Source organism: Candidatus Bathyarchaeota archaeon, assembly GCA_026014735.1.
Classification (GTDB): Archaea; Thermoproteota; Bathyarchaeia; order Bathyarchaeales; family Bathycorpusculaceae; genus Bathycorpusculum.
On the sequence record JAOZHT010000001.1, the window covers coordinates 922,745 to 1,037,287 of the forward strand.

At 50.1% G+C, this 114,543-nt stretch carries 118 protein-coding genes and 1 tRNA gene (1 of these 119 running past the window's edge); 52 read left to right on the plus strand and 67 right to left on the minus strand.

All coding sequences use genetic code 11. The features are described from left to right. The first annotated feature begins 62 nt into the window (after window positions 1–62). Genes NWE93_04775 through dnaK form a run of 3 tightly spaced genes read left to right on the plus strand, consistent with a single transcriptional unit; the run spans window position 63 to window position 2,927 of the window. Complete coding sequence (locus NWE93_04775) at window positions 63–467, plus strand: hypothetical protein (protein MCW3999530.1); 405 nt, start codon at window positions 63–65, stop codon at window positions 465–467. A 22-nt stretch (window positions 468–489) separates the two neighbouring features. Further along, window positions 490–993, plus strand: a complete 504-nt coding sequence (locus tag NWE93_04780) for a nucleotide exchange factor GrpE (GenBank protein MCW3999531.1) — start codon at window positions 490–492, stop codon at window positions 991–993. Between the two features lie 26 nt (window positions 994–1,019). Then, window positions 1,020–2,927, plus strand: coding sequence for a molecular chaperone DnaK (gene dnaK / locus NWE93_04785; GenBank protein MCW3999532.1), 1,908 nt, complete (start codon window positions 1,020–1,022; stop codon window positions 2,925–2,927). A gap of 23 nt (window positions 2,928–2,950) precedes the next feature. Here dnaK and NWE93_04790 read toward each other — a convergent pair whose 3' ends face one another. Continuing rightward, on the minus strand, window positions 2,951–3,292 hold the full coding sequence (locus tag NWE93_04790) for a hypothetical protein (GenBank protein MCW3999533.1): 342 nt from the start codon (window positions 3,290–3,292) through the stop codon (window positions 2,951–2,953). A 68-nt stretch (window positions 3,293–3,360) separates the two neighbouring features. After that, entirely contained in the window at window positions 3,361–6,165 is a 2,805-nt protein-coding gene (gene alaS / locus NWE93_04795; GenBank protein MCW3999534.1) for an alanine--tRNA ligase, read from the minus strand. 277 nt (window positions 6,166–6,442) lie between these two features. On the opposite strand from alaS, the gene NWE93_04800 reads away from it, so the two are divergent. After that, a complete protein-coding gene (locus tag NWE93_04800) occupies window positions 6,443–6,937 on the plus strand; it encodes a hypothetical protein (protein ID MCW3999535.1) in 495 nt (164 codons plus the stop codon). Window positions 6,938–7,169: 232 nt separating this feature from the next. On the opposite strand, the gene NWE93_04805 is transcribed toward NWE93_04800, so the two are convergent. The 7 genes from NWE93_04805 to NWE93_04835 all read right to left on the minus strand — a co-directional run bounded on the left by NWE93_04805 (window position 7,170) and on the right by NWE93_04835 (window position 12,003). Then, on the minus strand, window positions 7,170–7,448 hold the full coding sequence (locus tag NWE93_04805; protein ID MCW3999536.1) for a hypothetical protein: 279 nt from the start codon (window positions 7,446–7,448) through the stop codon (window positions 7,170–7,172). Window positions 7,449–7,569: 121 nt separating this feature from the next. Then, on the minus strand, window positions 7,570–8,913 hold the full coding sequence (locus NWE93_04810) for a tRNA(Ile)(2)-agmatinylcytidine synthase (GenBank protein MCW3999537.1): 1,344 nt from the start codon (window positions 8,911–8,913) through the stop codon (window positions 7,570–7,572). A gap of 61 nt (window positions 8,914–8,974) precedes the next feature. Next, window positions 8,975–9,268, minus strand: a complete 294-nt coding sequence (locus NWE93_04815) for an Lrp/AsnC family transcriptional regulator (GenBank protein ID MCW3999538.1) — start codon at window positions 9,266–9,268, stop codon at window positions 8,975–8,977. Between the two features lie 325 nt (window positions 9,269–9,593). Next, on the minus strand, window positions 9,594–9,833 hold the full coding sequence (locus tag NWE93_04820; protein ID MCW3999539.1) for an Lrp/AsnC ligand binding domain-containing protein: 240 nt from the start codon (window positions 9,831–9,833) through the stop codon (window positions 9,594–9,596). 119 nt (window positions 9,834–9,952) lie between these two features. Next, entirely contained in the window at window positions 9,953–10,990 is a 1,038-nt protein-coding gene (locus NWE93_04825) for a flippase-like domain-containing protein (GenBank protein ID MCW3999540.1), read from the minus strand. A gap of 59 nt (window positions 10,991–11,049) precedes the next feature. Beyond that, the gene (locus tag NWE93_04830) at window positions 11,050–11,718 is read right to left on the minus strand and encodes a hypothetical protein (GenBank protein ID MCW3999541.1); all 669 of its coding nucleotides are present in this window, start codon (window positions 11,716–11,718) and stop codon (window positions 11,050–11,052) included. A gap of 51 nt (window positions 11,719–11,769) precedes the next feature. Then, window positions 11,770–12,003 carry an Lrp/AsnC ligand binding domain-containing protein gene (locus NWE93_04835; protein MCW3999542.1) on the minus strand — a complete coding sequence of 78 codons (234 nt, stop codon included), beginning with the start codon at window positions 12,001–12,003 and terminating at the stop codon, window positions 11,770–11,772. 148 nt (window positions 12,004–12,151) lie between these two features. Between NWE93_04835 and NWE93_04840 the strand changes: the two genes are divergently transcribed. The 3 genes from NWE93_04840 (at window position 12,152) to NWE93_04850 (ending at window position 14,582) form a co-directional block, all read left to right on the plus strand. Continuing rightward, on the plus strand, window positions 12,152–12,478 hold the full coding sequence (locus NWE93_04840; protein ID MCW3999543.1) for a zinc-ribbon domain-containing protein: 327 nt from the start codon (window positions 12,152–12,154) through the stop codon (window positions 12,476–12,478). Window positions 12,479–12,589: 111 nt separating this feature from the next. After that, the gene (locus tag NWE93_04845) at window positions 12,590–14,218 is read left to right on the plus strand and encodes a CTP synthase (GenBank protein ID MCW3999544.1); all 1,629 of its coding nucleotides are present in this window, start codon (window positions 12,590–12,592) and stop codon (window positions 14,216–14,218) included. A 61-nt stretch (window positions 14,219–14,279) separates the two neighbouring features. Further along, on the plus strand, window positions 14,280–14,582 hold the full coding sequence (locus NWE93_04850; GenBank protein ID MCW3999545.1) for a hypothetical protein: 303 nt from the start codon (window positions 14,280–14,282) through the stop codon (window positions 14,580–14,582). Window positions 14,583–14,820: 238 nt separating this feature from the next. On the opposite strand, the gene NWE93_04855 is transcribed toward NWE93_04850, so the two are convergent. Continuing rightward, a complete protein-coding gene (locus NWE93_04855) occupies window positions 14,821–15,240 on the minus strand; it encodes a CBS domain-containing protein (GenBank protein ID MCW3999546.1) in 420 nt (139 codons plus the stop codon). A gap of 125 nt (window positions 15,241–15,365) precedes the next feature. Between NWE93_04855 and NWE93_04860 the strand changes: the two genes are divergently transcribed. The 3 genes from NWE93_04860 (at window position 15,366) to NWE93_04870 (ending at window position 17,710) form a co-directional block, all read left to right on the plus strand. Further along, complete coding sequence (locus NWE93_04860; GenBank protein MCW3999547.1) at window positions 15,366–15,872, plus strand: hypothetical protein; 507 nt, start codon at window positions 15,366–15,368, stop codon at window positions 15,870–15,872. A 226-nt stretch (window positions 15,873–16,098) separates the two neighbouring features. Continuing rightward, window positions 16,099–17,214 (plus strand): molecular chaperone DnaJ, encoded by a 1,116-nt coding sequence (gene dnaJ / locus NWE93_04865; GenBank protein MCW3999548.1) that lies wholly within the window; start codon window positions 16,099–16,101, stop codon window positions 17,212–17,214. A gap of 85 nt (window positions 17,215–17,299) precedes the next feature. Beyond that, window positions 17,300–17,710 carry a hypothetical protein gene (locus NWE93_04870; GenBank protein ID MCW3999549.1) on the plus strand — a complete coding sequence of 137 codons (411 nt, stop codon included), beginning with the start codon at window positions 17,300–17,302 and terminating at the stop codon, window positions 17,708–17,710. Between the two features lie 298 nt (window positions 17,711–18,008). Here the strand turns inward: NWE93_04870 and acs are convergent, their stop codons facing one another. The 4 genes from acs to NWE93_04890 form a co-directional block, all read right to left on the minus strand. Further along, window positions 18,009–19,970, minus strand: coding sequence for an acetate--CoA ligase (acs, locus tag NWE93_04875; protein MCW3999550.1), 1,962 nt, complete (start codon window positions 19,968–19,970; stop codon window positions 18,009–18,011). A gap of 103 nt (window positions 19,971–20,073) precedes the next feature. After that, complete coding sequence (locus tag NWE93_04880) at window positions 20,074–20,664, minus strand: acetate uptake transporter (GenBank protein ID MCW3999551.1); 591 nt, start codon at window positions 20,662–20,664, stop codon at window positions 20,074–20,076. Window positions 20,665–20,870: 206 nt separating this feature from the next. Next, window positions 20,871–23,624, minus strand: a complete 2,754-nt coding sequence (locus NWE93_04885) for a cation-translocating P-type ATPase (protein MCW3999552.1) — start codon at window positions 23,622–23,624, stop codon at window positions 20,871–20,873. Window positions 23,625–23,737: 113 nt separating this feature from the next. Then, complete coding sequence (locus tag NWE93_04890) at window positions 23,738–24,280, minus strand: hypothetical protein (protein ID MCW3999553.1); 543 nt, start codon at window positions 24,278–24,280, stop codon at window positions 23,738–23,740. A gap of 131 nt (window positions 24,281–24,411) precedes the next feature. On the opposite strand from NWE93_04890, the gene NWE93_04895 reads away from it, so the two are divergent. The 7 genes from NWE93_04895 (at window position 24,412) to NWE93_04925 (ending at window position 30,330) form a co-directional block, all read left to right on the plus strand. Next, window positions 24,412–25,113, plus strand: coding sequence for an FAD-dependent oxidoreductase (locus NWE93_04895; protein MCW3999554.1), 702 nt, complete (start codon window positions 24,412–24,414; stop codon window positions 25,111–25,113). Between the two features lie 189 nt (window positions 25,114–25,302). Continuing rightward, window positions 25,303–26,001, plus strand: coding sequence for a sulfite exporter TauE/SafE family protein (locus tag NWE93_04900; GenBank protein ID MCW3999555.1), 699 nt, complete (start codon window positions 25,303–25,305; stop codon window positions 25,999–26,001). A gap of 12 nt (window positions 26,002–26,013) precedes the next feature. Next, entirely contained in the window at window positions 26,014–27,000 is a 987-nt protein-coding gene (locus tag NWE93_04905; protein ID MCW3999556.1) for a 4Fe-4S binding protein, read from the plus strand. Window positions 27,001–27,004: 4 nt separating this feature from the next. Further along, window positions 27,005–28,336, plus strand: a complete 1,332-nt coding sequence (locus NWE93_04910; protein ID MCW3999557.1) for a 2-hydroxyacyl-CoA dehydratase family protein — start codon at window positions 27,005–27,007, stop codon at window positions 28,334–28,336. Between the two features lie 12 nt (window positions 28,337–28,348). Further along, window positions 28,349–29,134 (plus strand): acyl-CoA dehydratase activase, encoded by a 786-nt coding sequence (locus NWE93_04915; protein MCW3999558.1) that lies wholly within the window; start codon window positions 28,349–28,351, stop codon window positions 29,132–29,134. Between the two features lie 2 nt (window positions 29,135–29,136). Then, window positions 29,137–30,036, plus strand: a complete 900-nt coding sequence (locus NWE93_04920; GenBank protein MCW3999559.1) for an acyl-CoA dehydratase activase — start codon at window positions 29,137–29,139, stop codon at window positions 30,034–30,036. 51 nt (window positions 30,037–30,087) lie between these two features. Beyond that, complete coding sequence (locus NWE93_04925; protein MCW3999560.1) at window positions 30,088–30,330, plus strand: 4Fe-4S binding protein; 243 nt, start codon at window positions 30,088–30,090, stop codon at window positions 30,328–30,330. Window positions 30,331–30,369: 39 nt separating this feature from the next. On the opposite strand, the gene NWE93_04930 is transcribed toward NWE93_04925, so the two are convergent. Further along, complete coding sequence (locus NWE93_04930) at window positions 30,370–31,026, minus strand: hypothetical protein (GenBank protein MCW3999561.1); 657 nt, start codon at window positions 31,024–31,026, stop codon at window positions 30,370–30,372. Window positions 31,027–31,174: 148 nt separating this feature from the next. Here NWE93_04930 and NWE93_04935 point away from each other — a divergent pair, with 148 nt between their 5' ends. The 6 genes from NWE93_04935 (at window position 31,175) to NWE93_04960 (ending at window position 37,467) form a co-directional block, all read left to right on the plus strand. Beyond that, a complete protein-coding gene (locus tag NWE93_04935) occupies window positions 31,175–32,236 on the plus strand; it encodes a hypothetical protein (GenBank protein MCW3999562.1) in 1,062 nt (353 codons plus the stop codon). 62 nt (window positions 32,237–32,298) lie between these two features. Then, on the plus strand, window positions 32,299–33,117 hold the full coding sequence (locus NWE93_04940) for a molybdopterin-dependent oxidoreductase (protein MCW3999563.1): 819 nt from the start codon (window positions 32,299–32,301) through the stop codon (window positions 33,115–33,117). Window positions 33,118–33,276: 159 nt separating this feature from the next. After that, window positions 33,277–33,861, plus strand: coding sequence for a hypothetical protein (locus NWE93_04945; GenBank protein ID MCW3999564.1), 585 nt, complete (start codon window positions 33,277–33,279; stop codon window positions 33,859–33,861). A gap of 101 nt (window positions 33,862–33,962) precedes the next feature. Next, on the plus strand, window positions 33,963–34,274 hold the full coding sequence (locus NWE93_04950) for a hypothetical protein (GenBank protein ID MCW3999565.1): 312 nt from the start codon (window positions 33,963–33,965) through the stop codon (window positions 34,272–34,274). 81 nt (window positions 34,275–34,355) lie between these two features. Continuing rightward, the gene (locus NWE93_04955; GenBank protein MCW3999566.1) at window positions 34,356–35,126 is read left to right on the plus strand and encodes a GNAT family N-acetyltransferase; all 771 of its coding nucleotides are present in this window, start codon (window positions 34,356–34,358) and stop codon (window positions 35,124–35,126) included. A gap of 124 nt (window positions 35,127–35,250) precedes the next feature. Further along, window positions 35,251–37,467 (plus strand): hypothetical protein, encoded by a 2,217-nt coding sequence (locus tag NWE93_04960; GenBank protein MCW3999567.1) that lies wholly within the window; start codon window positions 35,251–35,253, stop codon window positions 37,465–37,467. Window positions 37,468–37,574: 107 nt separating this feature from the next. On the opposite strand, the gene NWE93_04965 is transcribed toward NWE93_04960, so the two are convergent. After that, window positions 37,575–38,819: an MFS transporter gene (locus tag NWE93_04965; protein MCW3999568.1), complete on the minus strand. Its 1,245-nt coding sequence runs from the start codon at window positions 38,817–38,819 to the stop codon at window positions 37,575–37,577. A 128-nt stretch (window positions 38,820–38,947) separates the two neighbouring features. Between NWE93_04965 and NWE93_04970 the strand changes: the two genes are divergently transcribed. Beyond that, window positions 38,948–40,312 carry a cation-efflux pump gene (locus tag NWE93_04970; GenBank protein ID MCW3999569.1) on the plus strand — a complete coding sequence of 455 codons (1,365 nt, stop codon included), beginning with the start codon at window positions 38,948–38,950 and terminating at the stop codon, window positions 40,310–40,312. 116 nt (window positions 40,313–40,428) lie between these two features. Here NWE93_04970 and NWE93_04975 read toward each other — a convergent pair whose 3' ends face one another. The 7 genes from NWE93_04975 to NWE93_05005 form a co-directional block, all read right to left on the minus strand. Continuing rightward, window positions 40,429–41,571, minus strand: coding sequence for a hypothetical protein (locus NWE93_04975; GenBank protein MCW3999570.1), 1,143 nt, complete (start codon window positions 41,569–41,571; stop codon window positions 40,429–40,431). Window positions 41,572–41,630: 59 nt separating this feature from the next. Then, window positions 41,631–42,068: a YbhB/YbcL family Raf kinase inhibitor-like protein gene (locus NWE93_04980; GenBank protein MCW3999571.1), complete on the minus strand. Its 438-nt coding sequence runs from the start codon at window positions 42,066–42,068 to the stop codon at window positions 41,631–41,633. Window positions 42,069–42,359: 291 nt separating this feature from the next. Beyond that, entirely contained in the window at window positions 42,360–42,548 is a 189-nt protein-coding gene (locus tag NWE93_04985; GenBank protein ID MCW3999572.1) for a hypothetical protein, read from the minus strand. Window positions 42,549–42,623: 75 nt separating this feature from the next. Then, window positions 42,624–42,848: a hypothetical protein gene (locus NWE93_04990; GenBank protein ID MCW3999573.1), complete on the minus strand. Its 225-nt coding sequence runs from the start codon at window positions 42,846–42,848 to the stop codon at window positions 42,624–42,626. 193 nt (window positions 42,849–43,041) lie between these two features. Then, the gene (locus tag NWE93_04995; protein ID MCW3999574.1) at window positions 43,042–44,739 is read right to left on the minus strand and encodes a hypothetical protein; all 1,698 of its coding nucleotides are present in this window, start codon (window positions 44,737–44,739) and stop codon (window positions 43,042–43,044) included. Beyond that, window positions 44,736–45,509: an ABC transporter ATP-binding protein gene (locus NWE93_05000; GenBank protein MCW3999575.1), complete on the minus strand. Its 774-nt coding sequence runs from the start codon at window positions 45,507–45,509 to the stop codon at window positions 44,736–44,738. Before NWE93_05000 ends, NWE93_04995 begins: the two co-directional genes overlap by 4 nt. Before the next feature lie 91 nt (window positions 45,510–45,600). After that, window positions 45,601–46,038, minus strand: coding sequence for an OsmC family protein (locus tag NWE93_05005; GenBank protein MCW3999576.1), 438 nt, complete (start codon window positions 46,036–46,038; stop codon window positions 45,601–45,603). A gap of 137 nt (window positions 46,039–46,175) precedes the next feature. Between NWE93_05005 and NWE93_05010 the strand changes: the two genes are divergently transcribed. Both NWE93_05010 and NWE93_05015 read left to right on the plus strand, forming a co-directional pair. Then, window positions 46,176–47,165 (plus strand): ATP-binding cassette domain-containing protein, encoded by a 990-nt coding sequence (locus NWE93_05010; protein ID MCW3999577.1) that lies wholly within the window; start codon window positions 46,176–46,178, stop codon window positions 47,163–47,165. Beyond that, a complete protein-coding gene (locus NWE93_05015; GenBank protein ID MCW3999578.1) occupies window positions 47,162–47,923 on the plus strand; it encodes an ABC transporter permease in 762 nt (253 codons plus the stop codon). The genes NWE93_05010 and NWE93_05015 overlap by 4 nt, the downstream gene beginning before the upstream one ends. Window positions 47,924–47,937: 14 nt before the next feature. Here NWE93_05015 and NWE93_05020 read toward each other — a convergent pair whose 3' ends face one another. Continuing rightward, entirely contained in the window at window positions 47,938–48,222 is a 285-nt protein-coding gene (locus NWE93_05020; protein MCW3999579.1) for an iron-sulfur cluster assembly protein, read from the minus strand. A 94-nt stretch (window positions 48,223–48,316) separates the two neighbouring features. Between NWE93_05020 and NWE93_05025 the strand changes: the two genes are divergently transcribed. Beyond that, window positions 48,317–48,739 carry an HIT family protein gene (locus NWE93_05025; GenBank protein ID MCW3999580.1) on the plus strand — a complete coding sequence of 141 codons (423 nt, stop codon included), beginning with the start codon at window positions 48,317–48,319 and terminating at the stop codon, window positions 48,737–48,739. A 6-nt stretch (window positions 48,740–48,745) separates the two neighbouring features. Here the strand turns inward: NWE93_05025 and glgP are convergent, their stop codons facing one another. The 4 genes from glgP to NWE93_05045 form a co-directional block, all read right to left on the minus strand. Further along, a complete protein-coding gene (gene glgP, locus NWE93_05030) occupies window positions 48,746–50,425 on the minus strand; it encodes an alpha-glucan family phosphorylase (GenBank protein ID MCW3999581.1) in 1,680 nt (559 codons plus the stop codon). Window positions 50,426–50,562: 137 nt separating this feature from the next. Further along, window positions 50,563–51,696: a trypsin-like peptidase domain-containing protein gene (locus NWE93_05035; protein ID MCW3999582.1), complete on the minus strand. Its 1,134-nt coding sequence runs from the start codon at window positions 51,694–51,696 to the stop codon at window positions 50,563–50,565. 48 nt (window positions 51,697–51,744) lie between these two features. Next, window positions 51,745–52,749, minus strand: a complete 1,005-nt coding sequence (locus NWE93_05040) for an adenylosuccinate synthetase (protein ID MCW3999583.1) — start codon at window positions 52,747–52,749, stop codon at window positions 51,745–51,747. A 62-nt stretch (window positions 52,750–52,811) separates the two neighbouring features. Next, on the minus strand, window positions 52,812–53,021 hold the full coding sequence (locus NWE93_05045) for a hypothetical protein (protein MCW3999584.1): 210 nt from the start codon (window positions 53,019–53,021) through the stop codon (window positions 52,812–52,814). 223 nt (window positions 53,022–53,244) lie between these two features. Here NWE93_05045 and NWE93_05050 point away from each other — a divergent pair, with 223 nt between their 5' ends. Then, on the plus strand, window positions 53,245–53,424 hold the full coding sequence (locus NWE93_05050) for a hypothetical protein (GenBank protein MCW3999585.1): 180 nt from the start codon (window positions 53,245–53,247) through the stop codon (window positions 53,422–53,424). On the opposite strand, the gene NWE93_05055 is transcribed toward NWE93_05050, so the two are convergent. From NWE93_05055 to NWE93_05065, 3 genes are read right to left on the minus strand one after another with little or no spacing between them, the layout of a single operon-like run. Then, a complete protein-coding gene (locus NWE93_05055; protein MCW3999586.1) occupies window positions 53,419–53,799 on the minus strand; it encodes a YkgJ family cysteine cluster protein in 381 nt (126 codons plus the stop codon). The genes NWE93_05050 and NWE93_05055 overlap by 6 nt on opposite strands. A 51-nt stretch (window positions 53,800–53,850) precedes the next feature. Then, complete coding sequence (locus tag NWE93_05060; protein MCW3999587.1) at window positions 53,851–54,090, minus strand: hypothetical protein; 240 nt, start codon at window positions 54,088–54,090, stop codon at window positions 53,851–53,853. A 1-nt stretch (window position 54,091) separates the two neighbouring features. Further along, on the minus strand, window positions 54,092–54,241 hold the full coding sequence (locus NWE93_05065) for a hypothetical protein (GenBank protein ID MCW3999588.1): 150 nt from the start codon (window positions 54,239–54,241) through the stop codon (window positions 54,092–54,094). A gap of 219 nt (window positions 54,242–54,460) precedes the next feature. On the opposite strand from NWE93_05065, the gene NWE93_05070 reads away from it, so the two are divergent. Continuing rightward, window positions 54,461–54,811 (plus strand): hypothetical protein, encoded by a 351-nt coding sequence (locus tag NWE93_05070; protein ID MCW3999589.1) that lies wholly within the window; start codon window positions 54,461–54,463, stop codon window positions 54,809–54,811. Here NWE93_05070 and NWE93_05075 read toward each other — a convergent pair. Further along, window positions 54,808–55,344 carry a metallophosphoesterase gene (locus NWE93_05075; GenBank protein MCW3999590.1) on the minus strand — a complete coding sequence of 179 codons (537 nt, stop codon included), beginning with the start codon at window positions 55,342–55,344 and terminating at the stop codon, window positions 54,808–54,810. The two genes, NWE93_05070 and NWE93_05075, sit on opposite strands and share 4 nt — an antisense overlap. Window positions 55,345–55,435: 91 nt before the next feature. Then, window positions 55,436–56,794 carry a M20/M25/M40 family metallo-hydrolase gene (locus NWE93_05080; protein MCW3999591.1) on the minus strand — a complete coding sequence of 453 codons (1,359 nt, stop codon included), beginning with the start codon at window positions 56,792–56,794 and terminating at the stop codon, window positions 55,436–55,438. A gap of 163 nt (window positions 56,795–56,957) precedes the next feature. Between NWE93_05080 and NWE93_05085 the strand changes: the two genes are divergently transcribed. Next, entirely contained in the window at window positions 56,958–57,470 is a 513-nt protein-coding gene (locus NWE93_05085) for an Lrp/AsnC family transcriptional regulator (protein ID MCW3999592.1), read from the plus strand. Window positions 57,471–57,706: 236 nt separating this feature from the next. Here NWE93_05085 and NWE93_05090 read toward each other — a convergent pair whose 3' ends face one another. Together NWE93_05090 and NWE93_05095 are read right to left on the minus strand one after the other, a co-directional pair. After that, complete coding sequence (locus NWE93_05090; protein ID MCW3999593.1) at window positions 57,707–59,725, minus strand: beta-propeller domain-containing protein; 2,019 nt, start codon at window positions 59,723–59,725, stop codon at window positions 57,707–57,709. Between the two features lie 73 nt (window positions 59,726–59,798). Continuing rightward, window positions 59,799–60,242, minus strand: coding sequence for a hypothetical protein (locus NWE93_05095; protein MCW3999594.1), 444 nt, complete (start codon window positions 60,240–60,242; stop codon window positions 59,799–59,801). Between the two features lie 350 nt (window positions 60,243–60,592). On the opposite strand from NWE93_05095, the gene NWE93_05100 reads away from it, so the two are divergent. Then, on the plus strand, window positions 60,593–61,264 hold the full coding sequence (locus tag NWE93_05100; GenBank protein ID MCW3999595.1) for a hypothetical protein: 672 nt from the start codon (window positions 60,593–60,595) through the stop codon (window positions 61,262–61,264). Window positions 61,265–61,835: 571 nt separating this feature from the next. Next, entirely contained in the window at window positions 61,836–62,960 is a 1,125-nt protein-coding gene (locus NWE93_05105) for a hypothetical protein (GenBank protein ID MCW3999596.1), read from the plus strand. A 44-nt stretch (window positions 62,961–63,004) separates the two neighbouring features. Here the strand turns inward: NWE93_05105 and NWE93_05110 are convergent, their stop codons facing one another. Continuing rightward, window positions 63,005–63,136 carry a hypothetical protein gene (locus NWE93_05110; GenBank protein MCW3999597.1) on the minus strand — a complete coding sequence of 44 codons (132 nt, stop codon included), beginning with the start codon at window positions 63,134–63,136 and terminating at the stop codon, window positions 63,005–63,007. Window positions 63,137–63,256: 120 nt separating this feature from the next. Here NWE93_05110 and NWE93_05115 point away from each other — a divergent pair, with 120 nt between their 5' ends. Beyond that, entirely contained in the window at window positions 63,257–65,584 is a 2,328-nt protein-coding gene (locus NWE93_05115; GenBank protein ID MCW3999598.1) for a hypothetical protein, read from the plus strand. Window positions 65,585–65,611: 27 nt separating this feature from the next. Here NWE93_05115 and NWE93_05120 read toward each other — a convergent pair whose 3' ends face one another. The 3 genes from NWE93_05120 to NWE93_05130 form a co-directional block, all read right to left on the minus strand. Then, window positions 65,612–66,259, minus strand: coding sequence for a Snf7 family protein (locus tag NWE93_05120; protein ID MCW3999599.1), 648 nt, complete (start codon window positions 66,257–66,259; stop codon window positions 65,612–65,614). A gap of 217 nt (window positions 66,260–66,476) precedes the next feature. Then, the gene (locus NWE93_05125; protein ID MCW3999600.1) at window positions 66,477–67,337 is read right to left on the minus strand and encodes a UbiA family prenyltransferase; all 861 of its coding nucleotides are present in this window, start codon (window positions 67,335–67,337) and stop codon (window positions 66,477–66,479) included. Next, entirely contained in the window at window positions 67,327–68,235 is a 909-nt protein-coding gene (locus tag NWE93_05130; GenBank protein MCW3999601.1) for a hypothetical protein, read from the minus strand. Before NWE93_05130 ends, NWE93_05125 begins: the two co-directional genes overlap by 11 nt. 191 nt (window positions 68,236–68,426) lie before the next feature. On the opposite strand from NWE93_05130, the gene NWE93_05135 reads away from it, so the two are divergent. Continuing rightward, window positions 68,427–68,873: a YbaN family protein gene (locus tag NWE93_05135; GenBank protein ID MCW3999602.1), complete on the plus strand. Its 447-nt coding sequence runs from the start codon at window positions 68,427–68,429 to the stop codon at window positions 68,871–68,873. 58 nt (window positions 68,874–68,931) lie between these two features. Then, the gene (locus NWE93_05140; GenBank protein MCW3999603.1) at window positions 68,932–70,227 is read left to right on the plus strand and encodes an NDP-sugar synthase; all 1,296 of its coding nucleotides are present in this window, start codon (window positions 68,932–68,934) and stop codon (window positions 70,225–70,227) included. Here NWE93_05140 and endA (NWE93_05145) read toward each other — a convergent pair. The 3 genes from endA (NWE93_05145) to glyS all read right to left on the minus strand — a co-directional run bounded on the left by endA (NWE93_05145) (window position 70,224) and on the right by glyS (window position 73,295). Continuing rightward, entirely contained in the window at window positions 70,224–70,769 is a 546-nt protein-coding gene (endA, locus tag NWE93_05145; protein ID MCW3999604.1) for a tRNA-intron lyase, read from the minus strand. The two genes, NWE93_05140 and endA (NWE93_05145), sit on opposite strands and share 4 nt — an antisense overlap. 18 nt (window positions 70,770–70,787) lie before the next feature. Beyond that, on the minus strand, window positions 70,788–71,447 hold the full coding sequence (locus tag NWE93_05150; GenBank protein ID MCW3999605.1) for a DUF47 domain-containing protein: 660 nt from the start codon (window positions 71,445–71,447) through the stop codon (window positions 70,788–70,790). A 75-nt stretch (window positions 71,448–71,522) separates the two neighbouring features. Next, entirely contained in the window at window positions 71,523–73,295 is a 1,773-nt protein-coding gene (gene glyS, locus NWE93_05155; GenBank protein ID MCW3999606.1) for a glycine--tRNA ligase, read from the minus strand. A 285-nt stretch (window positions 73,296–73,580) separates the two neighbouring features. On the opposite strand from glyS, the gene NWE93_05160 reads away from it, so the two are divergent. Then, window positions 73,581–75,944, plus strand: a complete 2,364-nt coding sequence (locus tag NWE93_05160; GenBank protein ID MCW3999607.1) for a hypothetical protein — start codon at window positions 73,581–73,583, stop codon at window positions 75,942–75,944. Between the two features lie 67 nt (window positions 75,945–76,011). Here the strand turns inward: NWE93_05160 and NWE93_05165 are convergent, their stop codons facing one another. After that, the gene (locus NWE93_05165; protein ID MCW3999608.1) at window positions 76,012–76,692 is read right to left on the minus strand and encodes a hypothetical protein; all 681 of its coding nucleotides are present in this window, start codon (window positions 76,690–76,692) and stop codon (window positions 76,012–76,014) included. A gap of 156 nt (window positions 76,693–76,848) precedes the next feature. Here NWE93_05165 and NWE93_05170 point away from each other — a divergent pair, with 156 nt between their 5' ends. Beyond that, the gene (locus NWE93_05170; GenBank protein ID MCW3999609.1) at window positions 76,849–77,571 is read left to right on the plus strand and encodes a hypothetical protein; all 723 of its coding nucleotides are present in this window, start codon (window positions 76,849–76,851) and stop codon (window positions 77,569–77,571) included. A 461-nt stretch (window positions 77,572–78,032) separates the two neighbouring features. Continuing rightward, window positions 78,033–78,446 (plus strand): flavodoxin domain-containing protein, encoded by a 414-nt coding sequence (locus tag NWE93_05175; GenBank protein ID MCW3999610.1) that lies wholly within the window; start codon window positions 78,033–78,035, stop codon window positions 78,444–78,446. 348 nt (window positions 78,447–78,794) lie between these two features. Here NWE93_05175 and NWE93_05180 read toward each other — a convergent pair whose 3' ends face one another. Further along, window positions 78,795–79,316, minus strand: coding sequence for a nitroreductase family protein (locus NWE93_05180; GenBank protein ID MCW3999611.1), 522 nt, complete (start codon window positions 79,314–79,316; stop codon window positions 78,795–78,797). 254 nt (window positions 79,317–79,570) lie between these two features. On the opposite strand from NWE93_05180, the gene NWE93_05185 reads away from it, so the two are divergent. Together NWE93_05185 and NWE93_05190 are read left to right on the plus strand one after the other, a co-directional pair. Continuing rightward, complete coding sequence (locus NWE93_05185; protein ID MCW3999612.1) at window positions 79,571–79,849, plus strand: 60S ribosomal protein L22; 279 nt, start codon at window positions 79,571–79,573, stop codon at window positions 79,847–79,849. 155 nt (window positions 79,850–80,004) lie between these two features. After that, window positions 80,005–80,178, plus strand: a complete 174-nt coding sequence (locus tag NWE93_05190; protein MCW3999613.1) for a hypothetical protein — start codon at window positions 80,005–80,007, stop codon at window positions 80,176–80,178. 65 nt (window positions 80,179–80,243) lie between these two features. Here NWE93_05190 and hisS read toward each other — a convergent pair whose 3' ends face one another. After that, complete coding sequence (gene hisS, locus NWE93_05195; protein ID MCW3999614.1) at window positions 80,244–81,518, minus strand: histidine--tRNA ligase; 1,275 nt, start codon at window positions 81,516–81,518, stop codon at window positions 80,244–80,246. Between the two features lie 115 nt (window positions 81,519–81,633). Continuing rightward, entirely contained in the window at window positions 81,634–82,446 is an 813-nt protein-coding gene (locus NWE93_05200) for a methyltransferase domain-containing protein (protein MCW3999615.1), read from the minus strand. A gap of 225 nt (window positions 82,447–82,671) precedes the next feature. On the opposite strand from NWE93_05200, the gene NWE93_05205 reads away from it, so the two are divergent. Then, window positions 82,672–83,424: a hypothetical protein gene (locus NWE93_05205; protein MCW3999616.1), complete on the plus strand. Its 753-nt coding sequence runs from the start codon at window positions 82,672–82,674 to the stop codon at window positions 83,422–83,424. Here the strand turns inward: NWE93_05205 and endA (NWE93_05210) are convergent. From endA (NWE93_05210) to NWE93_05230, 5 genes are all read right to left on the minus strand, one after another. Then, entirely contained in the window at window positions 83,421–83,975 is a 555-nt protein-coding gene (endA, locus tag NWE93_05210) for a tRNA-intron lyase (protein ID MCW3999617.1), read from the minus strand. The two genes, NWE93_05205 and endA (NWE93_05210), sit on opposite strands and share 4 nt — an antisense overlap. A 98-nt stretch (window positions 83,976–84,073) precedes the next feature. After that, a complete protein-coding gene (gene mtnA / locus NWE93_05215) occupies window positions 84,074–85,099 on the minus strand; it encodes an S-methyl-5-thioribose-1-phosphate isomerase (GenBank protein ID MCW3999618.1) in 1,026 nt (341 codons plus the stop codon). Window positions 85,100–85,191: 92 nt separating this feature from the next. Then, the gene (locus NWE93_05220; GenBank protein MCW3999619.1) at window positions 85,192–86,061 is read right to left on the minus strand and encodes a matrixin family metalloprotease; all 870 of its coding nucleotides are present in this window, start codon (window positions 86,059–86,061) and stop codon (window positions 85,192–85,194) included. Between the two features lie 51 nt (window positions 86,062–86,112). Next, window positions 86,113–86,859 carry a phosphoribosyltransferase family protein gene (locus tag NWE93_05225; GenBank protein MCW3999620.1) on the minus strand — a complete coding sequence of 249 codons (747 nt, stop codon included), beginning with the start codon at window positions 86,857–86,859 and terminating at the stop codon, window positions 86,113–86,115. Window positions 86,860–87,005: 146 nt separating this feature from the next. Continuing rightward, the gene (locus NWE93_05230) at window positions 87,006–87,371 is read right to left on the minus strand and encodes a hypothetical protein (protein ID MCW3999621.1); all 366 of its coding nucleotides are present in this window, start codon (window positions 87,369–87,371) and stop codon (window positions 87,006–87,008) included. A 182-nt stretch (window positions 87,372–87,553) separates the two neighbouring features. Here NWE93_05230 and NWE93_05235 point away from each other — a divergent pair, with 182 nt between their 5' ends. Further along, the gene (locus tag NWE93_05235; GenBank protein MCW3999622.1) at window positions 87,554–88,039 is read left to right on the plus strand and encodes a hypothetical protein; all 486 of its coding nucleotides are present in this window, start codon (window positions 87,554–87,556) and stop codon (window positions 88,037–88,039) included. On the opposite strand, the gene NWE93_05240 is transcribed toward NWE93_05235, so the two are convergent. The 3 genes from NWE93_05240 to NWE93_05250 form a co-directional block, all read right to left on the minus strand. Next, entirely contained in the window at window positions 88,036–88,311 is a 276-nt protein-coding gene (locus NWE93_05240) for a DUF5615 family PIN-like protein (protein MCW3999623.1), read from the minus strand. The genes NWE93_05235 and NWE93_05240 overlap by 4 nt on opposite strands. A 52-nt stretch (window positions 88,312–88,363) precedes the next feature. After that, window positions 88,364–88,999 (minus strand): DUF2284 domain-containing protein, encoded by a 636-nt coding sequence (locus NWE93_05245; protein ID MCW3999624.1) that lies wholly within the window; start codon window positions 88,997–88,999, stop codon window positions 88,364–88,366. 75 nt (window positions 89,000–89,074) lie between these two features. Then, the gene (locus NWE93_05250; GenBank protein MCW3999625.1) at window positions 89,075–90,022 is read right to left on the minus strand and encodes a triphosphoribosyl-dephospho-CoA synthase; all 948 of its coding nucleotides are present in this window, start codon (window positions 90,020–90,022) and stop codon (window positions 89,075–89,077) included. A 96-nt stretch (window positions 90,023–90,118) separates the two neighbouring features. Between NWE93_05250 and NWE93_05255 the strand changes: the two genes are divergently transcribed. Then, on the plus strand, window positions 90,119–91,135 hold the full coding sequence (locus tag NWE93_05255) for a hypothetical protein (protein MCW3999626.1): 1,017 nt from the start codon (window positions 90,119–90,121) through the stop codon (window positions 91,133–91,135). Here the strand turns inward: NWE93_05255 and NWE93_05260 are convergent. Further along, complete coding sequence (locus tag NWE93_05260; GenBank protein ID MCW3999627.1) at window positions 91,132–92,205, minus strand: nucleotidyltransferase domain-containing protein; 1,074 nt, start codon at window positions 92,203–92,205, stop codon at window positions 91,132–91,134. The genes NWE93_05255 and NWE93_05260 overlap by 4 nt on opposite strands. Next, a complete protein-coding gene (locus NWE93_05265) occupies window positions 92,193–93,233 on the minus strand; it encodes a hypothetical protein (GenBank protein MCW3999628.1) in 1,041 nt (346 codons plus the stop codon). Before NWE93_05265 ends, NWE93_05260 begins: the two co-directional genes overlap by 13 nt. Window positions 93,234–93,340: 107 nt before the next feature. On the opposite strand from NWE93_05265, the gene NWE93_05270 reads away from it, so the two are divergent. Together NWE93_05270 and NWE93_05275 are read left to right on the plus strand one after the other, a co-directional pair. Beyond that, window positions 93,341–93,859, plus strand: coding sequence for a hypothetical protein (locus tag NWE93_05270; protein ID MCW3999629.1), 519 nt, complete (start codon window positions 93,341–93,343; stop codon window positions 93,857–93,859). A 94-nt stretch (window positions 93,860–93,953) separates the two neighbouring features. Then, complete coding sequence (locus NWE93_05275; GenBank protein MCW3999630.1) at window positions 93,954–94,787, plus strand: hypothetical protein; 834 nt, start codon at window positions 93,954–93,956, stop codon at window positions 94,785–94,787. Between the two features lie 225 nt (window positions 94,788–95,012). On the opposite strand, the gene NWE93_05280 is transcribed toward NWE93_05275, so the two are convergent. Beyond that, complete coding sequence (locus tag NWE93_05280) at window positions 95,013–95,522, minus strand: hypothetical protein (protein MCW3999631.1); 510 nt, start codon at window positions 95,520–95,522, stop codon at window positions 95,013–95,015. A gap of 943 nt (window positions 95,523–96,465) precedes the next feature. Here NWE93_05280 and NWE93_05285 point away from each other — a divergent pair. Continuing rightward, complete coding sequence (locus tag NWE93_05285) at window positions 96,466–96,720, plus strand: winged helix-turn-helix domain-containing protein (protein ID MCW3999632.1); 255 nt, start codon at window positions 96,466–96,468, stop codon at window positions 96,718–96,720. Window positions 96,721–96,777: 57 nt separating this feature from the next. Here NWE93_05285 and NWE93_05290 read toward each other — a convergent pair. After that, window positions 96,778–96,855, minus strand: a tRNA-Ala gene (locus NWE93_05290). A gap of 585 nt (window positions 96,856–97,440) precedes the next feature. Here NWE93_05290 and NWE93_05295 point away from each other — a divergent pair. The 3 genes from NWE93_05295 (at window position 97,441) to NWE93_05305 (ending at window position 102,649) form a co-directional block, all read left to right on the plus strand. Then, complete coding sequence (locus NWE93_05295) at window positions 97,441–98,319, plus strand: 4Fe-4S dicluster domain-containing protein (GenBank protein MCW3999633.1); 879 nt, start codon at window positions 97,441–97,443, stop codon at window positions 98,317–98,319. Then, window positions 98,316–100,748, plus strand: coding sequence for a hydrogenase iron-sulfur subunit (locus NWE93_05300; protein ID MCW3999634.1), 2,433 nt, complete (start codon window positions 98,316–98,318; stop codon window positions 100,746–100,748). Before NWE93_05295 ends, NWE93_05300 begins: the two co-directional genes overlap by 4 nt. Before the next feature lie 614 nt (window positions 100,749–101,362). Beyond that, window positions 101,363–102,649, plus strand: coding sequence for a hypothetical protein (locus NWE93_05305; GenBank protein ID MCW3999635.1), 1,287 nt, complete (start codon window positions 101,363–101,365; stop codon window positions 102,647–102,649). 311 nt (window positions 102,650–102,960) lie between these two features. Here NWE93_05305 and glnA (NWE93_05310) read toward each other — a convergent pair whose 3' ends face one another. The 6 genes from glnA (NWE93_05310) to NWE93_05335 form a co-directional block, all read right to left on the minus strand. Continuing rightward, window positions 102,961–104,325, minus strand: a complete 1,365-nt coding sequence (gene glnA / locus NWE93_05310) for a type I glutamate--ammonia ligase (protein ID MCW3999636.1) — start codon at window positions 104,323–104,325, stop codon at window positions 102,961–102,963. 448 nt (window positions 104,326–104,773) lie between these two features. Next, window positions 104,774–105,064 (minus strand): hypothetical protein, encoded by a 291-nt coding sequence (locus NWE93_05315; GenBank protein ID MCW3999637.1) that lies wholly within the window; start codon window positions 105,062–105,064, stop codon window positions 104,774–104,776. A 420-nt stretch (window positions 105,065–105,484) separates the two neighbouring features. Continuing rightward, window positions 105,485–105,856, minus strand: coding sequence for a hypothetical protein (locus NWE93_05320; protein MCW3999638.1), 372 nt, complete (start codon window positions 105,854–105,856; stop codon window positions 105,485–105,487). Window positions 105,857–106,228: 372 nt separating this feature from the next. Continuing rightward, complete coding sequence (gene glnA, locus NWE93_05325; protein ID MCW3999639.1) at window positions 106,229–107,689, minus strand: type I glutamate--ammonia ligase; 1,461 nt, start codon at window positions 107,687–107,689, stop codon at window positions 106,229–106,231. Window positions 107,690–107,862: 173 nt separating this feature from the next. After that, the gene (locus tag NWE93_05330; GenBank protein ID MCW3999640.1) at window positions 107,863–108,330 is read right to left on the minus strand and encodes a hypothetical protein; all 468 of its coding nucleotides are present in this window, start codon (window positions 108,328–108,330) and stop codon (window positions 107,863–107,865) included. Then, window positions 108,327–109,217, minus strand: coding sequence for an RsmB/NOP family class I SAM-dependent RNA methyltransferase (locus NWE93_05335; GenBank protein ID MCW3999641.1), 891 nt, complete (start codon window positions 109,215–109,217; stop codon window positions 108,327–108,329). The genes NWE93_05330 and NWE93_05335 overlap by 4 nt, the downstream gene beginning before the upstream one ends. 70 nt (window positions 109,218–109,287) lie before the next feature. Between NWE93_05335 and nikR the strand changes: the two genes are divergently transcribed. Next, window positions 109,288–109,695, plus strand: a complete 408-nt coding sequence (nikR, locus tag NWE93_05340; protein ID MCW3999642.1) for a nickel-responsive transcriptional regulator NikR — start codon at window positions 109,288–109,290, stop codon at window positions 109,693–109,695. On the opposite strand, the gene nadA is transcribed toward nikR, so the two are convergent. Beyond that, window positions 109,692–110,603, minus strand: a complete 912-nt coding sequence (gene nadA, locus NWE93_05345; GenBank protein MCW3999643.1) for a quinolinate synthase NadA — start codon at window positions 110,601–110,603, stop codon at window positions 109,692–109,694. The genes nikR and nadA overlap by 4 nt on opposite strands. 312 nt (window positions 110,604–110,915) lie before the next feature. Here nadA and NWE93_05350 point away from each other — a divergent pair, with 312 nt between their 5' ends. Next, the gene (locus NWE93_05350; GenBank protein MCW3999644.1) at window positions 110,916–111,293 is read left to right on the plus strand and encodes a response regulator; all 378 of its coding nucleotides are present in this window, start codon (window positions 110,916–110,918) and stop codon (window positions 111,291–111,293) included. Here the strand turns inward: NWE93_05350 and NWE93_05355 are convergent. Next, window positions 111,290–111,517, minus strand: a complete 228-nt coding sequence (locus NWE93_05355) for a hypothetical protein (protein MCW3999645.1) — start codon at window positions 111,515–111,517, stop codon at window positions 111,290–111,292. The two genes, NWE93_05350 and NWE93_05355, sit on opposite strands and share 4 nt — an antisense overlap. A gap of 193 nt (window positions 111,518–111,710) precedes the next feature. Here NWE93_05355 and pyrB point away from each other — a divergent pair, with 193 nt between their 5' ends. Continuing rightward, window positions 111,711–112,631, plus strand: coding sequence for an aspartate carbamoyltransferase (gene pyrB, locus NWE93_05360; protein MCW3999646.1), 921 nt, complete (start codon window positions 111,711–111,713; stop codon window positions 112,629–112,631). 2 nt (window positions 112,632–112,633) lie between these two features. On the opposite strand, the gene NWE93_05365 is transcribed toward pyrB, so the two are convergent. Next, window positions 112,634–114,543: the 3' portion of a helix-turn-helix domain-containing protein gene (locus tag NWE93_05365; protein MCW3999647.1), read on the minus strand. 310 nt of this gene lie beyond the right edge of the window; only the last 1,910 of its 2,220 coding nucleotides appear in the window; its start codon lies off the right edge, out of view — the gene reads right to left on this strand; its stop codon occupies window positions 112,634–112,636.

The following is a 114,543-nucleotide window of genomic DNA, read 5'->3' on the forward strand; positions in this document are numbered from 1 at the left end:
CGAGCATGCACAGGTGTGCTTTAGGTGAAGCGGTGAAATATCCGCTTTGTGCTGGTGAATAAATGCGCAGAAGCTTAACCATAACCCCTGAAAACGACAAAAAAATCCTCCTCACAAAAGGACGATTCCTAACAGGCGACACCCCACTCGACATAGACTACACATCCATGGTCAACATACTCATCGAACTCGGCCACAAACTCATGACCTCCGCATGGACCGACATAGACAACCCCAAAGTCGTCATCGACAAAAACGAAGTCGTCGAAGCCTTCAAAAAATACGCCTTCAACAACGAACTCAAAGAGGACGCCGTAGGAGACCAAGTCACCGAAATCATCTTCCGCAAACTTATCGAACAAGCCAAACTACTCCCAAACAGCCAAGCCACGCAGGAGCAGCCCCCCGAGCTACCAACCCAAGATGTCGACGCAGCGCACACAAAAATGCAGAAATACGTCACATAAAACCTAGACTAGAGGAATATGCATGGTTGACGAGAAGGAATCACAGCCCATCGATTTTGAGAAGCTTCTTGAATCCGAAAAGAAACGCTCCGAAGATTACCTTACAAGGCTCAAGTATCTTCAGGCAGATTTCGAAAACGTGAAAAAACGCTTCGACCGAGAACTCGCCCAGACCAAAAGCTACTGCAACGAACGCATCATCACACAACTGCTCGATGTGGTCGATGAACTCGAATTAGCTGTTAAAGTAGCTAACGCCTCAGAGACCTCCCAGAAAACGCTCGTTGAAGGCGTCGAGATGACCCTAAAGAAGCTCCGAAAAGTGCTTGAACAGGAAGGCGTCACACCCATCGAATGCAGCCAAGGAAAAACCTTTGACCCGGCATGTGAACACGCGATCGCCGCTGAGGACCGCGACGACGTGAAGGTTTGCACGGTGGTGGAGGAAATCCGTAAGGGGTACATGATGAAGGATAAGGTTCTGCGGGCCAGCATTGTTAGAGTAGCTAACCCAACTTCAAAGTAACAAAAAATTATTGGAGGAAAAAATAAGTGAGTACTCAAAAACCAAACCAGAAAGTCTTAGGAATAGACCTAGGAACCACCAATTCAGCAGCAGCCATCTACGAGGGGGGACACTCAACAGTTATCCCCAGCGCAGAAGGACCCACGATGGCGGGCAAAATGTTCCCGTCAGTTGTAGCCTTCACCAAAGACGGGCAGCTACTGGTCGGAGAACCCGCCAAGCGCCAAGCCACCACCAACCCTGAAGGAACCGTCTTTGAAATCAAACGCAAAATGGGAAGCAACTACAAAGCCCAAATCTACGGCAAAGAATACACTCCCCAGCAAATCAGCGCGTTCGTACTGCAGAAAATCAAAAAAGACGCCGAGACCTATCTGGGCGGAACCATAAACCAAGCTGTCATCACCGTTCCAGCGCACTTTGACGACAACCAACGCCAAGCCACCAAGGACGCAGGCGAAATCGCGGGCTTCCAGGTTATGCGTATCATCAACGAACCCACCGCTGCGTGCCTGGCATATGGCATCGATAAGCTTGAGCATGAAATGAAGATTCTTGTGTTCAGCTTCGGCGGCGGAACCCACGATGTAACCTTGATGGATTTCGGCAAAGGCGTATTCCAGGTACTCAGTACAAGCGGCGACACCCAGCTGGGCGGAACCGACGTGGACAAAGCGGTCATGGCATACATCATTGACGAGTTCAAGAGGCAAACGGGCGTGGATGTCAGCGGCGACCGCATGGCAATGTCTCGGTTAAAGGATGCTGCGGAGAAAGCCAAAATTGAGCTCTCAACTTTGATGAGCACCGACATCGATTTGCCCTTCCTCACCGCAGATGCCTCCGGACCCAAACACCTGCATCTCACCTTAACACGAACAAAGCTTGAATCCCTCGCACAGCCCATTGTAGAACGCACAAGGCCCACCCTGCTAAAGGCGCTTGAAGACGCAAAACTCACACCCCAGCAAGTTGACAAAATTATCCTCATCGGCGGCATGACCAGAATGCCCCTGGTGCAGCGCTTCGTCGAGCAGATCCTCGGCAAATCCCCTGAACGTGGATTAGACCCCATGGAATGTGTCGCCATCGGCGCAGCCATCCAGGCAGGCGTCATCACAGGCGAAGTCAAAGACCTCCTGCTCCTCGACGTCACCCCACTCAGCTTAGGCGTTGAAACATTGGGCGGAGTCATGACCCGAGTCATCGACAAAAACACAACCATACCCACCAAACGCAGCCAGGTCTTTAGCACCGCAGGGGACTTCCAGACCGCAGTCACCATCCATGTGCTGCAGGGCGAACGCGCCATGTCATCCGACAACGTATCGCTGGGCCAATTCAACCTCGTTGATCTGCCGCCTGCGCCACGCGGGGTGCCACAGATCGAGGTGACCTTCGACATCGACGCTAACGGCATCCTCAACGTAACTGCACAGGACCGCGGCACAGGCAAACAGGCAAAAATCACCATCTCAGCCTCAACCAAACTCAGCAAAGAAGAAAAAGACCGTCTCATCCGAGAAGCCGACCAATTCGCAGAGCAAGACCGCAAAAAGAAGGAAGAAGCCGAAACCCGCAACACAGCCGACAGCCTCGTTTACACGGCGGAACGCACAAAACAGGACCTCACAGGAAAAATCAGCCCAGAAGAAGCAGGCAAAATCGACGCAGCCGTCACCGAACTCAAAAACGCACTCGCCAGCAACGACATGGCAGCGGTTAAAGCCAAATCCGACGCACTACAGAAGGTGCTTCAGGAAGTCGGAACCAAAGTTTACCAGCAAGCCGCCGCGGAAGCCGCAAAGCAGCAGCAAGCCCAAGGCCAAGCTGGTCCACAGCCCGGCGCAGGTGCAGGCCCCGAGGGACCAACCGGCGGTGGAGCTCCAGGCGGACCCGAAGTGGTTGATTCAGAGGACTACAAGGTCAAATAAGCAATCTTTCCCTTTCTTTCTTTTTATGTTGCGGTTCTGTTCTGTTGGGTTGCGCTTAAAATCAGGGTCATTTGGTTTGTGTAGTCTATACGGCAGTTAAACACGTAGCTTACGTTTTCTTTGAGGCTGCCATAGAGGGTGGAGTTATCTTGGGTTTGGATGTAGAATACTCTGCCGTCAACTAAGGTAACCGCGTAATCGGCGGCTTTTTGGTTTGTTACCGCTGCTTTGGAGACTACGGTGCCGTATTCCTGGCTGGGAATTTTTGCGCCGTCGATGACATCGTATGTTACAGCCGCTATGAAGCCCACGGCTGCGACTGCCACAACCAAGGTTACGATGACGACTACTTTGAAGGCATCCATGAGCGTACCCAGATACGCTTAGGTGGCTGACTATAAAAGTGTAACCAAAAAGAAAGGGGGAAAACGCGCTATTTTTCAAGCTGCTTTCTTACCGCAGTCTGCGCCGCCGCCACGGCATCGACGAGTTTGCCGCATTGGGTGCCGCCGCCCTGCGCGAAGTTGGCGCGTCCGCCGCCTCCGCCGCCCATAACGGGAGCAGCATCTTTTATGACTGCGCCGCAGTTGATGCCCTTGGCCACTGCAGCGTCGCCTGCCATGAGCAGGAGGCGGCAGCTTTTGCCGTCGCAGCCAAAGTAGACGGTGACGGCGGCGGGGTTGCGTTTGATGACTTCTTGGGCGGTTTGGACCATGCGGTTGACGTCGATGACTTCGCCGAAGTCACGTTTAACGAGGGCGACGCCTCCGATGTCTTCTGCCTCGCCGGTTTGTGTTTGGCCCGACGCGCTTTCTTTCTCGGCGAGTTCCTTTATTAAGCGGCGCTTCTCCACCTGCACTTCCCTGAGTTCCTTAACGACTTTCTCAGCGGTTTTATCAAGCTTATCAATCGGCGAGTTAAGGGCCTCTGAAACGCGCCCAAGCAGGCTTTCCTGTTCCTGCACAGCCTTAAGCGCCTTAAGCCCCACAGCATAACCCAGCCGCTCCACGCCATCCTGCACGCGCTCGTTGTAGACGATTTTGACAAAGCCCACCTCGCCGGTGCTGCCCAGATGGGTGCCCGCGCAGGCTTCCACATCCCAATCGCCGGTTTTGACGACGCGGATGTCCTTGCCGGGTACAGCGCCGCCCTGGTAGAGTCGGAAGCCATAGAGTGATTCGGCTTCGTTGCGGGGGTACCAGGTGGTTTGGACTTTCATGTTGGCTTGGATGGCTTGGTTGGCGAGGGTTTCGATTTTGTGGATTTCCTCTTGGCTGAGGCGTCGGTAGTGGCTGATGTCGATGCGTGAGGTTTCCAGGCCCTTCTGGGTGCCCGATTGCCACACGTGCTCGCCTAGTGCCCGCCGCGCAGCGCCGTTTATGAGGTGCGTGACGGTGTGGCTCTTCATGAGTTGGTAGCGGCGTTCCCAGTCTAGGCAGCCATGGACGGTAGCGTCTTCCGCGAAGAGGGCGGGGGTGCCAAGTTTGTGTACGATGACTTTGCCGATTTTCTGCACATCCAACACGTCGTATTTGACGCCGTCGGCGATTAATGCGCCTTGGTCGCTGGGTTGCCCGCCGCCTTCCGGATAAAAGCAGGTGCCCTGCAGAACCACGTAGACGCCGCCGATGATTTTTTGCACTTTAGCGTCGAATTCCCGCATGTAAACGTCTCGGTAGTAGATTTGCTCGGTTGCGGGAAGCGCCTCAGCGGCTTTCTCAAGTGTTTCTTCCGCTTGGGCTTCTTCCTCTTCCACGGGCTTTGAAGCCGCCATATGGCGATTGGCCACCAAAGCATAGAAGTTTTCGGGAACCTCAACTTCGACGCCTTCGTTTTCGGCGGCTTGCTTAACGATTTCAGGCGGCAGCCCCTGTGAATCGTATAGTTCAGCGAGTTTATCCTGCGGAAGCTTAGTGGAGCCCTTGGATTTGAGGTCCGTAGCGACGCGTTTAACGATGCCTTCGCCGCGTTGGAGCGTGTCTTTGAATTTTTCTTCCTCCACCTTAAGCATCTCCACGATTTCCTTCTGCATCTCTTTGATGTGGGGGAAATCTTGTGCCCAATAATCAGCCTGCATATCGATGATGCTGTAGAGTTGATCGGGCTGCATGTTGAGGGTGCGCATGAGGCGGTAGACGCGGCGGAACAGCAGCCTTGCCAGGTAGCCTTCCTGGATGTTGGATGGCACCACGCCCTCGGATAGCATGAAGCTGAGGGTTTTGGTGTGGTCGGTGACTGCCCAGGCGTTCTCGATGGGCACAAGCACTTTTTCTAGCGTAGCCAAATCGATGCCTGTTAGCTCCGAGACGCGTTTGCGGGCGACCATGCGGTTAGCGCGTTTATCCACGCTGACTAAGCCGGAGTATTTGGCGACTTTTGCGAGGAAATCGTTGTCTACGTTGGTGATGCCTGCCATAGAGAGGACTTTGTCGAGCAGATCCCCATAGATTGCCTGGAAAAGGCTCGGTACACCCTGGCTTATCCAGGTGAAGCGGTCGATGCCATAGCCCGTGTCCACCGTGCGTATAGGCAACTCGACGAATTCGTCGCCCACTACCTTGTACTGCATAAACACAAGCGTCCCCACCTCTAAGCCCCGCACGATACATTCCACGTCGGGCCCCGCGTTGCCGCCGCCGACCCAAACCCCCTCCTTGTAGATGACTTCCTCGGAGGGGATGCCCAAAACTTCGGTGCAGAAGCGCTGGTGGAAGCGGACGGTGTCGTCTTTCCAGTAGACTTCCTTGTCGGGGTAGTTGAAGGCGTGGGCGCCGCCCATTTCAAAGATGGTTAGGTGCCGCCCAAATGTGGGTCCAGTGTTGGAGATGTCGGTTAATCGGATTGATGGTTGAGAAATCACCAGGGGATTTGCTGGGGGCGGCGCGATGCCCTCGGTGACGTAGGGCTGGAAGTCGATGATGCTGGCGTGGGTAAGGTAGATGTCTTTGCGCCAGCGTGCCACCACGGGGTAGGGCTTGATGCGTGTGTGCCCGTTTTTCTCAAAGAAGCTCAGAAACGCCTCGCGCATCTGGGGAAGCGTGAACTTCTTTTTCGTCGCGGGGTTGCCAAGGAAACTGTAGCATCCGCATTCGTCGCTGCCGGATTCGCCGCAGGTTTCCTGGTCTGCGTTCTGCGTCCAGAAGTATTCGCCGCAGCGTGGGCAATGCTTTCGGATAAAGCCTTCTTGTTTAAAGAATGGTAACTCGTAAGCTTCTTTGGGGAAACTTTTTTCAACCATCGATGTTGCCTCGGTGAAGTGTAAGTTTTGTGTTGTAGAGGGGTTATGGTTCTCATGGATTTAAAGCATTTCAATGGCTTTCCGGGTTAATTGGGGGAAACAGCTCTTGGCGACAAAGCGTCAGCCTATGAGGGCACCCTTAAGTTTATGCAAGGGCTAAAAAAAATTCAGGCAAATGAATCTTTTACACAGTATGCCCTTGTAATTGCCACACGATCTATTGTTCTACTGACTAGTTTAATATACTAGATACATAGTTAACATGGCTTGATCAGCCATGAGACACCAAGCCCTAATTGCACTTGCTATCTTTCTCATAGCGGCAGTAGTGATAATCGCGGTTGGCGCTTCACAATTCAACGATAATTCCAAGAAAGCTACACCAACCCCCACCGCTACAGTAACTCCCCCGCCCACCGCTGAACCTACGCCAACAGCCGTTCCAGTTGAAAAAATTGCCTTTCAATCCGTAGGCATAGACAATAGCACGGCATTATCGGTGAAGGCTTATTCTCAATCTGGACAAGAAATCCTTGTAACTAAGCTGGCCCTAAAGGATGATCAAGGAAACATCATGGCAACCGACAATACAGTGCAACATATCCTGCCAGCGAACGGTACAGCCATAAAAATCGTATTTAACCAAAACGCAGTTTCGTTTAGCTTGGGCGGCACTTACGTTTTAACCCTAACTACAGCAAACGGGGCATCGTTTGATTCGCCCCCCTGCTCGCCCGACTTCTATGGACGAGGTGTGCTGCAAAGCAAATGAATGCCAAGCGCCGATTAGACGATATCTAATGCAGAACTTAGTATGTCCATATCGCGCCAGTTGCTTATAGTCACGTTGGGTATGAGTCAAAGTCACATACAACCCTCTTAAGCGAACAGGGCACCCCAAGCGCCTGTTTCCTTCGGATGCAGGTTGCCGAAGCAAACGCCTGTTTGTTGGGATATTTGGCTTTACTTGTAAACGCCCAAAATATTTTGGGGGAAAAGAGGCACTAAGGTTGGGGTTCGCAGCCCTTGCCGTCGAGTTTGCGGTGTAGCGCTTTTTTGTAGGCATCATCCCAGTTTGCAATCAAGTCATCAAGCAGGGCACTGTTGTTTACGTCGCTGGCGATCTGACGCATTACCGGCGCATCAATCACGCAGCGAACACACATAGCAGGAACCTCGCCTGGGATTTCAAGCTGATTTTCTGGAAAAAACCGGCCGCAAAGCGGACATTTAACGTCGCTTAGTTCCCCTATTTTTATCTGCGCTGGTTTAACTTCAGCCATACTTGCGTCTGCTCCATCTTTATGCGATAATTATTTCCAACACCTCTTCTAACCACCTAATAAGCATCGCTCACCTCTAGTGCATCCAAGAAAGCGACTGTTGATTATCGTTACCACATATTTATGGGAAATACCAATCTTCAATAAACCGCACGTCAAAACCGCAGGTTTTTTCTTGCCCATAGCGCCTCAGCGGCTTAGTTAAGTGACGCTGACTCCGAGTCGAAGTCACATACAACCCCTCCTTGAGTGCACGGGGTATGGCGGATTGGCTCTTTTTCAATTCAGGGTACCTGTTGCCGCAGTGTTCACAGCGCAGCCCCTGATTTTTACCCATGGATTTGAGGCGTTTGCCACAGTTGGGGCAGATGGGATTTTGGCTCTGCGTTTTTTGGGTGAGATTGAGGATGCGGATTTTTTCGAGGTTAACCGTCAATGGCTTAGTCTGTGTGGCTTTATGTGCGGCGCCTACAACTTCGACTTCGTCGCCGACTTCAAGCTGTCGCGCGATTTTGCGCAGATCACCAGTAGGTTCGTAGGCGGCGCAGTCCACCTCCGCTGAGGCATCCTTGAGAGAGAAGATGACGTGGCGCAGGGGAACTATATGCGGAGGCTTAGACACCACGCCTTTAACGACGATTGAGCTGTAAGGCTGGATTTGGCTGAGCTGCAAAACCCCCTGTAGATGGGCGTCGGTGCCCTGGTTGCTTCGGAATATCACCCAGCGCTCCACTGGCTCAAGGGGCTTAACGATGCTGAAGGCTTGCTTAACGATTCCTGCTGATTCCCCGCGGATGCCAAAGAGAATCGGGTCGGGTCCACGGGGCGTAATGATCACTCTGCCTTTCTCGTGGTCAACGTTGTTATAGGTGAAGGGCTGGGTTTGGCGGTCCATCTCAAAAATCGACGCCTCATCTACCCGGCGTTTGCCCCCGAGGTTTTCGGGTTTGCGGTAGGCGATTAACTCGTAGGTGTGGTCGCAGCGCAGGGTTTCCCCCACCGCCGCCAAGGCACCGACGATTCCTCGGCAACTGTTAAAGCCCGATGCCTCCGCGCCGAACTTTTTGATGAGCTCCATGGCTTCTTTGAGGGTAACGATGGTTGTTTCGGCGCGCCTCGAGAACTCTGTTAATTCCTCGGGCACTTCTGCTCCGTTGAAGAAGACTATGCCGGGGTCGGTGCCTTTTTCGTTGACCGCCGAGTGCTCCTCCCAGAGCGTCAGCGCGGTTTCTCGGATTTGCTCTTCAAACGCCTCAGGATATGTTAATCGCAGGCACAGCGCGCCGTTGCCACGGGTTTTCCAAGGCACGTTGGGGTTGAGGCGAATCAGCAGCGGATAATCCAAAAAAGACACATTAAACCGCCTTAGCTTTTCAATGAGAACAGCGGTTAGGTAGGTTGTGCAGCCTCCCTTGGTTGAGTCAGTGTCATCTAGGCCAATATGCATGGTACGCTGGGTCGTCAAGGGCAGGTCTCCGACTGAAACAAAGGGGTGGAAGGTAAAAAATATTTTCAGCCAAAAAAGTTTAGGCTGTCTGCATCATCGTTTCGGGCTCAAAAACCATGTGCTCTGGCGTAGGATGGGGCTTCTGCTCGGTGATAATCATGGTTAACTTAGAGTTTATTTTGCCGACATCCGAAATTTTGTGGCTAATTATGAACTTGAGTTTATCCATGCTGTCGGCGTTGACGTGTGCAATGATGTCATATACGCCCCAGAGGCTATGGGCTTCCTTGACGCCCTCGATTCCTTTCAGAGCATTTAGCACTTGGTTTTCTGCTCCGATCTCCGTATTCAACAAGACATAAGCTGTTGGCATATTTTTTCTCCTATACATTGGGTGGGGGGGTTGGTTTAGAGGATTGGTTGCTCTGTGCTGCTCGTGGAGAACGCAAAAATCTTCAAGGTGTATCCAGTCCTCATAAGCCAACCGCTAAAAAAGATTATGCATCCTCTTGCCGATGCCGCTTCCATTTGCAATCCGTGGTTATGCAAAGTTGTTGACATTTTCACCAGCTCAGACGCACTGCAAACTATTCTTTCTAAAAAAATTTAAAACTATGTGACTGTGCTTGTACAATCACAACCGCTAACTCGCCTGGAAAAGCAATTTCTTGCGGTCTGATAGATGAGGGGTTGAAGTTTTACTGTTTTTCTTCCACGACAATCATGGTGAGCGTCGAGCGAACCTTGTCGAGGCGTCGGATACGCCAAGTTACGATTTCTTTGAGTTTATCCATCGTGTCGGCTTTAACTCGGGCAACAATGTCGTAGACGCCGTAAACGGCTGAGGCTTCCTCGACGCCTTCAACCTTTTTAAGTTCCTTTAAAACATCAGATTCAGAGCCTATCTCGGTGTTAATCAATACAAACGCTGTAGGCATAATTATCCTCAAGTAACACTTTAGTTCTGTTTGCATTAAAACATTCCTATCGACCAGCCAAGCGCTGCCCTAAATGAGTGCCGTAGCGATAATTGCAGCGCGTTAAGCGATTTTGTAGGTTAGGCATCCTTGTTTTGCTTAAGTATCTTTATTCCAGCCCACTGCAAAGCGCCATACGATACGCCTAATCTAAACCAGAGGGTAACCACCCGCGTCAGCAGCGTAACCGACAACGCCACCGAAGGAGCAATGCTTAACGCCTGAAGCGTCACCGTCATGATTAACTCGGGGAACCCCACAAACGTAGCGCCCACCGTCTGCAATGTCCCAGTCAAAGCAAAGACAATCAGCACAACATCCGCCTGCACAGGCTGCCCAAGCGCAGCAAACGCAAGAAACATAACTGACACCTCAAAGACAAAACCCAGCACCGAAAGAACGATGGGTGCAACAAGCGCCCGGGGATTAGTTCTAAGCTGCACCATGCCCGTGTGGAACTGCCCCAGCAGCCCCTCGGCTTTGTCGGTGAAGCCCTGAGGGTTCCAGTTTTTGCGGAATAACCTTATGACCTTAACGGCCCAGCCCAGCAGGGTTTTGGTGGCTTTGGGCTTTAGGCTAATGTAGTAAACGACTGCCAAGGCAAGGATAGAGAGGAACAGGACCACGCCGATAAGCAGCGCCGTTGAAAGCGGCAGCGAATAGCGAAGCAGCAGCAACGCCAAACCAGCAGTCAACGCGCTGATGGTTAGGGTCATGGTGAAGATTTTTTGTCCAACCACCGAGGCGCCTACGCTGCCTGCTTCAACCTTGCTGTCTTTGGAGTAAAGGTAGGTTTTGGAGATTTCCGCTGACCAGCCCAGCTGCGGCACGGTGGCTTCGAAGAATAATCCCACCCAGGTGAAGAGGAAGGCTTTGCGGCGGCTGATCTTCACTGCTAATCCTCCGAGCAGGCCACGCCACACCAGGGCTGAGCAGAGGGTGTAGAGAGTGTAGGTTACGAAGGCGCAGGAGTAGATGGCGAGGTTGGTTTGAGAGAGGATATCGGCGACTTGGGCGGGGTCAACGTAGAAGAACACGTAGAGGATAAGGGCAATTAGCCCCGCAGCCATCACTAGCCACATCGGGTTGATTTTGCGAGGGTTTTTTTCCTTATCCATGAATCTCAAGCTCTAATTACCATCGGTGCTTAACCATTTAAAGGCTTAGCAGAATCGACCTAAGATAACCTGCGGCGTCTCTGAGAAGCCTTCCGCTTGATGTACCATGCCGTGAAAACTAACAAAACTGCCGTGAAAACAGAGGCAACAGCAAGAACCCATACAATGGTCTCTAAGCCCAGAGTCTCTTTAGCAGGCGACCACATGTTGGTGGATTGAGCTATCGTGTGGATGGTGTACTCGCTGGTTGCGGAGGTGCCCTCTAAGCTTACCCCCGTGGCTTGATCCCAAATGTAGGTGTTGTTGCCTATTGAAGCAGACAAAACAGAGCGCTCTGCGCCTGCATACGAAAGCGTCTGGGCGCTGGTGATGGTTACGGTGCCGAGGTTCTCGTCGGGGAAGCTGTCGCCGACTTGGAGCCCGGCGGGGATGATGAAGTCGTCGATAAGATGCCCCGTTGCCAGGTTTAGGGTGTAGTTGGTGGTTTCATTTGAGCCGTCGCTGAACCGGGAGGTAATCGAGACAGAGATGTTGCCGCCGGATACCTCCTGCACCTCCATGCGTGCCCAGGTAACATCATGTCCCTGCGTTGGCGACCCCGTAGAGGAAACCGCATACTCGATCCAGTCGCCGCTTTTAACACCCACAGAGAAGTCAGCTGATGCAAAATAAGCCAAACCTGCAAGCAGAATCAGCAGGGCAGCCGCCAAGGTAAACTTTCCAAGCATAGGGTCTCTTAAGCGTCTATGCTAATAAAACTGACGCCTCCGCGGGCGGCTTTACTCTTCCATCATGATGAGGGTGAGGGTGGAGCGGACATGGCTTAAGGTTCGGATGTCATGGGTTACCATGTCTTTTAGCTTCTCCATGGATTCCGCTTTTACCTTCGTGATGATGTCGTAGACGCCATAGGAATAGTAGGCTTCCTCGACTCCCGAGGTTTTTTTAAGGTTTGTAATAACTTCCTCTTCCATGCCGGATTCAACGTTGATGAGGACAAAGGCTTGAGGCATAAGTGAATCTCCATCTTTTAGAGAGTACAAACGTAGTTAATAGTTCTTATGCAGACCTCAAGGGGTTTGCTGCCTGAATCTTAAGCATGAAGCACCAAAAATCTTATGAGCCTACGGTGTCTAATCGTGTAGTCGAGGAATATTTGCTATGGTTTACTGCACCAGATGCGGCACCCAAAACCCCGACGGCGCAATCCACTGCTCAAACTGTGGAGCACCCCTCAATATGGACAGCAGACCCTATACCCGCTATGAATACCGCCACTACTACCGCGATGAACGCCGCCACCAGGGTAGCGGAATCGGCTTACTCATCGCAGGCTTATTCATAGTCATCATCGGGTTGGCTGCTTTAACTAATTTCTGGGCGTTCTGGAACTATTTTTGGCCCCTTGTCCTTATCCTTATCGGCATATGGGTTCTGCTCCTTGGGCTGAGGCGCAGCCGCAGATACAGTCAACCGCATTCGCCGTAATTACACAATTTTCTGTTAATTCCCATGTGCCCTTGCACGTTTTTACATCTACGCGCACAAAAGAGTTATATTAAGTTTGAACGAAAGAAGTAAGTTATTACGGGGAAAACTATGGTCAGGTACATTTTCGTAACAGGCGGAGTGTTGAGTTCAGTTGGTAAGGGAATTTTAACTTCCTCCATCGGCAAGATGCTTCAGGCACGAGGCCTAAAACCCACCGTCGTAAAAATCGACCCCTACGTCAACATCGACGCGGGCACAATGAACCCCTACATGCACGGCGAGGTATTCGTTACCGACGACGGCGGCGAAACCGACCTAGACCTAGGCTGGTATGAACGCTTCCTGGATTTGAGTTTAAAGCAAACTAACAACTTAACCACCGGCACCATCTACCGCAGCGTCATCGAAAAGGAACGCCACGGCGACTTTTTGGGCCGCTGCGTCCAAATTGTGCCGCATGTAACAAACGAAATTAAGAACCGCATCAGAAACGCAGGCAAAGCCGTAAACGCAGACATCGTACTCACGGAGGTCGGCGGCACCGTCGGCGACATCGAAGGCTTGCCTTTCCTTGAGGCCATACGCCAGATGCGCGTGGAGGAAGGCTACGAGAACACCCTCTACGTCCACGTTGCGTTGGTGCCCATATTGGATGTGACGGGCGAAATGAAGACCAAGCCCCTTCAGCACAGCGTCAACGAACTGCGCCGCATCGGTATCCAGCCTGATACCATCGTGGCCCGTAGCCCCCAGATGATCGATGCGGAGGCGCTACGCAAAATCGCATTGTTCGGAACTATCCCTGAAAGCGCGGTTTTCTGTTCCTATAATGCGGAAACCGTCTATCAGGTGCCGCTGATTCTGGATAAGCAGGGCATGGGCGACTTTATCTGTACACGGTTGGGCTTGAAATGTGAGGGCAAAGACTTCAGTGCATGGCAAACATTTGTTGAAGGCATGATTCACCCCGAGCATGAAGTCAAAATCGCGCTGGTCGGTAAATACGCGGGGTTATCTGACAGCTACGTCAGCATGACTGAGGCGCTTCGCCACGGCGGAGCCGAAAACAAAGCCAAAGTCTGCATTAGTTATCTGGAGGCAGAAAAGTTCGAGCGTGAACCCGAATGCATCAAGGAACTCGCAGGCTACGACGGCGTCTTTGTGCCCTATGGGTTTGGTCCACGCGGCACAGAAGGCAAAATTGCGGCTGCAAAGTACGCAAGGGAAAACGACATACCCTTCCTGGGCATATGCTATGGCTTCCAGCTTGCCGTAATCGAGTTTGCACGCAACGTCTGTGGACTTAAGGATGCTAACAGCAGCGAAATCAACCCTGAAACCCCCCATCCAGTCATCGACCTTATGCCTGAGCAACGCGGCGTAGAAATCAAGGGTGCAACCATGCGATTGGGCGCCCACAAAATCGTGCTTCAGAAGGGCAGCTTAGCCCACAAGCTCTATGGACAGGAAGAAATCTTTGAGCGCCACCGCCACCGCTTCGAAGTTAACCTCGACTACATCGAGTGCTTCAAGAGCCATGGTCTTGTCTTCACGGGCAAGAGCAGCGACGGCAGAAGAATGGAGACGCTTGAGTTGGCGGATAAATACTTTTATTTTGCCTCGCAGTTCCACGGCGAATTCAAGAGTCGACCCGGCAGGGCTGAACCAGAATACTTTGGTTTTATCCAGGCATGCGTCAACAAGAAGCTGGGTAAACCCAAAGAATCCCTCTCTTAACCCTTTTTCAGTAAAAGCTATAATGCCCCATTTACATGACACCCTAAAGGATTGATTTAAAATGAGCATGGAACCTACCGGTGAAAGAGATTCAGACGCTTACAGCAAAAAAATGAGCCAAGCAAAAGACGAATTAACCCAGCTACAAGACGAACTTAACAATGTACTCGTCAAAATGTGCCTACGTGTACTTCGCGTTTTCCAATCAACACGACCCGAGCCGCTACGGCCAGGCGAAATCGCATTGATCATAAACAACGAGCTTGTTAAAGGCGTACTATACGATTTGAATCTCCAACCAAGCATCGACGCCATAGCAAAAGCCGCCAAGGAAGCTTGGGCAAAAGAAACCACAAAGCAGTAAACTGCTATAACTAATTTTTTTAGAAACCTGTTTTTGTATAGTTGTTGCTGTGGCAAGGAGCCTTTACACAACAACAACCTGTGGCGTCTGTGGGCGGCAGCTTTTCTGTTTAGGGCTGCTTAGGCAGTTGCTGGCGGGTTGTGCAGTATGCCACAAGCAGAACAGCAAAAGGCAGTCTTATCACTGACAAATGAAGGCTAAAGTCAAAAAATTTAAAAAATAAAGTGTTGAGCCGAAATTACTTTCGGCGGGCGTAATCCATGATTGGGATCAGTTTAGGGTCTGTCTGGACGATTTGCATCGCATCGACTAAGCCGACGAGTGCGCCGTTTTTGTCAACTGCTGGGAGGTGCTTTATGTTCCAGTGCTTCATCAGTTCAGCTGCTTCTTTAAGTGATGCGCCTTGATCGATGACGACGAGTGGGTTTGTGTAGACCATGCGTGCGATGATGGTTCTGATTGGTACTTCAGCTTCCATTGCGCGGACAACTAAGTCTCTTGTTGTGATGATGCCGGTTGGCTTGCCGCTCTGGACAACAAAGATTGCGTCTTTGTCGTATTTAGTCATCAAGTTGATTACGTCTTTTAGGACGGTGTTGTTCTCTACTGTTTTAACGTCTTTTTGCATGATGTCTTTAACCGTGACATTGCTTGCCATTTATTTTTTCACCTATTTGCTATGAAGGAAGCAGACGTTGTTTATCAATTTTACGATTATTTTGCGGCCAGGCAGGTGCAAACCTTAAAGGCTTGAATATTCCCTCTAACGATGAGGAACACATTTTGGGCACTCCTGAACGAACCGAGCATTTCCGCAGCAGCTTGGATAACGCCAAAAGCTACGGGGAGGTCTGGCAGATCGTGCAGCAAACCGCCCAGTACGCATTGGGCAAGCGCCGTAACTGCATGATGCTTTTCCTCGACGACCTGCCGCTGCAGCTGGGCGCTTACTACCCGGTGGGCACCAACAACATCGTGCTTAACCGTGCGCTCGTCGATGTGGTGGAAACTCAGGTCACTGATAAAGCCACCGTCAACGCACTCGTCTACAACCTGCTTTTACATGAGTACCTGCATGCGCTAGGCGACCTCTCAGAGGTGGGCGTGAGGCGCGAAGTTGTGGTGGTGGCGGAGAAGAGTTTTGGAGCCGAGCACATCGCCTCTGAGTTGGCGCGCAAGTCGCCGTGGGTGCTGCTGAAGAATCTGCCGCTTTCGTCGCCGCTGAATCCGTCGAAGCGTGGCATGGAAATTGTGCGGGATTTTGAGCGGTCAGGCCGATACATAGTTTAAATTGGTGGCGGGGCAAGTTCAGCGGGCAGGTTAGTGCTGAAAGCTCAGTCGTATGCACAAACCAGTAGAGGGATAGGAACCAGCGCAAAGATGAAGCGTAAAACATACCTAAACAAAAACTGCCCTACCCATACCCGAAAAAGGCTACCTGAACAGGCAAATCCCTTAAATCCAAGCCCAAGCATTCTATGAAAGTTCACTAAAACCTCCTAAACGGTAAGGCTCAATGAGTCAAAAACGAGATTACTATGAAGTGCTTGGCGTACAGCGGGGCGCAACCAAAGACCAGATTAAGGACTCCTACCGTAAACTGGCGCTGCAGTATCACCCCGACCGCAACAAAGAAGCTGGCGCAGAAGACAAATTCAAAGAAATCAGCGAAGCCTACGCGGTTTTAAGCGACGACCAGAAACGCCAGCAGTACGATACATTGGGCCACAGCGGCTTTGACCAACGATACAGCAGCGAAGACATCTTCCGCGGCGCAGACTTCGACTCTATATTCCGCGACATGGGTTTTGGAGACCTCTTTCGCACCATCTTTGGCGGAGGCGGCGGCTTTGGCGGCTACGAGCAGACCAATCGTGGACAAGACATAGGCTTTGACTTAGAAATCAGCCTTGAGGAAGCCGCGAAGGGCACTGAACGCGAAATCGAGATTCCACGAACCGAGAAATGCGAGGTCTGCAGTGGCTCAGGCGCGGCTCCGGGAACATCTGCTAGAATCTGCCCATCATGCAATGGAGCAGGTAAAGTCCAGAATATGCGCAAGGCAGGCTTCGCGATGTATGTGCAGGTCACGGCTTGCCCCACCTGCAAGGGCACTGGCAAGCTCATCGATACTCCATGCGGCAACTGCCGCGGCTCAGGTCTTATGCGTAAAAGACGCAAAATCACCGTCAAGATTCCCGCTGGCATCGATGAGGGTTTTCAGCTTCGGCTCCGAGGCGAAGGCGAATATACCTCCAGCCTAGGCGAACCCGGAGACCTCTACGTGATGGTACATGTGCGGCAGCATCCCCAGTTCATCCGTGAAGGCGACGACCTCTGGCATATAGCCATGATTACTTATCCGCAGGCGGCTTTGGGCTCGGAGATATCTGTGCCGACGCTGGATGGACCCACAACCGTCAAGGTGCATGCGGGGACGCAGGTCGGCGAAGTTATCACTCTGCGCGGCAAGGGCATGCCACGGTTTCGCGGATACGGCAGAGGCGACTTGCTGATACGTGTCGGAATCGCGGTTCCCCAGAAACTCACCGCTAACCAGAAGGCGCTGCTTGAGCAGTTAGCTGGCGAAATGGGCACTGATGTGTCGCGGAAAGGCAAATTCCGCATATAAAACTCCTTTTTTGGCAGCTGAGCGGTTGCATAAACCTTTTAAGGTAAACCCCAGATACTGCCTAACTACTTTAAGGTGAAAAAACTTGGCTTTAGACATTGCATCAACCGTCTTTGGGCTCCTGGCAACCATCGTGGTTATGGTTATCTTTACTGTGCCTGCGCTCTATATTTCGGGGCGTCTGCTGGCGGGCAAGGGCAAAGCAAAATTCACCGATGCACTCTGGATCGTCGCGCTGGGCTCGATCGTGTACTACTTCTTTGATGCCTTCGTCGCCGTTTTAGTCGAGGGCGCGTTGCTGTCGCTGTTCACCTACCTTGTGCTGCTGATGATTTGGCTGGGGCTGGTTAAGCACTTCTTTGACTGCGGCTGGCTTAAATCGCTGGCTATAAGCATAATCGCGTTGATAATCACAATCGTGATTTGGGTGGTCATCGCGCTTGCACTGGCAGCCGTAGGCTTATCAGCAGGCTGGATACCTATCCCGCAATTCTAACCTTCCTTCTTTTTTCGGGGTTCTCTGCTGCGATTTCGCTCTATCCCCCCTCTACTTATAGGCTCAGCAGATGCACAGAAAAAACAGCCTTAGCTGGCAGATTGCAGGGCAGCATCAGCTTATGTAAGGCAGATGCACAGATGCAGTTTTGATGTCTATGCAGGTGAGTTGTTATTCAAGGCAGGAATGCTAGCCGAGCGAGATAAAGCAAAGCTGCGATAGAATTCGTTGATCTAAAAGTCATTGACAAGAAGTATTTCTGATGAATATTAAAAAAGAAATGAAGGGAAAAGAAGGTTTACTTCTTTTCGAGCTGTTTGCGCAGGTCAGCGTAGGTTGCTTTGATGTCTTCGATGCTGCCTTCGTCTTCGATGGTGCTGGTGTCGCCCATTGGCGCGCCGGTGAGGACTGCTTTGAGGAGTCTGCGCATGATTTTGCCGCTGCGGGTCTTTGGCAGTTTAGCAACGATTATGACTGCTTCGGGGGTGGCGATTGGACCAATTGTAGTTCTGACGTGTTTGGTGAGTTCAACGCGGAGCTCATCTGAGGGGGTGAAGCCGCTGCGTAGCACTACGAATGCCACTGGGACTTCGCCTTTAACTGCGTCTTCTTTGCCCATGACTGCTGCTTCAGATACTGCTGGGTGAGAGACGAGTGCAGATTCGAGTTCGACTGTGCCGATTCTGTGGCCTGCGACTTTGAGGACTTCGTCTGCTCTGCCGAGTAGCCAGAAGTAGCCGTCGGGGTCGCGGATTGCGTAGTCGCCGACATAGTAGATTCCTGGCCATTTGCTGAAGTATGTTTGTTTGAAGCGGTCAGGGTCTTTCCAGACGGTTTGCAGCATTCCTGGCCATGGAGATTTTATGACCAGGTAGCCTTTGGTTCCTTGAGGGACTGATTGACCTTTCTCGTCAACGATGTCAGCGTTAACTCCTGGCAAAGCCAGCGTAGCTGAACCTGGCTTGAGTGGTGTTAACTCGATGCCGGATGCAGGTGTAATCATGAATCCGCCGGTTTCTGTCTGCCACCAAGTGTCAATGATCGGCAGTTTTTCTTTGCCGATGACTCTGTAGTACCATTTCCATGCTTCGGGGTTGATTGCTTCGCCTACTGAGCCGAGTTCGCGTAGTGTGCTGAGGTCGTGTTTGTTGACCCATTCTTCGCCGAATTTCATGAACATACGAACAGCAGTGGGGGTGCCGTAGAGAATGGTTACGCCATGGCGTTCGATCATGTCCCACCAGCGGTCCTGTGCGGGGTAGTCAGGTGTGCCTTCGAAGAGGAAAGCAGTTATGCCGTGGCTGAGGGGTGCATAGACATTGTATGTGTGTCCTGTGATCCAGCCGATGTCTGCAACACACCAGTAGATGTCTTGGTCTGTTGGGTTGAATGCCCATTTAAGAGTCCAGTAAGCCCAAACCAAGTAGCCGCCTGTGCCGTGCTGGACGCCTTTTGGCTTGCCGGTGGTTCCTGAAGTGTAGAGAATGAACAGGGGATCAGTTGCATTCATGACTTCTGGTTCAACATATGCGTTTGCGCCTGCCGCTGCTATAGCATCATGATACCAGACGTCAACGCCCTCTTTCATCTTGACTTCTTGGCCTGTGCGTTTGACAACGATGACTTTCTCTACGCCCGGCATGTTTGGCATGGCGCGGTCTAAGGTGTCTTTGATGGAAACGGGTTTGCCTCTGCGGAAGCTGCCGTCAGCAGTGATGACCACTTTGGCTCCGCAGTCGTTAACGCGGTCTGCGAGTGCTTCAGCGCTAAAGCCTGAGAAGACAACTGTGTGGACACAGCCGATGCGCACGGTTGCTAACAGAGCAATCGGGAGTTCGGGGATGACGGGCAAAAACATAGCGACGCGGTCGCCTTTTTTGAGGCCGGCTTCTTTGAGTGCTTTGGCGAGTTTGTTTACTTCGCGGTAAAGCTGATAGTAGGTGTAGGTTTTAACTTCACCCATCTCGCCTTCCCAGATGTAAGCGAGTTTGTTTTTGCGACCACTCTTAACATGCCTATCAAGCGTGTTGTAGGTTATGTTGAGTGTGCCGTCGGCAAACCACTTAAAGAAGGGCGGGTTGGAATCATCCAGCACCTTGCTGGGTGCCTTGATCCAGTCGATTGCTTTGGCTTTTTCAGCCCAAAATTCCTGTGGATTCTTGATTGATTGTTCCCATTCTTGCTTGCGTATTTCTCCAGAAGAAATTTTTACGCTGCTGGGATAATATCTTTCATTGAAGGGTAAACTAGCTTCTGACATGTTCTCAATCCCAATTCAATTGGGGACAGTGATTACAGTGATAGATATATAAGCGTTTTCGCATTAAATGTATAAATAAAAAATGATAAGGAAAAAAAGGAAATTATTGTTTAACTGGGCATATTGGCAATACTGTTTTCTGATTTGATTCATTCAAGACTTCCGCAAGACCCAAATAAACCGCACTTGACCCGCAAATGACACCCTCGATGCCCGTGATTGTATTGAACCAAACTGGGTTACCCATTAACTCTCTTGCCATAAGCATAAAGAACAGAATAGCCAAGCTTCCAAAGACAAATTGCAATGCACGATTAGTCTTCAATGTACCAAAGAACATCGCTAACGTGAACAACCCCCACATGAAGAAGTAAGCAGCCATAGCAGAATTATCAGCCGCGGCAATGTTGCTAAAGAAGGATGTGCCAGGTAGAAGAATCAAAGCAACCAGTGACCACCAGAAGAGACCGTATGAACTGAATGCGACTGTGCCGAAAGTGTTGCCTTTTTTGAATTCCATGACGCCGACGATGACCTGCGCAAGACCACCGTAAGCCAAGCCCATAGCAAGGATCATGCTGTTTAAGCCGAATAGTCCAGCGTTGTGTAGGTTGAGCAGGACCGTGGTTAAACCGAAGCCTAAAAGTCCAAGCGGAGCGGGGTTTGCTAATTTAGTTACTAATTTATCACTCATCTGTAATGTTTCCTCAATTATGCCTTTTTACCTGAATTCGTTTATTCTACATTTAAAGCTTGTGTCTAATTAGACGTTCAGGCAAGAGGGCCCTTGCTGGCAGCAGCACCACAAAACATGCCAGCTAATAGATTGCCTGGCAAAAAAAGGGGCAACCGCAGAGCGCATAGCTTAGAAGAGAAGGGATCGCTGGCACCCACGATTGATTATTTGTCTCCTCTTCGTTTGCTTGCCACATATTTTCCAAGCTCAACCATACCGAAAACGAACGCGGTGGATGCCCATGCAACCGCCCAGATTTGAAGCGTCGGCACCGTGATGTCAAAGGCGTTCTGCAGACCCGGGATGTAGAGTATGGCTACCTGCAGGAGCAGCGAGGAAATCAATGCGTACCAGAGGAGCTTGTTTTTGAAGACCCCCACCTTGAACACGGGGTACTTGAGGGACCGCGCTGAGAGTGCATTTGCCAGCTCCATCAGGATCAGAGTAGTGAACAGTTGGGTGCGGGCTTCAACTAGCTGCTGAATGCTTTCCCAGGGCCGATAGAGCAGGTAGCTGCCTAGCAGAATCGTAGCCATCAGGATGGGAACGGCTGTCAAGTAGATCTTTACGTCCCGGGTGAAGATGCTTTCTTTTGGATTGCGGGGTTTCTGATCCATCAAGTCAGGGTCGCCGGGGTCAACGCTTAACGCGATGGCGGGTAACCCGTCGGTGGTGAGGTTAATCCATAAGAGCTGAATGGTCGTTAAAGCGATTGCTGCCTCGCCGATTAGTGCAACCTCGGAGTTAGGCGTTAGAATCTGGGCAATCAGGGGAACGGAAATGACGGCGGTTAACACCACGATGATTTCCATGATGTTGCAGCGCAGCAGGTAAGTGAGGTACTTTTTGATGTTGCCGTAGATTTCGCGTCCTTCCTTAACGGCTTTAACGATGGAGGCGAAGTTGTCGTCGGCAAGCACCATATCCGAGGCTTCTTTAGTTACCTCCGTGCCCGTGACACCCATCGCGACGCCTATGTCAGCCATTTTAAGCGCAGGCGCATCGTTAACGCCGTCGCCGGTCATAGCCACAATTTGGTTTTTAACTTTCCAGGCGTTCACAATCCGGGTTTTATGCTCTGGGGCAACGCGGGCATAGATGACTATGTCATCGATTATTTCGATCAGGTCACTGTCGCTGATTTTGTCGAGGTCAGCGCCCGTGAGGACTTTTTCTTCAATTTGGTTTTCGCCCAGCAGATTGAGTTCTTTGCCGACAGCAACAGCGGTAAGCTTGTGGTCACCGGTAATCATGACGACCCGTATGCCGGCTCGTCGGCAGATGTTTATGGCATCTTTCACTTCATCTCGGGGCGGGTCAATCATGCCCATTATCCCCACAAAAACAAAGTCCGTCTCCATGTTTTCTTCGAATGCCTTTTGGTTCTCAGGTAATTCTTTGTAGGCAAACCCCAAATTTCTTAGCGCCTGCAGCGCCATGACTTCGGAGACCTTGTGGACTTCAGCTTTCTCTTTAGCTTCGAAGCCAACGGCTTTTCCGTTGAGGAGGATGCGGTTACATTTCTCAAGGATGATTTCAGGGGCGCCTTTCATGTACGCATATTTTTTGTTGCCGACCTCATGAATAGTAGTCATTCGTTTCCGCTCGGACGAGAAGGGAATCTCGGCGATGCGGGGCTCCCGCTTATCGAGAGCCTCCTTGGACATGTCGGCTTTTGCCGCGGCAACAACCAAGGCACCCTCCGTGGGGTCGCCCTTGATAACCCATTTGTCCACTTTGGCGTCTAGTTCAACGTTGGAGTCGTTGCAGAGGGCCGCGATTTTTAGCAGCAGCTTTAATTCTTCGTCGGGTTCAACGGTTTTTTCTTCGCATAGGAAGCTGCCTTTGGGGGCGTACCCGATGCCGCTGACTTTGAGGGCGCGGTCGTTAACGTAGATTCTTTGGACAGTCATTTCGCCCTTGGTCATGGTGCCTGTTTTATCTGAGCAGATAACGCTGGTGCTGCCTAACGTCTCAACCGCCGGCAACCGCTTAACGATCGTGTGGACCTTAGCCATCCGATACATGCCTACGGAGAGCGAGGCCGTCACGATAGCTGGAAGTGCAACGGGCACCGCGGCGACGGCAAGGCTGATTGCCCACTGAACCATATCCAAAATGTTGCGGCCCTGCAGGATGCCTATTGCACCCACGACGACGGCGATGCCTATGACGAGTATACCGATCCATTTGCCTACGCCCGCCATGCGTTTCTCCAGCGGCGTGCTCTCCTGCGTGGTGGTTTGAACCATCTGTGCGATTTTGCCGAATTCGGTCTTCATCGCTGTATCCGTAACCACTGCTTTGGCTCTGCCGTACACCAGTATAGTGCCGGTAAACAGCAGGTTTCTGCGGTCGTTTAGCTGCGTCTCCTCAGGCAGGGCTTGGGTGGATTTGTCCACTGGCGCGGATTCACCGGTCAGGGCGGCTTCTTCAACCTTGAGATTAATTGCTTCGATTAGGCGTGCATCAGCTGGAACCCTGTCGCCAGTGTAGAGAAGGATTACATCGCCGGGAACCAAGTCGCGGGCGGGGATACGCTGTTCGCGCCCGTCACGCAGCACCACAGCCATGGGCGCAGTCATCTTTTTTAGGGCTTCAAGGGCTTTTCCCGAGCGGTACTCCTGCCTAAACCCAAGCAGAACACTAACAACAACTATCACTAAAATGATGAGGGCATCGATGAATTCGCCCATGACAAGGGATAAGGCAGTTGCCACAAGCAGAATAATCAGCAGAACATCCTTGAATTGGTGAAGCAGAATCGATAGGACCGAGCGCCCCTTTTCCTTTCGGAGTTCGTTGGGGCCAAATTTTGCTAATCGCCCTTGAGCGTCCTTGGTAGTTAACCCTGATTTGGACGAGGAAAGCTCGCGGACTGCTTCATCAACATCAAGAGAATGCCAAACCTGACCCATCGATATAACACCTTGCTACTTAAAACCTCACCGACAACAAATATATTTGTTTTCCAAGCACTCGGAAAATAAAATAGCATACGATAAAAAATCCGATACTCCTTACAAGAAAATTAAACGACTGACGGATTCGGATGGCTTTGGTGGTACCGCCTGCTATAGACATACAAGGAAACCGCGCCGACTGCCAAGACAACCACGCTTAAAACGTAGAGACCCCATGTAAAAAGACCACCGAAGCCTGCAATTTGTTTCTGCCAGTCCCAGGGAAAATCAGCAATTTTTCCAAGAGGCCAAGCGCCAATCACTGTGTAGGCAAAGCCAAATGCAACCAGCAATATGGCAACATGCTCCCCGTCATCAACCGCCCCTGAACGTAAACTTCGGGTGCTGTATGCACATAGCATTGTGGCGCCGACAAGCAGTAGGGGGAGGCTAGTAACGAAAAAGAAAGGGCTGATGTAGCTACGCTGCACAATCGCGTTTGGGAAGGGGGGAATGTTAAAGATGTCTTTTCCCCAGTCAGCGGGGTTCCAGTTGCCCAGTATAACTGCGGTAAGGTAGAAGGCGCCGTAGGCGGCCAGCAGCAAACCGAGGGAAACCTGGTGGCGTTTGATGTAGGCAGCGATGCGGTTTATCGCGGGGGGGTTGCTCATCAGCAGTCAAGTCTCTGCTACTTCTACGTGGCGTAGGCATATATTATTTTTCAGCGCAAACCCGAAAAGGCGGGGTAGGCAAAAGATTCTAAAATGTAGCTGTTCACTATAAGATTGTTTTAGGTGTGCTTATGAAGTTCGAAACAACCCTAACCGAAATTATTCCGCGTACATCAAATGTTACCAGCTTCCGCTTTGCCCGACCCAAAGGTTTAGAGTATAAACCGGGCCAATTCTTCTTCGTTACCCTCAAACACAACGGCGCACAACTAAAAAAGCACTTTAGCTTCAGCAGCAGCCCCACCCAAACCGGCCACATCGAGTTCACCAAAAAACTAAGCGACAGCGAATACTCCGCGGCGCTCCGAGCAGCAAAACCGGGGGATTGGGCAGAAATCGAGGCTCCCTATGGACAATTCACTTTTGAAGGCGAATACCCCAAAATTGCGTTGCTCGGCGGCGGCATAGGCATAACACCCTTTATCAGCATCGCCAAATACGCCACCGACAAGGGCTTAGGCAACCAGATTACGCTTTTCTATGGCTGCCGCACCCCCGAGGATATCGTTTTCCGTGAGGAATTCTGGGAGTTAGCTAAGAAAAACAGTAACTTAAAAATCCATTTTACAGTCAGCCAAGCCTCCGAGGGCTGGAAGGGCGCAACTGGCAACATCGATGCGGACATGATTAAGGCGGGGCTGCCGGATTTTAGGGACTATGTTTTCTATGCCTGCGGTCCGCCGCCTATGGTTAAAGCAATGCAGGCTTTGATGGAGAAGCTGGGGTTGCCCAAGGAGAAGCTGAAGCTGGAGTACTTCACAGGCTACCAATAAGGAAAAAGGGGTCTGGTCAGTACTACACGGGACAAAACAGCGGCTGATCAGCTATTCCTAAGAGAAAATTCTCCTAAAGCCCATCCAAAATCACCAAAAAACATAACCTGCCCCCATCTACCAAAAATTATGCAAAGCTTAAATGTATTAAACCCTTATCTGCTATAAAGTTCAACGGGAAAACTCGGCATGTCACTAATACCTGAGATTACCAATCCGTATATGGGGGCATTCGCGGGGGGTTTGCTTTATGGCTTGGCTGTTTGCACTGCCTCTTGTCTGCCGCTTCTGGCGGGTTACATCGCGGGTGTCGGCTCAGGTTTTAAGGGCAGCCTAAAAATCACGGTGATTTTTAACTCCGGCAGAGTTCTGGCGTACGCATTAATCGGCGGAGTCATCGGCTTGTTCGGGGGGCTGTTGAGGCTGTTTGTATCGGATGCGGCGGTTGCGCCCTTCCAGATGTATTCATCCATCGCTTTCGGTGTCGTCAGCGTCGCCATCGGCGCCATGGTTATCTACCAAACACGCAAACCCTGCAGCGGCTGCACAGGACAAACCGCCCCAATAGCCCAAACATCGCGGGGACGCCTAGGCGTGGATTTCGGCGCATTCTCACTGGGTTTAACCAGAGGCTTAATAATTTGTCCACCCCTCATAGCGTTGCTGGCATACTCGTTGCCCTTCGCTAGCCCCGTTGGAAGCGTCGGCATAGCGGTCCTCTTTGGTGTAGGAACCGCGCTTTCGCCCATGCTGCTTTTGGGCGGAGTCACAGGGTGGCTGCTTAACAAGGCGCCTCTGCTTCGCAAATGGATCTCGCTTGGCGGCGGCGCTGTGCTTATCGTATTTGGTTTATTCACGATGCTGAGTTCAGCTTTCCAGATAATTTAGGGAGAAGAAATAATGTCATGGGAAATAGTCGGGGACGTACTTAGGCTTGCTGTGCTAGCGGGGCTTGGAACAGCTGGGATACTGGCGGTTCTGATTTGGAAAAGAAACCTTGCCATGCGAGTAACCTATGTCCGCCTCATTGTCCAGTTTATGGCGGCAGCCGCCATCTTCTACGTGTTCTCCTACTCGGTGCCGCTACTCTACGTGGTCATCGTGCTGTTTGCGTTGACGCTGGTCTTGGGACGCTACTTCTGCGGTTGGCTTTGCCCCTTCGGCTTAATCATGGACCTGGAAATCTTTCTTCGCAAAGCCCTCAAAAAAAGTTACCGCCTAATCCCCGATAAACTCAATTTAGCCCTTCACAAATCAAGATACGTCATACTGCTGTTTTTCCTGCTGGCTCTGCCAATTATCCTTTGGATTTTGGAGCCGCCGCCGAGCCTAGAGTACACCTTAATTGAGGCACAGGTTCTGGCGGGGCCCTTCCGCGCCTACGGCTTCCTCATCGACCCCATGATTACCCCCATCGTGCCCTGGACAACGGCGCCGCTAGAGCTTGGAGGAATGTACTTTAGCTATCCCTACATACAGAACATCATCATGTTCGCTGGAACACAGATCGGACAGATTGTCTCCGTTGTTTTTGTCGGATTAACACTTGCTGCCGCATTTGTTTATCGCCGTTTCTGGTGCCGCTTCTGCCCCACCGGCATCTCGCTTGCAGCCATCAACCGCTTTAAACGTTTTAAGGGTGTTCCGCTGCTTTATGTGTATAAGAACGAGGAGAAATGCACCAAATGCGGCGTCTGCAAACGCGTCTGCAGCGTGCAAGTTAACGAGGTATACGAGCAGAAAGGCGGCAAAATCGGTACTTCCCAATGCATGCTTTGTGCTCGATGCGTCGAAATGTGCCCCTACGAGGATGCATTGGAAGTAAAGTTGGGCAAAAAAACCCTGTTTAAATCAAGAAACTGGTTAGAGCCACCAAGAGTTGAGTGAGAAAATGAAGAGCCAAACAACCGAAAAAAGATACATGCCTGAAGTTTCCCAAAAAGAAAAAGATGAGCTAAGAAACACCGTGAAAGCTGCGTCGCAGAGAATAATAGCTGACAACATCGAACGCATGAAGAAAGCTGATCCCCACCGCCCCGAAGCCATGAAGTACTTCGACGACATGGCAAACCTCTTTGGTAAACGGCAACAGGAAATCCAAGCGGAGAAAGAAAAAGGCAAAAAAGTCATCGGTTACATGTGCCTCTTTGCACCCACTGAACTGATTCTTGCCGCCGACGCCATACCCGTGCGCGTCAACAGCGGCTGGTATGACACCTCTAAGCTGGGTGACCGAGTGGTGCCCGTGGAGGTTTGCCCCGTCATTCGGTCCACCATCGGAGCCAAAATGATTGAGCTCTCGCCGTTTCTGGAGCAAAGCGACGCACTCATCAGCGTGTTAACCTGCGATGGCATGACTAAACTCAGCGAGATCCTCAGCGACTACAAAACCATCTGGGGCATGAATGTTCCACGCATAAAAGACTCCGATCATTCCCTGCGTTTCTGGAGCGACGAAATCAAGAACATGAAAACCCAGATTGAACAGTTCACGGGCAACAAAATCAGCCGCAAAAGCCTCAAAGAAGCCATCGAAGTGAGCCACCGCGCAACCAAAGCTTTCCGTCGGCTACAGGAACTGCGAAAAGGCAACCCCGTTATCATGGGACGCGACGCCATGCTGGTTAACCAGTCCTATCAGTGGGATGACAAGGTGCGTTGGACAGAGAAAACCGAGGCGCTCTGCGCGGAGCTGGAGAAGCGTGTGGCAGCTAAAGACTGGGTTTGCAGCCCCGATACGCCACGGGTTATGGTTACGGGTACACCGATGTTTTGGCCTGACAACTGGAAGCTGCCCACTCTAGTGGAGGAAGCTAACCCCCAGGGCATCATCGTTGCCGACGAGCAATGCAGCGGCGAACGCATACTAAACGACCCCGTCGGCGTCGACGAATGGTCGATGGATGACATGTTAAAGGCAATTAGCGACCGCTACCTGATGGCTTCGACGTGCCCCTGCTTCACCAGCAAAGACGGCAACGAAGACCGCATCAATTGGCTCCTCACTAAAGTCAAAGACTGGAATGTTCAGGGCGTCGTCTACTACGTCGTGCGTGGCTGCATGCTCTATGCGATGGAGTACACGCGTGTCAAGAAGGCTTTGGATAAAATTAATGTTCCAGTGTACTATCTGGATACCGAGTACACTCGGGAAGACGTAGGGCAGATGAAGACCCGCGTGGAAGCCTTCCTGGAGATGTTAACTGCAAGAGTCGACATATAGGTGAATGATTAGGTGACAATCACAGTTGGAATGGACCTTGGCACACAACGCGTGAAAGCCGTAGTTTTAGCAGACGGAAAAGTCGTCGGTCGATCACAGGCCTTCGCGGGGTTTGACCCCACAAAAGCCGCCGAGCAAGCCGTCGAGGAAGCCCTAAAAGCAGCGAACCTCAAACTCGACGATGTAGCGCACTTCTGCGCAACGGGCTCCGCGATGGATTTGGCGCCCTACGAGCACACCACCGTAAGCATGATGGGCGCCGACGCCAAAGCCGGAGTTCACCTCATACCCAACGCGCGGACAATCATCGATGTCGGCGCTGAGGAAGCCCGAGCCGTCAAATGCGATGAACGCGGAGTCATGGTTGACTTTGTGGTTAACGAGCGCTGTGCGGCAGGGGCGGGGGCATTCATTGAGGCCATGGCGCGTGCGCTTGAGGTGAAGCTGGAGGATATGGGTCCGCTGTCGCTTGAAGCCCAACGTGCAAGCCCAATCAACGCTTCCTGCGTTATCTTCGGCGAATCCGACGTGGTCTCGCTTATCCACCGCCAAGAATCCAAGCCTGAAATCGCCCGTGCAGTCTTCGACGCGATGGCTGACCGGGTTTCATCGATGATTCACCGCTTAGGCGTAAACCCCGAAGTGGCGCTGGTGGGCGGCGTAGCCAAGGACGTTGGGTTTGTGTCTTCGCTTAACCGCAAGCTGGGTTTAACGGTGCAGATTCCCGAGTTCCCCGATTACGTGGGTGCCTTTGGCGCCGCGTTGACTGCTGCGGCAAGGGTTAAGGGAGGCAACTAAGGATGGCTGATTTATCTAAAGAGGAGTTTTGGCGTTGGCGCGAATACAACCGCGTTGTCCCCAACATTAAACCAAGCAGCAAAGACATAGTCACTGCAGGCGTCGATGTGGGTTCAGTGGGCTCTAAAGCCGCCGTCATGGTTAACGGGCAAGCCTTCAGCTGGGGCATCACCCGCACTGGCAGTAACAGCCCCGAAAGCGCCAAGAAAGCATTGGATTTCGCCTTGAAAGACACGGGTCTCTCGGTGGGCGATCTCAAATTCATCGTTGGCACGGGCTATGGCAGAGTCAATGTGCCCATGGCTAACAAAGCCATAACTGAAATCGCCTGCCACGCCAAAGGCGCCAACTACATCTGGGGACCCCGCGTCCGCACGGTCCTTGACGTTGGCGGACAAGACATAAAAGCCATCAAAATCGACGAAACAGGCAGAGTCGTTAGCTTCCTCATGAACGATAAATGCGCGGCGGGCACCGGCAGAGGCATGGAGGTCTTCGCGGACCTGCTGCAAATCCCCATCGAGGACATAGGCGACATATCCCTCAAAGTTGAAAAAGAACCCGAGCCGGTAAGCTGCACCTGCGTGGCGTTCGCTAAAACCGAAGCTATGGGGCTGCTGCGCAAGGGCTGGTCTAAAGAGAAGGTGCTGGCGGCCTACACCCGCGCGATGGCGGTGCGGATGGCTAACCTCATCAACCGCGTCGGATTAGAACCTGAACTCGTAGTCACCGGGGGCCAATCTAAAAACATCGGCATCGTTAGCCGCATCGAAGTGATTTTGGGCGTGAAGTGCCTGCCGATGCCGCGGTGGCGCGACGACGGATTAGACCCGATGGTTGCAGGCGCATTTGGAGCCGCGTTGTTTGCCAAGGCGCTCTATGAGAAAGCACAGAAAGGGTGAGCCAAAATAATCACGCATTACGGGTACTGTGACGGTTCAGGCGAATACTACATTGTTGTTGACTCTGACCGATGCAGCGGATGCGGCAGATGCATTGATTTGTGCCCTCAGGGCGCGCTTGAGTTGCAGACGGAATTCATCGATTTAGAAGATAAAACCGTCGCCGCAGTTAAGGAGGAGCACCGCAAAAAAGTCCGCTACACCTGCGGCTGCTGCAAACCCGAGTCAGGTCAGACGCCGTGTGTTTTGGCGTGTCCATCAAAGGCGATAAGCTGCATTTGGGCGTCTAAGTGACTTTTTAAAAATAAAAAAGAGGAACGGTTTACTTTAGTTCTATTTCTTTCGTCCAAGCACTAGCACAACAGCTGCGCCCACGGCAATAATCGCAATAACCGCAATTATGACCACGGTCCATGTGTCAATAGCTGTTACAGGCTCCGGTGTAGGAGTTGGCGTTGGAGTTTTTGTTGGTGTATACGTTGGGGTTGCTGTTGGAGTATGAGTGGGTGTAGGTGAGGGGGAAGGGGTAGGTGTTGGAGTAGCCTCAGGTGCAACGTAAACTTTGAGAGTGACATTGAAGTCGCTGGCAGCAGTCTCCATATGGTCGGTTTCGTAGACTTTGACGTTCCATGTTGATGATCCGTTCGAAGTAAATGTGTAGTAGATTGTGTTATCTGCGTTGTTTGAAATGGCTGTTTGGTTGTGGGCTGCGATTGATCCGTTGATAAACAAGATTGCGTCCTCGAAATTACCTGAGGTAGTTTTAACTGGTCTGAAGACAAAGCTGACGTTAAATGAGCTAGTTATTAGGCCATGATCTTCGGGGGAGACAAGTGTGACTGTAAGAGGGACAGGTGTGGGAGATGGAGTGGGGGTTGGCGTGGGGGTCTCGGTAGGTGTTGGTGACTGGCTAAGAGCTTGTGGAACAGAGAAACAACTAATCAGTAAACCAAGTGTTAATAGTGCTAAATACACTTGCTTGCTTTTCATAACTGGGAACATGCTATTAAACCATATTTATAACTTTCTAAAACATATATATCCGCATATTAAGCGCCTTTAGAGTAAAAAGGGCTTTGTTGGGGTGTTTTAGGCATTAGTTTATAAATACACTAGCCGATAAAACTCTAGACGCTCTATGACCAACCAGCCGCTACCCCAAAACAGCAAACCACAAACAAGCTTAACTCATATTCCTTCACTTACAACTATAGCTGTTCCGGCAAAGCTTTTTGGCAGAAAAAAAACGCCGCCGCCATCAGCACCCACGCAGGAAACAGCAGCCCCCCAGCAGTCCCCGCCTAAACCCAAACAAAAACCCCGAGGCGTAGCAGCCGCCAAATTCGAGTTAGCTGACGAGAAACTCAAGTTTCTCGCTTCCAAGGGCCTTTTCAAGAAACGCTGGGACATCATCAAGGAGTTCCCGCTCAACGAGGTTAGCGCAACCCAGGTTCACAGGGAAATGTTTGGCGTTACCTGGAATGAGGTTGAATACTGGTTCAAGTTTAAAAAATCCAAAAAAGAAGAATTAAGCAAGCTTCACGAGCAGATCCAAAAGCTGCTGGGCGAACGCGAGCTAAAGAAGGAGGCGGAAACCAGAAAAGCCCAGCGTGTTGCACTCCGCAAAAGTGAGCTTTTAGCGACCCTCAACGCTTCATTGCCCCTCATCGACGGCTCCTTTGATGTTCTGATGGGGCTGCATAAAAAACGCCTCAACTGGCCACTTCTTCAGGGATACGCTGCGGCGATGGCGTCGGGTGTAAGTTTTGAGGGGCAAATGCTTCCGCCGCTTAAGCTCGATGCTTCTCAAGTTGCCGCTGCCATCCAGAATCAAGCATCAAGGGACACCTCAAAGGAGGCCTTCAACGTCATAAAGGCGATTCACGGATACTTTGCCGACTTAAAGGACGAGGCGGAATTGGTTGATGTAGCGCCTAACTGCGAGCATGTCCGCCTGGTGGTTTTTGCTTATTTGGCGCTTAACGATTTGATGTTTGCTAAGGTTGTGAAGGAGAAGGATAGCCAAAAAGAGGTTGCGTTTTTCGAGGAGACTTTACAAGGTTTGGCTGGTCAGACGAGGTTTAGGGTGGATGCTGAGGAGTTGGTGTCTGGTTTGGAGGGGTTGGGTGTTGAGGCTGATCGGGAGGGTGTGGTGTTGGAGGTTCGGGGTTTGTTTAGGGGGCAACTTAGTCAGCTTTGATGTCGCTTTTTGTTTTTGTTGCGGGCAAGCATTTAAAGGTATGACACGCGTCATAATTTAGTATGGTGAACATAAAAAATAAAAAATCAGCAGCAACCATACTACTCCTAGCCGCCCTGCCCCTCATACTCACGATTCCCCCCGCCACATCACAAAACAGCCCCCAATGGAGCATACAAGTCAGCGACCTCTCCGGCACCCTTGTAACGGTTACATACAGTCAACTTTCGGCGATGCCTCAAACAACCGTTAACGCTGAACTAAGATGCTATGGCAGCCTCGTAGCAGAAGGCGACTGGGTAGGCGTAAAAATCCCCGACCTCCTAAACGCCTTAGGAATTAACTATTCATCAGTTTACTCGATCGGCTTTACAGCCGCAGACCATTACAGCGTTGGCATACCCATCGATTACGCGCTAAGACCAGACGTAATCATAGCCTATCAAAGAAACGGCGTGCCCCTAGACGAGTTATCAAGGTTAATCATCCCCTTCTCCAACGGTGAAGTGTGGATCTCCACAATCGTCGCCATGAGCTTAAGCGGCAGCCTAGTTTCTGCTCCAGCGGCTACAACCGCTTCGCTGCCCCCGACCTCCCCGGGCCCCGGAAGCCTATCGCAGAGCTTAACAAACGACGTCAACACAAACCAGGTCCAAAACCAACCGCCCGCCGCCACTCCGACGCCAACTCCAGCGCCGACAAACACCACCGTTTCGGCGCCTCAGCCCCCACCGACCGCATCCACACCAACTTCACCGCCGGCAACCGAGCAAGCCGCGAGATTTCCTTCAGAGCTCATTTACGCCGCGGTTTTAGGTGCTTTTTTAGCTGTTGCTGCTGCAAGCGTGGTTTTGATTCGTCGCCGAAATAGGCTGAATTAGAACTTCTTTCCTTTTTTTACCCTTTTTTCTTGTTGTTTTTTTGTTGTACAGAATTTTCAATAAGTATATCTATGCAGTTACAGAGATACTATCTAACGATTCGCTAACTATAAATAAAAAGTGCGTATAGTGAGTTGTCAGATACGTGGGGGTAATAGATTGGCAAAGAATCCACAACAGAAAGATGATGCCTTCGAAGCTTTAGACTTCATAGTTAACGTCTTAAAAGAGCATGAACGGGACCTAGACAAGCTCATCAGCGAGTTAGCGACAGTCACCGAGCAGATGGGTGACACGGGCGAATTAACAGGTAAAGTTGAGAAGGTCGAAGAAAAAATCAACACACTCCAAAAAGAAGTTACTTCTTTAATCAGTAACCTCTCCAATGGCGCCAAAGCGGCACCGCCTGTTCTGGTAACGCAGCCTGCGTTGACGGCTCCTGCCCCGGCGGTAAGCCATGTTGAAGAGGCCCCAAGACCCGCAGTTGTGCAGGGTGGTCAATCAGTTGTTTTGCGCTGTACGCAATGGGATGATTTCCAAGCTTTAGCGGCGCATGCGCAGACGGTTTCGTTTAGCTATAAGGAAGACGAGAAGCTGTTTCAGGCCAATGCCCTAAGAGGTAATCAAGTTATAATTTACAGTGGGCCGTTGCCGAGGTTTTCGGTGATTATGAAGTCCTTTTTGGCTAGGCAGCTTGATGTTTCTGAGCGGTTTATCCTTGAGGGTGTTTTATCCTTAGGGTAACGATGCTTAGGGTGAATCTGAATTTTTGATGTATATTGTGTTTTCATAACACTTATATCCCTTCTAAAGCATCTTAAGTCTTGTTAGTGGATTGGAGAGAAATGGTTAAGGTTGAAGGCAAACCACTACGCCAAGTAAACCTTTCCGTTTTCGAAGCCTTCTCCTTTCTCCTCGACTACGGATGGCGTAGGGGTGAACCAACACACTTAAACCATCACTCCACCACTATCACTTCTCCCAAAACCCTCCAAGAACCTAAAAAGCCAATTAATCAAAGTTTCTTGGCTGACTGGACACTGCGGCTATATATAGAGGGGGTAGACGTGGCAGAGCAACAGCATACCAAACCTCAATCAACGCCGTGGCGAATAATGCCCGGGTACTCAGCGGCTTCTAGCGGAGATTTACGATGATTACGGCATAAACGGGTTGCTCGGTTAGGTCAGGACCTAAACGCTTTTTTTGTTAAACCGCCACTGACAGAGGGGGTCCCCTTGCAGCTAACGCCGCTAACAAACCAGTCAGAAGCCACGTTCTGGCAAATCGTAAAGAAAGACTTCTGCGACTACTACTTCTTCATCTACGACTGGCTAAACCACAAAGAAAAAACATGCATATACCTCGCCCAAGAAGGCGATGAAGTCGCGGGGTTGATGCTTGTTTATCAGGGAAACATCGTGCAGATGCGGGGCAGCATAGAGGCAGTGCAGTTTATGCTGGAGCAGCTGGATTTTTCCGAGTTGGATGTGCAGGTGCCGCTTAACTGCGAAAGCCTCCTGACTACGCGTTTCCCGTGTTTCTCGCTTAAAGCTCATGTTACCTTGATGGCGCTTAATCGGGGCCAGGAGCTTCTCTGCTTTAAGGTTACGCCGCAGCGGTTATGTGCGGTGGATGCTCAAGACATTGCCTCTTTGATGAATCAGAGCTACCCCCAGATGTGGAGTGAAGTCACCGCGGAGATGGTGGCTTCCATAATGCAGTTTAAGGAATCCCTCATGGTCGGCGTTAAAGTGGGGGGCAAGCTGGTTTCGTTTGGATATGCCACTCTGACGCCGACTGTTAGCCACGTAACCTGGATTGCGACGCATCCAAGCCACGAAAACCGCGGCTACGCCACCTCGATTGTTTCAGCTCTAATTAAGGAGTGCCTTGAGGTTGCGCCTACAGCAATCATCTACGTTATGGAAAACAACGCTGTCGCTAACCGCCTTTACTTAAAAGCCGGCTTTAAGCCCCAGCGGACCTACGCATTCATAAGACAATAAATCACCAATGCTGAAAGCTCAAGCAAAGCCCTCTGGAGAGCAAGCCCCTCAAATCTTTGAGGATGCATAAACCTTTAATTGTTAACCCATCATCTTAAATGCAGTTTGGAGTGGCTTGGGATTTATGCTGTCACGTTCAGCAATCGTTAAACTTAAAGCAATTTTAATCATCGACTTATGCATCATAGCAGCGGCTGCAGGCGCCTACTTTTACCTGCAGAACGAGGGCTTCATCGCGGGCGCAGAGAAGCCTGCCGCGTTTATGGTAACTGACTTAACCGTTGATCCCCCCGAAGTCTTCGCAGGCGAAGCCGTCCAGATCGCAGTGAACCTAACTAACTACGGCGACTTGGAAGGCAACGTAACGATTGATTTCCTCATCAACGGAGAAGTCAAAAATTCCCAGAACCTCACAGTCTCCGGACGCACCAACCAAACCGTAGAATTCACAGACCTAGAATTTTTGGAGGGCACCTTCAACGTGGAGGTAGCGAATTTGACGTCTTCCTTTTTGGTGAAGACTCCTCCGCCGGATGCAAGCAAAATCGTGTTGTCTGAATTGAGAATGTCCCCAACTGAGGCTTGGACAGGCGACCCTGTAACCGCCAACGCCACCGCCTACAACCCCACAGACCAAGCCGATAAGCTTTTCATTCGGTTATTTATCGACGATGCGTTAGTTGCTTCCCAGACGGTTTCGCTGGAAGCGGGGGAAACCAAACCGGTTTCTTTTGCGTTTAACGCAACCACTGAAGGACGGCATCCGGTAAAAATGAACACCCTTAGCGGCTCATATACCGTCGTCAAGACCGGTTATCACACATTAATCATCAACCGTTCCGGAGGCGGCTCTAAACCGCTGCCCTTCACTTTGAACGGTGAAGCACAGAACACGCCGTTTAACAAATTGATGCCTCTGGGCGAATACACCGTGTCGGTTCCTTCTCCCTACAACGTCGGAACAGGCGTGGTGGAATTTACCTACTGGAGCGACGGCAGCCGAAGCTCCACGAGGAGTTTTACCCTTACCGACAAAATGGCATTAATCTGCACCTACACCGTTATCAGCGGCTACGCCTCCTGCCCCTCCCTCTACATCTGGAACGGCACCGGCTACAGCTACGTCACCGACGTATCTAACCCCGGCTGGCTCGGCTACCTTAGCCACATAAACTCTGACGGCACCATAATTGCAGGCGGAGGAAACCCCTATGACTACGTGAAACTCGACAGGAACCTGCTGGCCGCCAAGAACGGCGCATTTGACATAACGCTTGCGCAGCAGTGGGATGAACTCTACTACCTTGATTCAGCGTACCTGCTGGTTGTGGATCACCCTGCCGGCACCGACGTGCATACCACCTTGACTAACTACCTCAATCAGGGTGAAACAGGAAAAATCTACACTGTAAACGACGGCGCATTGCTTGTGCCCCTAAGCGCAGTCAACGAGAAATCCCAAAACGTGCTGGAACAAATTCGCACCAAAGACGGCTGGTACACCCCGGGCATCAACGGCATCGAAAGCACACAATGGGACGATATACAGAAAAACGTGTTAACCCTCAACTTAGGCGACCTCAAAGATTCACCTAACGTGAAGCTGATTATAACCGCGATGGTGGACTGGGGCTCTGCCGACACCTACTACAAGTACCTTGACATGTTCAAAGCCGCTGCAGCAAGCGGCGTAGTCCCCGACGGAACAGCCCTTATGCCAGCGCCCTACATGGAGATACAATATGCTAACGGCAGCTGGATACGTGCGCCACAGGAACGGCAAATACCCATCCCCAGCGATTACAATGCACGAACCTTCGCAGTTGACTTAACAGGCTTATTCCCCGAGGACATCACCGACTATAAAGTGCGCTTTAGCAACTTCTGGAATGTCACCTACGACTACATAGGCATCGACACCACAGCTAACCAGCCAGTAACCACCACAATCATAAAGCCCTCCTCTGCAGTGATGAGCCAATGGTGGGAAACCAACTCAACCTCCACAGGCGCATTCACACGCTACGGCGACGTGACACCACTGATGCAGGAAACCGACGATATGTTCGTGATTGGGCGGCAAGGCGACCAGGTTAACATGCAGTTCCCCACCGCGAACCTCAGCGAACCAGCGGAGGGCATGGTACGCGACTACATCTTCGTCGTCGCCTGCTGGTTTAAGGATCCTCCGGGAGCATGGGGCTACGGTTTCACATGGACAGTTGCCCCGATGCCTTTCTTGGCTATGAGCGGCTTCCCCTACGGCACCAACGAAAGCTACCCCTATGACGCTGAGCACCTAGCCTACATAGCGCAATACAACACCAGAATCATATCCTAAACCCATCTTTTTTCCAACATTTTTTGTTGGACCCTAATTTTTGCCTCAACCTAACCGACTCCAAGACCTTAATGCCTTGATGACTGATTGGTTGCGGTTGAAGTGAATTAGGCTTCTTTCACTTTGGGCTCATCTATTTTCCAGAAAACAAACATCGAGAGAGGTATTGCGGATGCGGCAAGCAACAAAAAGGGCAACTGTGGAGATACATACACGTAGAGTAAACCCACGGTTAACTGTAGGATAGCCTGCATCAGAAACATAAAGAACTGCATGCAGCCGGTGACCGTGCCCCTTAAGCTTCGGGGAACAAGATCGCCCATTAATACATTGTAGCTGTTGAGTTGCAGGAGATTTCCTAAGCCGAAGAAAAAGAAGGAAAGCAGCAGCATGTTAAAATCGGCGTTAACAAACAGCACCATGCCTGGAACAAACAGCAGATACCCCAAAATCAAGAACCGTTTTCTGCCCAGCACATCCATGCTAAACCCGGCGATTATGGCGGGTATGGCTATGCTGAGGTAGCGAAAAGCCATCACCAGCGCCCACTGATCCAAAGTCACGTTGAGGACTGTTGTGGCGTAGACGACAAAGTAGGTTTGGCAGCTCACCACTAACCCATTTATGATTATGATGGTTAAGAAGAGGTTGAATGCGGAGCGAGGCACTTTTCGCCATACAAAGATGCCTTCTTTAACGGCTCTTGGATACATACGCAGCATACTTAGCATCGAAGGCGTAGCGGCATCAGCGGTCGGCGGCAGGGTTTCCTTGAGTTTAAAGCGCATCATAGCGATGGCGAAGTAGGCAATGGAGGTTAAGCTGTAGGCTATTCGCATGCCAAAATCGAAGTTAAACGTCACCACAAGGTACTGGGCGATAAGCGGTGCAGGTAAAAGAACCAATGTGGTGACGACGGATTGAAAGCTAAAGCCTGCGCCGCGCTGCTGGGGAGGCAACGAGTCAAGGACCATAGCCATCAATGCTGGGCCGTAGATTGAACAGATATTCTGTATCAGCAACCCAATGAGGATGAAGGGCCAGGAGGGCGCGAAGATGAAGAATAAGCTGCCGACGGCTATTCCGAAGGTCATGGAGACAACGAGCCATCTTCGCCCATGTTTATCGGCAAGGTAGCCGCCGGGGAACTGCACCAGCGCCACAGCGATTGAGCCTACAAACGCCATGACCGCGAGCATAAGCTCGTTGGCGCCCAGATGCAAATAGAACAGGCTCGCGTAGGTGTCTGGGATGGGCTGGGCGGAGAACATGATGACCCAGCTTAGGGTTATGAGTAAAAAGTTGCCTCTAAGGACAGCTTGGTCTCCACGGAACAGCGATGAGAACCGCATTTATAAATAACTTGCTTGGGGGGTATTAAAATAAAACGTATCTCAAACGGAGTCTATGTCGCTTATCCTTCGAGGTGCCCATAAGTCTTAAATCGCCCTTGATGAGAGCTTTATTATATTGAAAAATAATGCAAAGCAACACCGAAGGGAAAAACAAGCTAAAGGCGCTGAAGATATCAGCCATAGCCATATTTAGCGTTGTAATCGTAGAAATCACCGTCGGCTCCATCGTGAACAGTCTAGCAATCATCAGCGACGGCTTACACGCACTCCTCGACGCCCTCTCGAGTGTAATGCTCTTTTTTGCCGTACGCGCCTCACTTAAGCCGCCAGACGAAGAACACACCTACGGCCACGAAAAATTCGAAACCATAGGGGGACTCATGGGCGGGATTGTCCTGATAGGTGTGGCTTTGCTGATTTTTTATGAGGCAGCAACGCGGCTGGTTAGCGGTGTGCAGCTTGTGGAAGGCGTGGAATATGCCGGTTTCATCGGCATCGGCTACGCGCTCGCTGTTGCCTCGCTTCGCGTTACCGTTTTTCGCCGTTGGCAACACGCCGAGAGTACATCGATGAAGGCAGGGCTCTACGATGCGATTTCAGATTTAAGCTCCACTTTGATAGCGCTGCTGGGGTTTGGCTTGGCAACGTTGGGGTTCACATCCGGAGATGCAGTTGCCTCGATTTTTCTGGGTGTGATGCTGACGTATCTTAGCATTAAGCTGGTGAGGGCAAGCGTCATGGAACTCAGCGACTCCGCGTCAAAGGAAATCGTGAGCAGAACCCGCAGAACAATTTTGGACTGCGACGGCGTGGTGAAAGTGGAGAACCTGAAAGTCCGCAAGGTCAGCTCCAAAGTTTTTGTGGAAGCCTCAGTTCAAGTTCCCAAAGCCATGAGTTTAGAATCCTCGCATTCGCTGGCCTCAAAGATCGAGCAGTGCCTCACAGCCGCCTTCGGTAACGTGGATGCAACCATCCATGTTGAGCCTTCTGTCCAGGAAGACTTATGCGTGGTTGTAACGCGGTTGGCCTCGGTGGAGGGGGTTAAGCAGGTGCATGAAGTTAAAGTGAATTATGTCGATGGAAAACCCTACATAACCCTGCATGCATCCGTTGACCCTGAATTATCCGTGGAGGAAGCCCACCGAATCGCCGAGGCAATCGAGCAGCGCATCAACGGAAAAATCAAACCCAAAAACGTCACCGTACACGTGGAGCCAGCGGGCATCGATGGTTCAACAGGTGATTTAAAGGAAACACAAATCCGCAACGTAGTCTATGAGGTTGCACACACCATAGCGGCGAATTTGCAGGTTAAACGTGTTATGATTTACCAGTCAGAGGGCACCAGCTACGTTAACATCGACTGCTGCTTCACAAGGTACATACGCATCAAAGAAGCCCATCGGATCGCCTCGCTGCTTGAAAAAGAAACCAAAGAGCGCTTCGCCGACATGGTTGTCACCGTGCATATTGAGCCACAAAAAACCTGAGGCGCTGTTGCTCTGCCGCCTATACCCCCCTCTATATATAGGGTTATAGCCTAGGCGCCTGCTGCTCTGCGGCTACCTCCCTCCCCTTATAAATAGCCGCCATTTGGGTTAGAGCTTTAGGTAATGGTTTGGTTATAGAAGTAGACATCGCTGTAGCGGGGCAGCAACGCCGCAGCCTCTGCGCCGTCATAGAGAATGTCGAGGCGGCTACCGTAACGCAAAGTGAGCGTTTCGACGTCGCCGTAGATTTTAGCTGATAACTCATCAGCGGGGAACAAGCCCCAGATGGAGTCGTTAGAGACACGGAAACCAAAACCGTAGTCTGCGGGAACCACGTAGGCGGCCTCGGCGCTTTCTTGGGTTATGCTCTGGGGGCTGCTGTGGATGGTGTTCCAGAAGTCCTCCAGCACCTCAAAATGCTCCTCAGTTAAGATGCCGTAGCCCGTGATGTCGGGGTAACTGAAGACCACAGCGTACTTTGCCCCCGCGCTGTAAGCTAAGGTTAAGTCGTTTTTGAGTTCCTGGGGACTCTCAAGGTAGGGCTCCTGATTGTATTTCCAGGTGACGATGGCGCCCCAGTCTTTATTGAAGGCTTGTGCGGCGCCCCTGCAGAGGGCGATGCTTCGTTGGCGGCTCTCGTTGCCGACGAACTCGGTGAATACGGTTGTGTAGTTTGCTTTGTAATCAAACCAGTGGAGCGCATAGTCGGAGGTGAACATTTTGGGGGCGTACTGGAGGTAGTAGGCGGGGAAATAGGAGAGGTTGCCTACAAAGACCCTGGATACCTCGGCGTATGAGGGGCCGGATTCGAGGTCGTAGCTGTGTATTAGTTGGGAGGCGCCGTTGTCAAGCTGGTTTCCGCCGGGTTCGTCATAGCGGTAAACCCCTAAAAAGCGCTCGCCATATTTAGCCTGAGCAGCAACCATCCAGTCCCAAGTGTGGTAATCGTATTTTTCAAGCCCCGTGAAAAGCACAATGAAATTCAAGTCAGCGGCATAGACGATGTCGCATGCCTCAGTTAAGGCGGTCTGGTTAAAGGTCAACTCAACTGAACCCAAAACCAGCAGGTTAGTGTAACCCTTCACCTTATCCACCAACGCCTGAACCTGCGCGGGCTGGTCTCCATAAGCAAATTCAACGCCTAAATAGAAGTCATCGTCGACTCTGTTGCTGCCAAACCAGTTTAACGCTGCAAAAAGCGAAAAAACAACAACTAAAACCAACACTGTGGCGATGGCTGCGGCGTATCTGTGGTTCATGGAGGCTTAACCGAGATTATCTAGCAGCTACGCCTATTATAGTTTAAACCAATCGGGGGCTATCTGCTGTAGAGCCCCATCAGTTTACCTCTAGCAAGAATGTGGCCTTCCATGGCGGTTTCAAGGTCCAGCTTGGTGCATTTGGCATCTAAATCAAGCATCACATTTAACGCGTAGGCAGTAAAGAAGTAGCGGTGTGGTTTCCCACGGGGTGGGCAGGGTCCAGTGTAGCAGTTTTCGCCGTCGCTGTTTAATCCCTCTGTGCCTGGAATCGTGTCCTCGCCGATTTCGGTTGCACTCGGCGGTATGTTCCAGACTACCCAATGGTCGAAGGTGCCGCTTGGCGCGTCGGGGTCATCGAGCACTAGCGCGAGGCTTTTGGCTTCCTGGGGGATGCCGCTGATGGAGAGGGGCGGGTTTGGTCCTTCACAGCTGTATTTGGCGGGGATTCGCTGGTTTGCCTCGAAGGCTGAACTGGTTACTTTTAGCTCTTTCATAAATTATCCCAAGAGGGGTATTGCTGTTTGTGGAATAAAAAGTTGATGAACAAGATGCTGCCACAACGAATCCAAGCTTATTTGTGATTGTTTAGTCCCCGCTCTTGACTTTGCCCTTTATGCACATCCATGCGGTGCTGCCTTAGCTCTTCAGGGTTTGAGAACTCTTGTTTGCATATGGGACACCTGTAAGTTTCATACATGCTGTTGCGCCTCTTTGCCAAGCCAAAGGCATAGGTAGGCATAAATAAATTTGTGACTGCCAATAAACAACAAAAAACCTTTAAATAATCAGGGCTGCTGGTCGGTCCATTTTTCAACGATTAGTTTCCCGTCTTTGGGTCTGAAATGGACTTTAACTGGCATTGAGCCTTCGCATTTAAGTGGAAACATGCTGTCGTCGACGACTCTGACGGGTAAGTAGAGCATGTAGCGGTCGTCTTTTCGCCTAAAGATTGTTCCTTTCCCCTCGTTCCCCATCGGCATCACAAGCGAGTAAACGATGTCATGTTATTGCATTTAAATTTGTCTGTTAACGGACGAAACAAGAAAAAATTAGGGAGGTAACGGTGATGCATCATAGGTGACTGGTGGTTGCGTTTGATTAAAAAGCGGCACTGTCTGGTTGAAGCAACTGTTCAGCCTTGCCAACTGTTCTTCAGCTAAGACATCTTGGTTTTCAACTACCTGCACGGCTACGCTTACTGCAAAGCTAACGACGAAGCATGATAGCATCACCGTAGAAGTAATCAACAGCAATGAACCGACCCCTGCCTGCATATTTTACCCCGCTTTTCTAAACATCATCCTCCACAAGCCGAACACATTGGTTAGGAATATGTTTTCAATATGTTTAAGTGTAGAACAGTTAAACGCATGTACACAATTCTTGCTATCTACCCCTCAATTGGGCATCATTAAACCGCAAAAATAGCATATTTAAAATAAAAAATGGAGTCTAAGCGTTGAACGCTTAGATTTCAGCTTTCCGTATCAACTCGTCTGCTTGACCGATGTTGATTCGGTAGAAGACCGCGGTTATCACAGCAGCTATGACGCCGCTTATAACCAGCGAAATCGACAGCTCAAGCCAACCCATGGGTCCTATCGGAAAGATCGTGGGCAGGAGGGTTGAAATCAGATACGGTACCAGAGGTGCCAGTACGGCTAAGCCAGCTAGAGAACAGGCGAGCAGGCTGATCAGCGCCCATTCCTGACGGATCATTCGTTGGCGTCTAGACATCGAGAAATCGGCGCCTTTAAACCCGCAGGTTAATCCTATGGAGCCTAGCGCAAAGATCAAGAATAGCCCCGCCAGTACGGCCAGCACGATAATCTGGGTGGTTGGATGGAAGAAGAGAATTCCAACGATCCCCGTGATTACCAAGACGCCAACCGAGAAGAGCGCTAAGAACGCAAATTTGCTTTTCACTAGATTCTTAGGCGAAATCGGTGAGGCATATATTCTCCACACTGCCTGTCCCTCTTCGCCGATTAGCATGTTGCCCAGCGTCATTGCCATCAAAGCGGCGGGCACCAGGAAAATCATGGCTTCAAACATCAAATTGACCTCGACGGGTGCGCCGCTGCCGGATTGGCCGGATAGGCTCATTGAGTTGAAGATGGGGACGATTATGAAGACGATGGGCACTATGAATATGCCTATTAATTCTCGGCGTCGGGTAAAGGATCGTATGTCTTTTTGGATTATTGCTGCTTCAACGGTGGTGAAGCCGAGTCTGCCCAGTATGCCTGCTTTGGGCGCGTAGACCCCGCTGGTTTGGACTTTGATTGCCGGGGGCTCATATAATCCGTAGCGCTGATTTGCCAGCACTGCAAGGAAGAATAACCCAACCATAAACAGCACACTGGCCACAATGAATACTGAGGCAAACACCCACTCGCTAGTCATCAAATAGAAGACTGTGACGGCGGGCCAAAGGAAAGGAATAAACCAGAAAGTCGACTGCACGTTAGATAGGGTTTGGAGGAAGTTTGTTGCGCCTGTACCGGTGATTATTGAGAAGTAGATGACGTAGAGCACCGCGATTACGATAAGTGTGCTGATTAGGCGAATCCAAACCGCGGCTTTCCCACTGGACTTATAGACTGCGCCGGTGAAGCGGACGACAAGTACACCGACAAGCTCGGTAATTGAGCTGCCGATGAATGCACATGCAAGCATCGCTAAAGTCGTGATTAATGCAGGGCCGATTAATCCGTTGGTTAACGAGAAAACGATGAGGCCTGCTCCGGCACCAGTCACTATCGCCAGAGGCAACCCCAGCAGGTTAGCTAGGACAGAGGCGGCGGTGTGCTCCTGCCAGGTTATAGGCAGCCAATACATCACCTGCGAGGTGACTTTGCTGTTGATTTGGAACTGCTGAAGCATCGAGAAAACAATACTCATCAATAGCACGATGGTGGGCAATGCAATGAAGAAGCCCAGCGCTGCATCGCCTATGGTGCCGACTGCCTCGGGGGAGGAGTAGTATAAGCCGGCGACATAGTTAGCGAGGTACCCTATGGCTACGCCCAGGATCGCGGCGACCCAGTAGGGCCAGTAAGCCAGCACGCCATGCTCGGTGTAGCGGGTGGTCTTGATGCCTCTAATTAGTCTGCCTGATTTCCTCTCGACCCGCAGCAGATAGAGGACGTTTTTCCAGTTCATTTCAACAGTTCCTCAACGACAGCTCGTAAATCGCCCGTGCCTGTAAGCTTGAGGAATATGTCTTCTAGCCCTGAGCCTGGAAGAGACGCTTTTTCACGCAGCTCATTCATGCTGCCCAAAGCCAAGATGCTTCCCTGATACATGATGCCTATGCGGTCGCATACGGCTTCAGCGATTTCCAGCACATGCGTTGAGAGGATAGTGGTGACGCCCTGCGCTTTAAGTTCGTAGAGGAAATCTTTAACGATGCGGGCGCTTCGGGGATCCAGCGCGTTTAGGGGTTCGTCGAGGATTAAGAGTTTGGGTTTATGCAGGAAAGCTGAGATGAGGCTGATTTTCTTTTTCATGCCGTCTGAGTAGCTGTTTATCATGTCGCCTTCTCGGCCCTTAAGCTCAAGCGCCTTAAGGTACTCATTTATGCGCTGCTGCTTTTCGGCGGCGGAAACATTGTAGATGTCGCCGATGAAATCCAAGTACTCTATGCCAGTGAGGAACTCGTATACAGTGGGGGATTCGGGCACATAGCCGACCTGACGCTTTATGCCAACCGGATCCTTAGATACGTCTAGACCCAACACGTTTACTTGCCCAGCGGTGGGTGTGACGAGTCCAAGCAGCATCTTTAGCGTGGTAGATTTCCCTGAGCCGTTAGGGCCCAGCAACGCAAAGATTTCGCCTCTGGGAATTGTTAAGCTGATGTTATTTACCGCAACTATTTCGTTATAGCGTTTTGTAACGCCGCTAAGCTCAACTGCATACTGGCTACTCATCTAGGTACACCGCTTGCAAATAGGCGATTTTACATATTTAAGTTATACCCAAAACATAATGAGAAACAAAAAAGAGAAAATAAACCCCTGACTAAACAAAGCTGAGTATGAAACTGATTGGCACATCCTCGCCCCATGACTGGCGAATCGGACAAATCTTCTGCGCCAACCGATACACCATGGTTGCCTTTTTGCGTTCATGCTCGCTGTCATCCTCCAAGCCCACGTTCATGGCGAAATGCACGTCGGTGAAAACCAGTTTCTCCATGCCCTCCGCATTCATTTTAACTGTGACTTTTGTCTCCAGCTTTTTGAGAGCCAGTTGACTGTTTTTAGCAATTAACAGAAACAGCGTGTTCATGCATGAGGCTAAGGCAGCGGCGAATACGTCTTCTGGGCTGCAGTAGCCTTCTTTGCCTCCAAACGAGGGCGGAGGGCTAACCGTAGCGATTTGTTTGCCTCCGATGAATAAGCTGCATTCTGTTCCGCCACTCCAAGTGGCGACGCCTTCAAAATCGAGTACAACCACAAAAACATCTCCAAAGCAGAATGGTTGCGAACAGATTTAATTATTATGCTAAGCGCCTCTTTGGGTGTCCCCAAAAACAGATTTCGCTCTTAGAATACCCTTAAATCCGCCAAACTTCTTTGCTAAAGCTGACATCTATGCCCCATGCAATTGAAACCCAGAAGCTTACAAAAGCCTACAGCACCCTAAAAGCCGTCGACAGCCTCGATTTAACAGTGGAAACCGGCGAAATCTTCGGTTTACTGGGTCCAAACGGGGCAGGAAAAACCACTACGGTTTCTATGCTTTGCACTATCCTTAAACCCACCTCGGGCACCGCCACAGTCAACGGCTACAACATCGTGCGGGAACCCAACAAAGTCCGCAAATCCATAGGTATAGTCTTCCAGGACCCCAGCATAGATGACCGCTTAACAGCCCGAGAAAACCTCTACATGCACGCGAACCTCTACGGCGTCCCCGCCTCAGAACAGAAACAGCGCATAGAACACACCTTAAAGCTGGTTGAGCTCGAGGAACGCGCGGATGATTTACTACGCACCTACTCGGGCGGCATGCGCAGGCGGCTGGAGCTGGGCAGGGGCCTGCTTCATTACCCCAAAGTCCTCTTCCTCGATGAACCCACCGTCGGCTTGGACCCGCAGACCCGCGATCACATCTGGAAATACATCCGTGAACTCAAAGAAGCCCATGACATAACCGTGGTGTTAACCACTCATTACATGGACGAGGCAGACCGCCTCAGCGACCGCATAGCCATCATGGATCATGGCAAAGTCGTGGTATTAGATACTCCCCCTAAACTCAAGGAAACCCTCGAGGGCGATGTCGTCACGGTTAAAGCAAACAATCTTGAGACGCTGGCGAAGCTTGTTTCTCAGTGGCTGGGGTTTAAGCAGGTCCGCCGTGTGGAGGATTCCTTGGAGATAACGGTGTTTAATGCAAAATCAGCGATGCCCCGCATCATGGAGCTTGCCTACCAGAACAACATATACGTGGAATCGCTGGTTTCAAGGGAACCCAACCTTGAAGACGTGTTTCTACGCTACACTGGACGCTCCATTCGCCAGGACTCCACAAAAGAACTACATGGCCTCGCGGCGGCGCAGAGGAGAGCAGTGAAATGACGGAGACACGCGCACTCTACACGCTTTGGCTGCGTGAAATCAAACGTTTTCTACGCGACCGCGCCCGAGTCATCATCAGCTTCGTGCAGCCGCTGCTGTGGCTGGTGGTTTTCGCCGGCGGCTTCGGCTCAAGGCTCCTTATCCCAGGCATAGGCTATCAGCAGTTTCTTTTCCCAGGCATCATCGGGCAAACCCTGCTCTTCACAGCCATGTTCATGGGAATCAGCGTAATATGGGACAAAGAATTCGGCTTCATGAAAGAAATCTTGGTTTCTCCGGTTTCACGCTTCACGATTTTTTTGGGCAAAATGTTCGGGGACAGCACCGCCGCGTTGCTGCAGGGCGTCATCGTGTTTGCCTTCGGCTTTCTCTTAGGCATCCCATTTAACCCGCTCACGCTACTTGCGGCGCTGCCGATTATGCTGCTCATAACCTTTGGGCTTGTGGGGTTAGGCTTGATAATTGCCAGCTTCATGGATAGCCTAGAAAACTTTGGCGCCATCCAAACCTTCATCAACCTGCCCCTGTTCTTCCTCAGCGGCGCCCTCTTCCCCGTATCCGGAGAAGGCACGCCCCAATGGCTCCAGATAGCATCAACCTTTGATCCCCTCACCTACGGCATCGACGCACTGCGAACGGTGATTCTGGGTCCCGCTTGGACACCAATTCATCCGCTACCAGTAAACCTAGCGGTCATATGCATATTTGATGTTGCCATGATTGCAGTGGGCACCTGGGCATTTAGCAGGATGAAATAAAATGAGTTAAATGCCTATTTGTTGGTCATTTCGTTGATTTGCTCTTCCATCGCGTGACCGCGGCAGTAAACAAGCGCTTTCTCCACTCCCCCAACGGATTTGGCGGCGTCACGGATGTCGGAGGCGAGTTTAAAGGCGATTGGACAGAAGGGACTGGTTGGAACAAACTCGACACTTACCGTGCCTGGAGCAGTTTCTTTGACGCTTTGAATCATCTGCATCTCCTCGAATGTCTGCCCGGTTTCGGGGTCCTGTACTTTACCAACTGCTTGATGTACCTTGTCTTCGAGTTCAGTCATAAAGTTCACATCTTGGTTAGATAAAATATATGAAAGGTAAATAAAATATAAACTGATTGATACATAGGGCAATGACACGTTAGCGGTGAATTAGGTGGCATACGACGAAAACTGCATATTCTGCAAAATAGTGGCTAAACAAGCCCCCTCTAGCATACTCTACGAAGACCAAACAACCATAGCCTTCCTCGACATCAGGCCACTCAACCTAGGACACACGCTGGTTATCCCCAAAGCCCACTACGTTGACATCTTCGACATCCCCCAAAAAGAACTCGGGCAAGTCCACATCGTCTCAAAGCAGCTTGCCGTCGCCATAAAAAAAGCCACCCAAGCCGACGGAGTCAGCATCATCCAGCAGAACGGCAAAGCCGCGGGACAAGACATTTTCCATCTGCACGTGCATGTGGTGCCGCGGTTTCTGGGTCAGACGCTGCCGCGCTTCAGCGAACTTAAAGAGGTTGAACGCAGCAGACTCGATGAGATGGCTAAGAGAATTTTGGACGCGATGATTTAGCTGCGTTTAGAGGTAGGCTTCTGTTACGTATCGGCGCATCATGCGGTGGCTGTTGAAGTAGTAGGCGATTTTGCCGATGCTGTTCTTCATCATCTTTATCCATTCGTCGGGGCGATCGTAGAACATTGGGGTGATGACGTATTCGAGTTTATTGTAGAGGTCCTCGCTTTCCTTCACTGAATGGTTATCCGCGTCGATGGTCTGGGTTGAATGTGGACCAATAGCCCAGCCGGTAAGGTTCTCAATCCAGCCTTCAATCCACCAGCCGTCGAGAACACTGAAGTTTATGACGCCGTTATGCGCGGCCTTCATGCCGCTGGTGCCCGACGCCTCCATGGGCCGAAGGGGAGTGTTAAGCCAAACATCCACCCCGCCAACCATCTTGGCAGCGATGTCCATGTCATAGTTTTCCAAGTAGACCACTTCAAGGTCGCCTCTAAGCTGCTTAGCGTAGCCGTAGATTTGCTCTATAAGCCGTTTGCCGCCTATATCCCGCGGATGCGCTTTCCCAGCGAATACAGCCTGTATCTTGCCCTTGTGGCTGATCGAACGCAGCCGCTCAATGTTTGAGAAGAGCAAAGTTGCCCGCTTATACTCCGTTGCCCGCCGCGCAAACCCCAACGTGAAGACGTCCTCGCTTAGGTGACCGTTGGTTTTTTGGTTAGCAAAATCAATGAGCATCTTTTTCTGTTCTTGATGGGCCGCCCAGATTTCGCAGTCAGGAATGATTTCTACCTTCGCTAAAAGCTCAGGTTCAATCGCCCAGCCGGGCAGGTACTTATCGTATATTTTACGGTAGCTGTCCCCCGTCCAAGTGAAGGAGTGGACGCCGTTGGTTATGGCGTGGATTTCGTAGCCGGAAAACATTTGGCTGGAAATCTGCTGATGCCGCTTAGCTACCCCGTTAACGTAGTTGCTTAGCTTAAGCGCGAGTCGGGTCATGTTTAACCGTTCGTCTCCGCCGTACTTTTTAAGCAGCCCCAAATCCAACGTTTCAAGAACGCTCGTCACCAAGTCATAGTTGAATTTGTCATGCCCAGCCTCGAGCGGGGTGTGGGTGGTGAAAACGCAGAGTTCCCGTACCTTCTCGGCGTCCATATCGTATTTGCGCAGCAACTCTACGGCTAAAAGGCTAGAGTGCCCCTCGTTCATGTGGTACTTGCGCACTTTAAAGCCCAATGCATCGAGCATGCGTACGCCGCCCAATCCCAGTATGGCTTCCTGTTTTAGGCGGTACCGCTCATCTCCCCCGTAGAGGTAATAGGCGATTTCTCTGTCCTGCGGGTAATTCATGTCGAAGTCTGTGTCTAAAAACAGGACAGGAACAACTCCGCCGGTTATACTTCGGTAAGTGTAAAGCCACGCCTTAACCCTGACAGTGCGCCCCTCAATCTGCACTTGAACCTCGTTGGGCAGAAGCGTCATGAATTTAGCGGGGTTCCATTCGCTTTGCAGCTCGGATTGTCTGCCCTCGGCATCAAGTTTCTGGGTAAAATAGTTCCTTTTACTAATCAATGTGACTCCGATTAGGGGTAGCTTAAGGTCAGCGCCAGAGCGGATAGCGTCACCAGCCAGCGTACCCAAGCCGCCTGCGTACGTGGGGATTTCGCTTGTTAAACCTATCTCCATTGAGAAGTAAGCAATCTTTTGTCCCTTTAGCACACCCTGTAAGTCATTTGCTTGCATGTTCCCCCTCCCACCAAATCATTAACGTGGACCAGCGGCCTCACGATACTCTTACTGCATAGACTTGGCTTTTAATAACCATTTTTACTCGACACTACTGATTTCCCGTCAACAAACAAACTAACAAAAGAAAGAAATTATGTCGAAGCAGGCCTCGGCCCTAAAGTCACAGCCACAGAAATCTGAGAGCCATCCCTTACAACTGTCAAGTTAATCACGTCGCCGGGTGAGGTGTTCTGTTCAAGGTAACTTGCTAAATCATCGTTGTTTTTGATAGTCTGATTATTCATGCCGATTATGATGTCGTCGACGGTTAATGCGCCATCGCTCGGTCCGCCCCTGGCAATCGAAGCTATCCGCCAACCATAGGTAACCGTTGCCCCTGTATCCTGCGCTGATCGATAACTCATATCGGTGCCAGTTACGCCGAGGTACGAGTGGCCATTGTAGCTGCCGCTGTTTACGAGCGAACCGATTTCTCTTAGAATCGTATTCGAGGGTATGGCAAAGCCAAGTCCCTGTGAGTCAGAGACAATCGCGGTGGTTATCCCCACGACATTTCCAAGTGAATTCAAAAGTAACCCACCTGAGTTGCCGGGGTTAATTGGGGTGCTGGTTTGGATAACGTTGGCTATGGCGTATCCGCCTGCAGTGTCCTCGGTTATGCTGCGTCCCGTGGCGCTGACAACGCCTGTAGTCAACGAGCCCACTAGCCCATAGGGGTTACCGATGGCAATGACGGGTTCACCTACACGCAGAGGCGAAGAACTCACGATGTTCACGGGCTTAAACTCCGATGCGGGCGCGTTAACCGAGAGCACCGCTAAGTCAGCGTAGGGGTCTTGTCCTAAAACATCTGCAGGGTAGCCTTTGCCGTTAGAGAAGGTTACACTTAAGCCGGTGGTGTCTTCGATAACGTGGTAGTTAGTTATCACGACATCCCTGCCGTTAAAGGAGTAAACAAACCCTGAGCCCTGAACGCCCCCGCTGTCAGTTTGGCCCTGTATTAAAACGACTGAGTCACGTACGTTGGCGTATAAGTCAGCTAAGGAGGTGCCGTTCTGGAGGATAGTGATGGTTTGGTAGGTTACGTTTTGGGTGCCTTCAATGCGGTTAACTGTGTTCTGCAGGTCTGCGATTTCGCTGTTGAGAGTTGTTACCTGCCGGTAGGTGACATAATACATGAGTAAACCGCCAACTAATAATCCTAAAATGAAGAGTACAGCAACTGTGTTGGCGGAGCCCTTACCGAGGCCCTTAGTCGTTAACATACATCTTATGCCTCGAAACAGGATTGCAAAGACAGGAAATAAAAGTTGCTATACACGGCGATCGATTATATCCAACGCCTCTGGACCAGTTCCAATCAAAGTCACTGGCACACCAGTCTGGGTTTCAACCTCTTTAATGAATTCTTTGGCTTCTTTGGATAAATCATCATACTTCCGCGCGCCCTTGCAACTCGGGTAGATAACGTCGAGTTTAGTCATGGCGGCTTGCGTTGCCCCGTTAATCTTCGCGTTTCGCTTGGCTAACTCAAAGTTGAAGGGTGCACTGCGGCGGTCTCTGCCTGTTCCAGCGGCAACCTCAAACCAGCCCCGCTTCTGCGCCTCCTCCTTGCTGATTTCGCCTGGCAAGGGACCAGCGCCCACGCGGGTGATGAAAGATTTGAAGACAACGATGACATCGTCGACTCTTGTGGGTCCAACGCCTGCTTCAGAGGCAATGGCGGATGCGCCTGTATCGCGGCTGGTCACGTATGGATAGCCGCCGCCGAGGAAAAGCGAAAGCATAAAGCCCTGCGTACCCTCCAAAAGCACCTTTTTGCCTGCATCTAAGCCGTCGTTGACCTCGCTGATTTGGTCACAGATAAACGAGTTAAGCTCAGGGATTTCTTTGGCTAATTTGGCGGTGCGCCTAACACGTTCTTCAATAGCGGGTCCGACGCCCCAACCTGTGGTGCCTATGCCCTTGTTAACCGCTGAGGCTTTATCTTGGTCGCTGTGTTTCTGCTCAATTATCGAGGCGTTCTGGTCGATGCCTACGCGTTTAGGATCCACTTGGGTTAACTCGAGTTCCTTAAAGAATTGGGGAACATGAATGTTGGCGCCTGCCGCAATGAGAAGACGGGTTTTGGGGTTAATGAATGCTGCGGGAACCATGTGGAGAGCATATTTTTTGCCTTCATACCAGATGGTGTGGGCGGCGTTCACTGAGCCTGTTCTAACGCAGAAGTCAAGGTTGTCTTTTAGGGCTAAATACGAGATTATTTTTCCTTTGCCTTCGTCTCCCCAGAAGGCGCCGACGATTACTTGGCATGGCATAACTGTTACCCTCTGACAAGTCATCGCATAGCTATTTAAACGTGTAGGAAGACGGGTGTGCTTTAGGGTTTTTTGTCTTCGCTTATCAGTTTAGCTAAGCAGTAAGTGACGTACGCAGAGAAGCTTCGTATGCCTTTTTTTATGGCATATTCTTCTTTTACGTTGAGCCATTCATCAAAGAAATAATCGTAAACTTCAGTCTTGACAGTGATTGTTTTGTATCCTTTCTTAGGCAGGCCGTTCCCCTCTCTGCATAGATACCAAGCGTACATTTATATAAGGTTTAGCAATACTTGCGGCTCTTTACGGTAACCGCTAATTATATATCGACGTTACGTACCGTACTGTACGGAGAAAGAGTAGAGGGTAATAGCTTACAAATAAACTCCAACTAGTGCACCAAAAACCTAGAAAAACGCATGAACCCTGCCCAAACCAACCGAGCAAAAAGCAGATCCTCGAAACCTCAAAAGAGCATCCAAGAGGCAAATTGAAGTGCCCATAAAAATCGTCCAATCTAACGACCGCGTAGCCGAAGTACAATACTTCTGCGACAAATGCAACCGACTAGTCCGAACCAGCATCATACCCAACCAGCAAGCAAAAAAGCAAGACGACACCCCAATCATCTGCTACCAATGCAAAGCCCAAGCCGACCTAAACAAGGAATCATAGCCGCCGCCTAGATGCCTCAGAATCGATAACTTCCAAAAGCCGCACCACACGCTTACCCTTCAAAGCTTTTTCACGCTCAGATATTGTGCATCTCATTTCACAGATTGAATCAAGAACTATTCCCTTATCCTCATCGACGATGACAGGGTAAACTCTGCAGCCTGAGGGCCGGGATGCATAGACGCTGCAGCAGCGGTTTTTGAGGTCGTAGAAGACGCAGTAGCCGCCGCGGTTTTTGAGGGTTGCGTAGCCTTGTTTGTCGAAGCGAACAAACAGATCTAAGGGGTAGCCGAGTTTCCTTAGGCGATCGATATCTTTCTGCGAGAGCAGCATCTCGGTTTCGGTGCAGCAGACGCCACAGTTTGAGCAGCGCATAAACGCCAAATGAATCCGGAGGTATTTGTGCGTTTAGCTAAACATCTTGCTTTAAGCCGAGTTACTCATCAAGTTGCCGTTAAGCATTTCGGCATAAGCGACGTTTCTAAGTGGCAAGCGGCTTGCTTTCTGGCTTCCGCTGGATGCATACTCGATTTGGCCGTTGTTTTTACCCGCGGCTTTATGTAGCTTTGTTAGGTGTACGTTTACTATGACTGCGCCGTCTTTGAGGTGCAGATTCACGTTTCGTCCCAGATAGGACCTTGCGCTGTTTGCGCAAAAGCTCTCCATTTCACCATTCCTCGTTTTGCTCTGCGATTTTGCTCCAGCATTGCTGGCAGATGGGGAGGTTCTCGCCTTTTATTTGGATGTAGAGCTTGATGTTTTCACTTGTGCAGTGGTCATTCCATGGGTTTCTGCAATGTTCGATTGTTTTTTCCATATTTCTTCCTCAGATTTAAGTTGGGGCCGTTTTGCTTTTAAGGGGAAGCATCAAACGACAGCGTAGCTGAGGGGAGGGGTCACTGAAAGTGAAAGCTTATAGCGCTCAGCCATCAATTAGTGATTGATAGTTATGTCTGTTTTTGAGCCCCTGTCGGTTGCGACAACTGTATTAGTCATCCAAATTTTCATTCTAGCGCTCCTTTTCTATGGTTACTTCTTGAAAACTAAACTAAAATTCGCCCAGCATGGAGCCGTCATGGCGGCGGCGGTGATAGCCCATGCGATCTCGATTATTCTTGTGATGATTCCATCCTTTGGCTTCTTGGTTTCGCCTGATTTTATTTTAACTGAAGCCGTCTACTTCGCAGTCATTATCCACGCAATATCGGGTGCAGCTGCCTTTGTGTTGGGGCTTTGGCTGGTTGTGGCTTGGCGGTTTAGAAAAGACGTAAAAGGCTGTTTTCCCCGCAAAAAGTTCATGGCAGTCACTTTAACGCTGTGGCTTATTGCTTTGATCTTAGGCATAGTGCTCTACGCGGTCTTCTATGGACCATTGCTGTTTGGTTAAAGCTCAATTATCTGGGGTGTAATGGATTCGTTGGTGACTTTGAGGATGCCCACTGAAAGTTTTCCCATAACAGACGGGGGAACCGTGGGGCTGCCCGGGTTTATGTAGAGGGTTTTGCCCTCCCACTTTACGCTTGCAACATGCGTGTGCCCATAGACAAAGACGTTAAAGCCATGCTCCCTGACGAGTTCCCGCATACGGTTAAACCCGAAGGCTATGTCTGGGTCATGCATCACACCGATTTTCCAGTCAAAAAGCCTAAGTGAATTAAGCCTTGGAAGAGCGCCAGTGATATCCATGCCGTCCATGTTGCCGTGCACTGCCAGTACTGGCGCAAGCTGCTCGAGTTCATCGATAACCTCCAATTCGACTAGGTCGCCTGCGTGTATGATGTAGTCGGTTTGCTCAAAGATTTCCAGCACCTTTTTGGGCATGCAGTGGGCTCTTTTGGGGATATGGGTGTCGGAGATTAACCCCACCGTCTTGACTACTTTTTGTGTAGGCGGCTCTTTGGTGACGAGTCCGTTTAACATGGCATAGTTGCCTCTTAGTCATGCAGGTGCTATATCATATGCAGTGTTCAACAATAAAAAATGGTATGTAAAAAAGAAAGCATGGAGGGTGTTAAGTCATGAAGCGCTTAACCGCTTCGTAGAAGACGCTAACGCCGAAGACCAAGTTCTCCACGGTTATGCGTTCATCGATGCCATGCATGCGTTTCTCTAGTTCATCGTTGGGTTCGTCGGGGCGCATCGGATGGAAACCGTAGCAGACGCTGCCGGTTTCTCTAAAGAAGCGTGAATCGGTTCCGCCGGTCGTTAAGTTGGGGGTAACACCGCAGTTCGGCTCAAGATCGCGCAGAGTGCTGCTGATGGCCTGGTAGAGGGGGGTTTGGGTGGTCGACTCTGAGCCGTCATGCATCTGAATGATTTCATAGCTTAATTTTCCATCGTCTAATTCTTGAAGCATCGATTTGATTAATGTAAGTGTTTCATCGACACTTTGCCCGGGCAGCACACGGCAATCAAAGGTTACTTCGCATTCAGAGGGGATAATATTTTCTTTGATGCCGCCCTTGACGATGGTGGGGGTTATGGTTGTTTTGGTTCGAGGCCAGATTTCTTGAGCTAGCGACTTGTCTTTCTGGGCGAGTTCTTTGAGGATTTGGTCGCTTTGCTGGGGATTGTTTAGTAGACGCGTAATCGTCTCTTTGAGGGCAGGGTTGTTCTTGGCGACTTCCCCTAAGACCTCTTTTAGGGTGGAGACATAAATTGTGGGGGCATGGTATTCTGAGAGTTTGGTGATGACTTTGTTTATGCGTACAAGCGCGTTATCAGCCATGTTGGGGGTGGAGCCGTGGCCCGGGGTGCCTTTGGCTTTGATTTTAAACCATAATATGCCCTTCTCTGCGGTCTGGACTGGATAAACGTTAACGCCGTTTTGAGGAATCGCTAGGCCGCCGCCCTCATTAAGCACGTAGGGGCACCAGAGCTTCTCTTTGTGGTTACGCAGCAGGTACCCGGCGCCTTCTTCGCCGCCGCGTTCTTCATCTGCCGTTGCCGCCAAAACAACGTCGCCTTTAATGGGGACGCCGTTTCTTTTAAGCAGCCGAAGAGTCACCAGTTCCACTGCCATCATGCCCTTCATGTCTATGGCGCCTCTGCCGTAGACGTAGCCGTCTTTAACTGTACCAGCGAAGGGCTCAACTGTCCATTCCGCGGGGTTGGCGGCGACGACGTCGAGGTGTGAGAGCAGTAGCAGGTTGGGTTTTTCTCCTGTGCCTTTGAGGCGGGTGATTAGGCTGCCTCTGCCGGGGGCTGATTCGATTATTTCGCATTTAAAGCCGTCTTTGGCGAGGTAGTCGGCGATGAATTGGGCAGCGTGGGTTTCGTTTCCAGGCGGGTTTGTGGTGTTTATGCTGATTAGCTCTGAGAGCAGAGAGGTGATTTCCTCTTGTACTTCAGTTAGAATTTTGATGTGCATATTTTGTGCTCCTACATCCTTCATCATGTTTTTTTATTCTTAAGTGTGTTTTGTTGTCTATTATTGATGGTTTTCTGAAGATTTTTCGATTCTAAAACAATAGTGTTTATATATGATGTGAAAATGGCTATTGGTTAGAAAAAATTATTCGAGTTGAATACATATGAAAGAGCTGAAACCAATAGACTACAAGATTCTGTTTGAACTCATGAAGGACTCACACAGAAGCGACCGCCAACTAGCAAAAGCATTAGGTGTTTCGCAACCAACCGTGACCCGACGACGCGCCATGCTGGAAGAAAATTATATCGAAGGCTACACGGTCATTCCAAAGTTTGGCCAAATAGGGTTCGAAATTGCAGCAATCACCTTCCTGAAGAGTAAACTAAAATGTGAGACTGGCGAAGAAAAAACCAAAGCATTACAGAAAATGAAGGAATGGTACATGAAGCAAACCAACGTCATCCTCGTCTTAGATGGCAGAGGCATGGGTTGGGACTCAGTGTGCATTTCTCTGCATGAGAACTTTGCCAACTTCGCAGAATTCATCAGGGCTCACGATTCAGAGCTGTCCGACTGGGTGGTAGAAAGCCAAACTTTCAACGCTGATTTGAAAGGCGGAATAGTAATCAAACCGTTCCACCTCAAATACCTAACTTCTCTAAAGCAACAATAAACCTTTAACCCCCCACAATTTTCCCCCTCCATTTTTGTTTCCCAAATCTCTAAGTGGTAGCTATGCCGCTATCCGCCGGCGCCGCCTTATTTGCGGTTAACTTTTTTTAGCAGTTTCTTCTTGGGCAACTTGGGTTTTTTTACTCTAGCTGCATCTGCGGTCACATTGTTCACCTAAAAAGAAGTGGTTGCTGATCAAATATAAAATAAGCGAAACAAAAAATTGGGGAAAAGGGGTTAGTTGAGGGTAACTGCAGCTATCTCTGAGAGGTCTGTTAGGCTGTTTAGTTTTACCTGAGAGTTTGAGAAGGTATAGAGGACGTTGTCGATGTAGAGGGAACGGGTTACCCATTCGTTTTGGGTGCTGTAGTAATCATTGATGTTTTTTAGGTGTCCTTGGCTGTCCAGCATAGATGGGTTAAGGTGGGTTATGGTGCCTTTAAGTGTGAAGCCGCCGTCTAAGCTGACGCTAAACACGTATGCGCCCTGCCAAACCGTGTCGCCGTATGCCGAGTCGCCGTACTGCTTGTTTTCTTCGCTGACCAGCGCCAAACTAACGGGGATAACCAGCAGCCCCTTTGCCTGATCGAAGAGGAACGCCTTGGGTTCATAGAGCACCTGCGAGTCAGTGCCTCGTTCGCCGATAACGTAGTTGGAGAGCTGCGAGGGGGTATTGACGTCGCTGACGTCAAAGAGCGCCAGTTTCACACCTTGGTACCACGCGAAGTCTTCGCGGTCAGCGTCAGCCACTGCCTCCTTGCCTACGCCAATCAAATGCGAGGCGTCATAGGGGTGCAGGTAATCGGAGTAGCCGGGGATTTTAAGTTCACCCAGCACCTTGGGGTCTGTGGGGTTGCTGAGGTCAACCACGAAGAGGGGATCAGTTTGCTTGAAGGTAACCAGGTAGCCTTTATCGCCCATAAAACGGACTGCATGGAGGTTCTCGTTTTCCGCCAGACCCTCCAGTTTGCCAGTTACCTGCATGTCCGAGTTGAGAACATAGACATTGTTGGTTTGGGTTTCGGTACCATACCAGTTGGTTGCGATGCGGAAGTAACCGTTGTATTCATCCATCGAGTACTGGTTTAATGTGTTGCCCGGCACGCTGCCCTGCGCTTGGAGGCTCAGGTTTAAGCCGTCGATGGCGACGCGGTAGATGGCGGTGTAGCTGCCCGCGTTTTGGTCCCAGTTGGGGTAGGTGATGTAGATGTTGTCGCTGGAAACATACATGGTGGATGCGCCGCCCATCATAACCGTCATGTTGGTCGGAGCCAAGTTGTCGTCGGCTAAGCTGATGCCGTAGTAGCTGGTGAAACTGTAGCTGGTGTCATTCATGTCCGCGTAGTAGATGCAGGTAGGCGAGGCCTCGTTTTTGATGTCGCCATCGTAGACCGCGGGAAGCGGCACCACGTTATTGTAGATCCACGCGGTTTGGCTAACCACCGTGTAGACTTTGTCACCAATCATGCGGGAGTTAAAGTAGCTGCCGGTCATGGTGAAGTTGCGGGTAAGCACTGGGTTAGCTTTGTCGGCGACGTCATAGACGTTGATGTATGTGTAGACGTCACTTTGGTGGGCTGGCATAATCATGGGTTCTGCTGAGGGGTTTTCCCATCGACTGTAATCTGTTATGTAATTGTATTTGCTGGCGATAACTACCAGTTTTTTGCCGTCTTCACTTAGGAATAATCCTGCGGGTTGTGTGTCGTTTCCAAGCACAATCTTGGATACCACCGATGGATTTTGCGGATCAGCGTTTAAAATGTAAACCATGTTGGAAGCATCCGAACCCGAGGATGCATCGTAGCTGAAGAGGCGGTAGGTTGGCTGGAAACTTGAGAGAGTGTAGATGTATTGGCCGTCGGTTTTGACGGTGTCTGCTTCATCCACGCCTGCCACCTGGATGTTAGTGGTTGAGTAATCCATCGCGTTTGATGACGACTCTCCAGCGGTTAGTGTGTTGGCATCACTTGATTGAGGCATGGGAGCCGGAATCTGCCTAGTGCCCGTTCCGAAAAATTTGCTGTCTAAGGGCCCGCCGCCATAGTAGCCTGTGCCCTGCGAGTTCGCGGTAAGATAGTCAGCTATCTCTTGCATGGACGAGAAGGTTTTGAGCCCCGACGCGGAGGGCGCCTGCGAAGGGAAAACCACGGGAACCGCGCCGAACACGTAAACAGTAGAGACTAAAACGATTGCACAGAGAACTGCCGCTGTGCCGTAGATTCGAGTTTTCTTTGTGATCTCTCTTTGAACCATAAACTATTCTCCTGACATGTCATTACTCATGATTTTATTTTATACTAAGCCCGCGAACATGCTGTTCTAACATTTAGAATGGCCTCATGCCCCAGACGCGGTAGGCTTCATACCAAAAGACGCCGCAGACTATGGCGCCAAACAAGAGAATGAAGAGGTTATCGCGGGTGAAACTGTGAAACATCAACGCCAAGTAAAGCGCATAGAACACCGTTGAGAAGAGGGCATAGAAGAAGTACCGTGGAAACAGCAGTTTGCCCAGCTTGACGTAGTGCCGCAGCACCCCAATTTTAACTTCCCCCACCAGCACGTAGTGTCCGCCAACATCCTGCTTCTCCACCAAACCCAGTTCGCGCAGCTGTTCAAGATGATGGAAGGCGATGCTTGGGCTGCTAAAATGAAGCGCCCGCTGGACTTCACGGACGCCGGCGGGGTTGCCGTTTTTAAGCAAAAACCAGTAGACTTTCCATGCTTTGCCTCTTAGGGCATATTCTAGCTCTGTCTCGTTGTTGTTCAAGCAGGATTCCCTTAGCAGAGATAACGCTGCAGGGGGCATATAAGTCCAACTGTACGACATTTTCGTCTAATAAGTAGAACAGGCTTAGCAGATTCGCCAATTTCACGGTTTTCTCTCTTAATTTTTTGGGCACATTAGGAGTCTTGTCGTTTTGGTGTGGCAGGTATGACCATTTTTGGAATGAAGTTAAGTTCCATACCTCCGCGGGTAAAACCGGCTCACCCCCACGTCCGAGTGAGATCACCTAATTGAGACGTAAAACGATCACTGAAAATAATTGGAAACTACTAACCATTAGCGCACGTTTTGTAATTTAATGGTTCAGTTCGAAAATTTTTGCTGTTAAGGGCGTGTTAGCGGTTAACCGCAAAGCTTTAATTCAAAACATGGTCAAAATAACGACGAAGGTAATTAAAATGAAAAAATTTTCAACTTGCAGAAAAGCGCTCTCAAAAACGTTCCTTATGGTCATAGTCGCGGTTATTGCCATTGCTGTTGTTGGAAGCGCAGCCGCAATCTATCTAACCCAAAACCCAAGCACCCCAAACACAACCGCAACACCACCAGCATCAACAAATCCCTCCGAATCCTCAACCCCCGCACCCTCCGCCTCAACAGGCAATGGTATCGCAACTGCTACAAGCTTACAATTCTCAGTTAATCTAATAGAAAATGGGGTTCCACAAGGTGTTTACACATTCCTAGGTAAAAACATAGGCTCAAGTAGCTCCATGCTACGCGTAGATTGTAATGAAGGCGAATATTCAGACAACACCATATACATCTTCAACGGGGTACAGCATAAAGCTTGGAAAGGTTCTGGGAATGAATGGGAGGACCTCTCAACCTACTATGACCAAGAGTACGAAACATGGAACAATTTATGGAAGAGCTATGTAGGTAACCTTACAGCGTGGACTGGAACCGGGGGCTACTCATACACTCAAAATGGCCTAACCGTTAACTTCCATGATATACAAGTTAACCCCGAATTAGCGGACTCATTGTTTGAGCACACCTAAAAGAAAAAGGACAACTCCCCTAACACAGGCGTGCTTACACGCGCCTTTTTATAAAAAATTGTAATTACACACTTAAGCACAAAACCCACGATAGTATGCTCGGGTAAAAGATGAATTATTCTAAGCTACGAAAAAACCGATTAAACCGTGCAACCACATAAGCCCTGAATAAACCGTGTTTAAAACAACTTTGCTATAGAAGGACACTTCAGGTTTTAGCGTCCGTCATCGCCAAGGACTAATATGCTTTCGGAAGTTTTTTTAGCATCGAAATTTCGTCGTAAAAATGCAGCCTTCAAAACGTTAAATCAGCCAATGCTGAATCAAAAAGCAAGCTAGTGGCCAGAATGCGTGAAGAGGATACGCATGCCGAATAATTAGTAGAACAGCTATAGTTGATTGTTTTTTTATGCGTACGAAAATTGGTTGTTGCTGGACTTTTCCGTCGAGCGAAAGGCGCGTGTTGTGCGGATGAAAATGCACAAGTGATCCTCCTCTGCTACCGTTGTGTTGAGTTAGGTGATTCTTAAATAAGCAGCCAGCTATTCAGACATGTCAGAGTTGCTCTCAAATGACTCGGTTTGAACTAGCAAAACCCAAAAAGTTGGATAAAATTGAGCTTCTAAAAGGTCACCTGAGCACAGTTAACTGCATAGCATTAACCCCTAACGGTTGCTGCTTGGTCTCTGGAAGCCAAGACAAGACCGCTCGCGTGTGGTCCATGCTAGATGGCGAGTGCCTACGCGTCCTCAAAGGACACCAAGGACCTATTAACAGCGTAGTTGTAAGTGGCGATGGCAAGTTCGCAGTCACTGGCAGCAGCGATAAAAAGATAATCGTTTGGTCGCTGCAGGATGGAGAAGCCTTGGCAACTTTGGAAGGCCACCAAAGCGTTTTAGGCGTGATGTCTCTTGCCTTAAGCGCAGACGGCAGAATTTTGGTTTCAAGCGACAAAGTTAAGGAAATGTTTGTGTGGTCTTTGCCAAATCGAAAACGAGTTTGCCAAGTTAAGCCTCCTAGAAAAAGATACCTTTCCGGTGACATTGCGATGACAGTTGACGGGCGCTATGCTGTCGTGGGTGACTTCGTTTGGTCCTTGCCAACTAAAGCAGGCCTTTTTGCTAGTGCTAAACAGTTGTTCTCCATTGGATCGTTAGGTGCCATTATAACGTATGATGGGGTGCTCATCAATCACGTCGGGGGGACAAGAATCATGCTAAGGCCGCTCTTTACCCGAAGTGAGGTTGACGGAGTCATTCATTACGAAGTAGCCAGTCGCAGCGATACATCTAACGGGACATACGGTTACACAGCCGCCTATGGAGGTGCATGTAACCTTTACTCAGGCACTCCCTCCCCGGATAGCAACGCTTACGACGGAAATATTACGGCCCTGGGAGTTAGCCCCGACGGAGGAAAACTGGCCTCTATCACAGACCACCACATTGTAATTCGTAGGCTCGATAACGGATGGCCCGAGACTTTCCTCTCATATCCAGACGAAAAATACTTCAACTTGCATTCGGTGAAAAAACAAGGTCCGGGCTACACTTACAAGTCAAAAGAGCCAACTTGCGAACTAAACGAAATCGTGCTTGACTCAGACGTGAACACCGTCGCGGCTAGTGGCGACAGCAAGTACATTTTTCTCTGGCGCGGAAATTCAGAAACGGCACAAAAAGGAAAAAAGGTTTGAGCCGACAAAACGTTTAGAGCAACCGTCGCAGAATCAAAAACTGTTTAGTGCCCTGAATGAGTGAAGAGGATACGCATGCCGCATTTTGGGCATTCATGATAGAGCATTTTGCCGTTGCCATCGCATACAGGCTTCATTTCCTCGTAGCATTCGGGGCAGAGACGCTTAGGGTCCATTTTGCTTCAAGAACTGATTTGCAGTCTGCGGATATAACCCTTTGCAAAGGACACCATTGAAATCTACCTGCATGGGCTTCTCTGAGGGACCCTAAGAAAGCCGAGGGCTATTTTGCCAAAATGCCTATAAAAACAGACGTAGTAGTAAAGATTGGTTATCGCTTTTTGGAGATGACCTGCGTGGTTTTTTTAGGATTTAATGGAATTTTAAACAAAGACAAGAAAATTTTCACTGCCGCCCTTGCTGTTTTACTTGCTCTATCCGGTCTGCCGCTTCTCCTTGCACAGTCGGCGGCGGCGCAGTCAAACTATCTTTTCAGCGACGGCTTTGCAAGCGCAGATTTTTCGGCTTGGACGGGAACCAAAAGCTATCGCTCAGGCGTGAGTGCTTCTTTGCAGTCTGCAACTGCCCTTGACGACTCATACGCCATGAAGGTAGCGGTGGCTGATGGCTCAGGCGAAAACGGGGTCTGCATCTATAAAGACCTCACCACCAAATATGCAGCCATTAACGCGCGGGTGTATATGCGCCTCAACGGCAACCCCGCCTCAGATGCGAAACTGGAGGTCTTCGGGTTCAGTAGCGACGGCTGGATACCTAACACCGTCGGCGCCCAAGTTAACATCCACGGCAGCGGCGGCGCCGCTCAGTGGCAAGTGGATTATTACAGGAACGGCTGGCAAACCGCCATCTTTGGCACGGTCATCCCCGATAAGTGGTATTGTGTTGAACTCAAGCTTGTCATCGGCAGAGGAACAGGGGAAACCCGCCTCTACATAGACGAGGCAGAGGTATTCACGCAGACGGGTTTAACTAATACAGCGCCTGGAAGTTCGGTTCGCTACTTCTGTTTGGGCGTGGACGATGAATTCGGCGGCAACAACCTGAATGCGTTTTTTGATGCGGTGGCATTGTCGCAAAGCTACATTGGACCTATCTCGGTTCTGCCGACCCCGACGCCTTCGCCATCTCCGTCTCCCACCCCAACAGCTTCCCCAACGCCTACTATAGCCCCCACAGAAACGCCTTCGCCGACCCCTACAGCTACCCCAACCGCTTCCCCCACCAATACCCCAACACCTACACCTACTTCTTCCCCGACGCCCAGCCCCTCCCCATCTCCAACTCCAACCGCAACGCCCACATCTACACCAACTCCCTCGCCTTCACCCTCGCCCTCGCCGTCACCTACCGCCTCTCCTTCTCCGTCACCTTCGCCTACCCCAACCTTAACCCCAACAATCACCCCGACGCCCACACCCAGCCCAACCCCAACATCAACCCCCACCCCAACCTACAAAGAAGCCACCCTAAACCGACCCATACAGGCAAGCTGGATTGCAGCTGACGGAACCCTCTACGCGGGCTCAGGCAACACAGTGTATAAGAGCCCCGACGGCGGCGTAACCTGGCAATCCTTATTATCCTTCAGTGGAGCCACCACAACGCTGGACTGTGTCTATGTGAACCAGCAGGGGTACGTTTTTGCTTCGCCGGGCGCGGATTCCCTGACTTCCTCGGCGGGGCTCTATCGCAGCGTTAACGGTGGGCAAACCTGGACAAAAGTGATGGCGCTCTCTGTAGGATGCAGCATTTGGCCGATGGCTCAGGACAGGGATGGAAACCTTTTTGCGGGGATATACACGGCGGGCTGGAGGGCAAACGCAAGCATCTTTAAAAGCACCGACGGCGGCGCGCATTGGACCACCGTCTATTATGACCCCCACGCACGTCACATCCATGGCTTAGATGTCGATTTAAGCAACAACTACGTGTACGCCACGGTGGGGGACGTTAGGGTTACTCCTGAGTGGACCTGCTATGTCATCCGCTCAGTAAACGATGGGGCGCCCAATAGCTGGAGTAAAATCTTCACTTTACCCCAAATGCTCTCAGTGGAAGCAGTGAATAAAGTCGACGCAAACGGTCACCTCGTTTCGGTCGCCCGCATCTTTTCAACCGACTTTGACAACGGGCAAATCTGGAGAACCACCGACGATAGCAACTTTAACTTAGTCTTTGATATGGGAGATCAAGCCTACGGCTTCTGGATTCGCTCCAACAGCCTAAACGGCAAAATCTACGCGAGCTTTCTGTGCGGTGAAGGCCCCCGGCAGTGGATTTCAGGGATATATGTCAGCAGCGACTACGGTGCAAGCTGGAGCCTCTACAAGAGTTTCAGTGGACGCAGCCCCTACGACGGTTCGCCATCGGCAAGCAACTTCCAGGATGGCACCCTCTACTATGCAGTTCAGCTAAACGGGGTCTGGCAGAACGGAGTAAAAATTTATCCCTCCTACCAGAGCCCAAGCCAAAATACAGCGGCTCTGTCGGTTTTGGCTCCGACTGCTGAAATGGCGGTTTTGGTCGGGGTTATTTTTGGGCCCGCCCTTATCCTACATATGAGAGCAAGGAACCCGGTGGCAAGAACCAAATTGTGGCTTTGAAAAACAAAAAGAAAAGAAGGAAAGAGTTTAGGTTTGGGTTTTGTTTGCTGTTCCAGTCATTCCCGGGGGAAGATCTGGGAAGTTTGCGCTTACGCGTTGCTCCGCGACGGTTGCTGCTTCAGATAGGATTTTTGAGGCGTCTTCGTTGACGTTCTCGAAGTTCAATGACATACCGCTTGAGGTGCCTGCTTCAAACATTAATCCGCTTAGCATGTTGCCGATGTCGCCTAGTTCGCCCTCTGCCTCAGGCAATACGCCGCCAAGGCCGCTGCTGACGCTGCGCAATACACCGATGCATGGACCGAGCATAGCACAGACATCGCCGAGTTCAGAGACCGTTTTGATTCTAAGCGAAACCTGATCTAATGCGAGGCGCGCGTTCATTATGAGCCGGTTCATTTTGCGTATTTCAGCCAGTTCGGTAGCGTAGATGTTGGCGTGTGCTTGGTCGTGGTCGGTGTAGGCTTTGACGAGTTTAGCGAAGAGAGCCTTGTCTTTTTGGCTGAAGCGGTCGCTTGATTGGTCAAGCTTGCTGATTTGCATGTCAAGCTGTCTTACTGCAAAGTCAAGGCGGGGTTTCAGCGGCGGCGGGGGCTGCACGGTGTCTTTTAGGGCGTTGATCATTGAGTCGCCTTCTTTTTTAGATTCCCATTTTTTAGCAAATCGTTCAGACATGTTAACATCCTCTTGAACACCGATACGGCAAATGACGCTTTTAATTGTTGCTAACATGCAGGTATATATGTAAAAAACAGTGCGTGTTTCCTGCGCGATCAAGTTAACCACAATCACCTGCAAGCATAGAAGAAAAAGGCAGTCACCACCAAAATCCCAAAAGAGAGGAATTAAAGCGCTCTTAACCTAAAAACACGTAAAATTGATATGCTGAAAATCAGAAGATACCGCCGACTATGAACGCGACCAGCGCCAGCATCATCGCGTATTTCCATATGTGCCGTGCTTTGTTGGGGTTTTTAAACAGCAGCGGCATCGAGCACAGAAACACCGCGTCGGCGACAAGTACCACACCAAGGTAGCCTATGCCTAAAAGCCCCAGCGGATAATACGCCACGACGCTAAGAACGATGGCGAGGAGCAGAAGCGCTATGGCTATGGCGTTGGCTTTCTTTACACCGATGATTTTAGGCAGACTCTTTTGGTTACTGTCCCCCCGCATGTCCTCAACGTCCTTGACGACTTCGCGGGCGGTAATCGAGAGAAAAGCCGCTGCAGCCATAAACAAGACGGGGCCGACGTTGCCCACTATGACGCCGCCGTAGATAAACGCTAAAACCGCCAGCAACCCAATAAAGATGTTGCCGAAAGCCTTCACCCGCTTCTTCACCGAGAAATCATAGGTTAACTCCAAAACCAAAGCTGCTAAAACCACGATAACCGACAAAACCCCCGCCTGCAAAGCCACCAGCGCACCCAAAACAAGCGAAACAGCGAAAAGCACACCTGAATAAGCCAATGCGGCGCGGGGGCTTATTTTTCCTGAGGGGAGAGGGCGTTCGGGATGGTTGATTTTGTCGGCTTCACAGTCAAAATAGTCATTTAATGTGTTGCTTGCGCTGGTGAAGGTGAAACCGACAAAGAACGCGAGGACTGCAGGTACCCAGAGGGCAGTTATGCCTGTTCCAGCCGCCACAAATACAGCGGCAAATATGGCGACTGCGCCAAGCAGCGAGGTGAATGGGCGGCCCAGCGCAAAGAGGGCAGAAGCTTTAGAGGCGGCTTGGTTAGAACTCATAGGTTTCGGGTCCAGATGAGCCTGCAATCACGGCTCGCTTGGAGTTGGGGGGATACTTGCTGGGTTGAGGCGATTTTTCGCTGAACAGTTGTCTGTGCACAAAGTAGAGGTCTTCTTCGCGCTGTTTACGAATCAACTCTTTTTCGCCTGCACCGTAGCGTTTCAGGTACTGCGTACCCGAGTTAAGCACCTTTGAGCGCACGGAGAGCGCGATAAGTGTAAGAAGCTGCTGGTCTGACCAGGTGGAGCCCGCGGAGCCCTGCTGCACATACATCAAGCTGCTGAAGTCCGAACGGTAAGGCGGCAGCATCATGCCCGTGGGAAACTGGAATTTTGTATGCCGCACCGTCACGTCGATGTTGGGTAACTCACGGAAAATCTCGGGGTGCTTAATCGCCCAATCCAGCGAGTAGTTGATAAGAAAAATCGCGCAGAAAGAGGTGTTCTTCTCGGTTTTCCGCATAAGTTCCTGAAGCTGCAACGCGAAGTTGCCGGCGTGTCCTGATGGCTCAAGGCTTTCGCCTAAATCGCCTAGAAAACAGAGTTTAACATTGTATTTTTGCGCGTATTCTTCGTAGATGGGGAAGAGGTTTTTGAGGCCTACAAAGATGTCGGGGTAATTCTCGCGGTTTTTATGTTTCTCCTCGATGACGTTGATGTAGCATGCAGGCATACCCAGCACCCGCAGCATATGGATGACGCGTAGGCAGAATATGCCGCCGTCGAAGTAGGCGTCTTGGCCCTTCTGCGCTGTGGAGGTACGCATGCCATCGGTCATTTCGTAGATGACGGTGCGTAGCAGTTCATCGTCGATGTTTTCTATGTCAAGAGTTTTGCAGAGTTCTTGGAAGCGACTTTTGATGGTTTGGTCAGTTAGCAAATCATATACGGGTTGCAAGTGGTTCCCTCTGAGATGTTAGTAAGGGATAATATGCGTCCAAAATATAATACTTGCTTTAGCCAGGGCATATTTTGGGCAAAAAACGGTGACTGCACCGACAAGGCAAAAAGATGGAGACAACGGAGGCTTCAACGCGGTGACTGCACAACATATATAATTTCATTTGCAGGCAAAATATATGGAAAGCAATGTCAAATCACCCCCCGATATCCCAATCAAAAATTAAAAAACAGAAAGCCCTACGGGTGCTGCTGATGATTGTGGGCACCATCTCGCTTGCGCTAGGCACCATCGGATTATTCCTACCCATCTTGCCCACGACGCCTTTTCTTTTGCTTGCCGCCGCCTGTTACCTGCGGAGTTCGGAGCGGATGCATAAGTGGCTGCTTGGGAACCGATGGTTTGGGGAATACATAAAGAACTATCAGGCGGGGCGGGGCATACCGATGAAAACTAAGCTTGTAGCGTTGGCGGTTTTGTGGGGTACGATTTTGTACTCGACGTTTTTTGTGGTTGATGAGGTCTTGGTTTTGCAGGTTGTGCTGGTGGCTATTGCGGTGGGGGTAAGTGCCCATTTGATTAGGCTGCCGACTTTCAAGGGAACATGTAGAAACCAGCCGCAGAAGAGCCTATGAGAAACATTAAAAGCCCCAGCAGACAACCTATCACATACAGAATCGTTGGTGAAACTGCTTGAGTGACAATTACGCACCCCTCGTCGGCGATAGTTACGCTCCAGACAAAATCCGAGTTATCATTCCAGTCGGCGGCAAAGCCACCCGCCTGCTGCCCTTGACGGCGGAAACCAGCAAAGCCTGCCTGCGCCTGCTTAACCGGCCGCTGGTGGAGTTTTCGCTTCTCTCGCTGGCAAGCCAGGGAATACGTAATTTTATCTTCGGCGTCAAAGGCTACACCAACTATCGGGACCTGTTTGATTATTTCGAGTCAGGCTACGGCTTCTCAGCCCGCTACAACATTAAACCCCGAATTCACATCAAATATCAACCGAATTTTCCTGATTTAGGCAGCGCGGACTCTGCACGCCTGAACATGGAGTACTATGAGCTATGCAACCCCGTCTTTGCCGTGCAGGGCGACAACATCTTTGATTTACAGGTCAAAAAACTCTTTGATTTTCACAGGGAAAAAGAAGCCTGCCTCACCATTGTGCTGCGGGAGGTCGATAACGTGGAGGGCTTTGGCATCGCGGACCTTGACAAGGACGGGCGAATTATGCGTTTCGTCGAGAAACCATTGCCTAAAGATGCCCCCAGTAACCTTGCTAACACGGGGCTGTATGTGATTTCGCCGGAAGTGAAAAAAATCTTCAAAGAGAAGGGCGTGCAGCAAATCATCAAAGAAAAGAACCGCCTGGACTTCGGCTACGACTTCATCCCCTACGTTATCGAGTCGGGGCGTCCAGTGTACGGCTACACGCTTAAGGGCAGCTGGTTTGATGTGGGTACACCTAAGAATTATTTGGAAGCCATGAAGAACCTGCTGCATGGCGGCTTCTCGACGCTTCAGGATTTCGGCGGCAGATTAAGCGGTGAGGGCATGGTTTGGGTTCAGGGTGAAAGCAACGACTCCGAGAAGCGTCGCCAGGAAATCATAAATAAGATTAAGCAGGGCAAGATTGAGATTGAAGGCGCCGTGTTGATTGGGCGGCACTGCGAAATCGAGGATGGCGTACGCATCGTAAACAGCTGCATCGATAATTTCACGCGGATCGGCAAGAACGCGGTTATCAGTAACTCAGCGATCATGGACCGAGTCACGATTGGCGACAACGCGGAGGTGCATGACAGCATCATCGGGCGTCATGTTGCAATAAATAGTTCCTGCCGCTGCCCCACAAGGGTTTCGGCGGTCAGCGTTATAGCAGATGATGTCACCTTGGAGGAAGGCTGTAACTTGACGGCGTCAAAGGTGTATCCGCATCAGCGCATCCGAGGCGAATTCCAGAACCAAACCGTAATCGCAAACTAAGCCTTAAACCACTTAAACATCAGATACTGAATCCGCTTCGAGGACAAGTCAGGCACCGCGATGATGAAGCGTTTACGCACAGTCGTGGCTAAGCGCCCGTTCTTGACGATTTCTGTAGCGGATATGTCGCTTCCCGCCCGCTTAACCGTCACCATGTAGGGCGCATGCTCAACGCCTGGGCCATACTTGTAAACGGCGAAGTCCACGCCGAATTTGATGCCGGGCGTCACAATTAAGCCGCTGTCGCGCAAATCATGATAAACCGCATATTTCTCTTCGAATTCATCGTAGAGCTGCTTGGCTTTCTGCCGCAGCTTTTCGAGGCTCACTTCGGCTCCAGTGGGGTTTTCGTAGATTTCGATTTTCTCGGTCTCCGCCAAGTAAAGCCCCTCCATAAGGTCCAAAACCAGCGGCACGTCGAATTCGGGGATTTTAGGTTTAGGGATACCGACGGGTTTGCCGTAGTAGGCGGTTTTGTAGAGGTCAGAGCCTTCGGTGGAGTTCCATACGACAAGGAAGTTTTCGAGGAGTTCCACTTTGATTTTTGCCATTGAAGGCGCCTACATGATGAAGGAAACCAGTCGTGCAGCATCCGCGGCGTCCTCGGCTTTGTCAGCGGAGTTCTCCAGCAACTGCAGAACGTCGCGTAGCAGGAGCAATGCAGGGATATCGATTTTGCTGGCAAGCACCTTTATGGTTAAGGCTCGGTACTGGTCGTCCACGATGCGCTCGGCGATTTCGACGTCTTTGGCGCGTTCCAGGGTTTTTTGGCTGCCGTAGTTGAGCACCATCATGGTTTCCCGGAGCTTCAGAACGGAGTCGAGTACTGCCAGGGAGAGTTTAAGGAGGTCTTTTTTGACTTCTGGTGGTATAGCCCAGTTGTGCTCCATGATTTCTACAAGGTAATATGCTATGCCCTCGCTGAAGTCAGCGATTTCGCTTGAAAGATTGGTGAATCGGAGGAAGTCTTCGCGGGCGTAGAGGATAGCGCCGATTTCGGCGAGTTCCTGGCTTACCATGCGCCGGGCTTTCACCACTTCTTCTTCGCCTGCTTTGATTTCGCTGAACAGTTTACGGACGCTTTCTTTGTCTCCGCTTGCGAAATACTCGACGAGTTGAGGGATTTTCCTTGACACGTCAACTACTTTGCGTAGGTTGTCTTGGCAGGCGTTTAATGCTCTGCGCTTAACACGTTCTTCTGTTTCTGATGGAAGTACCAATAACTTTCCCCCGCTCTAACAGTCCCAGATTTATACCATGTAAGGTTGCACTTGTTCATTAAAAAAGGTAGCTGCTCAAGTTTTTATTTGGCTCCCTAAGTCCTCGAAATTTGCTTTGCACTCAAAGTATCGGTGAAGCAGCGATGGCAAATCAGCGACTGGGGTGCGGACTTGCTGCCAGCTGTCGCGGTCGCGGATCGTAACGGTGCCCTTCTCGAGCGTATCATAGTCTATAGTTATGCCCAGCTGAACGCCTGCTTCGTCTGCGCGGGCGTAGCGTCTGCCTATGCTGCCGGTTTCGTCGTAGTCAGTCATGAAGCCCTCGCAGGCCAGTTGACGCTGGATTTCGCGGGCTTTACAGTCTAAACCGTCTTTGCCCATCAGTGGGTAAATGCCGACTTGGATGGGTGCTATGCTGCGGGGGAAACTCATCACGACACGGTCATCTTTAAGGCCATACGCATATTCTAAGGCGATGTAGAAGAGGCGGTCGCAGCCAAAACTGGGCTCCACCACATGGGGCACAAAGCGTTTGCCACGCACCGTGGTTTTCTGCATGCCGATTTCCAGGTGCTCAGCGAAAACCTGGTAGCCCTCCACCATGACGCTGCCCTTCTCGCGAAGTTCATCGGCGATTTGCTGCGCAGGGACTTTGGCGATTGCCGCCGCAACTTTGCCTGCTTCACCCTTAAAGACGGGTCCCAGCTTAGCCAAAATAGGCTTCACCGTAAGTTCTTCGGTTTCCACTGGGTTTTTGAATTCCTTGTAAACAGTCATGTCTACGCCGCTGGCTTTCATGTGGCAGGACAGGTCAAAATCGGTGCGGTACGCGTGGCCTGAAACCTCAACCCAGCCCCAGCGATCAACGAGGACTTCCTGGTCGAAGCTTTGGCTGCTGTAGTGGGCTTTCTCCCATGTGAGTTTCTCTAGGAACCGCTGCTTCTCCGCGGGGACACCAAGCTCAGTGAGGAGCCGTTTTGCCTGCGCCATAAAGAAGGCTTGCCATTCACTGCGGATAACGCCCTTGTCGAGTGCCTCCCGCACGGTGAAGAGCGTGACGTCCTCGCATTCCTTGAGCCGCGTGTCACAGAGCAGAATAGGCAGCACCTCGTCTTGGACTTCGCAGAGGCGGTCGCATGTGGCTTCTTCTGGGTCAAAGAAGAACTCAAGGTCAGCAATCGTGAATTCTCTTAGGCGAATCAGGCCTTGCCGCGGCGAAATCTCGTTTCGCAGTGCCTTGCCGATGTTGATGCAGCCAAACGGCAGCTTCTCGCGGGCAACGTTGTAGAGGCGGTTGAACTCCACAAAGATGTTCTGTGCCGCTTCGGGTCTGCCGTAGCCTACTGAGCCCGCGTAGGGGCCGATGGTGGTTTCGAACATGGTGAGGTAACGTGTGGGTTCGCCGAAGGTGCCTTTGCAGTCGGGGCAGACGATTTCGTGATGCACCAGTTCCTCATTGATTTCTTCAAGGCTCATTTTTTCTGCTTCGGCGCTGCTGATGCCCTTGTCTTCGAGCAAATGATCCGCGCGGAAGCGTGTGTGGCATTTCTGGCACTCCACCATGGGCTCCTTGAAATGCGCCACGTGCCCCGACGCCTCAAAAACCTTGGCGGGGGTGATAACTGAGGATTCCATCTCGAAGATACCGATTTTTTTGACAAAAAGCTCCCGCAGCCTCGCCTCCACGTTCTGTTTGAGGCGTGCGCCGAGGGGGCCGTAAGTGACAAAGCCGCCGCTGCCGCCATAGATTTCAAAGCTGCTCCAGAAGAAGCCGCGGCGCTTAGCGAGTTCGTTGACTGCGACGAATTTATCGCACACTGGTTTGCTACATTTAACTTCGCTGCTCAAAGCACATTACCTGTTTTATCAACTTAGAAAGGATTAACAATTAAAACATTACCGTTTAAAATTAACTTACTATTGTCTCGTTGTTTAAGGTGAGACATGATCTTTATGAGGGGTCACCCCTATTCTTGGTTATATTGAGTATTGTACATACTTACAGTTTTAATAATGGTCGATTATGCAGGTAAATGTTGATAAAGTTTAGGCGAAAGCAATAATATACTTCTCTAATTAATAATCCAAAATTTCTTAAGTAATCAAGCAGTAAGTATCCAAAATGGTGCTGACTTGCCTGCATACTCACAAATTAAAATCGAACGTTTAAAAAGAAAAGTCTCGCCATACCTTCAAAAAGCTAAGGATCTTTATGAAAGTGGTCATTTCGAAGCTGCGGAAAGAGAAATCAGACACGCCAAAAAAGAATTGTCGAAGGAGAATGCCGCACCTCCAATATTAATGATTCATATTGCAAAGCTCTTAAATAATATAGGTAATGGTTACACTCAGTCAGAAAAGTTTGAAGAATCTTTTAACTGCCTCTCGAAAGCGTTTGAACTCATGTTAACTTATAAAGCAAGCACACAAAACATACGACTCACGTTTAGCAATTTAATTAACCCTGCCTTATTCTGTTGTGAATTTGATTACTTAAAGGACAAAATTAAGTATCTTTCTGAAATACCAATGCCTAAAGAGTTTAAGGATTTATTATTACGGACAAGCAAATCTATAAAAAATTTGGAAAATAATGAACCTGATGTTAAAATCACTCCTCCAGAATGTTGCGGTTCACAATCGACTAAAAGACTTTGTGATTACATTTACATGCCTAACGCTTTGGAAAGAGTGCCTGTTCAATTGGGAATCGACTTGTCCCTTTTTGATCATCAAACACTCTCTTGTTCGATTTCAATTGAACCCGATAAAGGCGTGAAGATTTCCGATGTTTATAAAACAGATAGTTGGAAAAAATTCGGTCTTTCCGAAGCTAAGCAGAAAAAGCAGTTCACACCCAACTTAGTTTTGTTCTTGTCAGAAAATGGGCATATTCCTATGAACTCCATTAAAGTAAAAAACCAATTTGGACAATCAGTTGATTTTGACTTTAAAGAGGTGTTTGCTGAGGTCACAATTCCTTCGTCATATCCCCGTTTCGGGGGTACATTCGGAAGAAAAAGAAGAATACCAAAATTAAAATCTTTTAAATATTTTAGAGGCAAGGCTGGCATTATTGAATGGGAATTAAAGAGCGAGCCTTATTGTGTAGAATTAAAAGTTAAGAATCTTGAAAAAGTCAAGTCTCCCAGTTGCACATTTTCTATTGCATTAGGCTTTTTAACGCCCTTTAAAACAGTTAACCTTAGGAATAGCAGTCTCAACATTTCCGAAAAGTTGAAATTAACCGCTTGTTCACAGAAAAGGATACCATACTTCAATGATCAAAAAGAACCAGGTGCTTTCTTTTCTGTCAGTTTGCCCATTTCTTTATCAGCTAAACAATTTGTAGAAGGTTGGGTACCAAAAAAGATAAGCGGAACCAGTAAATTTGAAATAACAAATCCTTCAGAAACCATTTACCCTGATTACTCCATTTTTGGTTTGCTTTTAAACTACATTATCATACCTGGAAATAAATCAATCTCAATTACGGAATGGGAGCAACCAATCCCGACTGGGTTAGCTCACTTTATAATGGATAAGCAATTTGGTTTTCCACCTTTATGTGCATATACCATAGCTAATAACTCTGAGAAAGAGATCATCACTGAAATGACAACGGAAATAGAGGGATTTTCCAACAGACAAGAAGATATCAAGCAAGTGCTCCCTTATTCAATAGGAAATATCAACCACACACCCCTGCTTAATAAGAATGCTATGAAGCTTAGAGACACAAGCCCTGCATCTTTGAAGGCGGCCGTAAGTATAAACGGCAACATTGCACTAAAAAATACTTTTCAAGTTCAAATGCTTGCTCCGGAAACTATGATTTGGGAGATTCTTAATCCCTTTACCCAAGAAGTTTATAATCTACATGATTTCATTGCAGCATGGGTTACGCCACATTGCATGGAAGTTGAAAAGCTAGTTGCTAGAGCAAAGGAAAAACATCCACAGAAACAACTGTTTGGTTATAGTGGTAATTCTCTTCAAGCGGTTGGTAATTTATATTCTCAATGTGAAGCCATTTTTTTAGCAGTTAAAGAGACAGGTATTACTTATGTTAATGCATCAAATTGTTTTGGGTGGAATGAACCCTATGCATACCAACGTGTAAAACTGCCTACAACTACCCTTATTAGTAGATCAGCTGACTGCATAGATGGTACAGTTCTATTCGCTAGTTTATTAGAGCACGTTGGAATCCAGCCAATAATAATACTTCTTCCGAATCATGCTTTGGTAGGCTGGAAAAAAGTAAAGGATTCTATGGATTTTGAGTTCCTTGAGACAACAGTTATTCCGTCTTGTGATTTTAAGAACGCAATAGAAGCTGCAAAGAAAAGAATCGAGGCAACTCTAGACTACTTTCGAGAAACACATCAACCAATTAGACCCAACTTGACATTCAATGAAGCGGTGGAAATGCTATATATCCGTATTATAGATGTCGCCAAGATGCGAGAAAAAAAGGTTTTCCCTAGAAGCTAAGAAGCAAAAAAGGTTTATCAGCTCTTTTTGCAATTTCAAGAAAGATTTCAGCCAAGAAATCGCTTTTCTATCTTAGGTAGTTTATGTTTATGTTTGGTGTGGCTGCCAACGCGGGTTTTGCCAGTAGCTCTACGAAGCGGAAGCCTTTGGTGGGGTGATACAGGTTGGCGGATGCGCTTCCCCGCACAATCCATGCCGTGTCCAAGCCCATTTCGGTTCCCGCCGCCGCATAAACCAGCTCGCCCTCGGGGATTGCGCCTGCGTCGGTTGCCATCAAAACCGCCTCCATGCACACCAGTGTTCCCGGCGAAATAAGCTCAAGCGTCTTGGCGGCGATGTCAAGAGGCGTTGTTGTGCGCAAATGGATGCGCATCGAGAAGCTTGGCCCAAAAAACGGTATGGTGCCGCGGATGATGGGCACGCCTAGCGCGTCGAGTTTTGCCTTGTTTTCTTCGGTGACGCTTAGCGGGACGCGTTCGAGGCGGCGTTTCTGCCATTCTTCGCGGCGGGCTTTGAGTTCGGGGATTTTGTCGAATAAGTCGGCGTTTTGGGGGTTGACTTCCCAGAACATACCCTGCGGGCAGGTGACGCATATGATTTTGCGGTTTTTTATTTGCTCGGCGGCGCGGACGGCGCTGTCGCCCGTCACGGACGCTACTACCAAAAACTCAAGCGGTTGTGGTGCATCCTGTAGGATAGTTAGGGTTTGGTCTGTGTTTACGGGTCCAGGTCGCTCAAATACCTTCAAGATAGCCATCTCTACAGCGTGATATAGAAGCATCTTGATTTAAAAGCTATTCAAGTCATCGCTTGAGCAATTAATGGTGCTGCCAGCATGTTTCTTTACTGTTTGAGCATAGATGGGATTTAAAAAGATGAAACGTACTTTTGGCAGGATAGCACTATGTTTAGTAATCCTGAAAAAAGAACCGCAGTTATTTGGCTGTGCGCTTCGGTTGTGTGCTTAATACTGATTTTCTTTCCGGGCTTAGTAGGTATTGATGGATTTGACGGCGGCTTCGCTATTTCATTTGTCTGTTTATTCTTGGCGGTTTCTGGTCTTTTTGTATCTGCATTATTTTTTGATCACGCGGGCAAACTTGATAGGTTATTATTCGGTGAAGGCCTGATAGCGCATTGGGTTTATGACCGGCAAGAGTGGGAACGCTTTGCCAAAATAGACCACGTTGAAGATAAGGCTGAAAAAAGAGGGCTTTTTCTTGTGGTAGCAGCGTTTGCATTGTTTTTCGGGTTTTTATTCTGGATATTAGACTCCGATGCTGGATTCATAGTGTTCTTGGCAATGCTGGGGCTGACTGGATTAGTCGGGGTTGTTTGGCAGCTGTCATCTTGGAGCGGACTAAATCATAATCTAGCTGGAACACCTGAAACCTACGTCAGCAAAGACGCACTCTACCTTAATCGCAGGCTCTACGTTTTCCACGACTTCTTAACTAAACTTGATAAAGTTTCTATAAGCGAAAAAAACGGCTGCTTATTCTTGGTATTTAGATACTCCGCGCTCAGTAGGACAGGTACTACTGGGTATTCCACCCGAGTTTTGGTGCCTTCCGGTCCGGGACAAAAAGAAGTAGCCGAGCAAGTGATGAAGCAGATAAAGGGCTAATCAGCCGTTCTTTCTCTCAAAACGCTGCGATTCTGCTTGTAGAATCCACAAACAGTTTTCAGTTTGCCCTAAGGCCATTTGCCAAAAAACGTTGTTTTCCATAAACCGGGTGAGTTTGGGGATAAATAGAGTCCCTGCTAAAAAGAAAAACAAAGATCGACCGGCTTTTTATAAGGGGAGGGAGGTGGTGGTGGAGCAAAAGACGTTTGGGGTATAGGGAAGCGTCAGCTGAATCTACACTTCGTCTCGGTTTAGGAGCAAATGCACAGTTCCTAGACCTATAACGCTGCAGATGCCTAACCTGTCAATGGGTGTGTTTACATCTGCTGGGTTTTTTGGTTGCCTAAGCTGCTTTTGTTGAGCCTATAAATAGAGGGGGGGTAGAGCTGGCAGAGCAACAGAGCCATCAAAGGCGCAGGATATAGGAAGGTTATATTAAGCAAGCAGGCACATTTTCATCTATGAACACCTGTGTTGTATTTTTCTCCCGCACCGGAAACACCAAACGCTTCGCCCAAGCCATCGCCCAAGCCGCAAACGCAAAGCTGCTTGATTTAGCCCAAATCCAGCCCGATGCCCTATCAAGCTATGACATGATCATTTTAGGAACCCCCGTGGAGGGAGCAAGCCCCGCCAAGGAAACCGCAGCCTTCATCGCAAACATCCCGCCTGCCCAAAACAGAAAAGCCATCCTCTTTGCCACTTATCGCGTATTTGGCAACGAACGCTCCATGAAAGCCATCGAGAAAGTCCTCGCTGAGAAGGGCTACGAAACGGTTCTGAAGGTATCCAAGAAGGGCATGAAACCTGAGCAGCCAGCCGACTTCAATAAAGAAGTAGCGCAGATAAAAGCTGAACTCGAAAAACAAAAATAAAAATGCAGAAAAAAAGTCTGCGAATGAAAAACTACTGATTTATTGCCCATCGATTAGGTGGGCTGTGCCGTCTGGGCAGTAGACTTTTTCGCCTATATCGGTTACGCCGAAGCGTCTGCTACATGCCTTCATCTGAGAGCATCCATCGCAATCTCGCGATAACATCCTGTTTTTTTCCTCCTGTGATTATGATTCTGGGCAACGCTGTTTGATCAGCATTCGACTGATTCACGGGTAAGCCAGTTGTCCAAGATAAAGCTATATGGAAGGCAAGTTGCTTCTTTTAAACCTTGTTATCGGCAGATACACCAGTCTAAAACAGGAAAAGAGAGCAGCAGCCCCTAGCCGCTAAAAACGCTCGTAACGCACAATAGCCTCAGCGGGTTTTCGGGGCCTAGGCAACGGCGACTCATCAGGATAACCCACAGGAATCAAAGCAACAGGACGCATATCCGAGGGCGCATGGATTACTCTGCGGACATCATCCTCCCGGAAAGCGCCAATCCAGCATGTCCCCAGCCCCAGCGAAACCGCCGTTAAAAGAATATTCTCGATGGCTGCCGCAGTATCCTGATAGCAGTAAAGAGTTAAACCGCGTTCACCATAGTTTCCGGCAGCATCCTTGAGATCCACGCAGACCACAATCACAGCTGAGGCATCCTCGAGGCATTTTTGGCCAAAAGCCGCCACAGAGAGCCCATGCTTAATCTCCGCATTAACACAAACAACAAAGCGCCAGGGTTGACCGTTGCCGGCTGAGGGAGCATGCCGTGCAGCTTCAATAAGCCGCCCCATGGCATCAGCAGGTAACTCCCGATTTTTGTAGGCACGGATGCTTCGCCGATTCATAATTGCCTCTTCTAACTCCATAAAGTATCCTCTAGTAATGATTTGTTTGAGGAGCTAAAAACCGTTTGTTTCAACCGCTAAGAGCAAGCGGAAGAGACATAAGTTTCTGTGGCTGATTTGTGTGTTGGATGATGAGCACTAGAGCAGAGCGAAAGCGATGAATAGGCTCGACGGGCGAACTGACATAGACATAAGCGGAAAACTTATCAATGCAGTAGCTGTGAAAAAAGCATCAAACCCAGAAAACGATGCAGCGTAATCGAGGTGAAACAAGTATGGTTGAAATGAAAGTCAATGCTTCCGAACTTAAAGCCGACGAAAATAAACTGGTGGAGAAACTCGCTGATTTCCTTAAGGAGAAAACAGGCGGAGAAGTCGCCACCGAAGGCAAAACCGTCACGGTTAAAGGTGAAGGTGAAGCGCTCAGCAAAAAATATGTGCGGATAGTGGTTAAAAAGTTCCTGCATAAGCATGAGTTATCGGACACCTTCAAGGTCATCGGCGAAGAGGAAGCCCTGAAAATTAAGGAACGTAAAATCGATGAGGAAGATTAATCCCTTCTTCTTTAAATTTTAGACCAATCATATTTTCTGCAGTATTAGCAATGGTTTTTTGCTGTCTAATCATTGAACGGGCTGTTCGTAAGCGTAGCATTAAATCAAAACAGCCCCTAATGGTAACTGTAAACAAAGCAACAGAGGTTTAAGGTTTGAGCCATAGAAACTGGACCGTTGGAGGCATCGTTCTAATAGTCGCTTTAATAGCAGTGATGCTTTTCGCCTCCGTCTACACCGCCCTGCAAGCAATCAACCCTCTGGCTGCCCTAACCGCCGCATTAGTCGCGCTAATCGGCATAGTCTGGTTCAAAAAAACAGCCAGCTAAAAGCGCCTCAGCTAAATAGCCAAAGACACGATTGTTAGGGCGCTTGCTCAACCAACCAAAGTTAGCTAATTTTTTATTTGCCGAACTAAACTATCGATGGACACGGTACTCTGCGTTCGACCCGCCAAATCCTTAAGCACCACCGCGCCCTCACCCAGCTCACGCTCCCCCACGATGACAGCAAAATCAACCCCGCGTTTATCCGCGTCCTCCAACGCCTTACCCATCCTGCGCCCCATAACCTCGAAGTCCACCGGGATGCCTTCCGCGCGGAGCTGCTGAGCGATTTTAAGCGCCGCCGCCTTGAGGTTCTCATTGATTGTAACCACCGCAACGGTTTTCTGGGCTTTAACGCTGGATCGGGCACCCTGGGTTTGAAGCGCAATAGCTACTCGGTCTATGCCATGTGCGCAGCCAACTGCCGGTGTGGATTCGCCGCCGAAAACCTCGATAAGCCGATCATATCGTCCACCCCCGCCTAAAGCGATCTCCAACTCGGGAATGTAGACTTCAAAGATCATACCCGTGTAGTATTCGAGTCCACGGGCAAACGCAGGCTCCACCGTAACATGGAGATCAGCGCTAGCGGTGATGAACTCGAGGATTTCTTGCAGGTTCTGTGCCGCGGCTTGGGCGCTGGGGTAATCGGCAACGTAGGCTTTGATTTTCTCCACGGTTTCCCGCCAGTCCTTGCCCGCCAACTCTATGAGCCCCGCCAGCATCCTGCGGCACTGCGCAGACTCCACAAGCTCAAGGGCTTTATCGTATTCTTTTTTGTCCATGCGCTGAAACACGGCGTTCTGGGTTCTCTCGTCTACGCCATCTTGGCTAAGGATGCCCCGGATAACGCCGATGTGCCCCACCTTAAAGGCGTAGCCCGAAAGCCCAAGCGACGCCATAAGCGTGTTGGTAAGCAGCACGATTTCCGCGTCCGCCTCTGGTTTGGCTGAGCCCATCAACTCAAAGTTGGATTGCCAGAATTCGCGGTAGCGTCCACGCTGTGGCTCATCATAGCGGTAAACGGTGCCCACAGAGAAGAGACGAAGCGGCTTAGGGTCGTTTCTAAGCGATGTCGTAACTAACCGTGCGATTGAGGCAGTGAATTCCGGGCGTAGCGCCACCTGACGCTCACCGAGATCTTTGAAGATGAACATGCGCTGGCGGATTTCCTCGCCGCTTTTTGCGCTTAGCAGCTCCAGCGGCTCCACATGTGGAGTGATGACTTCTCGGAAGCCATAGAGGCCTGCGGTTTGTCTGGCGTTTGCTATGATAGCGGCGAAGGTTTGGGCTTCTTCACCGATTAAGTCGCGCATTCCGCGGACAGGTTGGAAAGCTGGCATACTGATCTCTTCTAAATAACATAGAGATGGCGGTTGTTCTTTTAAAACTCTCGGCGGAGTAAGCCTTAACCATCAGGGGGCAAGAATACATTGGCTCTTTTATCGTCTTTTAGTGTTAAATCTCGCGCTTTTTTTGTGCTTCTACTTCCAGCCTCATCATACCCAAATGGATAAGCCCATCATTCCCTGCGGGGTGCTCCTTAAGATAATGGTTCACTATAGCCTCTACAAAGCCCTCGCGTTTTTCAGGCGGCACACGCTCAGTAAAGGGCAGCCAAGTCGTACGCACCCACCCCGCCATGCCCTCAGCGCTGGGGAACTTCATGTCCCGCGGGAACAGCTCCACACGCACCGGATCCAGCCCAGCATCAACCAAAAGCGCACGGTACTCTTCCGCGTCCAAAAAGGCATAGGGAAAAGCAAAGCCTTCAAAGTAGCTCCGCCAAGGCTCCATCACACGCAACTCATCGAGGATATCAAGCACTGCTTTGGCGTTGCCCCTGCCTGCCATCTGAAACAGCAGCCGCCCCCTAGGCTTAAGGGCTCTGTGCACGCCTGCCAAAACAGCTTTTTGGTCAACTATCCAGTGCAGCGCCGCATTCGAGAAAGCTAAATCAAATTCCTCGCTAAAGCTGAGGCTTCGTGCATCCATCAACTGGAAGGATAGGTTTGGATGCTGCTGGCCCGGGAAGCTGGTTTTGGCGAGGTTAATCATCTGCGCTGAGCTGTCGATACCTACTGCGCTACCGTGGGGGAGACAACCTGCGAGTTCAGCAGTGATTTTTCCGTCGCCGCATCCGATGTCTAAGAGGCGCTCGTCTCCGCATAGTTTTAGTTTGGGAATTAACTCCTGTGCCCACTGGTACTGATTTTGGGAGTTTTTCGCGTAGTCTCTTGCATTCCATGAGTATTTGTTGGTTGATGCCATAGCGGTTGCCCCTATTGAGGCAGTTTGTTTTACCCTAAATAACTTGCTGTGGAGGAATAACGTTTGAGAGATCACTTTTTCTATGCTCAGTTGACTTTCCGTCGCCATTTTAGCCTGCGAATATGGTCTATGCGGGGAGGAAGCGGCATTTTCCTGCAAAATTATTTAAGGCAAACCATACAATAGCCTCTATTAGTCGAGGAAACGTTTAGGACGGTTAATGCTATGCAGTCTCTGAGTAAAAAAGCAGCAGCTAAATGGCTGGCAATCTGTGTTGTTATAGTGTTTCTGCTTGGAGTTTTACCGATTAATGTTCAATGTCAAGATGAAGGCGACGATGACAGCGGAGACGACGGAGACATTGGTGGAGGCGGTGGTGGTGGTGGCGTTACTATCCCCACAGGTACCCCTACTGCCTCTCCAACCGCTACAACTTCACCCACCGCAAAGCCTTCTGCGCAAGATTCTGACGACTCAGATGACGAGGATAGCGGTTTCATTCATCGAATCACCCCGGCGAAATCAAACACTCTCAAGGTGGACTTCGGATTAATCGGGGAAATAGCTCTGATTATCCTTCTGGTGGTGGGCGGATTAGTCGGAGGAGTTATGGTTATGAAGCGTCGGGGAACCAGCGAGAAGTCCCTGCGCAAAATGTCTTATGCGGATTATCAAGCTTGGGTTATCAAGAAAATGCGTGGAACCGCCGCTTCCTCGATGGATACTTCCCGCGGAATCGACGGATTCTCCTCTGTCGGTTACCCTCTCTCCATTAAGCAAACCGACAGCGTGGGCATGCGTGACATCGACCTCTTCGCCTCTTCGGTTGCACGAAAGAAAGCCCGCAACGGCGTCATAGTCGCCTTCGGGTTTAGCCCCGACGCTATCAGAGGCAAAGTGCGCGCACGAAGCAGCTATGGTCTAGACATTCAGATGATGACTGTCCAGGATTTGCTGATGAGCCAAAACGCCATTTAAACGGGGAAATGCAACTCGCCAACAGAATAGTAGACGATTTCGCCGCGGCGGTTCATAACCGCCAAAACTAGCTCTTTCTTTTGGCTCTGGCACTTCGAGAGTGCATCGGCTAAGTCGTTGATGGGCAGCGGCTTGCCTTCCTGTGTTCCTAAAATAAGGTAAGGCGCAGTGTCTTTACCATAAGAACCCCGCTCGTAGATGCGGAAATCTATGCCCACCCCAAAGCCCTCTCTTACCACGTATCCGCGGCTGCGAAGGTCCCGGTAAATAAGGTAGTTAACCCATGCATTCTCGTTTTGCATTCCGTAGAGGTGTAGCAGAGCCTGAAAATCCACGGCGGCGCCATCTTTGTCTTTAACATCCAGCATACCTTTGTCCTGCAAGTAGAGCGCTTCAAAGAAGGTTAACGTGAAGACTTTGCCCTCGGATGCACCGTAGCCTCTGCTGGTAAGCTGATCGATGCTGCTTTGCTCCGCAACCACTATACCCTTTTCGGCGAGTGTACCGCATGTTTTGAATTCAACTGGCTGGGGCTTCTTTTGTTCGCTCATCTGCAATTCACTATGAAGGCTTGATTTGGGCGCTTCGGCTCATATACGTTATGCCTCGGCAACCTTATTTGCTGTGCGGTGGCCGTGGAAAAAGGGGTTTAAAGGGGAAAGGTGGGGCTGAATTTTTTGTAGTCCTTTTTAGTGAAGACACCGCTCTCAGTTATGATGCCTGCCACGTACCTGAGCGGTGTCGCGTCAAAGGCGGGGTTATAGACGGCGACTCCATTAGGCGCGGTTTGCTGGCAGCCCACATGCGTAACTTCCTCAGGGTTGCGTTCCTCAATCTCTACATCGGCGGCTTTTCTGGTTAAGTCAAAAGTGGATTTTGGGGCGGCGACATAGAATGGGATGCCGTGTTCATGCGCCAGCACAGCGACGCCGTAGGTGCCGATTTTGTTGAATACCGCGTCCTGCACAATGCGGTCGGCGCCCACCACCACCTTGTCAACGAGGCCCTTGCTCATAACATGTGCTGCCATATTATCGGTGATTAAGGTAACGGGGATGCCGTCGCGTTTCAGCTCATAAGCGGTTAAGCGTGCGCCCTGCAGTAGCGGACGGGTTTCGTCGGCGATAACCTTGATTTTTTTTCCCTGCTCCCATGCGGCTCTAACAACACCTAATGCGGTGCCGTATTCAACTGCGCAGAGTTCCCCGGCGTTACAGTGGGTTAGTATAGTGTCCCCGTCGTCGATTAGAATGGCGCCGTTTTTGCCTAAAGCATGGTTGTTGGCGGCGTCTTCGTCGGCGATTGCTTGGGCTTCCGCGATAACTGCGGCTTTAATCGGCTCCACTCCACTCTGGGTAGATTTGGCTTTGGCTAAGACCCTGTCGACGCCCCAGAACAGGTTCACTGCGGTGGGTCGTTGACGCTTGATAAGGGTGCCTGCCGCGTCGAGTTCAACTAGGAGTTGGCTGGGGGTTTTTGCAGTGGAATTGTACGCGGCGATGGCTATGCCAAAACCTGCGGCTGCACCTAGAAGCGGCGCGCCGCGGATTCGGAGCACCTTTATGGCTTCCGCCATCTGCTCGACGGATTTTATTGTTAAGGTGACTTCTTGGAGGGGCAGCTTGGTTTGGTCGGGGGTAATTACTGATCCGTTCTGCCATTTAATCATCCGCATCTAAATTTGCCTCGTCAGTGAGCTTAGTTGTGATGATGGTGTTAAAGTTTTTGGAGTCCCCATTCGGCGTAGGCACAAGCAATAGGCATTGGCTAAAGCTTTCTCCGAGGCATTTTTGTCATTAAAACGATGGCCAAGGCAACAAGGAAGCAAATTGCTGCCGCAATAATCAGCAAGGTAACAGTGTTTTCCTTAACAAAGGCTACTGCCGCCGCTAAGAAACTTAAAGGGTCATCTTGAGGCGCCGGAGAACCCTTCGAGACAGGCGCATATTCGAATACTATGTCAGCGGGCAGGGTGATTGTGTTTGTTTGGGGCGTGGGCGGTGAACCTTCATTAAGCCAATTAAACAGAATTGCGAGGCCGTACAGGTCTAAGGTTGATATTTGATTCTCTGAAAAAATCAGGTCGTTGGATGGGTACATTAAATCGTCGGTGCTGTTGCTGTGTCCCAAGCCAAGGGCATGTCCAAACTCGTGCATTGCCACATTCATCATTCCATCGGTGTTAAATGATAGGGTTTGCGATGTCGTAGCCAACGTGATTACGCAGTGGTCTATGTTATTGGAGGATGTAGGGTAAGTGGTGGTTCGGCCTAGCACCAAGTTATTCTCGTGGGGGATTGTTTGTGCAAAAATAAAGTAAACGTCATATCCGTCCGTGGCTTGCTGGGAAACGGTGAAATCAAAAGTTAAACTCGACAGATAGGAATAATCAGGGTACTTCTCGGTGAAGAAATCTATCGCGCTTTTCCAATTAGCCAGCGTATTGGTCGTTGCATTCAAGAATTCAGGTTGCCACCAGCTTTCGTTGGAGGCTTCGATGATTTGAATGTCTAATGCGGATTTGTTCCATCGGATGGTTGAGATATCTAAATTAGCCGTACCTTGCGGGGATTGGGCTTGTACTAAAAAAACCGGCGTTACTAAAAGAACAATGGCAAAAATAACTAAGGGTTTCATAAATATGGTTAGGTAAAAGAAAAATAAAAACTGTCACATGCAGCTTTAACCTTAAGAGTCAAAGGGGGATTTTAGGTGGGTAACCACTTCGATGGGGCTATCCTGACCTGGCTTTAGCCGCTTCCTCCATTCCTCACCCACCGCAATCAGCGAGAAGATGCCGGAAACCTCAGCTTTAGATTTCTTAACCAGATTTACCAGTGCCTCCTGGGTTTCGCCGCTCTTAATCATGTCATCCACAACAAGGACACTGTCGCGTTTCTTGATAGCGTCCTTGGGGATGTAGAGGGTCACGGTGACGCCGCTGTCGCGTCCGAGAATGTAGGTTTCCTCCAAAAACGCGCGGACGCCCACTTCCTTGTTACGCTTAGCCACGATGAGGTTCACGCCCAACGCGTTGGCAACCATGGTTGCTAGGGGTATGCCGTCTACGGCGGCGGTTAGGATTTTGGTGACCCGTTTTCCCGCGAAGTTGGCGAGGGCGTGGTTGGCTGCTTGCTGGAGGATGTTGTAGTCACCGACGATTTCGGTGTTGTCGAAGTAGCCGATGTCGTCGAATTTTATGCGGCTGCGGAGTTCCGCTTCTAAGCCGACGAGTTTGGTGAGGACCCGCCAGAGCTGTTTTGCCCGGGTGGTGTTGGGGAGCACGTGGCCCTTGGCGTAGCGGCTTAGGACGGTTACGGGTAAGCCTGTTTTGGAGGCTAACTCGCGGTAGGTTATGTTGCGCTTGTACTTTGCAGTACGTAGAAGTTCTATGGTCATTAATCGTAGTTTTAGGTCTTCTGCGTGTGTGCTCAACTTACCTTTTCTCCAAGTTCATTATACATATATGAGGCAATTAACGGATGGTGAACTAATATAACATCTTGAAGATTTATAACTTTCCGTTAAAAACCCATTCAACAATAAGAAAGCAAGCGTCAAGCCCAACGGAAGCTAAATATCTAAAACTTAGTGAAAAAAACCATATTGCCCTCTTTGAAGCCGCGGAGCAATTCACAGTGACGCAGAACCGAAAACTCCCGCTCAAACTCCGACGGCGAAAGCTTTAAGGTTTGCATAAGTTCCTCTCGGCTGATACGGCCCTTCGCCACCACCAGAGTGTAGATTTCTTTCTGCCGCTCACTAAGCCCCTCGGTTCCAGTCTGCCCAAGCTGCTTACGCACCATAAGAGTCGAGGAGACCGCGGTGGGGTCACAGGTTTTGGGTGGATTTATCAGGTCAAAGCAGCAGTCCTCGCATAAAGTTTTTCCCTGATAGCTGGCAACTTCGGTCTCAGATATCTCGCTACCGCATCGTTCACACTTCATCTATCTCGCCTTAAGTGCCCATATGGATTAACCGCTTATTTTCCTTTCGCAGGAACACATGAAAAAATATAGGTTTTTTAATGCAACCGCTAATGCTATAGCAAAGAGGGGAAAATGGGACGCAGCGACTCCAGAGGTTATTCATTATCGCACTCTTCGGCTCAATCATCTTCGTTGCAAACATGTTCCTCCCGCCGCCACTTAACTACCTCATGATAGTCATCCAAGCCGTGCTCCTCGCGTTAAGCGCGCTCTTCATTCACCGCGTCGGCGCCATGTATGTCGGAGCCGTCGGCGGCTTACTTACGGCGCTGGTCAGCCCCGCGCTAGGTCCCTTCACGTTCTTCTTCGCGTTCCTCTACGGCGTCTACGTAGACCTCTCCCTTTACATCTTTAGAATAAGAGGCTCCAAGCAGGGCGTTAACCGCAACCGCCTCATAGCAGCCATGGCAGTCAGCACGCTGCTCATAGCGGTTTCCAGCTATGCCGCCTTCGCAGCCTCCCCAGAAATAGTCGCCAACTACGGCTTAACCTACGTGAGCCTCTTTATCCAACGAAGCCCCATGCTAGACATACTTGTCCTGTTTATGGGTCCAGCAGTGGGTTCGGTGGCTGGCTACGCGGCAGCGTATCTATGGAACAAGTACCTGCGTCACATCAGCGTTTAAGCCTCTTTGGAGAAGGCTTTGATTTGCTCATCCACCAGCTTGGCGATCATAAGGTTAGATATGTAAACGCATTTTACCCCAAGTAGCTGGGCGAGCTCGGCGGGTTTCTGGTCCTGAGTCACCAGCAGCAAACCATGCTTTTCTGCGTATTCCACGACGGCGCGGTCTTTGGCTGCTTTTAAACCCGCTTCCTGCGCAGTCACCACTTGGTAGCCCAGCGCCTCAAAATACTCCTTTAATCCTGCATACATCTCGTCAAGTAGAAGCTTCATATCTCTCTGCTTTCAAATTGAGAATACAAGATATTTAGGGTTTCTGCAGGGTTTAGTCAATGAGCAATAGAGCAAAGGAATCCGCGTTTTTGGTGAAGGGAAACTTGTATTCTATGCCTGCGTTAGCTGCGGTTTTCTTCACGTTCACTCCCAAAGCATCCTCTGACATCCGCATCAGTTCAGGGTGCCGGCAGATGCCAGTATCAGTGCTACAGGTTTCGCAGAGTTGACAATGCCCAGAGATGAAGGATATGGCGAGGCTGTAGCCCTGCTTCATCGCGGCTTTCTCGAGATCCACGACGGATTGGAGCATGGTGCGTTTGCTGTCTTTCCAGTCCTGCCAGAACTTGGCGGCTTTCTCCTTGATGTCGGCGGGCACGTTTGGGTCGGTTTGGTAAGTCATGAGGTGCTTGTAGACTTCGGGTTCAGCAGTAGCGGTGGTGGTGAACTTCATAAACATCGCATAACTGTATTCGCCGACGATTTTGCGGAACTGCTCAGCGGTGGGAGTGTAAGGTGGGCAGGCGAGGGTTTGGCCGTAGTATTTACAGCCAACCTTACATTTTAGAGGCACCCGATCTTCGACAACAACGTGTGCGGCGGGAACGATTTTTGCTTCTGCGGCACCCATCTCGAGGGCTAATTTAACGAGGAAACCGAATTTTTCTGCGTCACTTTGAGCGGACATCACTATTCACTCGCTTTCTGGGCTTGAATGAAGCTTTTGATATAAAGATTTAGCAGCAAGAGGCGAAATTGCATGTTATGGTCGGTAGCCGCTGAGTGTGCAAAGCGCCAGCGCCATCGCCGTCATGTCCGCGGTGGTGCCGGGGTTGTAGTCGTTGCCTGCTGTGCGGAGTTTTTTGTCAAACGCAATCAGGCACTCTTTGCCCTGGGCTGTTTCGACGCCGCCTAACTCAAGGATTTCTTTTGCGCCCACGGAGACCTCTTGGGCTTTTTCTAAGCCAACTTTACGCGAGATAAATGTGTCGGGGTGTTCTGAGAGCACTTTTAGGAAGGTGTTGACGATGGAGCTGTTTAGGTCTTTATGTTTTAGTTCATTCATGAGGTAAGGGTAGGCTAAATCGAAGGTTATTGGGAAATTGTTGACCCATTCGCTGCAGATGTCATCGTAGGCTGAGGCGATTCTGAAAACCTCCAGCAACGTAACGTTCTCGGCCATCAGGCGTTTTTTGGAGTTTTGGTCCTTCACGTTTAGGTCCGGTGCACCGTTGAGTCCGCTGGGCTTGGCGATTTCGATGGCTTCATACACGCCCACGGCATCCCGAGCGGTTGATTCTTTGATTACGGCATCGAGGTTTCGGCGGAGCACTCCAAAATCCAATCGGTAACTGCTATCAGAAGGCGTCATACCTGCCGCAACAGCCAAAGGCGCAAAAAGCATAATTGTACCCAAAAGCGTGTTGCCGCCATGCTGCCAAGCATCTATGTCTGCGATGCCCCACCTGATGAGTTCCCCAAGCCCCGCCTCTGAGAGACCACGTTTTTTCTGTGCAATCTCTATGCCTCTTGCGGCGCCCTCTTGGAAGCTGGGTCCCGCCGCTATAGAGGAAGCCAGAAAATGCTCGCACCGGGTGCCTTCAAAATCCACCACTAGGTTGACGTTTCCAGGTTTGTCTGCGCTTACTTCAAGAACTATGGCAAGCTGCAAGCATCGGCTGATGTGCTGTGCCTTTTGGAGGCTGCTCATTTTTATGCACCGTTCTATTACGGTAAAAAAAAACCCTTATTAACGTTATGTAAAAAACTACACACAATTGAAGCAACTTACAAGGGCGCAGGGTAAATGCAGGCACGTGAAGGAGACCTCATAAAAACACAAAACGGCGTAGTCTTCGATGTAAAAGGCACCACTCACCCGCCAAACCGCATCGTGGCGTTTCCACGCTTCATCCCTGACAAGGCAGGCAACAGAAAAAGCGGCGACGTCACCTACGGAAAAGTCTACAGCCTCCAAGACCGCTTCCGCTACCTCCAAGAAAACACTCCTGAACTAGTCGTCTATGACCATGTTTTCGGCGAAACCCTCTGCGAAGTCCCCGTCGAGCAAATAACCGAGGTTTACCATCCAAACCAGAAGCTTGCCCAGCTTCGAAACGCAGAAACCCGCAGTCCCCTCGAAGAAAAAGCCTACCGCCTAGCAGCCGCCCTCAAAGACAAAGCAGACATCCCCTGGGACGCCATCGGCATCTCCGGCTCCATCATGGCCGGGTTAACCACCGCCACCTCCGACATCGACCCCCTCGTCTACGGCATCGAAAACAGCCGCAAAGCCTACCGTGCATTGCAGGAGCTGCGAGAAAGGGAGGGATCAGGTTTTAAGGCGTATACGCAGTCGGAGCTGCGTGCGCTTTATGATTTCCGCGTCAAGGATACCCAGATGAGCTTTGAGGATTTTGCTTTGGTGGAGTCACGCAAGGCATTTCAAGGCATGTTCATGGGTGTTGATTACTTCATACGATTCCTAAAAGACTGGAACGAATCCACCGAGCAGTACGGCGATTTATGCTACCAGAACAGCGGCTACCTCAAAATCCAGGCGGAAATCGCCGACGACGCCCAGGCGCTCTTTACGCCATGCAGCTACAAGCTTAAAAACGTGAAAGTTCTCTGCGGAGAGGAGTTGGCGCCGATTGCGGAGGTGGCCTCGTTCCGCGGCAGGTTCTGTATGCAAACCACCGTCGGCGAGTGCATTGAGGCACAGGGCAAAGCTGAGTTGGTTACAGAAAAGAAAAACGGCAAAAAACATTACCGCCTAATTTTAGGCAACAAACCCCAAGACTACATGGTTTTGGCTCATTAGTGCAGGGCTTTTAGGACCTGCTCGTAGTAGCGGGGACAATACGTCAACGTTACCTGCAGGCTGCCGCCGAGGGGGGATTGAACTTCTTCAAGGTTGCCCTCCACGATGATGGTTTCGTCGCGTTGCACTTGCTGGCGGAACTCCTCCATGTAACTAAAAACCCGCAGTGCCTCAATTGCCTCGCGGGGACCGCTAAGGACCTCCAGCGGCTCGATGCCGTAGACTGAAGGTATGAAAGGGCCATTGTCGTCGGCTGTCACCCGCGCTTTAAGCTTCACCCAGCCCCTCTGTACTATCCGCGCGTCTGGGTTGTATTCGTTTTGGATTTCGCTCCAGTCCTTGACGGGTTCAAACTCGGCTTTTATTATTCTGCCGCTGTGCGCGCGGTCATCATAGAGGCCGTAGATGTATTTGCGGCGTTGATGCCAGACAAAATCGGGAACAGTGAAGTTCTTGAAGAGCCAAGTCTTACCCGCCATAGCGTCTTCCGAGGCGAATTCGTTGGTAAGTCCCGAGGCGGGGTCGCTGTAGAGTTGGCGGTTAGCCTCGACGATTCGGCGGTTTTCGGCTTTACCGTAGATGGTGAAGTCGATGTCACTGTATTTTGGATGATGGAACCCATGGAGCATCGAGCCAAAGACGCCGAAGCTTTCCGCTGAGACTCCGGATTTAGATGTGGCTATGCCTAAAACTCTCTCCATGGCAGCTAAAAGACTATCAGTCGGACCCTGCCTGAGCAGCGTCTGCAACCTTGGCTGCGGCTGCCGCGCCTCCGCAATGAGGTTTTCGGGGACGCCAACGAGTTTTAGCCCCAGCATCTTATGCTCAACAAGGTATTGCGGGTACTTTTTGGCGACGAGTTTCATGCCTTCGTCGTTGTAGAATTTGTAGAAGAGCTCGCTTCTGCCCTCGCGTGGCGCACGGGGGTCTTTGGATTGGAAGATTTTGCTGCTGGCGTATTCGGCGTCGCAGATGTACGCGGCGGATGGGTGACTGTAGCCGAAGACGCGGAAGATTATGCCCTCGGCGGATTGGATGGCGTCGCGGTCGCGTAGCTTTAGGTTGGCCATATGTACTCTTCTTCCGAAGTGGCGGTTCCAACGACAACCTGATAGAAGCTGCTGCCGTCGTGGGTGGATTGGGCTTTCTCTAGGGTGCCTGCCACCTTGATCTGCTGGCCCATGCGGGCTACGTTGCGGTAGCAGCCGATGTTTGAAACGACCTGCAAGGGTACTTTGTCGAGTTCAAGCTCAGATTGGGCATCTTGGGGTTTGTAGTTGCTGATTTTATAGATTGCCGGGCGATACATGGTTTGGGTGTCATCGCAGACGGTAGCCCAAAACCGCACAGGTAGAAGCGCAGTGTAGGTGTAGTCGCCGTATTGCCCCTTGATTTCGTCGGGTTTTTTGGTGGCGTTGTACATCCAGATTTTGCCCTTGTATTTGCCTACGAAGTGACGTGCGGCTTCGATGCGGTTGCCCGCGATGTAGCTGAAAGTGCCCTGGTTAACGAGCCTTTGGATGGTTTCTTCGACTCGGCGGAAATTCTCGGTGCCATACACCACAAAGTCGATGTCGCTTTCCTGGGAATGCATCTCAAGCGCTGTGGAGCCATGCAACCCCAGATCCACGTAGGGAACACCGGATTCCTTGTGGACTAAACTAACGATTTCAAGCGCCATCTGCTGGAAGGAATCGGGGTTTTTTAGGTTTTGAAGCCAGACAAGGCGGTCTTTTGGGACAAACACCTGCTCGATTTTATCCAGCGGCGCCGTGATGAGTTCTTTGCTGCGTGTCTCATCATAGAAGAGGTACTTGGGGAAGTTTTTGCGGAAGGCCTCGATGAAGGTTTGGTAGTTTTTGGCGGTGTAGAGTTTCTCGGCGCGGAAAAGCTGGCTGGTAAGCGGGTTTGTGCCGAATTTCCATGTGCGGCTGAGCATTTCGACGTTGAAGAGGTCTTTGTATTTGGCGGGGATATATTTGAGGAAGGCAAAGACGCGGTCGTCGGGGTGCTCGTACCCAAACGTGTTCATGATAAAACCGTCGGTGGTGACGAATGTGTCGCCGTCGGCTGGAACCCAGATTGATGCTTCTTCCAAAGTCTGCACCGCCCAACTAAGCTTGAATAAACCTAAAAAAGCTATTGCAGCCAACCCAGCGAAAACCCTTTGAAAACTATTTTAACTGTACAGTCTAAGATACAGCTATGCTCCTGACGGCTCTTAGCAACTCACTGCATTCGAAGCGCTTTTGGATTTGGCAAATCGGCGGCGCCGCCGTCTACGCTGTACCCGTGCTGATTCGCCTTGTCTCCGGAAACGTGCTTTTGCCTGTGCTAAGCTGGTTTGCGGTTCCATGGGTTGATCACTTTATCCCCGGCAACCTCGTCGAGAAGGTCTTGGTGAATGCTTTCTTCCCCGGTGGCGCTGGGGCGGTTGCGGGGGAAGTTTTTTTCCAAAACCTTTACGGCCAAACCGATACTTGGCGGGGTAAATATGGGCGGCGATTGGCGGGGGCGCTTACGTGGGTGACTGCTTGGTCGCTGTTCCAGCTTTGGGGTAACATGCAAAACATCGTGGGTTCCTATGGCGGTAACCTGTTTGAGTATCCGATGGTGTTTCCGCTGAATTTCTTGTTGGCGGCGCTCTCGATTTTCACGCCTGATGTGGTGGGTTACCTGAAGCGGGGGCTTGTGGGTATATCTCGGGAAAAGTTGGTTGTTTGATTTGGAGCGGCAGGTTGAGCTAAGTGCCGTTGATCTAGAACTTATCTCTATGAGCGGGATATTTTTATTTTGGAAGATAGATTTTTAAGTAAGCGTGAAGTTAGATGGAATCATGGGCTCCAAGCTTGAAAGCGCTGGAGACCGTGCGAACAGCTTCTACCAGAGCGAGTATGTGGAGTTCACTTTGGCGATAGGTTGCCCAGTGAATTGTCACAAGTTCTGCCCCCAAGAAGTGCTGCTCAAAAACTACGGAAAAGCAGATAGGCAGTTAACGCCTGAAAACTTCAAAATCATGCTTTCGCACGTTCCTAAGCGCGTCGCTATAGACTTTTCAGGGTTCTGTGAACCATGCGTGAACCCCGCGTTTGCTGAGATGGCAAAATACGCCTACAAGGAAGGCTACCGAATCCACGTCGCCACCACCCTGCAGGGCGCATCCAACCAAACAGTCAAAGACCTACTGGACTTGCAATACGAGGGATTTGTGCTGCATCTGCCAGACGGCAAAAACGCGTACTTCAAAATCAACGAAGAATACAAAAACAATCTCTTCTGCGTGATGCAAGGCATACCCAACGTGCAGTACATCACCATGAACGACCTCTTTATCAGTAACCAGAGGGAAAAAATCTGCCGCGGCGAACTGCCCAAGGCAAGAAGGGTCGGTGTATGCCGCAAAACCCGCACGCCCCAGTTTGTGATTATGCCTGATGGCCGCGTGCAGAGCTGCGATATGGATTTTTCGCTTAAGTACACATTAGGTAACCTGCTAAAGGATGACTATGACACGTTGGTTAAGCGTTTTAAGTCTCAGCAGCGCAGCTACGAGATGTGCCATTACTGCACCAAGTATTATCCGGTTGATAAGTACCTCATGTACAGTGTAGGCAATAGCTTGGGCCTGTTTAGCAGAGGAAAATGGATTTAACTGCCAGCCGCAGTTTTCTCCCTCCCTTGGCAGTAGATCAAATTTTTGATTTTCTGCTTGTAGGTTTCTCCACAACCTGTTTGCAATGTGCCTTAAAGCCCGTTTCCAAAAAGCGTTGTTTTAGATAATCCGCTGGTTGTTGTTGAGTAAAGAGGGGTCCCCCACAACAACTATAGAAAACAGCATACCGTTAAAGAATACCAGTCCTCCAGTGTGTGCAGAACGTTAAGGTTTTCTTTGGAAAATTTTTTCAAGCAAACTCCATTTCCCCGCTACCGCAAGCTTGCTTTTAAGCGGTTCAGCCGCCACCATCAACCCCAGCAGCACCCATGACTGCTCAGGACTGGGAATAAACTTTGATGCGCATTCATCACTTAGAATCCAAAAAACTGATCGACGCCCCAAAATCAAGCGTAGCTCCTTGATCTCGTCATAGGTGTAGTAGCAACTTTTTTTGCTCAACCTAAGCAGGTCATCAAGGGGCATCCTGTTTATCTCCGCTTCAATCTCCGCCATGTCCTGTTTGGGCTGCGTAGCTCCATCGCTGGGTGCTGGCATACCGAAAGCTGCGGGAATCGCCGAAAGCGACCTGTAAGAGTCGGATTCATTGCGGCTCATTTTGCCCAAACAAACAATAGCGATGCGGTTCTCGGTAATGTAGAGGTCATAGCGGTTTTTGGGGTCGGTTGATAAAATGACATCTTGGATGATCCCTAACCTTTTCTCGACTGACATGTTTAGCCCTAAGCTGTAATCTGTTTGATGAATTTTAAGGGTTTACCTATTACAGGAAAGTACAATAGCACAAAACAACCTGAGTTTGACAAGTCCCTGCATCTACAGGGAAAGCGGTAGGCGTTTTTTATCGCCTTTTAACCTAGATTTTTGTTCACATGGGGAGAAATTAAATATACCTAAACAGCCGCTACACTGTGTAACATCGGAGGCACCGCAAAATCATATCACCACTCGAACAGGTTGTCTTAGTTGCAATAGAAGTATTCGCGGCGATCCTTTGCTTTGTTCTTGTATGGTTCTTAATTAAACCCTACCGAGTAACTGGAGAAGGCCGCTACATCGGTCTACCTCTTGGATTTGGCTTTCTAGGGGCAACCTACGTGATTGCGGCTGTTGCACATTCATACCCGATTTTCATGGACCCAAGTGTCTCAGTTGATAATTTAACTTGGTTTCAACTTCTTGCAAGGCCATTCGCTTTTGCTTTCTTGACTTTCACATATTATTTCTCGAAGAAGCCCTCAAAATACACGCGACTTATTTGGGATGCAATCTTGAGTGGGTTACTTGTGATTTTGTCCTCACTTGCGGTTTTAATCTTTATCGGCCCACAATTCTCGCTTAGCGATTACAATTTTCTGTTCTTATACGTCAGGATCTTTAGCATAATCTGCCTCACCTACATCGCCATCCATACCCTTCGGAGTCACTTGCAGGCACAGAATTCTAAAACCATACTGACGCCCCTTGGATTCATGTTCCTTGCATTCAGTCAGTACTCCCTGATGACTTGGGTATTCTACCCCGCTAACAGAGTTCCTTTTTACGGTGGAGTGGTGCTTCGATTTGTAGGCTTGATTCTATTCCTAATTATCGCTTATCGAAGTTTTCATAAACCACAAAACAGGAGCTTTCAATGAGAATAGCCAAAAGAAACAAAATGAAAATTTATGGCGATCTTTTGTCTATTCTTAACGCTGCAAACTGTAACTCTGAAAAAATTGTCCTAACGCATGTTCAAATAAAAATGAAGGTTCCCTTTGATCGTTTGAAGGGGTACTTATCGGACTTAGAGGGACTCCAACTGATCGAGGACCAAACATCATATAAGCTCACCGCGAAAGGCATGCAATACCTCGAGGAGTATCGGGCGGTTCTTGATTTTATGGAACGTATGGGCATAGCCTACCGCTAAAATAAATTAGCGTATAGCAGCTTACGCCGTTCTTCAGGCAGTAATTAGATAAGTGTTTGGTGGACGAGGCGGGATTTGAACCCGCGACCTCCACGATGCCAACGTGGCGATCATACCAGGCTGATCTACTCGCCCAGCTTTTTGCCTGGCTTCTGAACTCTATCCCGACTCATTTAATAAGCATTTCTTCTTGCCCGCGTCGTTTAGGTTGAGACGAACCCAAAATGGACGTGGAATGTCCAGGCGGCGGCTGGCAGCGGCACCCCTTCTTTAGCCGATTCGGAGGCTTATGCGTTTAATATTGACCTTTGAACTTTTTAGGTGATTTTATCAAGGCTTCTGTGTCCTGTTGAGTCAGCTTGGTTTTTGGGTTCGATTGACCATTTAGGCAAGTGAACCTTTAAGGACTGAGGGGCCCTTTATGCGCTAAACAATTAGCCAGAGCAGGTAGCTTGCGCCTGACATATGCCCTGTCTGTTTAGCTATGCCTCAACAAACGTGAAGGTTTGCCGGAAGAATTTTGTTTTTTGAACTTTTTGATGTTGATTCATAGTTTTTCTCGGGCAATATTTATAACATAAGGTAAACATTTCACAGTGCATTCAGGGTTCCTCGTCGCGTGATGTTGAGTTAAACCACGCAAAAACGTCCACGGTGAAAATCATGCCGTTTCAAGCTTTAAAGAAAAATGCGGCAGACACTTTATGTTTAGAGTGGAGAATGCAAGTTAAAGAATACAAGTTAACCCTCGACAAAACACGATGTGTCGGCTGCCAAATTTGTACCCTAGCCTGTCCCAAGCAAGCTATAACTACAATAAAACAGTCAAAACGCTCTGGGAAGGCGCAAAAGGTCCAGCTAGACATTGACCAAACAAAATGTAACTTCTGTGGAATATGCGATATAACCTGTCCTTACGGCGCAGTAAAGGTAACCCAGAATGGCAGCCACATCCTCTCAGTTCTGGCAAAAGACAGCTACCCCCAGCTTCTCCGTGACATCCAAATTGACACCCATAAATGCGACAAAACATGCGTGGAATGCGAAGATACATGCCCCTTGAACCTGATCAAAGTCTCCAAAGTGGGGTTTGACGGCAACCCCGTAACGGATGTCTCTGCACTCTCTCCAATGGGGCAGAAACGTGTGCAAGTCAGCATCAACATCGACAAGGAGCATTGCCCCACCTGCCGGGCATGCGAATTCAAATGTCACCCCGGAGCAATCCGCGTTAAAAAAGCCTTTGAAGGCAGAATCAGCATTAACCCAGAGAAGTGCCCACCGAACTGCCAAGAATGCCTCGATGTATGCCCAATAGCAGGCACGCTTATGCGGGGCGAGGATGGAAAGGTTTACGTTAACGAGTTAACCTGCACCTACTGCGGCGCATGCAAAAACGTTTGTCCAGTAGAGGAGGCGCTCGTTGTGAAACGAACCAAGGTCAACCACACTGAAGTTCATTCTGGCGCCTGGAATAAAACCCTCGAGCGCATAACTAGCCCATCAGATGCGGTGAAAGAGTTTAAGGCGCATGCAGCTAAACATCGCCTCGAGTTGGTTGAGAACCGCTTTGTGGTTGAAGAGATGAAGAAGAAATGAGCAGCAACCCATTAACGCCCCCTAAACCTGAAGAGCTCCGTGTCGGAGTCTTCGTTTGTCACTGTGGATTAAACATCGCTGGCACAGTGGATGTTCATGCAGTCGCAGAATATGCCAAAACCATCCCTGATGTGGCGTTTGTGAAGGAGAACCGCTACACCTGCGCTGACCCTGGACAAGAGGAAATCCGCAAAGCTATCCGGCTGCATAAGCTCAACCGCGTGGTTATCGCTGCTTGTTCTCCACGTATGCATGAACCCACTTTCCGGCGAACCGTCAGCGAAGCTGGGTTGAACCCGTATCTTTATGAGATGGCTAACATCCGTGAATTCGCGTCCTGGTGCCACCAAAGCGACCCTGCCGCAGCAACTGAACGTGCCAAGGACGCCGTGAAGATGGCTGTTGCTAAGGTTCGCTTGATGCAGCCTCTGCAGACCATCGAGGTGCCCGTCACCAACAAGGCGCTTATCATCGGGGGTGGAATCGCAGGGATGAATGCTGCGCTGGATCTTGCTGAGCAGGGCTTTAAGGTTTACATGCTTGAGAATACCCAAAGTATTGGCGGGCACATGGCGGCGTTGGACAAAACTTTTCCCACGCTGGACTGCAGCATATGCATCGAGGGGCCAAAGATGGTGGACTGCGCACGCCACCCCAACATCACGATTTTTGCCAACAGTGAACTGCTTAAATGCGAAGGCTACATCGGCAACTTTAAGGTTACCCTGCGCAAAAACCCCCGCTATGTTATCCCAGAGAAATGCACCGGCTGCGGCGAATGCAAGGACTCCTGCCCCATCGAGTACCCCAACGAATGGGACATGAACCTTGGCACCCGCAAAGCCATATCGGTTCCCTTTGACCAGACTGTGCCATTAATTTACAGCGTTAACCGTGACTACTGCATCGAATGCTTCAAATGCGTTGATGCCTGCGGTGCACGTGACGCAATTGACTTTGACCAGAAACCCGAGGAAGTCACAGTCGATGTGGGCGCCATCATCGTCTCCACGGGCTTTGACATTTATTTGCCCTATGACATGCCGCTTTTGGGCTACGGCAAATACCCCAACGTCGTCACCAGCATGGAATTCGAGCGGCTCATATTAGCTGCTGGACCCACAGGCGGCAAAGTCATCCGCCAATCCGACGGGCAGAAACCCCACCGAATCGCCTTTATCCAGTGTGTGGGAAGCCGCGACAAGCAGCATTACCCCTACTGCTGCAACTTTGGCTGTATGTACACGCTCAAGCATGTTGTGCAGCTTAAGGAGAAGTACAAGGAGGATGTGGAGGTCTATGTTTTCTACATGGATATCCGCAGTCCAGGCAAGGGTTATGAGGAATTCTATGATCGTGCACGTGAACGCGGCGTCAACTTTATCCGTGGCAGAGTAAGCCGCATCGACGAAGACCCCACAACGCACAATTTGACGGTGCACAGTGAGGATTCGCTTTTGGGGCAACCCATCGAGGTTGAAGCTGACATGGTGGTGCTTGCAACCGCCGCCATACCCAAGAAGGGCAGTGAAGAAGTCGCACGTATCCTTAACTTGAGCCGGGATGCCAACGGCTTTTTCATGGAGGCGCATCCTAAACTTAAACCGATGGATGCTCCCACCGACGGTGTCTTCTATGCGGGTTCATGCGTTGGCCTTAAAGATATTCCTGCCAGCGTCTCGCAGGGAAGCGGCGCAGCTTCACGTGCAGCCACGGTAATTAGTAAGCCGAAGTGGAAGATTGAACCCATCATCAGCGTCGTAGACCCAGAAAAATGCAAGCAATGCGGTCTTTGCGTGGATAAATGTCCCTACGGCGCCATCCGCCAAGAGAAAGGGCAACCTGCCCAAATCATAACTGCAAGCTGCCATGGCTGCGGAACCTGCGTTGCCGAATGTCCCTCACATGCCATCACCCAGATGCACTTCACAGATGCCCAAATTCTAGCGCAGATCCAAGCGGCACTCCAAGATAAGCCTGAAGAGAAAATCCTTGCCATACTCTGCAACTGGTGCAGCTACGCTGGCGCCGACTTGGCAGGTATCAGCCGATGCGACTATCCTGCAAGTGTCCGTGCGATCCGTGTGATGTGCAGCGGTAGGGTTGCGCGGGAGTTCGTGTTGGAGGCGCTGCGGCTTGGTGCTGGTGCGGTGCTGGTTGGAGCATGCCACTTGCCCTATGACTGCCATTACATCAGCGGCAACTACAAGATGAAGGATCGCACTGACGCACTCAAAGCTATGCTGATTAAGCTGGGCATGAGTTCGGAGCGGTTCCGTGTCGAATACGTTTCGGCAGCAGAGGGCATCCATTACGCTGAGGTCATTCGGGAAATCGATAGCCAACGCAAGGCGCTTGGTAAAGAAAAAATCCAGGCGGAAACCGCTAAGCTTAAGCCGTTCCTCGAGAACATGCTTAAACGCAAATAGCCCCTTTTTCTTTTCTGCTCTTTTTAAATTCCAGAGAACGTTCTGGCTGCGGAACGCTGTTTTGTGACGTTTTAGGAAATTAGACATTGTTTGTCAAGAAACCTTGACTAACTTTTCGCGGCTTAGTCAAGAAACCTTGACAAAAAAGCATTTAACACATCTCAAACTCTTTGGATTATTGGTTAAGCATGAACACAACCAAAAAAATAAACTGCCATGCCGCTGTTTCTTCTCTTTTTAGTGTTCATGCTTAACCCTCCTAAACAAAACCGCTTCAGTGCCCAAGCCTTGCAGATGCGCTAGACATCTGTTGCTCGCCACACTCTACCCCCCCTCTATTTATAGGCTCAGCGAATGCAATGTTTTCTGCCCTAAAACTAGGCAGGTGCAGTGTCTGCGCCGGAGTTTTTGGGCGCCTGCAGTTTTCTTGGCTGTAGCGGCATGCATGTGCTTCTGTACCTGCCTGCAATTTGGCGGCTGACCCCGTTGCTTTCCAAAACGCCCCCATTAAAGGAGGCTACATCTTAAGTGGGCAACCACAAGGGTTGCCGCCGACTGAGTTCTTAGGCTTCACTGCGTAAATTATATAACCGAACCAACCAATTAATTCAATTATGGCAAAGATAGGTAAGTATCTCTTACTATTCGTAATTCTAGCCTTAGTAGTATCAAGTCAAATAATAATCATACCCACTATTGCTCAATCAATTCCTAAACCATCAATACCTGAATTCAGCCTGAACGTTGCTAATCAGAATGATGGAGCCCCGACTAACATAGAGATTACCATAAGAAACCAGCCTTTCTCCTCTTCCATTGATACAAGCGGCAACAATACAAATCTATACTACAACGTCGGATTCAAAGGTCATTACGCAGACGTTTGGAATTACTACCCAGCGAATCGTACTTCAAGTTATATTGTTGCCTCAACCACTGATTACACTACTATAACTTTTGCTTTAGGCAGTTCTCCATTAGGTGCTGTTCCCGCAGGCGGTCAAGTGGATTTTCAAGTACAGGCTCTAATAGGACACGATATTAAAATTTCTTCCAATCTTTACGAGTTTGCTGGGGAGACAAGCTACTGGAGCAGCACTCAAACATTAACCATGCCTGAAGCTTCTTCAAATTCTCCTACTCCAACAACATCCCCCCTAACATCAACACAGGTTTCTATCTCCGTAGACACCTCATCAGCAACAGTGGGTGCATCAGTTAATATTAGTGGAAAACTCAATGACTCAAATGGGAACCCTCTTTCCAGCAAAGCAGTTACTCTATCTTATACTCTTGTAGGAAGCAGTAACATAGTTCCTATTGGTTCAGATACCACAAACACAGATGGAGAATACGCAATTCAATGGGTCAATACAGCTTCTGGGACGTTTACCTTAACAGTTGAGTGGAGTGGAGACAGCGTTTATCAGCCCTCAAGGAACAGTATAACGCTTAATTTTCTGCCGTACCAGAACCATAATATCTTTTTGGTTGAATCAAACAGTACCGTTACAGGATTTGCCTATAACAGTACAAACTCCGAGCTTTCGTTCACCGTTACTGGAGCTTCGGATACAACAGGCTACGTTAAAATGACTCTATCTAAAAGCCTAACATCTAATCCAGAAAATATTAAAGTATATTTGGACGGCAATCAGCTAAACTATTTAGTCACGTCAAACGCTGATTCATGGCAGTTAACATTCAATTATCACCACAGCGCACATTTTATAACTATAGCTTTGCAGTCTGCATCGTCAACCTTGTTTTTCCAAACCCAACTTGGAGAATTAGTCATAATTGGAGTAGCTATCGTCATATCAATCGCGGTAGTTTTAATTGCGCTGAGAAAACGCAAAAAAAATTTAGGCAGAACAAACGACAGCTTGAATAAAGAATAAAACAAAACTGTGAAAATCATAAACAGGAATGTGGTTTTTTCTCATGTTTACTTAACAGCGATAGTCCTTCTTAAGAATAAATGACTTTACAAATGCTTATAACTAGAGACTTGGCGTAGAAGAATTAGGATTAACAAGAAATCGTAGCACCAAAAATTACTTTGCCCTAAGGCTGGAACGGCGAACTCATCCCTCGGAGAATATGCCGCATCCAGACACAAAGCCGAACCCGCAAAAGAAACAAAAAAAATTTGATTAACCAACAGATTGAAACAAAAAAATTTTGGGGTAAGCCAGAAGGCTTACGCGGTTTAGAGTCGTTTGATGTAGCGGTTGACTTCCCATTCGGTGACTTGTGTGCGGTAGAGGTCCCATTCGTGGCGTTTCTCTTTGAGGAAGTTCTCGAAGGTCACTGGACCCAACGTTTCACGCATCAACTCGCTTGATTCAAGCTCATCGAGGGCTTCCTTGAGGTTCTCAGGCAACGAGACGATTCCGCGTGCCTTGCGTTCCTCATAGCTCATGTGGTAAACGTTTAGTTCCACAGCGTCTCCGGGGTCAATGTGGTTTTTGATGCCGTCAAGGCCAGTGGCAAGCAGCACCGCGAATTGCAGGTAGGGGTTGCCGGCGCCGTCGGGGCAGCGGATTTCCATGCGTGCAGCGTGTTTGCGTCCGCCGAAGTTGGGTACGCGGATGAGGGGGCTGCGGTTTTTGTGTGCCCATGCAAGGTAGACGGGTGCTTCGTAGCCGGGGACAAGCCGCTTGTAGCTGTTTGGCCAGCTGTTGAGGACCGCTGCCATCTTGCGTCCATGGGCGAGTTGGCCGCCGATGTAGTGGCGTGCAAGATCAGAGAGGTAGCCGTTCTTTGCGTCGTCTGCATAGAAGAGGTTCTGGGTCATGTCTTTGTTCCACAGACTCTGGTGAGTGTGCATGCCGCTTCCGTTGATGCCCTGGAATGGTTTAGGCATATAGGTTGCGACGTAGCCGTTGCGTGCCGCCACAACTTTGCCGCACATCTTCATGGTGATTGCGCGGTCAGCGGTTTCAATTGCCTCGCCATACTTGAAATCGATTTCGTTCTGGCCCAGCGCAACCTCGTGGTGGCTGATTTCGATCTCGATGCCGAAAGCCTCAGCGGTGTCAGCGATTTCGCGGCGCAAATCATCAGTTAAGTCTCCGGGGTGGAAATCAAAGTACCCTGCCAAGTCAATGGGGGTTGGTAAGCCGCCGTTTTCTGCTTCCTTAACTATGAAAAACTCCAGTTCAGGAGCGCAGATGAAGGTGTAGCCTGCATTCGAGGCTTTGTCGACTGCGCGTTCAAGGATGTAGCGTGGGTCGCCTTCGAAGCGTTTGTTCTGGGGAGTGTAGACATCGCAGATTAAGCGTGCGCTGGATTTCTCTTTTGGTCTCCAAGGCAGCACCGCGAAGGTGCTTGGATCCGGGAAGAGAACCATGTCTGATTCTTCGATTGGGCGGTATCCGGTGATGGATGAGCCGTCGAAGGATTGGCCGTTCTCAAATATGCTTTCTATGTTCTTGGAGCTGACGGCTAAGTTCTTTATGAAGCCGTTTATGTCAGTGAACTGTAACCTGACAAACTTTACTTCCTGTTCTTGAATTTGTTGAATAACTTTTGTTACCTGTTCTTTCCACATTGCGTTTTTGAAGTTTTTCATGTTCTTTCCATGCCTCGCTCTCTAGCGCCACATTACAGTGAATAGATAGCAAATATCCATGAACATATTTAAGTTTTAGTGAGCCCTCCACGAATTCTGGATAACTATCCACAATAGCAGGCATCCATTGAAAATTTAAACAATAAAACCCCAAAAAATTATACAATGATCGCAGCTGCAGAACCGAAGGAGAGAAAAAAATGTGCAAAAGTGAGATAAACTATCTATTTTGCAGATATTTGTCCAGTATAGGCGCTTCAGTACATCGCTACGAATTAGCGGATGAATTACCCCAAACAAGCAAAACCCAACAGCTAAACAATGCTAAAGAACGGAAACCAAACTTGTTATCAGACCTCTGGGCTGGCCTCCGCAGGCAATGATTTGTCGGCGATAGAGGCCAAAAGATGTTAACAAAAACGGAAGGGGATGCACCTCGGTTAAAACATTAATCTGGAATATTAAGCTCACCTGTTTTAGCAGCTTGATATAGTTTGGTCCATTGTGCAATTTCTTTTCTACTAGCAAAAAACACTCCGAAAGCTATAGCTGCATAAACCGAGGTAACGACTGCCGCAAGCACCAGGGAGAAATATTGGGATTGCGGTCCAAAATAGACGCTTGCGCTCTCATCAAACGTTAACAAAAGCCAATATTCATCAACAATAAACCCTAAGCCCACCCCGAAGAGCACATGTTGAACCCTAACAATCCAGACGCCCTCAAAAAAAGTAAGCATCAACCCCACCGCTAACAAAACAAACCCATAGTTGAAATGGTGCAGATGAATGTTGTAACCCCACAGCTCAAAGAATAAACCCGTCCCCGGGGAAAGATAAGTGAACAGTTTGGAGCCCCAAAGGGTTGCAGTGAAAGAGATTAATCCGATAAACGGCGCCTCACGTCTAAGCGCAAGCTTATGCATTAGGCTTTCGCGGATTTCACGTTTTATCTGTTGCTTGTTATAGTCGCTCAAAAAACCTACTTCTCACGTAAGCCTACAACCATTCAAGCCGAGAACTATTCATAAAGGTATGCTGTTGCTTTTTAACAGTTACAAAGAAAGAGAATCAAGAAAACCAGATGTAACCTGCCAACCCAGCAGGAACCTTAAAAAAAGAGAGCTAAACTATTTCTCTTTCATTTAGCTGCCTCTTGACTATTTTTTAATGTATATATTTCCCGTCGCAACCGCTGTGAACCCGTTGCTTGTGATTGTGAAGTAGTCATCTCTGGGTACGTTGAATACGCTGTATGTGCCTTCAAGGGTTGTTGCGTTGACTAGGTTCCAGGTGCCCGTGTAGCTGCTAAATGTAGCGGTACCATTCTCGTAGAGCACTATGGTGTATCCGTCTCCGGTTGAAGTCTGCTGAACATATGTGCCAGCCATATCGGGCAAAGCCGGCGTTAATCCGCCTGAATTTGCAGAATAAACTACGGCTACACCGACAACCACTATTAAAACAATCGCTAAAACCACGATGTACAGTTTGTTTTTACTCTTTTTTGAAATTTTTTCAGGTTCGCCCACTTCTCATTTCTCCATAATTGTACTGCTTGCTTGCTTACCACCGGTATATTTAAAAGATTTTTGGATATTGCTTTGAATAAAATATGCTTTGGACAACGATATTTTAATTTTTATGCACCAAAAAGGTTTTGGAAATCAAATGGTCAAGTAGATGTTTTACAAAACCATGATACTCAAAGTGGCTATTTCGAGGTAGCGATAGGGGGTAAACAGCGCAGGCTCGACAGCGTCCAAGGTTGATCTTTCAATTACCTATCCATTTCATGTGGGCTAAACGCAACAACTGAAAAATTGGGGCTAACTGTAATCAAACAAGTTTAAATGAAAAAATGAAAATGGGGGTTGGGGTTGGAACCGTGAATATACCCCAACTTAGTAGTCTAGGTACTTCATTATTTCCCAGGGGGAAACATAGAGGCAGTACTGGTTCCAGTCGTTGGTCTTCAAGTCGATGAAGGCATCAAACACGTGGCTGCCCAAGGCATCCTTAAGCACGCTGTCGCTTTCCAATGCATCCAGCGCATCCTTAAGGGTGGTTGGAAGCTCCTTGATGCCCAGTTCCCGACGTTTAGCCTTGCTGAGTTTGTAGACATCCTCATCTATGGGGTCTCCGGGCTCAAGTTTCTTCTTGATGCCATCTAAACCAGCCATCATCAGGCAAGCGAAAGCCAAATACGGGTTGCATGTGGGGTCCACGCCGCGGTATTCAACGCGTTTCTGAGCAGCAAACCCAGCGCCTTTATAGTAAAGCGGTATTCGGCACAGGGCACTGCGGTTTCGTCGGCTCCAAAGCACATAGATGGGGGCTTCAAAGCCGGGCACCAACCGTTTATAGCTGCTAACAGTTGGGCAGCAGATCGCCGTTAAAGCCCGTGCATGCTCCAAAAGTCCACCCACGTAGTAGCGTCCGATCTGGCTCAGTTCAGCGTAATCGTCCTCTCCATCGTACATCACGTTGGTTTTGCCCTTCCACAGCGAAGAATGCACGTGCATGCCGCTGGCGTTATCCAAGTAGATGGGTTTAGGCATAAACGTGGCGATTAAACCATGTTTCTTTGCGATGTTTTTGGCGACAAACTTGAAGTACAAGGCGCGGTCGGCTGTGTCGAGGAGCTCGCCGTATTTGTAGTCGATTTCAACCTGCCCGACGGTGGCGACTTCGTGATGGTGCTTCTCGATGGTTAAGCCAAAGTAGTCCTCAAGAATCTGGCTGACCTCGTTACGGTAAGCAACGGTGGTGTCCTCGGGGGGCGTACGGTAGTAGGCTTCTTTGGGGCGAAGAATGAATCCTCCGGGGGTAACCTCGGGCGATCCGGGAACCACGCGTGGTGCACCCCATGCGTCTCCTTCTCCGCCTTTAGGTGCAGCCCAAAGGTCCCAGGTGAGTTTGGTGGGGTCGATTGAGGTGAAGACGAAGTGTTCAAGCTCCGGCGCAAAGATGCCGGTGTAACCCATGTCCTGGGCGGCTTTTATGGCGCGTTTGGCGACGTATCCTCGGGGGCAGGTGACTGAGGGTTCGGTTCCGCCGAATGCTTCCAGCGAGTCGCCTAGGATGATGGCGCTTTTCTGGTTGGGGTCGGTTTCCCAGGGCATGATGGCGAGGGTTTTGGGGTCGGGCATAAAGATCATGTCGGATTCTTCGATGGATTTGAAGCCGCGGACGGATGAGCCGTCAAAGCCTATACCCTCGGTGAAGGCTGCTCCGTTTAGGTATTCCCTGGCTGGCAGGACCATGTCTTGGAGTATGCCTCTAACATCGACGAATGCTGAGTGTACCCAGCGGATGTTGTTTGTCTTGAGAGTTTCTATCGCTTTACTTACTTGTGCGTCCATTATTTTCACCATAGCATATTCATATGTTTGGGAAAGCACTTAAAACATAAACATATTTAAGCCTATCTACAAAAACCCTGAATAACTGTTCATGAAGTCAGCCAGTCACCCAAGCCGCAAACAAAACATCCAAGAACCAACAAAAAAACCCGACAACTGTCCAACCCGCAACCCTACTTCTCCCGACGCAGAAAATCGCCAACATCCACCACATTACGCACCGCAACCTCCCCCTCAGCACCGCCAAAACCAGCCATCACCATGCCAAACCCTAAGCACTCCCCAAACTCGTTAAGCACCAAAGTTGCCTCACCCTTCCGAGTGGACCCAAACACCTTCAATACGCCCTTGACAAAAACGTCCCTGCCGCAGATGAAAAGCCAAGCCGTCCTCGAATCCACAACCACGCGGTTACCGCCCTGCGCAGCTAACATGGAGAGGAGGTTGAAGCTGGGGAAAAACTTGCCCTCTTTGGCTTTGCCCAAGTAGAGGCCGGCGACAAAGAAGCTGTCTTTTAGCAGCGGTTTGAGGTTGGCGTTGACGAGGTAGAAGCGCCCGTTCTTCTCCACTAATAGGTCTGTTTCCAGGATGATTTGGATGCCGAATCGCTGGGCAAAAGACTTTATGGCTTTAGCCTTCATGGCTGCGGACTCCGTTTTTTGAGTTTAGCGACAAAAAAGCCCTGGGTCTGGTCAGGCCAGATGCGGCGGCAATTTGCCACTGAAGAGTCAAGGTGCTTGCCGAAGACCTCCAGCAAACCTTCGCTTCCAAAACAGCTAATCGGCTCGATTGATAGATTGAGGTTACGGATTGCCCAATCCATATTTAACTCGTCTTCTTCAGGCTCCAGCGAACAAGTCGAGTAAACGAGTTCGCCTTGGCTGCTGAGGCACTCCGCGGCGGCTTTAAGCAGCTCTTTTTGCACTGCAGCGTTGCGTTCCACATCCTTTAGTGTGCGGTTACTAAACCAGTTTCTGTCTGCGGCAAAGTTGCCCGAGCAGGGCGCATCCAGCAGAACCCTGTCGAATTTGACGCCTAGACTGGGTGCCTGCCGCGCATCCAAGAGGTAAACCACCGTGTTGGCGACGTGGCAGCGTTCCAGCTGGTTACCAAGCGCGGTTAAGCGGCGTTTATCAACGTCAAGGGCGATGATGGCGCCGGTGTTTGCCATTGAATCGGCAAGCTGCACGGTTTTTCCACCCGGCGCAGCGGCGCAATCAAGCACCTTTTTGCCCTTTAAACCCGAAAACACCGAGACGGATAGCTGAGCGGCGGCTTCCTGAATAGAGTAGAGCCCCAGCAGGTACTCGGCGGTTGCGCCCGCGGAAACCTTGGAGTCCACAACCCAGTAGCCGTCGGTGAGGAAGGGGATTTTCTGCAGCTGCACGCCCAGAGTGGCTAGGCGCCCGATGAGGTTTTTGCCTTTTGCGTTTTGGTTGTTTATGCGGATGGCTTGGCGGGGCTTAGCCTCTTTAGGTATCCAGCCTAATTGGCGGTACCGGTTTTGGAAGAACTCTTTACCTGACATCAGCCCAAAGTAACAGTGAAGTGTCTAAAAGCTTTTAGGGAAAGAGGCTATCTTAACAGAGTGACCCAAAATGTCTAAAATTGTCCGTGTAGGCGTAACTTTCCCCCCTGACTTGCTCAAAGACTTCGACGACATAATCGGAAAAATGGGCTATGAAAGCCGCAGCAAAGCAATCCAAGACGCCGTAAGACTCTACGTTTCAGAGCGCAAGTGGCTGCAGGAAGAAGAAGCAGACCAAACAGGCGTCATATTGATGATTTACGATCATGAAACACGGGGTCTGGAGAGCGATTTAACCGATTCGCAGCATCACCACACCGACCTCATCTCCTCCACGATGCATATTCACCTCGGCGAACATGACTGCTTAGAAGTCATAGCGGTGAAGGGAAAAGGCTCCGAGATACGTCACCTCAGCGATGATTTAACCACGCGGCGAGGAGTAAAAATCCTCAAATCCATGATTGTCTCGATTTAAGCCTTCACCTTAAACATACGCTCCAATGAGGCACGGGCTTTCTCCGCCACCGCATCAGGAACCGCAACCACATACTTTTCTTCCTTAAGCGAAGCGTAGACTCTGTCAAGCGTGGTGAGTTTCATGTTGGGGCAGATGGCGCCTTCGTAAGCAAGATAGAATTTCTTGTCAGGGTTCTCCCTGCGCAGCCGATGCAGAATCCCCTCTTCGGTTCCGACAATGAATTCTTTAGCGTCTGATTCTTTGGCGTAGCGGCACATCTTTGAAGTGCTGCCGATGAAGTCTGAGCTGGCACGCATCTCCCTGCTGCATTCGGGGTGTGTTATAACCTCCGCTTTGGGATGCTGCATCTTGAGGACCTTTACGTCTTCAGGCTGAAACAGCAGATGCGTGGGACAGAAACCGTTGGCGGGGATGGAAATCAGGGTTTTGCCCGTTTTCTCCGCCACGTACTCGGCGAGGTTCTTGTCGGGTCCGAACAGCACGGTTTGGGCGCTAAGTGAATTTACAACTTCGACGGCGTTAGCGCTGGTGCAGCATACATCAGCCTCAGCCTTGCAGGCAGCCAGGGTATTCACGTAGAGGACCACCGGCGCGTCTGGATACTGCTTTTTCGCACGTTTAATTTCGTCGACGGTTAGCATCTGCGCCATGGGGCACCGTGCACCCGGACAGGGCAGAAGCACCTTCTTGGAGGGGTTAATTATCGCCGCGGACTCCGCCATGAAGTCCACCGCGCAGAAGACGATGAGTTCGGCTTCTTTTTCTTGGCTGGCTTTGCGGCTGAGCTCTATGCTGTCGCCTACGTAGTCAGCTATGTCTTGGATTTCTGGGCGCTGATAGTTATGTGCCAGTATAATGGCTTTTTTCTCTTTTTTAAGATCTTGGATTTTCTGCTTTAAATCCATGTTTCAGACCAGGTAGAGTGTGTGGAGAGAAACTGGATTAGTATGAGATATAATCTTTTACCTTCCAATGTGGCGCTTTCACCTTAAATCCCCCTAAAACAAGAGATTTCCTTAACAGTAAAGAGGCCAAAGCATTTTTTATAGGACCGGCTACACAGACGCGTCAGTGTTGGAGCGGGACTATGGGTTGGCTGCGGCTAGTTGCTGCTTGTGACTACATTATGTTACAACAAAGCTCTATATCCTGACAGCTTCAATATAGGAATATATTCTCTTTCCCAAAGACGGCTGATGTGTTAGGCGGTGAGTTGCTTGGGCAAAAAAATTTTAATCGTAGACTCAGATACGCGGACCTCAAAATCGTTTAGCGACGTCTTCATCAAAGAAGGCTTCCAAGTCAGCATAGCCCACTATCCCCTTCAAGCCCAAGAGCTTCTGCAGCATAACAGCTACGACTGCGTGCTGATGAGCTTTAGCCACCCCGCAACCATCGGACGCGACCTACTGGTTTTCTCTCAGCAGTCCCTTCCCAACGCCTTAACCATAGTTCTAAACGATTTTCCCACCGTGGAAAGCGCGATTGAAGCCATCGAATGCGGCTCCGATGCGATGTTTGCTAAGCCAGTGAACTTGAAGTTACTGCTGAAAGTCATACGGGAAAAAACCGCTTGTACCCAACCGCCAAGTTAGGCGTTAGAAAAAATTACCCAGAAATCCTTCTCGTTTTTAATATCAAGCCTACGCTTCTGCAGGAGTTCAGTTAGGATTTTCATGTCAGCTTGACTGAGTTCCACGCTTAGGGTAAGGCTGTACTGTTGCGGCTGACCAGCTTTTTCGGGCAGGGGATTTAGCCAGGTGGCTGCTACCGCGAGGTTTTCACCGAATATGTCCTGTAGCTCTTTTAGGAAGTCCACTGCTTCTTTGCGGTCGATTATGTTTCCCCCAGCCTTCTTCGGGTCAAAGACTCTTAAAAGGTTTTTCTAACTTCCCGCCTTCCGCCCAAGGCGGTTAAGCAAGCAACTACAGGATCAGTAGGCGGGTTTGCGCTGTCTTTTCTACACAAACTGTTATTTAGCTGTGGGTGGCTTTCTTGTTTGGTGCCACATCTTGACCTTCAAGGGCAGAGACATAATCTCAATCGAAGACTTCACACAGCAGGAAATCAACCACATCCTCGACGTAACCAAAACTATGGAGCCCTACGCGAAGGGCGGCTCAGATCTGCTTAAAGGCAAAATCCTGGCAACTCTCTTCTTTGAACCCAGCACCCGCACCCGGTTAAGCTTTGAAACCGCCATGCTCAAACTGGGCGGCGGCTACATCGGCTTTGCCGAACCCGATTTGACCTCGGCGCGCAAAGGCGAGAACCTCGCTGACACCATACGCACAGTGGAGAACTATGCTGATGCGATTGCGCTGCGGCATAGCCTTGAGGGCGCGGCGAAGTTGGCGGCGGAATTCAGCAAGGTTCCCATCATCAACGCGGGCACCGGCGCTGAGGAGCATCCCACGCAGGCCCTCATCGACCTCTACACGATGCGTAAAGAAAGGGGCAAAATCGATGGGTTAAAGGTGGCTTTCGTGGGCGACTTGCGCTATGGGCGGACGGTGCATTCGTTGGCGTATGCGCTGGCGCTCTACGACGTGGAGCTCTATTTGGTGTCGCCGGAGTCGCTGCGGATGCGCAAAGATGTGCTTTCCAGCATAAAAAATAAAATCCCAGTCACCGAAAACGCGGACTTAGACGCCATTATCCCCCAGATCGACGTGCTCTATGTGACGCGGATACAGCGGGAACGTTTCCCCGACGCGCGGGAATACGCCAAAGTCAAAGGCGCCTACCGCATTGACCTCAAAACGCTGGAAAACGCCAAAAAAGACCTCATAATTCTGCATCCGCTGCCCCGCGTGGACGAAATCGCCCCCGAAGTGGACGCGACGCCGCAGGCACGCTACTTCCAGCAGGTCTGGAACGGCATCGTGGTGCGGATGGCACTGCTCTCACTGGTGCTGGGTGCGGTTGAATAAACCTAAGTTGAGTTGAATCGGTCGAATGCGGTTAGGTTGCTCATGGAGCCGCAAGATGGGCATTTATGCAGGGTGCCAAAGTAGTTTTTCTTGCAGTTGCCACAGAAGCTTACCGCGCGGTTATAGCTGAAGAATTCGCTGGCTTGGTTGTCGATGATTCGCTTCGTTAAATCCAGAAGGGCATCTGCGCTGTATTCGCCGTCGCCCTCCAATTCGAGAATGTCAAGGCTGCCTCCGCCTAAAAGGCCCTTGGTGAGCTGCGCATTCTCCACGGTGCCGACGGGAGCAAGCAGGGTCGGGGCAGGCTTGATTTGGAGGCGCTTAAGCGTGCTGTAGTAGGGTTTGTCGCGGGTGCCTGAAAACTTGACTTTGGCTACGCCGAAGCGTTCAATATCCAATTGTGCAAGGCGCTCGGCGGCTTCGCGGTTGCCCAAGATGGCGGGGTAGAGGCGTTTGCCGTATTTTCTGCCCAGCTTCTGCCGAAACGCAAGCAGTCCAGCGATGACTTCCTCGGCGAACTGGCGGGTCTCCGGGGCACTGATGGCTTTGCCCGTGAAGGCTTCAGCGGCTTCACAGAACCCCGCCAAATTCACGATACGCGAGCAATGCTCCAAGCGGAAGTACACGTCTCCGTTGGATTTCTGGAGCAGAAACGGAAGCGAGTTTTTGCCGAATTGCTTAAGCGCGTTGTTCTTGATGCCTAAGGCGCGGGCGGAAAGCTCAAAGCGCTCCTTGAAGATGTCGAGGAACTTGTTTTTGTCGCCCTCGCATTCCAAAACGATGCGGGGCAAATTGATGGTGACGCAGCCAAGGCAGCCGGTGCGCAACGTGTCGGTTTCCCAGTCGCCTGTGAGGTCAGATGAGAATTTAACGCCTGAAGACGAGTAAGCCCAGTTCTCCGCGTCCCTTTTGGTTAGGTTAGCAAAGTAGGGGGCTCCGCCCTGCGCCGCCAACCTGTGAGCTTTAAGCAGCAGCACACGGGCGGCTTCGTCTTCGAAGGCGCTGGGGGTGACTCGTATGATGAGTTTGGGGTTAAGCAACGGTTTTTTGGCGTTCTCCTCAAGAAAAACATCCAAAATCAGGGACGCTAAAAGGCGGCTCTCCACCGCGTAGTCGCCGTATTTACCCACTGATTTGCCAGCTGGACCGAAGGCTTCTTTCTCCGCGGTGGACTTAGAAACATCCAGCTCCAACCCCAAGGCTGCATCGACATGCTGGTTGAGGTTAAGTATGAAGAGCCGCAGGTTCTCTTTAAGTTTGGCTACGTCATTACCCCTCGCGAATGGCGCCAGCGAGAGGTTGAAGTAGTTGAAGGCTTGGCTGCGGCTGGTTTCTCGGCTGGCATGCAAGAGCACGTTGAAGGCGGTGCAGAGGGCAGATTTGAAGTCGGTGGGAGGCGCCATCTGGGCCTGCTGGGCAACGTCGGGTTGGATACCGTGTACAAAGAAGTAGCGCAGTTCATGCACGACTTCGCTGGGTTTAAGCAGCCATGTGCCGAGGCTGTCGATGTGGATGGCGCCGCTCAGATGCGCATCAGAGATGTCGCGTGGAAAAATGTTAAGCAGGGTATACTCGCTTATCACTGCTTGCCCCGCGCGGCTGATGGCAACGCTGCAATCGAGGTCGGCGTCTCGGGACTCAATCAGGACGGTAACTTCATGCACAGGCATCCCCACACGCGTGAGTTTATGGCGGTAGTCCTCATAGCCCTTCTCGACGAGGATACCGTTCACGACTTCGCGGATAAGTGAAGCAGTAAGATACTTGGTTTTGGATTTCACCAATCGCTTCTCGGTTTCTTTAGCGGCTTTCTGCGCCAACTCCGCAGGCACCTTGGCTTCTTTGATGAGGGAATTAGCGATTTTGTTGGCGTCAAACTCCTCCAACGTCAGATGCGAAGTCCGCACAAGCA

Coding starts and splice junctions, on each gene's coding strand:
- NWE93_04950 (MCW3999565.1), top strand. CDS start 33,963: ATGGTTAAGGTTGAAGGCAAACCACTACGCCAAGTAAACCTTTCCGTT.
- NWE93_05045 (MCW3999584.1), bottom strand. CDS start 53,021: ATGTACGCTTGGTATCTATGCAGAGAGGGGAACGGCCTGCCTAAGAAA.
- NWE93_04845 (MCW3999544.1), top strand. CDS start 12,590: ATGGTCAGGTACATTTTCGTAACAGGCGGAGTGTTGAGTTCAGTTGGT.
- NWE93_05085 (MCW3999592.1), top strand. CDS start 56,958: ATGAAAGAGCTGAAACCAATAGACTACAAGATTCTGTTTGAACTCATG.
- NWE93_05135 (MCW3999602.1), top strand. CDS start 68,427: ATGTCAAATCACCCCCCGATATCCCAATCAAAAATTAAAAAACAGAAA.
- NWE93_04920 (MCW3999559.1), top strand. CDS start 29,137: ATGGCTGATTTATCTAAAGAGGAGTTTTGGCGTTGGCGCGAATACAAC.
- NWE93_04960 (MCW3999567.1), top strand. CDS start 35,251: ATGCTGTCACGTTCAGCAATCGTTAAACTTAAAGCAATTTTAATCATC.
- NWE93_05220 (MCW3999619.1), bottom strand. CDS start 86,061: ATGAAACCCTTAGTTATTTTTGCCATTGTTCTTTTAGTAACGCCGGTT.
- NWE93_04980 (MCW3999571.1), bottom strand. CDS start 42,068: ATGAAAGAGCTAAAAGTAACCAGTTCAGCCTTCGAGGCAAACCAGCGA.
- NWE93_05055 (MCW3999586.1), bottom strand. CDS start 53,799: ATGCGCTGCTCAAACTGTGGCGTCTGCTGCACCGAAACCGAGATGCTG.
- NWE93_04985 (MCW3999572.1), bottom strand. CDS start 42,548: ATGGGGAACGAGGGGAAAGGAACAATCTTTAGGCGAAAAGACGACCGC.
- NWE93_04970 (MCW3999569.1), top strand. CDS start 38,948: ATGCAAAGCAACACCGAAGGGAAAAACAAGCTAAAGGCGCTGAAGATA.
- NWE93_05295 (MCW3999633.1), top strand. CDS start 97,441: ATGCAAGTTAAAGAATACAAGTTAACCCTCGACAAAACACGATGTGTC.
- NWE93_04975 (MCW3999570.1), bottom strand. CDS start 41,571: ATGAACCACAGATACGCCGCAGCCATCGCCACAGTGTTGGTTTTAGTT.
- NWE93_05245 (MCW3999624.1), bottom strand. CDS start 88,999: ATGTCCGCTCAAAGTGACGCAGAAAAATTCGGTTTCCTCGTTAAATTA.
- NWE93_05180 (MCW3999611.1), bottom strand. CDS start 79,316: ATGGAGTTAGAAGAGGCAATTATGAATCGGCGAAGCATCCGTGCCTAC.
- NWE93_05075 (MCW3999590.1), bottom strand. CDS start 55,344: ATGTTAAACGGACTCGTCACCAAAGAGCCGCCTACACAAAAAGTAGTC.
- NWE93_04940 (MCW3999563.1), top strand. CDS start 32,299: ATGGTGAACATAAAAAATAAAAAATCAGCAGCAACCATACTACTCCTA.
- NWE93_05255 (MCW3999626.1), top strand. CDS start 90,119: ATGCAGGCACGTGAAGGAGACCTCATAAAAACACAAAACGGCGTAGTC.
- NWE93_05065 (MCW3999588.1), bottom strand. CDS start 54,241: ATGGAAAAAACAATCGAACATTGCAGAAACCCATGGAATGACCACTGC.
- dnaJ (MCW3999548.1), top strand. CDS start 16,099: ATGAGTCAAAAACGAGATTACTATGAAGTGCTTGGCGTACAGCGGGGC.
- NWE93_05280 (MCW3999631.1), bottom strand. CDS start 95,522: ATGTCAGTCGAGAAAAGGTTAGGGATCATCCAAGATGTCATTTTATCA.
- NWE93_05185 (MCW3999612.1), top strand. CDS start 79,571: ATGGTTGAAATGAAAGTCAATGCTTCCGAACTTAAAGCCGACGAAAAT.
- NWE93_05120 (MCW3999599.1), bottom strand. CDS start 66,259: ATGTCTGAACGATTTGCTAAAAAATGGGAATCTAAAAAAGAAGGCGAC.
- NWE93_04900 (MCW3999555.1), top strand. CDS start 25,303: ATGTCACTAATACCTGAGATTACCAATCCGTATATGGGGGCATTCGCG.
- NWE93_04905 (MCW3999556.1), top strand. CDS start 26,014: ATGTCATGGGAAATAGTCGGGGACGTACTTAGGCTTGCTGTGCTAGCG.
- NWE93_04815 (MCW3999538.1), bottom strand. CDS start 9,268: ATGCCAACAGCTTATGTCTTGTTGAATACGGAGATCGGAGCAGAAAAC.
- NWE93_05105 (MCW3999596.1), top strand. CDS start 61,836: ATGACTCGGTTTGAACTAGCAAAACCCAAAAAGTTGGATAAAATTGAG.
- glnA (MCW3999639.1), bottom strand. CDS start 107,689: ATGGACGCACAAGTAAGTAAAGCGATAGAAACTCTCAAGACAAACAAC.
- NWE93_04850 (MCW3999545.1), top strand. CDS start 14,280: ATGAGCATGGAACCTACCGGTGAAAGAGATTCAGACGCTTACAGCAAA.
- NWE93_04820 (MCW3999539.1), bottom strand. CDS start 9,833: ATGCCTACAGCGTTTGTATTGATTAACACCGAGATAGGCTCTGAATCT.
- NWE93_05235 (MCW3999622.1), top strand. CDS start 87,554: ATGTTCCTCCCGCCGCCACTTAACTACCTCATGATAGTCATCCAAGCC.
- NWE93_04935 (MCW3999562.1), top strand. CDS start 31,175: ATGACCAACCAGCCGCTACCCCAAAACAGCAAACCACAAACAAGCTTA.
- NWE93_05115 (MCW3999598.1), top strand. CDS start 63,257: ATGCCTATAAAAACAGACGTAGTAGTAAAGATTGGTTATCGCTTTTTG.
- NWE93_04895 (MCW3999554.1), top strand. CDS start 24,412: ATGAAGTTCGAAACAACCCTAACCGAAATTATTCCGCGTACATCAAAT.
- NWE93_04805 (MCW3999536.1), bottom strand. CDS start 7,448: ATGGCTGAAGTTAAACCAGCGCAGATAAAAATAGGGGAACTAAGCGAC.
- NWE93_04855 (MCW3999546.1), bottom strand. CDS start 15,240: ATGGCAAGCAATGTCACGGTTAAAGACATCATGCAAAAAGACGTTAAA.
- NWE93_04990 (MCW3999573.1), bottom strand. CDS start 42,848: ATGCAGGCAGGGGTCGGTTCATTGCTGTTGATTACTTCTACGGTGATG.
- NWE93_04890 (MCW3999553.1), bottom strand. CDS start 24,280: ATGAGCAACCCCCCCGCGATAAACCGCATCGCTGCCTACATCAAACGC.
- NWE93_05035 (MCW3999582.1), bottom strand. CDS start 51,696: ATGTTAACGACTAAGGGCCTCGGTAAGGGCTCCGCCAACACAGTTGCT.
- NWE93_04830 (MCW3999541.1), bottom strand. CDS start 11,718: ATGCTTGGAAAGTTTACCTTGGCGGCTGCCCTGCTGATTCTGCTTGCA.
- NWE93_04965 (MCW3999568.1), bottom strand. CDS start 38,819: ATGCGGTTCTCATCGCTGTTCCGTGGAGACCAAGCTGTCCTTAGAGGC.
- alaS (MCW3999534.1), bottom strand. CDS start 6,165: ATGGTTGAAAAAAGTTTCCCCAAAGAAGCTTACGAGTTACCATTCTTT.
- NWE93_05285 (MCW3999632.1), top strand. CDS start 96,466: ATGAAAATTTATGGCGATCTTTTGTCTATTCTTAACGCTGCAAACTGT.
- glgP (MCW3999581.1), bottom strand. CDS start 50,425: ATGCAAGCAAATGACTTACAGGGTGTGCTAAAGGGACAAAAGATTGCT.
- nadA (MCW3999643.1), bottom strand. CDS start 110,603: ATGGATTTAAAGCAGAAAATCCAAGATCTTAAAAAAGAGAAAAAAGCC.
- NWE93_05230 (MCW3999621.1), bottom strand. CDS start 87,371: ATGAAGTGTGAACGATGCGGTAGCGAGATATCTGAGACCGAAGTTGCC.
- NWE93_05175 (MCW3999610.1), top strand. CDS start 78,033: ATGAACACCTGTGTTGTATTTTTCTCCCGCACCGGAAACACCAAACGC.
- NWE93_05300 (MCW3999634.1), top strand. CDS start 98,316: ATGAGCAGCAACCCATTAACGCCCCCTAAACCTGAAGAGCTCCGTGTC.
- NWE93_05205 (MCW3999616.1), top strand. CDS start 82,672: ATGCAGTCTCTGAGTAAAAAAGCAGCAGCTAAATGGCTGGCAATCTGT.
- NWE93_05010 (MCW3999577.1), top strand. CDS start 46,176: ATGCCCCATGCAATTGAAACCCAGAAGCTTACAAAAGCCTACAGCACC.
- endA (MCW3999617.1), bottom strand. CDS start 83,975: ATGAGCGAACAAAAGAAGCCCCAGCCAGTTGAATTCAAAACATGCGGT.
- NWE93_05240 (MCW3999623.1), bottom strand. CDS start 88,311: ATGAAGCTTCTACTTGACGAGATGTATGCAGGATTAAAGGAGTATTTT.
- NWE93_05060 (MCW3999587.1), bottom strand. CDS start 54,090: ATGGAGAGCTTTTGCGCAAACAGCGCAAGGTCCTATCTGGGACGAAAC.
- NWE93_05110 (MCW3999597.1), bottom strand. CDS start 63,136: ATGGACCCTAAGCGTCTCTGCCCCGAATGCTACGAGGAAATGAAGCCT.
- NWE93_05330 (MCW3999640.1), bottom strand. CDS start 108,330: ATGAAGGCTAAAGCCATAAAGTCTTTTGCCCAGCGATTCGGCATCCAA.
- NWE93_04880 (MCW3999551.1), bottom strand. CDS start 20,664: ATGAGTGATAAATTAGTAACTAAATTAGCAAACCCCGCTCCGCTTGGA.
- NWE93_04910 (MCW3999557.1), top strand. CDS start 27,005: ATGAAGAGCCAAACAACCGAAAAAAGATACATGCCTGAAGTTTCCCAA.
- NWE93_04995 (MCW3999574.1), bottom strand. CDS start 44,739: ATGAACTGGAAAAACGTCCTCTATCTGCTGCGGGTCGAGAGGAAATCA.
- NWE93_05260 (MCW3999627.1), bottom strand. CDS start 92,205: ATGGCCAACCTAAAGCTACGCGACCGCGACGCCATCCAATCCGCCGAG.
- nikR (MCW3999642.1), top strand. CDS start 109,288: ATGTCTAAAATTGTCCGTGTAGGCGTAACTTTCCCCCCTGACTTGCTC.
- NWE93_05090 (MCW3999593.1), bottom strand. CDS start 59,725: ATGGTTCAAAGAGAGATCACAAAGAAAACTCGAATCTACGGCACAGCG.
- NWE93_04800 (MCW3999535.1), top strand. CDS start 6,443: ATGAGACACCAAGCCCTAATTGCACTTGCTATCTTTCTCATAGCGGCA.
- NWE93_04930 (MCW3999561.1), bottom strand. CDS start 31,026: ATGAAAAGCAAGCAAGTGTATTTAGCACTATTAACACTTGGTTTACTG.
- NWE93_05170 (MCW3999609.1), top strand. CDS start 76,849: ATGTTTAGTAATCCTGAAAAAAGAACCGCAGTTATTTGGCTGTGCGCT.
- NWE93_04775 (MCW3999530.1), top strand. CDS start 63: ATGCGCAGAAGCTTAACCATAACCCCTGAAAACGACAAAAAAATCCTC.
- NWE93_05305 (MCW3999635.1), top strand. CDS start 101,363: ATGGCAAAGATAGGTAAGTATCTCTTACTATTCGTAATTCTAGCCTTA.
- NWE93_05020 (MCW3999579.1), bottom strand. CDS start 48,222: ATGACTGAACTCGAAGACAAGGTACATCAAGCAGTTGGTAAAGTACAG.
- NWE93_04780 (MCW3999531.1), top strand. CDS start 490: ATGGTTGACGAGAAGGAATCACAGCCCATCGATTTTGAGAAGCTTCTT.
- NWE93_05200 (MCW3999615.1), bottom strand. CDS start 82,446: ATGGCATCAACCAACAAATACTCATGGAATGCAAGAGACTACGCGAAA.
- NWE93_04840 (MCW3999543.1), top strand. CDS start 12,152: ATGGTTTACTGCACCAGATGCGGCACCCAAAACCCCGACGGCGCAATC.
- NWE93_04790 (MCW3999533.1), bottom strand. CDS start 3,292: ATGGATGCCTTCAAAGTAGTCGTCATCGTAACCTTGGTTGTGGCAGTC.
- NWE93_04825 (MCW3999540.1), bottom strand. CDS start 10,990: ATGGATAAGGAAAAAAACCCTCGCAAAATCAACCCGATGTGGCTAGTG.
- NWE93_05125 (MCW3999600.1), bottom strand. CDS start 67,337: ATGAGTTCTAACCAAGCCGCCTCTAAAGCTTCTGCCCTCTTTGCGCTG.
- glnA (MCW3999636.1), bottom strand. CDS start 104,325: ATGAAAAACTTCAAAAACGCAATGTGGAAAGAACAGGTAACAAAAGTT.
- acs (MCW3999550.1), bottom strand. CDS start 19,970: ATGTCAGAAGCTAGTTTACCCTTCAATGAAAGATATTATCCCAGCAGC.
- NWE93_05335 (MCW3999641.1), bottom strand. CDS start 109,217: ATGTCAGGTAAAGAGTTCTTCCAAAACCGGTACCGCCAATTAGGCTGG.
- NWE93_04835 (MCW3999542.1), bottom strand. CDS start 12,003: ATGCCTCAAGCCTTTGTCCTCATCAACGTTGAATCCGGCATGGAAGAG.
- hisS (MCW3999614.1), bottom strand. CDS start 81,518: ATGCCAGCTTTCCAACCTGTCCGCGGAATGCGCGACTTAATCGGTGAA.
- NWE93_05250 (MCW3999625.1), bottom strand. CDS start 90,022: ATGAGCAGCCTCCAAAAGGCACAGCACATCAGCCGATGCTTGCAGCTT.
- NWE93_05270 (MCW3999629.1), top strand. CDS start 93,341: ATGCTCCTGACGGCTCTTAGCAACTCACTGCATTCGAAGCGCTTTTGG.
- NWE93_05040 (MCW3999583.1), bottom strand. CDS start 52,749: ATGCCATGCCAAGTAATCGTCGGCGCCTTCTGGGGAGACGAAGGCAAA.
- mtnA (MCW3999618.1), bottom strand. CDS start 85,099: ATGCGGATGATTAAATGGCAGAACGGATCAGTAATTACCCCCGACCAA.
- NWE93_04885 (MCW3999552.1), bottom strand. CDS start 23,624: ATGGGTCAGGTTTGGCATTCTCTTGATGTTGATGAAGCAGTCCGCGAG.
- NWE93_05315 (MCW3999637.1), bottom strand. CDS start 105,064: ATGCTTACTTTTTTTGAGGGCGTCTGGATTGTTAGGGTTCAACATGTG.
- NWE93_05000 (MCW3999575.1), bottom strand. CDS start 45,509: ATGAGTAGCCAGTATGCAGTTGAGCTTAGCGGCGTTACAAAACGCTAT.
- NWE93_05080 (MCW3999591.1), bottom strand. CDS start 56,794: ATGCACATCAAAATTCTAACTGAAGTACAAGAGGAAATCACCTCTCTG.
- NWE93_05015 (MCW3999578.1), top strand. CDS start 47,162: ATGACGGAGACACGCGCACTCTACACGCTTTGGCTGCGTGAAATCAAA.